This window comes from Pseudomonas sp. NFXW11 (assembly GCF_049887815.1).
GTDB lineage: Bacteria > Pseudomonadota > Gammaproteobacteria > Pseudomonadales > Pseudomonadaceae > Aquipseudomonas.
Map to the genome: position 1 here is coordinate 113,547 of NZ_JAGEKI010000004.1, position 112,496 is coordinate 226,042.

The following is a 112,496-nucleotide window of genomic DNA, read 5'->3' on the forward strand; positions in this document are numbered from 1 at the left end:
CTTACGCACCGACAGATCAGCCGTTGCTACTGGTGGTGCCCGACGGCACCTGGCGCAAGGCGCGCAAAATGCTGCACCTCAATCCACTGCTGGCGGCCTTGCCACGGGTGAGCCTGGCGGCTGCCACGCCCTCGCGCTACCGCCTGCGCAAGGCTCCGGGGCCTGGGGCCTTGTCGACGCTGGAAGCTATTGTCCAAGCCTTGCAGGTGCTGGAAGCACCGGCCTCGTTCGAGCCGCTGCTGCGGCCTTTCGACGCCCTGATCGAAGGGCAGATCGCAGCGATGGGCGAAGACACCTACCAACGCAATCACGGCACCGATCCTTCCCTGTAGGAGCGGGCTTGCCCGCGAAAACGCCTGCATGGCTTGCGCACTGCATCAGGCGATGCAGCGTCTCAGGGGCGCAGGGTTTTCTGCCGCAGGATATAGCAGGTCACCAGCACCGCGCTGGTCAGCATGAAACCACGGGCCCAGGGCAGGGGCACCAGGTAGCAGGAGAGGCTGATGCTCAGCCACATCAGGCCGATGGCGTAGACCTTGCCCTTGAGTGGAATGCCGTTGCCGTCCAGATAGTCGCGAATCCACGGGCCCAGGCGCGGGTGCTGCACCAGCCAGCGGTAGAAGCGCGGCGAACTGCGGGCAAAACAGGCGGCGGCCAGTAGCAGGAAAGGGGTGGTGGGCAATACCGGAAGGAAGATGCCGAATACCCCCAGCGCCACGCTCAGCCAGCCGATGGCCAGCAGAACGTAACGCAACAGCAGGGGGCGTTGGCCTATGGGCTTGGCCATAGGCCGCGACTCAGTGGTGACGAGGCTTGAGCAGCGCGGGTTTTTCGTCGGGTGCGTTGCACAGCAGGTACAGCGCGGTCAGGGCTTCGGGGATCTGTACGATCATGTCGTCCATCAGGTTGGCATCGCTGGCGATGTCGGAGAACTCCGGCTGTTCGTCGAACAGGCCGGAACCCACCATGATCGGCAGCAGCATCTCGCTGACTTCTTCTTCGGCGGTTTCGAACCAGGCTTCTTCGCGCAGGAACACGCCTTCCATAAAACCGATGCACCAGCCGCGCAGGTCGGAATCATCTGGCACTTCACCCAGGTCGAGGTCGCATGGCAGCTCGAACTCTTCATCGGAAGCCAGCTGGCGGGCGATGTGCGCCTTGAGGGCCAGCAGGGTCGATTCGATGGTCTCGCGCTCGGCTTCGTCGCGGTAGTGCGGCTCTTCGGCGAACAGCGCGTCGATCCATTCACGGTCCGGAACGCTCTCCGAGCAGATCGACAGTGCGGTCAGGTAGCCGTGAGCGGCCACGTAGTCCAGGGCCTCGTCGTGCAGATCATCTGCGTCGAGGAAGACTTGCAGGCGGGTTAGTTGCTCGGCGAAGGACATTGAAGGGCTACCTTGGGGAATAAACGATGCTGAATTCTAGGCTTTCTTGAGCGCCCAGGCCAGCCACGGCGCAGATTTGAGCGCTTCCAAAGGTTACCAGCGGTCCGTTGTCGGCCCCCTGTGCCGGGTAGGGCTCGGGTATACTCGCGCGTTTTGTGATGCCCTGCAGGCCCGGCAATGGCGGCGGACAAGTCCGCTAACGCAATACTCGGTGAAATACACCGCTGCTTGCGCCAGTCTGCGAACAGGGATTTCGGCGATTTTTGGAGTTCTTCATGCTCGAACAGGCTCAACGCGTCCTCAAGGACATCTTCGGCTACGACAGTTTCCGTGGTCGCCAAGGTGCGATCATTGAGCGCGTGGCCAGCGGTGGCGACGCCTTGGTGCTGATGCCCACCGGCGGCGGCAAGTCGCTGTGCTTCCAGGTGCCGGCGCTGCTGCGCCAGGGCCTGGCGGTGGTGGTGTCGCCGTTGATCGCGCTGATGGACGACCAGGTGGCCACCCTCGAGGAGCTCGGCGTAGCGGCGGCGGCCCTGAACTCGACCCTGAGCGCCGAGCAGCAACGCGACCTGGCGGCACGCATTCGCCGCGGCGAAGTGAAGATGCTCTACCTGGCCCCCGAACGCCTGGTACAGCCGCGCATGCTGGCCTTCCTGCAGAGCCTGGAGATCGCCCTGTTCGCCATCGACGAGGCCCACTGTGTGTCCCAGTGGGGCCACGATTTTCGTCCCGAGTACCTGCAACTGGGGCAGTTGGCGGAAATGTTCCCCCAGGTGCCGCGCATCGCCCTGACCGCCACCGCCGACAAGCGCACCCGCGAAGAGATAGTCAATCGCCTGCACTTGCAGGATGCCGAGCGTTTTCTTTCCAGCTTCGACCGGCCGAACATCTTCTACCGCATCGTGCCCAAGGAGCAGCCGCGCAAGCAGTTGCAGGCCTTCCTCAACGAGCGGCGCAGCGATGCCGGGATCGTCTACTGCCTGTCGCGCAAGAAGGTCGATGAAGTGGCTGCCTTTCTCTGCGAGCAGGGCTTTACCGCGCTGCCTTACCACGCCGGCCTGCCCAGCGAGACAAGGGCCCATAACCAGAAGCGCTTCCTCAACGAGGAAGGCCTGATCATGGTCGCCACCATCGCCTTCGGCATGGGCATCGACAAACCCAACGTGCGTTTCGTGGCCCACATGGATCTGCCCAAGTCGCTGGAAGCCTACTACCAGGAAACCGGGCGAGCCGGTCGCGATGGCCTGCCGGCCGATGCCTGGATGGCCTACGGCCTGCAGGACGTGCTGATGCTCAAGCAGATGCTGCAGAACTCCGAAGGCGACGAGCGCCACAAGCGCCTGGAGCAGCACAAGCTCGACGCCATGCTGGCGCTGTGCGAGGAAACCCGCTGCCGGCGCCAGACCTTGCTGGCCTATTTCGACGAAGACATGCCGCAGCCCTGCGGCCATTGCGACAACTGTGTCGATGGCGTGCAAACCTGGGACGCCACCGAACCGGCGCGCCAGGCCCTGTCGGCGATCTATCGCACCGGCCAGCGCTATGGCGTCGGGCATCTGGTGGATGTACTGCTGGGCAAGGATACGGAGAAGGTCCGCAGCTTCGGTCATCAGCACTTGTCGGTGTTTGGCGTTGGCAAGGCCCGCAGCGAAGGCGAGTGGCGTTCGTTGTTCCGTCAGTTGGTGGCTCGCGGTTTGGCTGATATCGACCTGGAAGGCTACGGCGGGCTGCGCCTGAGCGACAGTTGCCGGCCGCTGCTCAAGGGCGAAGTGAGCCTTGAACTGCGCCGCGACCTGAAACCGCAAAGCACACCCAAGGGCAGTACCAGCCAAGCCAGCCAACTGGTGCGTGGCGAGGAACGCGAGCAGTGGGAGGCATTGCGCGCGCTGCGTCGCAAGCTGGCAGAGGAGCATGGGGTGCCGCCCTATGTCATTTTCCCCGACTCGACCTTGCTCGAAATGCTCCGCAGCCAGCCCGGTTCGATGGCCGAAATGGCTCAGGTCAGCGGTGTCGGTGCGCGCAAGCTGGAGCGTTATGGCGCGGCCTTCCTCGAAGTGCTGGGCGGCGCTGCCGAAGCACCGAAGGTGGTCGCCGACCTTCGTCACGAGCTGATCACCCTGGCCCGCGCCGGGATGACCCCGATGCAGATCGCCGGCCAACTGCAGTGCACGGAAAAGAACGTCTATACCTTGCTCGCTGAAGCCATCGGCAAGCAGCAGCTATCCCTGGAGCAGGCGCTGGACCTGCCGGAGGACTTGCTAGGGGAAATCCAGGATGCCTTCCTCGATGGCGAGGGCGAGTTGCCGCCGGTCGCTGAAGTCAGCGAGGTGTTTGCCGGGAGGGTGCCAGAGGGCGTGCTTTATTGCGTACGCGCGGCGTTGCAGTCGGAGTTCGAAGTTTGAGCCCCTGCGACAATGTTGTAACGATTCAGTCCCTTGCGGGCCTTGCCTCCGGGCAAGGGTCATGCTTAGCTGACTAATAATTAGTTTTTCTTTATTTTCAGACTGATCATGAGTGCTTTATGCCGTTAACCGATGAACACCGTTTTGGTATGCAGCTGGCGCATATGTCCCGCGGCTGGCGTGCCGAACTGGACCGCCGCCTGGCCGGGCTCGGCCTGTCCCAGGCTCGCTGGCTGGTGCTGCTGCACCTGGCTCGTTTCGAAGAGGCGCCCACCCAGCGTGAGCTGGCGCAAAGCGTCGGTGTCGAAGGGCCGACCCTGGCCCGGTTGCTGGACAGCCTGGAAACCCAGGGCCTGGTTCAGCGCCAATCGGTAGTGGAAGACCGGCGGGCGAAGAAGATTGTGCTTTGCGCCTCCGCCCGGCCACTGATCGACCAGATCGAAACCATCGCCAACGCCTTGCGCCATGAGCTGTTCATTGGTGTCGACGAAGAAGACATGCGGGTCTGCATGCGTGTCCATGGGCGCATCCTGGCCAACCTGGAAAAGTCCTGAAGCCTTAAGCCGGGGTTGCCTGACCCCAGTTTGCCCCGTATTTCCGCCTCCCTGAAGCCCTGTCGATCACCTTGACCGGGGCTGCTTGCGCACGTCTGTCAGAAGCTCTGGCCCAGGTTCAGCGACAGGGCTTTCTGGTTGTCGTCATTGAAGCCGTAGCTGAAGTTCAGTGGCCCCAATGGGGTGTCGAAGCCGAGGAAGATACTCGCGGCATTGATATAGCCGCTGTCGAAGTCGTTGTCGTTGTTCCACACCCGCCCGCGTTCCAGCGAACCGCCCAGGTACAGCGGGAAATCCAGTGGCAGGTAGGAACGCGGCGTCAGCCGGCGGAAATACACGGCGCGGGCCAGGCTGAGGTTCTGCCCGGACAGCGCGTCCTGGCGGAACCCCGACAGCTGCTGCGAGCCACCCAGGAGGAAGCTGGACGTCACCACATCGGCACGTTCCAGGGTGCGGCCATAGCGACCGCCCAGGATAAAGGTGTTGGGCCCGCTACTCAGGGCCTTGTCCAGCTTGAACTCCCACTGTCGGTAACGATTGTCCGAACCCAGGCTGGGTTCGAACTGGCGCAAGGTCAGGCCGATGTCTTCGCCGGAATGGGGGTAGTACACGCTGTCCAGGGAGTCGAAGGAGTACTGCAGCTGGTAGTAGCCCTCGTTGAAGTGCTCGTTGGGCAGCCGACGATCGCCGATACGCACATCCGCCTTGCCCCAGGCTTCACCGACGCCGAAACGCACCTCGCCGCTGTTGCCGATCTGCCGCCCCAGGTTGAGGCCCAGGCCATAGCGCTCCAGGCGGTATTCGGCGATCGGGTCGTTGTCCAGCACTGCCTCGACATTCTGTGCCTCGACCGCCACAAACGGTGCGACGAAGTAGCGTGAGCCAGCGTCCAGCGGCTGGTAGAACTCGCTGTAGAGTTCCTGCTGGTCGCCGATCTGGGCCCGGGTCAGCCACTCCGCGCCCAGGCTGTTGATGCCATTCATGCGATAGCTGGCGCCGATATTGAAGGCGCTGCCGCCACGCATGTCATCGGACAGGTTCAGGCCCAGGCGTAAATAGTCGGTGCCGCTGCGCTTGCCCCGAGCGCTGATCACCAGGGTGTGCTCGGCACCCTTGTGACTCACCCGGTATTGCACCTGCTCGAAGAAATCCAGGCCGTACAGGGTGCCCATATCGGTTTCCAGGCGGCCCAGGCCCAGGGGCTCGCCGATACGCTGGCGGATGTAGTAGCGGATCACCTCGTCACTGACCTTGGAGTCGTTCTCCACCTTGATCGCATTGATGATTGGCGTGCGCTGGCTGGGCTGGCGCGCGGCGCGCAGCTCGGCGTCCAGGGGCCGGACGCAGGCGTGCCAGGCGCGCATCGAGGATGCGGGTGGCCCGGTAGCCGGCATCGATCATCTCCTGGGCGCGGCCGAAATCGGTGACGCCGAAGCTCGACAGCGCCGGTTGGATCAACACGTCGTCCTTGTGCAGCGTTGCCAGTTGCTGTTCGGAATTGCGCCGAGTCATCAAGGTGATGGACTGGGTGAGCACGTCCACCACGGTATTGAGTTGCTTGCGCGAGCGCAGCGGCGTGCCGATGTCCACCACGATGGCGATGTCCACCCCCATGTCCCGGGCCACATCGAGGGGAATGTTGTCGGTCATGCCGCCGTCCACCAGCAGCCGGCCATCGAGCTCCACTGGTGCGAACACCGCCGGAATCGACATGCTGGCGCGAATCACCTGGGGCAGGTGGCCCTTGCGGAACACCACCTTTTCGCCACTGGCGATATCGGTGGCCACGGCGCGAAAGGGAATCGGCAGCTTGTCGAAGTCCCGGGTGTCGCTGGCGTGGGCCAGTTTGCTTTCCAAGAGCAGTGCCAGGTTCTGCCCCTGGATCACCCCCAGGGGCAGGCCCAGGCTGCCATCGTCGCGGAAGCTGAGTTTCTGTTTCACCAGGAAATCACGGTCGTCCTGCTTGCGCCGGAAGGGCAGGTCTTCCCGGGGCGGGGCATCGGACAGGGCCTGTTTCCAGTCGATGCCCAGGGCCAGCTTTTCCAGCTCGTCGATCTGGTAGCCCGAGGCATAGAGCCCGCCGATCACCGCGCCCATGCTGGTGCCGGCGATGGCATCGATGCGAATGCCTTGCTCCTCCAGGGCCTTGAGCACGCCAATATGGGCCAGGCCACGGGCCGCACCGCCCGACAGCACCAGGCCGATCTTCGGTCGCGGGGCTTCGCTGGATTGCGCGATCAAGGGCAGCAGGCAAAGCAACAGGCAGGACAACAAGCGGCGCATCATGGCTCTCGGGACGGGCGACAAAGCCGGCTATTATAGCGACGCCTTTCAACTCACGAGCCGGCCCTTCATGACTGAACCCAAACCCGAAGTGATCATCACCTACTGCACCCAGTGCCAATGGCTGCTGCGGGCGGCCTGGCTGGCCCAGGAGCTGTTGAGCACCTTCAGCGACGACCTGGGCAAGGTCTCCCTGGAGCCTGCCAGCGGTGGCACCTTCCGCATCACCTGCAACGGCGTGCAGATCTGGGAGCGCAAGGCCGATGGGGGCTTCCCCGAGGCCAAGGTGCTCAAGCAGCGGCTGCGCGACCAGATCGACCCCGCGCGGGACCTGGGCCACAACGATCGCAGTCAGTGAGAGCCGGCCTGCACCTTGGCGGTCTTGCTGCCTGAGCTGGCCGCGGCGCGGCTCGACACCAGGATAGCGACGATGATCAAGGCCCCGCCCAGCAGCATGCGCAGGGTCGGGGTCTCGCCGAACAGCAGCCAGGCCACGCTAATCCCGTAGACCGGTTCCAGGGCGAACACCACCGCCGCAGTGCGCGCCTTGATCACCGCCAGGCTGGCGACGAACAGGCTATGGGCCAGGCCGGTGCAGAAGATCCCCAGCAGGCTGATCCACAGCCAGTCCATGGCGCGCACTTGACTCAGTTCAGGCGCGGCCACCGGCAACAGACACAGGGCCACCACCACGTTCTGGCAAAGCGCCGCCTGCACCGCGGGAATCCGCCCGGAGCTGGCGCGGTTGTTCAGCGATAGCAAGGCGAACAGCAGCCCCGAGGCCACCGCCCAGAGCAGGCCGCTGGTGGCTTGGCTGGCCAGGTCGAAATCCGGGGTGACCAGCACCAGCCCGACACTCACCAGGGCCACCAGGAGTATCTCGTTGGCGCGGATGCGCTCGCGGAAGACCAGCCCTTCAAGTATCACCGTGAAGGCCGGAAAGCTGGCGAAACCCAGGGTCGCGATGGCCACTCCGGCCACCTTCACCGCCACGAAGAAACTCACCCAGTGCCCGGCCAGCAGCAGGCCGCTGAGGAGCAGGCGGCGCCAGTCAACGGCGGCCAGTCGTTGCCAGGGGGTATTGCTCGCCAGGCGGGCGAAGCAGCCCAGGGCGAGCACGGCAAAGGCGGCGCGGCCGAACACGATCACGGCGGGCGAGGCGGCGGCCAGTTTACCGAACACGCCGGTCAGGCCGAACATCAGGGCGCCGATATGCAGGGCGCCCAGGGCAGTACGCGGAGTCATCTTTATCCTTAAGAACACAAGACAGGCCGACCTTGAATGGCAGCAGGCTCAGTCTACGAGTGGGGCTGGACGTGCGTCTGTCGCGATCCTAGGTTTTTTTGTCGAGAGATTAGCCTGCGCGCCCTGGCGCAACTGGCGCGGCGACTGGCCGAACTCCCTGAGAGCCGCCGCGGCGAAGGCGCTTTGCGAGCTGTAGCCAACGCGACTGGCGATCTCGCCCACCGCCAGCGTTGTTCCACGCAGCAGTTCCAGGGCCATGTGCAGGCGCCGGCGGCGTACATAGTCCATGGGGGTGGTGGCGCATTCGGCGATAAAGCGTGCATGCAGGTGCGCACTGGAAAGGCCGGCGATCCGCGCTAGGTCGGCCACTTGCAGCGGGTGCGCGGCATGCCGTTCGATATGCGCGTTCAGCGCGGCATAGGGCAGGCGTCGCTCTGCGAACGGTTCGCCGGCCTTGTGGTTGAGGCTGGCGAGCAGCAGCACCGCGCCTTGCTCGGCAATCAACGGGTCGTCCACCGGGCTGTTGGCGAGCCAGTCCACCAGGCGGCTCTGCTGGCTGCCAAGGGTCAGGCGCCCGGGTTGGTCGAGCAGGCGCCGGCTGGCTTCGGCGTGTTCTCCCAGGGACTCGCGGAGCCAGTGTTCCCCCGGCACATCCAGCACCAGGCAGCGACTGCCTTGCGGGCTGCCGCAGATATGCCGGGCGCCGGACGGCACCACCATCAGGCTTTGCTGTTGCACCTGGTCGCCGTGGCCCTCGACCTCGAAGTCCAGTCGGCCGGAAAGGCCGAACACCAGTTGCGGGTGTTCGTGGCTGTGGGCGATCTGATCGTGGCTGTAGTGGCGCAGGCTGAGGATGGATCCCATCGCGATCTCCTTGGCAGGTCGGCAGTCTACACCGGCGGTCGGGGCTTTGGCCTTGTCATCGCACTGCCGCATTTTTGTCATGGGTGATTAATCGCCGGGGCGCAAGCTCGCAAAAAATCCCGGAGAGCGTCCATGACCCATGTCGAACTCGCCAAGCCCAGCCGCAAGCAACGGGTACGCACCTTATGGATTTCTGATGTGCACCTGGGTACCCGGGATTGCCAGGCGGAGCACCTGGCACAGTTTCTCAAGCGTTACCACGCCGATCGCATCTACCTGGTGGGCGACATCATCGATGGCTGGAAGCTGCGCGGCGGCATGTACTGGCCCCAGGCCCATACCAATGTGATTCGCCGCTTGCTGACCATGAGCAAGCGCGGCACCGAAGTGATCTACGTCACCGGCAATCATGACGAGTTCCTCAGGCGTTACTCCAAGCTGATCCTGGGCAATATCCAGCTGGTGGACGAGGCAGTGCATGTCACCGCGGACGGCCGCCAGTTGCTGGTGATCCACGGCGACCAGTTCGACGTCATCACCCGCTATCACCGCTGGCTGGCGTTCCTCGGGGATTCGGCCTACGAATTCACCCTGACCCTCAATCGCTGGCTCAACCACTGGCGAGCGCGCTATGGCTACGGCTACTGGTCGCTGTCGGCCTATCTCAAGCACAAGGTCAAGAGCGCGGTGAGCTTTATCAGCGACTTCGAAGAGGCCATTGCCCATGAGTGCGTCAAGCGCGGGCTGCATGGGGTGGTCTGCGGGCATATTCACCATGCCGAGATCCGCAAGGTAGGCGAGGTGGACTACCTCAATTGCGGTGATTGGGTGGAGTCCTGCACGGCGCTGATCGAGCACTGGGACGGCAGCATCGAACTCTATCGCCTGGCCGAGGCCCAGGCTCGGGAAGCCCGGCTCAAGGCCGAGCGGCTGAAGGTCGCGGAACCGGCCTGAGCCCCGGTTTTCACGCCGGGCCGGCCTGGTCCATGGCCGCCTTGTACAGCGACTGCCTGGGTTGGGCGAACAGCCTCTGCAGCATTGGCTCGAAGAAACTCAGGGGCAGGCTTTGGTAGGCCGGGTCAAAGGCCGCCGCGTCGTACTTGGCGCAGAACTCGGCGGTGCGCTGGTACAGCGGGTGCTCGCGAAACTGCTCGCGCAGGTGGCGGTCCATGCCCAGGTGATGGAAGAAGTAGTAGCCCTGGAAGATTCCGTGCTTCTCCACCATCCACAGGTTCTCCGGGCTGACGAAGGGCTTGAGTATGGCGACGGCGATATCCGGGTGGTTGTAGGAGCCCAGGGTGTCGCCAATATCGTGGAGCAGGGCGCAGACCACGTACTCCTCATCACGGCCATCGTGCCAGGCGCGGCTGGCGGTCTGCAGCGAGTGGCTCAGGCGGTCCACCGGGAAGCCGCCGAAATCGCCGTCGAGCAATTGCAGGTGGGCCAGGATACGGGCCGGTAGCTGTCGGGCGTAGGCGCTGAAGTCGGCGGCGATGATCCTCCAGTCTTCCTGGGTGCCGTCCTGCATATGGGTGAAACGCGCATGAGCACTCATCGGCTAGTCTCTGGTGGTTATCGAGCGGCGACTTGGCGTTCTGGCGCCGGCCCGGGTCGGCCTGTGCCAGGTTGGCGCTAGAACGGCACCTTGCCGAGGATCATGTCGCGGTACATGACGAAGTCCCCCAGCAGGCTGTACAGCGGATGCTGGAAGGTCGCGGGGCGGTTTTTCTCGAAGAAGAAATGCCCGACCCAGGCAAAGCCGTAGCCGGCCAGCGGCAGCGCCAGGAGCAACAGCCAGGCCCCTTTGCCGATGGCGAGGGCGAGGAGGAAGATCACCAGGCTGGTGCCGATAAAGTGCAGGCGGCGGCAGGTGCTGTCGCTGTGTTCGCTCAAGTAGTAGGGGTAGAACTGGGCGAAGCTGTCGAACTGTCGGGTGTTTTCCATGGCCGCGGTCTCTGTGTTTGTTGTTGTGCGGGCGGATGTTCTGCGGGAGCTTATTTGAGTCTAGAGTCACAGGCGTTGCCGGCCAGTGACAATGGGCGCCACTTTAGTATCCTTGGGAAATTGGCCGTAGCATGCGGCTCATCATGTAAGACACCCTCATGAGCGAACGAACCACTTCCGCAAGCTGGACCATGGGAATCGTCAAGGCGCTGGAGCTGGACGGCCTGGACTGCCGGGCCCTGTTCAAGCAACTGGGGCTCGACTACGGCGCCCTGGACGATCCCGATGCGCGCTTCCCGCAAGACTCCATGACCCGGCTCTGGCAGCGCGCGGTGGAGTTGTCCGGCAACCCGGCGATCGGCCTGAACATGGGCAAGGTGGTACGTCCGGCCTCCTTTCATGTGGCCGGCTATGCGCTGATGTCGAGCCGCACCCTGGCCGAGGGCTTTCACCGCCTGGTGCGTTATCAGCGGATCATCGCCGAAAGCGCCGACCTGAGTTTCCGCCTGCTACCCGAAGGTTATGCGCTGATTCTGACGGTGCACGGCGATCATCTGCCGCCCACCCGGCAAAGCGCCGAAGCCTCGCTGGCCTGTGCCCTGGCCCTGTGCGGCTGGCTCACGGGGCGCGCCTTGCAGCCGCGCAAGGTGTTGCTGCAAGGGCCACAGCCCGAGGATGTGCAGCCCTACAAGGAGATGTTCCATGCGCCGTTGGTGTTCGCCGCGCCCTTCGATGCGCTGATCTTCGAACGGGCCGATATGGAGGCACCGCTGCCGACCGCCAACGAAGCCATGGCCTTGCTGCATGATCGCTTTGCCGGGGAGTACCTGGCGCGCTTTTCCGAGAGTCGGGTGACCCACAAGGCGCGGCAGGTGCTGTGCCGCCTGCTGCCCCAGGGCGAGCCCAAGCGTGAGGTGGTGGCGCAGACCCTGCACCTGTCGCAGCGCACCTTGCAGCGTCGCTTGCAGGAGGAGGGCACCAGTTTCCAGACCCTGCTCGACGACACCCGTCGCGAGCTGGCCGAGCAGTACCTGGCGCAGCCGCGCATGACTTTGCTGGAGATTGCCTACCTGCTGGGGTTCGCCGACCCGAGCAATTTCTTCCGCGCCTTCCGCCGCTGGTTCGATGTCACCCCCGGCGAGTACCGGGCGCGCTTGCTGGCGCTGCCAGGCTCGGTCAATGACGCCAGAATGCCGGAATACACAACACGAACACCGTGATGATCTCCAGTCGCCCCAGGAGCATGCCCAGGGACAGGATCCACTTGGCGGCGTCCGGCAAGCTGGAGAAGTTGCCGGCCGGGCCAATGGTCTCGCCCAGGCCCGGGCCGACCCCGGACACGGTACTGGCGGCGCCGGTCAGGGCGGTCATCCAGTCCAGGCCCAACAAGGACAGGGCCAGGGCGATCATGCAGATGGTGATGGCGAAGAAGAACGAGAAGGTCAGGATCGAGCGCACGATCTCTTCGTCCAGGCGATGGCCGTTGTACTTCTGCTTGATCACCGCCCTTGGGTGAATCAGCTGATTGAGGTTGGCCTTGAGCAGAATGTAGGCGACCTGGAAGCGGAAGATCTTGATCCCGCCCGCGGTGGAGCCGGAGCAGCCGCCGACGAAGCCCAGGTAGAAGAACAGCATCAGTGAGAAATTGCCCCACAGGCTGTAGTCGCCCAGGGCGAAGCCGGTGGTGGTGACCACCGAGGTCACGTTCAGCGCCACGTGGCGCAGGGCATCGAGCCAGTGCAGGTCGGTGGTCCACCAGTACCAGGTGCCGAGCACCAGCCAGGTCACCAGCAGCATGCCCAGCAAGCCCTGGACCTGCTGGTCCTTGATCAGCGCCTTGCGGTTGCCGCGCAAGGTGGCCACATACAGGGCGAAGGGCAGGCTGCCGAGAATCATCACCACCACCGCTACCCAGTGCACCGCCGGCTGTTTCCAGTGGGCCAGGGATTCGTCGGACGTGGAGAACCCGCCGGTGGAAATCGCCGACATGGCGTGGTTGATCGCGTCGAACACATTCATGCCGGCCCACCAGAACCCCAGGCTGCCGAGGATGGTGATGCCCACGTAAGTGGCGACGATCAGCCGCGCCACCATGTGCGAGCGCGGCATGACCTTTTCCGAGCGGTCCGAGGATTCGGTCTGGAACAGGCGCATGCCGCCGATGCGCAGCAGCGGCAGGATCGCCACCGCCATGCCGATAAAGCCGATGCCCCCGAGCCAGTGCAGCAGTGAGCGCCAGATCAGGATGCCCGGGGACATGTTGTCCAGGCCACTGAGCACCGTGGAGCCGGTGGCGGTGATGCCGGACATGCTTTCAAAGAACGAGTCGGTGTAGCTGATGTGCTGGGTCAAAAGGAACGGCAGGGCGGCGAAGATGCACACCACCACCCAGCTGGATACCGTCAGCAGGTACATGTCCCGGGGGCGCAGGTGAATATGCTCGGGGCGTCCGGGAATCACCAGGGCCAGCCCGGCGATAAAGGTGATCATGCTGGCCCAGAGGAAGGAGGGCAGGTCGCCGGTGCGTTCGAAGACCACCAGGGTCGCCATCGGCACCACCATGGCAATGGCCAGGGTAATGAGGAAGATGCCGATGATGAAACCAATGATCCTTAGGGTCGGCAACGCCATGTGTTCCGCTCGGGCTGTGTTGAGAAGGGCGCCCATTCTACCTGCGGGGCAGGGCATGTAAACCGGCACCCGGCCGGCAGATACCGCTAGAATGGCCGGACATTTTTTCAGGAGGTGGCCAATGCAGGCTCTCGACGCTTTGCTCAACCGTGTTTCCGTGCCGCGCCTGGTGGAGCCCGCGCCCACTGCCGCCCAGCGCGAGGTGCTGTTCAGCGCCGCGATGCGTGCGCCGGATCATGGTCAGTTGCGGCCGTGGCGGTTCCTCACCGTCGAAGGCGCGGCGCGCGAACAGTTGGGCGAATTGCTGGTGGAAGCGGTACAGCAGCAGGGCGGCGATATCACCCAGGCGGCGCTGGACAAGGCTCGTGCCATGCCGCTGCGGGCACCGCTGGTGGTCGTGGTGGTGGCGCGCCTGCAGGAGCACTTCAAGGTGCCCAAGTCCGAGCAGTTGCTGGCGGCGGGCTGCGCCGCCCACGGTATTCTGCTGGCGGCCTATGCCCAGGGCATCGGCGCGGTCTGGCGTACCGGCGAGCTGTCCTATTCGGCCCATGTGGCCAAGGGCCTGGGCCTGGAAGCCGACGAGGAAATCATTGCCTTCCTGTACCTGGGCACGCCATTGAACGAGCCGCGAGTGGCGGCGAAAGTCGACACCCGCGAGTTTGTCAGCGCCTGGAACGGCCTGGCCTGATCCGGCCTGCAGCACAACCTGGCAAGCCTTCCGCGGGCAAGTCCGCTGCCGGTCCATGAACCGGCAGCGACTTGCCCGCGCTGTTTTCAGGGTTGGGCCAGGGCGCCGGGCACCAGGGGCAGTTCCAGGCTGGCAATAAAACCGCCTTGCTCGTGGTTGGCCAGGGTCAGGCTGCCGCCGTGACGTTCCGCCGCCCGGCGCGCGATGGCCAGCCCCAGGCCATGGCCCGCAGCGCTTTGCCCGGGGGCGCGGAAAAACGGTTCGCCCAGCTGGCTCAGGTGCTCGGCGCTCACGCCGGGGCCGTGATCGCGCACGCTGATCAGGATTTTCTCACCCTGGCGCAGGGCCTGGACCTCGATCGGCTGTCCGCTGGGGTTGAAGCGCTGGGCATTGCGCAGCAGGTTGTCCACGGCGCGTTCGAGCATGGTCGGCCAGCCCCGCAGGCTCAGTTGCGGCTGGGCCTCGATGCGTACCTGCTGTTCCGGGCAGGCCAGGTGCGCGTCCTTCTGCAGGGCCAGGAGCAAGGCATTGAGGTCCACTTCTTCGGCGCTGGCGTTGTCCGCATCGACCCGGGCCAGCACCAGGATTTCGCTGATCAGCGCTTCCAGGCGATCGCATTCGCGGGTCAGCCGTGGCCAGAGTTTCTCGCGCTCCTCGGGTACGGCGCGTTCTGCCAACGCCAGGGCGATGCGCAGGCGCGCCAGGGGCGAGCGCAGTTCATGGGAAACATCCCGCAGCAGCTGGCGCTGGCTGCCGATCAGGCTTTGCAGGCGTGAGCCCATGCGGTTGAAGTCCCGGGCCAGCACGCCGAATTCATCGCGGCGGTTGGCCAGGCGCGCCAGGCTGTTCTGCTGGTAGGAGGCCTGGCCCAGGTCGTGCACCGCGCCGCGCAAGCGGCTCAGGGGACGGGTGATGGACAGGGTCACCAGCAGGCTGAACAGGGTCAGTACCACCAGGGCGATGGTCAGGGCGCTGAGGGGCCAGGTCAGGCTGTCGCGGTGCCAGGAATCGAGTTCCGGGTGGGGAATGCGGTAGATGAACAGGTAGGTGTCGCCGGTGGCCGGGCTGCTGTATTCCGCGGTCAGGCGACGCCAGGGCAGGTGCCGGTCGTCGTTGTTCTGCCGGGCCTCGAAGGCTGCGGCGCGCCGTGGAAAGGTGCCGCGCACCACCGGGTCGCCACTCTCGTTGAGTACCTGGACATCGATATGGTACTGGCGCTTGCGTTGCTGGAGGATGTCCTGGGCGGCGTCTTCGCCCTGGCTTTCGTAGGTTTGCGTCCACTCCTGGGCCAGGCTGTTGAGGCCCGGGTGGCGACTGAGAATCCAGGCATCCTGATTGAGCATGTGCCCGAGCAGGATCGACAGCCCTGCAACCAGGGCGATGGCCAGCCAGAAACTGGCCAGGACGCGCCAGAACAATGAACGCACGGAAATTCCTCGAACGCGAAAGCCCAGTGGGGGAGGCCACTGGGCTGTTGGGGGAAGGCTAACGCATTATTGCGCTTTTTGCGGTTGTTGCGCTTTCCAGGCCTTGAACTCGGCCCATTCGGCGCGCCGTTGTTCCTGTTTCTTGACGATGGCGTCGAACTCTTTCTGCTGTTCAGGCTTGAGCACGGCGCGGATATCGGCCTGGGTTTTCTGCTGTTTGGCGGCCAGTTCGTCCTTCATGGCTTTCTGCTCGGCCGGAGGCAGTTTTTCCAGGTATTTCTCCACCACCGCCTTGCGTTCGTGCATTTGCTCGCCCATCAGCTTGCCGATCTGCTGGCGTTGCTCGCGGCTCAAGTCGAGCTGGCTGAAAGGGCCTTTGCCGCGCATGTGCTCGCTGTGCCGAGGGCCGTCCATCGGCCCCATCGGGCCGTTGCCTTCGGGCATGGCCATGGCCAGGGTGGGCAGGGCGGCGGCGAACATCAGAGCGATCAGGGTCTTGCGCATGGTGTGTCTCCTTGTCTCATTCCCGGTCAGTTCCGGATGAGCTCAGGTTACCCAGGGCAAGGTCAGCGGCGGTCAGCGAAGGGTAAAGCTTGGGTAAAGACCCGGGACCAGCGCCCTGACAAAAGCTGCAGGGCGTGGTTACAGGCTGTAGTAGTAACCGCGGCTGCGCAGGGCGACGATGCGCGGGCGACCGTCAGGGTGAGGGCCGACCTTCTTGCGCAGGTTGCTCACGTGCATGTCCAGGCTGCGGTCGTACAGGGTCAGTTTGCGGCCCAGGGCGATCTGCGCCAGTTCCTGTTTGTCCAGGGGCTCGCCCGGCTGTTTGAGCAGGGCCTCCAGCAGGCGGCTTTCGGAAACCGTCAGGCTGATGTCCTGATCGTCGATGGTGACCACGCCACGCAGCGGGCTGAAGCACAGGTCGCCCAGTTCCATCTGGCTGGAGGCCGCCACCGGATGGCTGCGGCGCAATACGGCGCGCAGGCGGGCGGTGAGTTCGCGGGGGTCGCAAGGCTTGGCCAGGTAGTCGTCGGCGCCCAGTTCCAGGCCGAGGATGCGGTCCAGGGGTTCGCCGCGGGCCGAGAGCATCAGCACCGGCAGTTCCGGGTGATCGTTGCGCAGTTGCTTGAGCAGTTCCAGACCGCTGCCGTCGGGCAGCATCACATCCAGCACCACCGCGGCGGGGGGCGTATCGGCCAGGGCCCGGCGAGCGCTCAGGCCATCGTGGCAGGCGCGTACCTGAAAGCCTTCCTGGGCCAGCCAACTGCTCAGGAGCTCGCACAGCTCCTGGTCATCATCAATCAGTAACAGGTCGCTCATGAATCACTCAATTTAGCCATTGTCGACGCTTGCGGTGTCCGCCACTGGCAAAGATACCGCAGAGCAGGGCGATCAGGGCCACGCCGCCGCCGGTAATGAACCACTGTTGCTGCTCGGTGAGCAAACGCGGTGTCGAGCTGGCCTGGGTTTCCTTGAGCTGCTGCTTGAGACGCTGGTTCTCCTGGCGCACCCGCGCCAACTGCGGGCTTTCCCGCTCGGCATCGGCACTTTGCAGTTGCTTGCTCAGTTCTTCCCGCAGGCGTTCGCTTTCCTTCAAGCGTTGCTGCAATTCGGTGATCTGACTACCGGCGCTCAGGGACAGCGGTGTTTCCTCGGCGAGGGCCGGGGCCCCGATCGACAACATGACCAACAACAGGCACAGCGGACCTTGGCGCATCGAAACTCCTGATTCCAATCGAGTGTTGGGCAGGTTGTCGGCAGTCAAACGAGAATAATGAGCGATTGAGAACGCGATGAGCCTTGAAGGTTCACCGCGCCCGGGGGATTTACGGCATCGATTGCTTGAACGGCTTGACCACTACGTTGGCGTAGACGCCGGCGGTCACGAACGGGTCGGCGGCGGCCCAGGCCTGGGCTGCGCTCAGGGAGTCGAACTGGGCGACGATCAGGCTGCCGGTGAAGCCCGCAGCACCCGGGTCTTCGCTGTCCACCGCCGGGTGTGGGCCGGCCAGTACCACCCGCCCCTCGGCCTTGAGCTGTTGCAGCCGCTCAAGGTGCGCCGGGCGCATGGCCATGCGTTTTTCCAGGGAGTTGGCGGAGTCTGTGGCAATGATGGCGTAGAGCATGTCAGTCCTCGGTTTTCGGGGTAGTGGGATCGGCGTCATGCAGGTGGCGGGACAGGTACACACCCTGGCCCACCAGGAACAATACGGTCATGCCCAGGCTGCCGAAGACCTTGAAGTCGACCCAGATGCTCTGGAAGGTGAAGGCGACGAACAGGTTGGCGGCGCCGCAGAACAGGAAGAAGGCGATCCAGGCGATGTTCAGGCGAGTCCAGACCGGCTCCGGCAAGGTCAGGGCATGGCCCATGATGCGCTTGATCAGCAGGCGGTCACCAATGAAGTGGCTGCCGATAAAGACCAGGGCGAACAGCCAGTTGACCACCGGAGCTTTCCACTTGAGGAAGGTTTCACTGTGGAAGGCCAGGGTCAGGCTGCCGAATACCAGGCAGGCGATCAGGGTCAGCCATTGGCTCTTTTCCAGCTTGCGCTGGCTAATGAATAGCGCGCCATAGACCACCAGGGAACTGATGATCAGCACTGCTGTGGCGCTGAAGATACCGCCCAAGGTCACTTCGTGACCGGCCAGGTCGATAACGCGAGGATCGATTTTGTAGACGATGAAGAACAGAAACAGCGGGATGAAATCGATGAATTGTTTCACAGTGGCAGCCAGAATCAGGATGTCCCGGCATAATAACAAACATCCCTGATAGCGAAAGCGCCAGCTGACTCGAGGTTTTAACGTCCCGTGAATGTTGATTTGCACTGCCACAGTACGGCCTCCGACGGCGCCCTGGCGCCTGCGGTTCTGGTGGCGCGGGCGTTTGAAAGAGGCGTGCGAGTCCTGGCCCTGACCGATCACGACACCCTTGAAGGCCTGGCCGAGGCACGCCTGGCGGCCGAACAACTGGGCATGCAACTGGTCAATGGCGTGGAGCTGTCCTGTACCTGGGGCGGCGCCACCATCCATGTGCTGGGCTATGGCTTCGATACCCGGGCCCCGGCCCTGGTGGCGGCCATCGACAAACTGCATGAAGGGCGCTGGCTGCGGGCCGAGGAAATCAGTCGCAAGCTGGCCCTCAAGGGCATGCCGGGGGCGCTTGAAGGCGCGCGGGCCATCCAGCAGGAGCTGGGGGACAGCGGCAATGCCCCGGCGCGGCCGCATTTTGCCGATTACCTGGTGCGTGCCGGTTTCGTCAAGGATCGCGCCGATGCTTTCCGCAAGTGGCTGGGGGCCGGCAAGCTGGGGGACGTCAAGCAACACTGGCCGACCCTGGAGGAGACCGTCGGCACCCTGCGCGAGGCCGGCGCCTGGGTCAGCCTGGCTCATCCCTGGCACTACGATTTCACCCGCAGCAAGCGCCGCCGGCTGGTTGCCGACTATATTCAAGCCGGTGGCCATGCCATTGAAGTAGTCAATGGCCATCAACCTGCGGAGCAAGTGGGCAGTTTGGCTATCCTTGCCCGTGAATTCGGACTGCTGGTCAGCGCCGGCAGTGACTTCCATGGCCCAGGAGGCTGGTCCGAGATCGGTGAGTACCGCCCGGTTCCTGAGGATCTGCCACCTCTTTGGTGTCGGTTCAAACATGAGCCCATTATTGCCGCCTGAACAGGTAGAGACAGTGAGTCAATTTTTCCAGATCCATCCGGAAAACCCGCAGCCGCGCCTGATCAAGCAGGCGGTGGAGATCATTCGCGGCGGTGGCGTGGTGATTTACCCCACCGATTCGTCCTACGCCATTGCCTGTCAGATGGGTGACAAGGGGGCGATCGAGCGGGTGCGACGCTTGCGCCAACTGGACGACAAGCACAACTTCGCGCTGATCTGCAGCGACCTTTCGCAGTTGGGGCTGTTCGCCAAGATTGACACCGGCACTTTCCGCTTACTCAAGGCCTATATTCCAGGGCCTTACACCTTCATTCTCAACGCCACCCGGGAAGTACCGCGGCTGTTGCTGCACCCCAAGCGCCGCACCATCGGCCTGCGGGTGCCGAGCAACCCCATCGCCCTGGCGCTGCTGGCCGAACTGGGCGAGCCGCTGATGAGCGTCAGCCTGATCATGCCCGGCGACACCGAGGCCCTGAGTGATCCCTACGAGATGCGCCAGCTGCTGGAGCACCAGGTGGACCTGATCATCGACGGCGGCTTTGGCAGTACCGAATCCTCCACTGTGATCAACCTGGCCGATGGCGAGCCGGAAGTGATTCGCGTCGGCTGCGGCGACCCTGCGCCGTTCATGGCCGAGGCCTAGATGTCTGCAGTAGAAACCGTCGACGAACAGGCCGACGCCCAGCAGGAGCTGCCATTCGCCATGGTCTACGGCCAGGCGGTCACGCAGATGCCCCTGGACCTGTACATTCCCCCGGATGCCCTGGAAGTCTTCCTCGAAGCCTTCGAAGGGCCGCTGGACCTGCTGCTGTACCTGATCCGCAAGCAGAACATCAATATTCTCGATATCCCGGTGGCGGAGATCACCCGCCAGTACATGGGTTACGTGGAACTGATGCAGTCGGTGCGCCTGGAACTGGCCGCCGAGTACCTGGTGATGGCGGCGATGCTTGCCGAGATCAAGTCGCGGATGCTGTTGCCACGCTCCGCCGAGGTCGAGGAAGAAGAGGACGATCCTCGGGCCGAGCTGATCCGCCGCCTGCAGGAGTACGAACGCTTCAAGGCCGCTGCCGAAGGCATCGACGGCCTGAGCCGGGTTGGTCGCGACGTGATAGTTCCCAAGCTCGACGCTCCCGAAGCGCGGGCGCGCAAGCTGTTGCCGGATGTGGCCCTGGAAGAGGTGCTGATGTCCATGGCCGAAGTGCTGCGCCGTGGCGACATGTTCGAAAGCCATCAGGTCAGCCGTGAGGCGCTGTCCACCCGCGAGCGCATGAGTGATGTGCTGGAGCGGCTCAAGGGCGGCGGTTTCGTGCCCTTTGTCGAGCTGTTCACCGCCGAGGAAGGGCGCCTGGGGGTGGTGGTGACCTTTATGGCGGTCCTCGAGCTGGTCAAGGAATCCCTGGTCGAGCTGGTGCAGAATGAGCCCTTTGCGGCCATCCACGTACGGGCGCGAGCCGAATAACGAGCTTAAATCATGAACCTGAATGAACCCCGCGAGCTGGCCTCCCTGCTCGAAGCCTTTCTGTTGGCCTCGGGAAAACCCCAGTCCCTGGAGCGCCTGTTCGAGCTGTTCGAGGAGGCCGAGCGGCCGGAGCCGGCGGTCTTCAAGAAGGCCCTGGCGCTGCTGGGCAAATCCTGCGAGGGACGGGCCTTCGAGCTCAAGGAAGTGGCCTCCGGCTATCGCCTGCAGATTCGCGAGACCTACGCCCCCTGGGTCGGCCGCCTGTGGGAAGAGCGGCCGCAGCGCTACTCCCGGGCGCTGCTGGAAACCATGGCGCTGATTGCCTATCGCCAGCCCATCACCCGTGGTGAGATCGAGGACGTACGTGGCGTCGCGGTCAACAGCAATATCGTCAAGACCCTGCTGGAGCGCGAGTGGATTCGCGTGGTGGGCTATCGCGATGTGCCGGGCAAACCGGCGATGTTCGCCACCACCAAGGCCTTTCTCGACCACTTCAACCTGAAGAACCTCGACGACCTGCCGCCCCTGGCGGAACTGCGGGAAATCGAGGTCGAGCCGGTGCTGGAGTTCGACGAGGCCCCGGTGCCCGAGCATCTGCAACAATTGGCCGACGCCAGCGCCGAGCCGCAAGAGCCCAAGGACGAGACCAGCTTCCACACCTTGCTGCTGGAGTTGGACTCCATGGAGCAGGGGATCAAGACCGACTTCGACGATCTGCACCGTGATGGCGCGGTCGAGCCCGGGGATCAGGAACCGCTGTTCGATGAGCCTGAGGTGCAAGCCGAGCCGGGCATTGCTGCCGATGACCCGGATCAATTCCCGCTCGAGCCTGAAGACCCGGCACAGCCCGAAGCCGAGGAAGACCTGCTGGGGGTAGCCGAGGCCCGGGCCAAGTTGCTGGCGGCGGTGGCTGCGCTGGAACCTGCTACACCGGAACTGAGTGAAGAGGAGGCCGAAGCCCTGGCCCTGGCCGAGGCTATCGAGAACGAACGCCGCCTGCAGGACGACTGACCTTGGCGTACGCGCTGGCTTCAAGGTAGGTGTACGGCTGGCGGGCTTCTTCGCCGGCAAGCCGGCTCCTACGGGAGCGATCTCAGCCACCGGCGGGCGGAAAAAATCTCCACTGGTGACTGATCGACTAGTCTGTGATGCGCAACCGCCGCCATGAGCGTATGATTCGCGACCCTTTGGCGATCCCTTCGCCACAGAACCTGTTTTCCACGCTTCAGGCCGCTCAAGCCTGAAGTGCTACACCGGGAGGTGCCCAGATGAGCGACAAAGAACAACTCGACCAGGAAATCCGTCCAGCCGGCGAAAAGCTGCAGAAAGTGCTGGCGCGCATTGGCGTCGGCTCGCGCCGCGACGTTGAATCCTGGATCAGCCAGGGCCGGATCAAGGTCAATGGCGCCGAGGCCAGCCTTGGCCAGCGTGTCGACCTGCACGACGCCATTGCCATCGACGGCAAGCTGATCAAGCGCGAAGAGGCCGCCGAATCGGTGCGCCGGGTGATCATGTACAACAAGCCCGACGGCGAGATCTGCACCCGCGACGACCCGGAAGGCCGTCCTACCGTGTTCGACAAGCTGCCGCGCCCTCGTGAAGGCCGCTGGATCAATATCGGCCGCCTGGACATCAACACCACCGGCCTCTTGATGTTCACCACCGACGGTGAGCTGGCCAACCGCCTGATGCACCCTTCCTACGAGATGGACCGCGAGTACGCGGTGCGTGTGCGTGGCGAAGTCGACGACGAGATGATCGCGCGCCTCAAGGCCGGGGTGATGCTCGAAGACGGCCCGGCCAAGTTCACCGATATCCAGGAAGCGCCCGGTGGTGAAGGCTTCAACCACTGGTACCACTGTGTGGTGATGGAAGGCCGCAACCGTGAAGTGCGTCGTCTGTGGGAATCCCAGGGCCTGGTGGTCAGCCGCCTGAAGCGCGTGCGTTTCGGCCCGGTGTTCCTTAACTCCGACCTGCCCATGGGCCGCTGGCGCGAAATGAGCCAGTACGAGGTCGACGTACTGAGCGCCGAAGTCGGCCTGACCCCGGTGGCGATGCCGCAACTCAACGCCAAGTCCAAGGACAAGCTGGAGCGTCTGCAGCGCAAATCCTCGCGGCCGATGGGCAAGGGCGAGCGGGTGCGTACCCTGCGTCCTGCCAATGGCGCACCGTCCACTTCGCGCGCTCCCCGTGAGCCGCAGATCGAAGGCGAGCGTCCAGGGCGCAAGCCGGCGGCCCGTCAGGATGGCGAGCGCGCGCCACGGGCACCGCGTCCGGCAGCTGGGCGTGGCACGCCAGTGGCCGAGCGCCCGGCGGACACCAAGCGTCCGGCCAAGCCGGCGCCGAAGTCCAAGCGCCCAAGCCTGTCGCTGGACAAGGACGCGCCGTCCGGCAAGCGCCGTGGCGCTCCGGCCGGTAGCGGCCAGCGTCCTGGTTTTGGTCGTCGCAAGCCGGAATAAACCTCGGCCAGCAGACAAAAAACGCCATCCCTCGGGATGGCGTTTTTTTTCGCCCGCTGATCCGTAGGAGCCGGCTTGCCGGCGAAGGGGCTCCTGAGCCTTGTGTTGGCCTTGCGGGCGTCTAGAAGGCGAACTGGCCGTCGAACACCGGCTTGTTGTCCACCGCCAATACCCCTGAGCTGAAGATCAGGTCCAGGTGATGGCTGCCCTTGGCGCCGCCGCCCAGCCCCAGGTGCAGGCCGCAATGGCGTTCCTCGAAGCCCGAGTTGCGCCCGTACAGGCTCTTGATGCCCTCGTTGGTGCCTATGCCCAGTTCCTCGATGCGTCGGTTCGACGGGTTGGCATCCAGGTACTTGTTGAAGTCCTTGACCAGCCCAGGCACCTGGCTGGCCACCTGGCGAATGCTCGAATTCTCGATCCACAGCTCCAGCGGCTGCTGCAGCACACCGTATTTGCGGGCAAAGGGGATGGTGCTGAGGAAGGTGCCAAGAAACTTCACCTGGCCATTGATTGCATCGCTGTGGGTGGCGATCTCGCCCGGCGCCAGGTCGTAGTTGCCCACGCCGTTGATGTCGGTCCATTTCTTCACGCCGTCCAGGGGCGTTTCGAAGTACGAGCCCTGGGCATCGCGAAAGCTCAGGGTGCTGGCCTGGGACAGGCGACGGATCAGGCTGGCGTTGAGGTCAGCGATGCGCTGCGGCTCGACGCTGAAGGTGTCGTAGAAATACTGGCCGTAATCCTTGAACAGCAGGGATTTCTTCCAGTGCTCGGCCATCAGCCCATGCAGCGGGCGGAGGAACTCCGGGCCGTCGGGGCGTGGCTGGGGCAGGGTCGAGGAGTCGTAGAAGAAGATATACAGGTCGCAGTCGACGATGGCCCGGGCCAGGGTGTCGGCGGGTTCCAGGTCCAGGCGCAGGGCGTTGATCGTCAGCGCGCTGGCCAGCTGGGATTGCTCGATGATGGCGCTGACCATGGCCTGGTACTCGGCGGTATGGCCGATCACCAGTTGCGAAGGGCGCTGGGCGTTCAAGGCCGGATGCCGCTCGAGGTAATACAGGAAATGACCAATGGCGCGGGTGTTGTCCATAAAACCTCCCTGGAGGACAGAAGTGACCGGGGCAGGCACAGGGCCTGCTCCGGTCCGGGCGCCTTACATCGGCCACATGGCGGTGCCGAAAGGCACCACGGCGTCGGCCTGCATCATTTCCACGGCGGCGTCATGGGTGGCCGCTTCAAACCAGTCGTCCAGTTGCAGCTCGGTTTCCAGATCCTGTTCCAGTGTTTGCATGGTGACTCTCCTAGAAAATATTGCGCAAAGCAGTCCATTGGGTGGAGCGGCCCGACCGTCACCAACGGGACAGGTGCTGACGGTCGGGCCGCTCCACAGGGCTTGCCGACGGGTACCGCTGGCAAGTGGCTGGAAACCTAGTTCAGGGTTTTTTGGAGTGCAAAAAAATAATTAGATTATTTTCTGCTGAACTTTATTTTCTATTTTAAGGCCGAGTGATTTGTTCTCGAAAAACAGCAGGCTAAGGTTTTTCTCAGGGCCGGGCTGCGGCAGCGTCAATTTGCAGTCGGTGCTGTGCGGGATCTACCTTGGCAAGTTTTCGTTACGCTGCGTAAACAATGGCTGACGAAATACGCCCATATCCGACCTGGGTTGGCGAACTTTGCTTGGGTGTAAGGAAAAGCTTCCGAATTTTGCCCTGTGGTTGGGCTGCAGAGGCTCTGGCCCGCTTGTTCCAGGGCGACAAGGCGGGTCAGATACACGCCTGCCTGCGTACAGGTGCATAACAAGAAGGAGGCGCAATGAACGCCGTAACCGACTTTCCCTCATTCCCTTCGAAGGGCGATGACCTTCGCCCCTTCAGCGACGACCCCACTGGGTCGCTCCACTTTTTCGCCGCCGATGCCGGGCATCGAGCCGGCCCCACGTGATTGCGCTTGCCGGCACGCTGATACAGCGAGGTCTGGCAGGAGGGAGTCAGGGGTGTACAATGCGCGGCGTTTTAACTGTGACCCCATTGCGTACCCGCGCATTTGGCGCCTAGACCGCGCTTTTCAGCTCGCCCACAGGGCACTGGAGACACCGCTGCAGGGCCCATAAACTCAAGGTTATCCACCTTGTTCACTCCACTGCGTCACGAGCGTGGTGGGTTCGATTTCGTCACAGATAAAAACAAACAGGTGACGCATGACCGTTAGACAAACGCTGAACTTCTGGTGCCTGCGCTGGGGTTTGATCGGCGCCGCTTAAGCCTTTCCGGGCGGCAACGTCTTGCATTTATCATCAAACCTTGCGTGAGAACCTTTTCATGAGTGGACAAAACTCGCATTCGGGCGAGCTCAAGCGCGGCCTGAAAAATCGCCATATTCAACTGATCGCCCTGGGTGGCGCGATCGGTACCGGTTTGTTCCTGGGGTCGGCCGGGGTGCTCAAATCCGCTGGCCCGTCGATGATCCTCGGCTACGCCATCTGCGGCTTCATTGCCTTCATGATCATGCGCCAACTTGGGGAAATGATCGTCGAAGAGCCGGTGGCCGGCTCCTTCAGCCATTTCGCCCACAAGTACTGGGGTGGCTTCGCCGGTTTCCTCTCGGGCTGGAACTGCTGGATTCTCTACATCCTGGTGGGCATGTCGGAGCTGACTGCGGTCGGCAAGTACGTGCACTACTGGTGGCCGGAAGTGCCGACCTGGGCCTCGGCGGCGGTGTTCTTCGTGATGATCAATGCGATCAACCTGGCCAACGTCAAGGTCTTCGGCGAGGCTGAGTTCTGGTTCGCCATCATCAAGGTGGCGGCCATCGTCGGCATGATTGCCCTGGGCAGCTACCTGCTGGTCAGCGGCAGTGGCGGCCCACAGGCCTCGGTGAGCAACCTCTGGTCCCATGGCGGCTTCTTCCCCAACGGGGTCAACGGCTTGGTGATGGCAATGGCGATCATCATGTTCTCCTTCGGCGGCCTGGAAATGCTCGGTTTCACCGCGGCCGAGGCCGACAAGCCGAAAACCGTGATCCCCAAGGCAATCAATCAGGTGATCTACCGCATCCTGATTTTCTACATCGGTGCCCTGGTGGTACTGCTGTCGCTGACTCCCTGGGACTCCCTGCTGCAGACCCTGAACGCTTCCGGCGATGCCTACAGCGGCAGCCCGTTCGTCCAGGTGTTCTCGATGCTGGGCAGCAACACTGCGGCGCACATCCTCAACTTCGTGGTATTGACCGCGGCGTTGTCGGTGTACAACAGCGGCACCTACTGCAACAGCCGCATGCTGCTGGGCATGGCCGAACAGGGCGATGCGCCCAAGGCCCTGGCCAAGATCGACAAGCGCGGGGTGCCGGTGCTGTCGATCCTCGCCTCGGCGGTGGTGACCTTTGTCGCAGTGCTGCTCAACTACCTGATTCCGCAGCACGCCCTGGAGCTGCTGATGTCCCTAGTGGTGGCGACCCTGGTGATCAACTGGGCGATGATCAGCTACTCGCACTTCAAGTTCCGCCAGCACATGAACCGTACCGGCCAGACCTCGCTGTTCAAGGCCCTGTGGTACCCCTACGGCAACTACATCTGCCTGGCGTTCGTGGTGTTTATCCTCGGCATCATGCTGATGATTCCGGGCATCCAGGTTTCGGTGTACGCGATCCCGGTGTGGCTGGTGTTCATGTGGGTCTGCTACGTCATCAAGAACAAGCGCAGTGCCCAGCACTCGCTGCCGACGGCCAGCGCTGCGCTGAAGTAAGCGCTGCCCCGACCCTGAAAACCCGGCCTCGGCCGGGTTTTTCATTTATGGCGTATCCTGTGCGCCCTGAACCCGGATTCCCGTTCCATGCTGGTGATTTCCAACAACGTGCATCTGCCGGATGCCGAGATCGAGCTGACCGCCATACGCGCCCAGGGCGCTGGCGGGCAGAACGTCAACAAGGTGTCCAGCGCGGTGCACCTGCGTTTCGATATCCCGGCCTCGTCCTTGCCGCCCTTCTATAAGGAGCGTCTGCTGGCGCTGCGCGACAGCCGCATCACCAGTGACGGCGTGGTCATCATCAAGGCCCAGCAGTACCGCACCCAGGAGCAGAACCGTGCCGACGCCCTGGAGCGTTTGCTGGAGCTGATTCTCGCGGCCATCAAGGTGGAAAAGAAACGCCGCCCCACCAAGCCGACCCTGGGCTCGAAGAAACGCCGCCTGGAGACCAAGTCCAAGCGCGGCACCATCAAGGCCGGACGCGGCAAGGTGGACTACTAGCCGGCCGCGCGTTCCTCGCGCTGCCTGGGTGCCTGGCGATACAGGTACAGGCTCAGCAGCAGGCCCCCGCAGGCGGCGAGGGCGGCGAACAGAAAGATCGAGGCAAAGCCGAAGCCGGCGGCAATCGCCCCGGCTAGGGGGCCGGTGATGCCCAGCGACAGATCGATAAACAGCGAATAGGCCCCTACCGCCGCACCACGGCTGGAGGCCGGTACCAGGTTCACCGCTTCCACCCCCAGTGCCGGGAACACCAAGGAGAAGCCAAAGCCGCTCAGCGCCGCGCCGGCCAGGGCCCAGTTGGCGTCGCTGGCCAGCCACAGCAGCAACAGGCCGAGGGTTTCCACCGACAGGCAGGCAATCGCCACGCGAAAGCCGCCGAGGCGGTTGATCAGGTTGCCGAACAGCAGTCGCGCGCCGATAAAACTGGCGCCGAACAGGCTCAGGCACAGCACCGCGTTGGGCCATTGGTGGGTGGCGTAATACAGGGTGATAAAGGTGGCGATGGTGCCAAAGCCGATAGAGCCCAGGGCCAGGCCGCAACCATGGGGAAACACCTTGCCCAGCACATGGATAAACGGCAGGCGCTCACCGGCGACTATGGGCGCGGCGAGTTTCGGCCAGGCCAGCAGCAGGCCGAACACCGCCAGCAAGATGATGCTCGCGCCCATGCTCCACAGCCCCAGCTGGCTCACCAGCCACACCCCCAGGGGCGCGCCCACGGCCAGGGCGCCATAGCTGGCGATGCCGTTCCAGGAAATCACCTTGGCGGTGTTCGGCGCGCCAACCCGGCCAATGCCCCAGCCAATGGCCCCCGAGCCCACCAGGCTTTCCGCGCTGCCCAGCACCAGGCGGCCGATCAGCAGGCTGGTGAGACTCAGCAACGGCATGTGCTGCAGCCAGGCCGAGAGCAGCATGAACACCCCACTCAAGCCGCAGCCGGCCAGGCCGTACATCACCGCCCGCTTGCAGCCCAGGTTGTCGATGATGCGCCCGGCGTAGGGGCGGCTGAGCAAGGTGGCCAGGTACTGCACGCTGATCACCAGCCCGGCGATCACCGCGCCAAAGCCCAGGTCGCTGTGCACATAGCCCGGCAGCACCGCCAGGGGAATGCCGATATTCAGGTAGCCGATAAAGGTGAACAGGACGATGGAGACGACTTGCAGCGTGACCGCCGAGGGGCGCTGGGAATCTGGCATGGGGAGGGACCACTGCGACAGCTGAGATAGATAGGCTGCTTATGATACCGCTGTGATCGAGGAGGCCGCAGGATAAATCTGTGGGTTGTGCGGATCTTTACGAACCTGTGCAGGGGTTCAGCTGTGCTGCTCCCCCAGCAAGCGGGTGGTCACCAGGGCTGCCAGGGCATTTTCCTGGGTGCCGAAACGGGCCAGCAGGGCGGCCTGTTTTTCCGCGCTGAGGCGATTCCACACCTCGATCATCTGCTGTGCAGTGCCGATCAGGGCGTTGGCCTGGGTTTCGTCGAAGGTGTCGGTCATGGTGCGGTGGGGCTCTTGCAAGGTTTCAGGCGGTGTGGAAAGCGCTTGAGTAGCGCTTTCCACACGGTCTGGTTACAGCTCTCTCAGTCTTCGCTGTCGGCCTGGCGGCGGTCGGCGGCTTCTTGGGCTACAGGCTTGTCAGCACTGGCTTGTGGCGGGGTTGTCTGCTCAGTTTCGTGCAGGCTCGGGAAGGGGAGATTCGGGATCTCGTGCATATCGTTGCTCCTCGCAAAGTCTGTTTTTTAAATCGCTGGGTAGGTCCGCGCTTTTAAAAAGCCTGGGCAGGATACAGCACCACAAATGACAGAAAGATTTTTATTTCCCCCGAATCGACGCCCGGTGCAGCGAAATTTCCGCTGCATGGTGATTCCACCCACGCAGGCGCCGCAACGCCGGTGAGGGCGTTGCAGCATGCTCATGGCTAGGGCTCGGCGGGGCTGACGATGATCTTGCCAGTCATCTGCGGATGCAGGGCGCAGAAGTACTCGTAGGTGCCGGGCGACTCGAAGACATAGGAAAAACGCTCGTTGGTGTCCAGGGCCGCAGAGCGGAACAGCTTGTTGGTTTGCGCGACGGTGTGGGGGATCTGGTCGTCATTGACCCAGGTGACTCGAGTACCTGCGGTCACGTGCAGATCCCCGGGCTGGTACATGAATTCGCGGATATCGATCTGCACATCCTGGGCCCAGGCTGGTGTCGCCAGGCATCCCAGGAGCAGCAGAGGCAGGAGTGTCTTCATGGTGCGGGTACCTTCAGGCCAGGGTGGCGTCGAGCAGGGCCAGCGGATGCTCGCCCTGGGTGGCCAGGACATCGGTGATGCCCAGGTAGTTGCGCAACTGGTCGGCGGCCACCGTCATCGGCCCGGGGGTTGGCGCAGCACCGGGTGCCGGTTGCGGATACGCGGTACCGCGGGCGGTGTGGAAGGTGATGTTGCCCTCGATCTTCTGGATCACCTGGTGAATATGGCCATTGAGGATGGTCACCGAGCCGTAGTTGCGCAGCAGGGCGATGGCCTGGTCGCCGTCCTCGGTGCCCCAGCCCCATGGCTGGTAGATGGTCCACAGCGGAATATGGGTGAAGACCACGATCGGCGTACTGCTGCTCACCGCCCGCAGGTCATCCGCCAGCCAGGCCAGTTGCTCGGCGCCCAGGTTGGCTTCGCGCCCGGCCTGGAAGTTGAACACGTTGACCAGGGCGACGAAGTGCACGCCCTGCTGGTCGAAGCTGTACCAGCCATTGCCCTTGGTGCCCTTGCCGTAGCGCTGCAGGTACAGCTGGCCGGCGCCTTCGTCGAGGGTGTCGTGTTCGCCCGGTACGTAGTGCACGGGTGCCGGCAGGGCTTTGAGCAACTGTGCCGCAGTGTCGAACTCCTCGGGCCGCGAAAGGTGGGTGATATCGCCGGTGTGCAAGATCAGCCCGGGTGTCTTGGGCAGGGCAATGACTTTATCGATGGCTACCTGCAGGGTCTTGACCGGCTCGGGGTTGGCTTCCTTGTTGAAGCCGATGTGCGAGTCGCTGATCTGCACGAAGTGAAAGCTGCTGGCCAGGGCTGCGGGATTGCTTGTCTGGCCGTTCTGGTCCAGGGCGAAGGCCCGGGGAATGCCCCCGCAAAGGGCCCAGACCACCCCGGCGCCAGCCCAGGCCGAGCATTTGAGCAGGGTGCGTCGATCGGGGTTTTGCGGGCCATCGGTAAGCTGGGGTTGCGATCTGTCATGAGTGTCCATGGAGCTGCCCTCGTAGCGGTCTACAGTGATGGGTCTCACCTGTGTAAAACCGCGTGACCAGGGGCTTTATTCCGCAGCAGAGCCATTTTTTCTTTGCGGGAATAAAACCTGCGTTTTCATCGTTATCAGTGGGCAAGGGAATCGGAGCCAGCATGACGCGATTCGAGGAACTGTTCCTGCCGCACCTGAATGCGGCCTATAACCTCGCACGCTGGTTGACCGACAACGACAGCGCGGCCCAGGACGTGGTGCAGGAAAGCGCCTACCGGGCGGTGAAATTCCTTCACCGTTTCGATGGCGGCAACGCCAAGGCCTGGTTTCTCACCATAGTCCGCAATGAAAGCTACAACTGGCTCAAGCTTTCCGCCCGCCAGGGCGGCGTGGCCTTCGATGATGCCTGGGTGGAGGACGAGGCGCGGCAGCACGACGGCGATACGCCGGAGTGGCAATTGATCCGTGGGCAGGAGGCCGAACAGCTGCAGCAGGCGCTGCTGGCGCTGCCTCCGGCCTTTCGTGAAGTGATAGTGCTCAAGGAGCTGGAAGACATGGCCTACAAGGACATTGCGAAGATCGTCGACATTCCTCTGGGGACCGTCATGTCGCGCCTGGCCAGAGGCCGTTGCATGCTCCGGCAGCAGTTGCTGAAGTCGCGTCCATCATGAACGACCTCGACTGCAAGACCTGCCGCCAGTGGCTGCACGGCTACCTCGACAACGAGCTGGAGGTGAATGCGGCCGCCGAGGTGGCCGAGCACCTGCGCCATTGCCCCGGTTGCGCCGGGGAATACGCCGCGTTGCGCAGCCTGAAGGCCGAGGTCAGGGCGCATGCCCCCTATCATCGGGCGCCGGTGGCTCTTGGTCGGCTGCTGGCTGAGCGCGAGGAGGGGCTGCTGCATCGTTTTTCGTCATGGAGCGCCGGCCGCTGGCTGGCCCCGGTAGTGTCGATGCTGGCCCTGGCGCTGTCGTTGGGTTTCTATTTGGCCGTGCCGCCGGTCGAGCGGCCCTGGATGGACGAAGCGGTGTCCAGCCATGTGCGCTCGCTGATGGTCGATCACTTGAATGACGTGGCGTCTTCGGACCGGCATACGGTCAAGCCCTGGTTCACCGGCAAGCTGGATTTCGCGCCGCCGGTGTTCGATTTCAGCGCCCAGGGCTACCCGCTGCTGGGTGGGCGCCTGGACTACCTGCAGCAGGAGAACACCGCGGCCCTGACCTATGGCCATGGCCGGCACCTGATCAATCTGTTCGTCCAGCCCACGACGCAGGCCGACAGTGCGGCGCAGAGCCAGTCCTGGCGTGGCTACAACCTGGTGGCCTGGCGCCGCGATCACCTGCGCTTCATCTTGGTCTCGGACTTGGAACGGGGTGAGTTGCAGGCCTTGGGGCAACTGATTCAGCAGGGCTTGTGAATTGGAGCCGCGAGAGGGCGGCCTGCGCAGCGAGTGCGCAGGCCGGGGGTACAGCCAGGGGCAATCAGCCCTTGCAGACGGCGGCGATGGCGCTGGCCAGCAGGTCCAGGCGCGTGGCGTCGATACCGGCCACGTTAGCCCGGCCCGAACTGACCATGTACACGCTGTGCTGTTCACGCAACGCCTGCACCTGAGCCGGGCTCAGGCCGGTGTAGGAGAACATGCCGCGTTGCACACCGATATGGGCGAAACGCTCGGCCAGGCCGTGGGGTTGCAGGGCCTCCACTAGGCCGGCACGCAGTTGCGCGATGCGCAGGCGCATGGCTTCCACTTCATCGGCCCACAGGCGCTTGAGCTCGGCGTCGCCAAGGATGGTGGCAACCACCGCGGCGCCGTGATCCGGTGGCGTCGACCACAGGTTACGGGCGATATGGGCCAGCTGGCTGCGCACGTCCAGCAGCTTCTGTGCATCCTGGGCGCAGACGATCAGCGCCCCGGTCCGATCGCAGTACAGGCCGAAGTTCTTCGAGCAGGAGCTGGTGATCAGCACTTCCGGCAGCTCGCTGGCGAACAGCCGTACCGCCCAGGCGTCCTGCTCCAGGCCATCGCCAAAGCCCTGGTAGGCGAAGTCGATCAGCGGCAGCAGCTTGCGGCTGCGCACCACCTCCAGCACCCGCTGCCAGTCGGCATGGCTGAGGTCGAAGCCGGTGGGGTTGTGGCAGCAGGCGTGCAGCAGCACCACATCGCCCTCGGGTACCTGGTTCAGGCTCGCCAGCATGGCCTCGACGTCCAGGCGGTTGTCGCTGCCCACGTAGGGGTAGTGACTGGCCTTGACCCCGGCCGCGGCGAAGATGGTTTCGTGGATCGGCCAGGTCGGGTTGCTCAGCCATACACCACGGCCCGGCAGGCAGTGGGCGATGAAATCGGCCGCCAGGCGCAGGGCACCGGTGCCGCCCGGGGTCTGGGTGGCGCCGGCGCGTTGCTCGGCGATCAGCGGCGATTCGCTGCCCAGTACCAGTTGATTGATCAACTGGCCGAAGGCTGGGGAGCCGTGCCCACCGATGTAGGTCTTGGTGGCCTGGCGATCCACCAGGCGCTGCTCTGCCAGCTTGACTGACTGCAGGATCGGAGTCAGGCCCTGGGCGTCCTTGTAGACCCCCACGCCAAGGTCGAACTTGCGCGGGTTGGGGTCATTGGCATAGGCCTCCATCAGGCCGAGGATCGGGTCGCCGGGTACGCGGCCGATGGCATCGAAATGCATTACTTGCGTCCTTCTGCGGTCTTGGCCACTTCGTCGGTGCGGGCGGCCATGATGAAGTCGTTGCGGTGCAGGCCCTTGATCGAGTGGCTCCACCAGGTAACGGTAACCTTGCCCCATTCGGTGAGCAGGCCTGGGTGGTGGCCTTCGGCCTCGGAGATTTCGCCCATGGCGTTGGTGAAGGCCAGGGCAAACTTGAAGTTCTTGAACAGGAAGACTTTTTCCAGTTGCATCACGCCATCGCGAACTTCGATGTTCCAGTCGGGGATCTGCCGGATCAGTACCGGCAGTTCTTCGTCGCTGACTTGTGGGGCATCGGCACGGCAGGCTTCGCAATGGGCTTGGTTCAAGGCGGTCATGGTGGATTCCTGAATGTAATTCTTGTTGGACGTTACTATTTTTCGCAGCCGCCCGCGAGGGCGGCCTGCTCAGGCCGCCTTGGGTTTTGGCGGAAACTTGGGTGCGTGCAGGCCCAGCTGCATGCCCTGGTGCACCAGGGCCATGATGTCCTCATGGGCCAGGTCGAACAGGCGCTTGAGGTTGGGCAGCACGAAGTAGACAGGTTGCAGGATGTCGATGCGATAGGGCGTGCGCATGGCTTCCAGCGGGTCGAAGGTCTGGTGCTCGGGTTCGTCCGACAGGCTGTAGACGCTTTCCTTCGGCGAGGACAGGATGCCGCCACCGTAGATGCGCCGCCCGGCCGGGGTTTCCATCAGGCCGAATTCGATGGTCATCCAGTACAGGCGCGCCAGGTACACCCGCTCTTCCTTGGTGGCTTGCAGGCCGAGCTTGCCGTAGGTGTGGGTGAATTCGGCGAACCAGGGGTTGGTCAGCAGCGGGCAGTGGCCAAAGATCTCGTGGAAGATGTCCGGCTCTTGCAGGTAGTCCAGTTCTTCCCGGGTGCGGATAAAGGTGGCCACTGGAAACTGCTTGCTGGCCAGCAATTCGAAGAAGGTCTGGAAGGGAATCAGCGCCGGAACCCGGGCCACTTGCCAGCCGGTGGTTTCCCCGAGGGCCTGGTTGATTTCACCCAGTTGCGGGATGCGATCGTGGGGCAGGCCGAGTTTTTCGATGCCGTCCAGGTACTCCTGGCAGGCCCGGCCTTCAATGACTTTCATCTGGCGCGTGATCAGGGTGTTCCACACCGCGTGTTCTTCGGGGGTGTAGTGGATAAAACCTTGCGCGTCGGGCTCGCGGGCCACGTACTGCGTCTGCTTCATGCTGCTCTCCTGCCAGGGGATGCGTTCTTGTTATGAATGACCCCATTGATACCCCGGGGTGCGACGCTTTGCAGCAGTTGGCCCCGCCTGTAGCAGGGCCATTGGGCGCTTATTCGTAAACTAATCGTTACGTTTTCGCCGAAAGCGCCCGATTGTTGTGGTTCCAAGGTTTGAAAAAGCCATTTCCTGTCACATAATCTTGACGATTATCTGCGCCAGCCAGCAAAAAGTTGGCAAGCGCCCATGTCGAAAGCGTCGCCTGGCGGCGTTTATGCCCTCCATTTTCCGTACCGGGCCTTTCTTTATGCGTATCAAAGTCCACTGCCAGAACCGCATCGGCATCCTGCGCGACATTCTCAACCTGCTGGTGGAGTACGGCATCAACGTGGCCCGGGGCGAGGTGGGCGGCGAGCATGGCAACGCCATCTATCTGTTCTGTCCGAACCTGATCAACCTGCAGTTCCAGGCCCTGCGGCCGAAGTTTGAATCCATCGCCGGGGTGTTCGGGGTCAAGCGGGTCGGGCTGATGCCCAGCGAACGCCGGCACATGGAACTCAATGCCTTGCTCGGGGCCCTGGAATTCCCGGTGCTGTCGATTGACATGGGCGGTTCCATAGTCGCCGCCAACCGCGCTGCGGCGCAGTTGCTGGGGGTGCGGGTGGACGAAGTGCCGGGCATTCCGCTGTCGCGCTATGCCGAGGATTTCGACCTGCCGGAGCTGGTGCGGGCCAACCAGTCGCGGATCAACGGGCTGCGGGTCAAGGTCAAGGGCGACGTATTCCTGGCGGACATCGCGCCGCTGCAATCCGAGCACGATGACAGCGAGGCCATGGCCGGCGCGGTGCTGACCCTGCATCGTGCGGATCGGGTCGGGGAGCGTATCTACAATGTGCGCAAGCAAGAGCTGCGCGGTTTCGACAGCATTTTCCAGAGCTCCAGGGTGATGGCCGCGGTGGTGCGCGAGGCACGGCGCATGGCGCCTCTGGATGCACCGCTGCTGATCGAGGGCGAGACCGGCACCGGCAAGGAATTGCTGGCCCGCGCCTGCCACCTGGCCAGCCCCCGTGGACAGTCGCCGTTGATGGCCCTGAACTGTGCCGGGCTGCCGGAATCCATGGCCGAGACCGAGCTGTTCGGCTATGGCCCGGGAGCCTTCGAAGGGGCGCGGGCGGAAGGCAAGCTCGGGCTGCTGGAGCTGACCGCCGGCGGCACCCTGTTTCTCGATGGGGTAGGGGAGATGAGCCCGCGGCTGCAGGTCAAGCTGCTGCGCTTCTTGCAGGACGGCTGCTTCCGTCGGGTGGGTAGCGACGAGGAGGTGTACCTGGATGTGCGGGTGATCTGTGCCACCCAGGTGGACCTCTCGGAGCTCTGTGCCCGGGGCGAATTCCGCCAGGACCTGTATCACCGGCTCAATGTGCTGTCCCTGCATATTCCACCGCTGCGCGAATGCCTCGATGGCCTGACCCCGCTGGTGGAGCATTTCCTCGACCAGGCCAGCCGGCAAATCGGCTGCCCGTTGCCGCGCCTGGCGCCGGCGGCCATGGAGCGCCTCAGTCACTACCATTGGCCGGGCAATGTGCGGCAACTGGAGAACGTACTGTTCCAGGCGGTTTCGCTGTGCGATGGCGGCACGGTCAAGGCCGAGCATATTCGCCTGCCGGACTACGGCGCGCGCCAGCCCCTGGGCGAGTTCTCCCTGGATGGCAGCCTGGAGCAGATTGTCGGGCGCTTCGAGAAAGCGGTGCTGGAAAGCCTGTATGCCGAGCACCCCAGCAGCCGGCAGTTGGGCAAGCGCCTGGGGGTGTCCCACACCACCATCGCCAACAAGTTGCGCCAGTACGAGGTCGGCAAGGACGCCGCCGAATGAAAAAAAACCCGCGGTTCAGGCGGGGCTTTTTGTTTGGCGCTTTATGGCGTGGCTTCAGATATGGAAGTAGCCGACGCAGGAGTCAAAAGGCAGGCGCTTGAGTTCGATCTTGTTCATGTCGAACACCTCGCGCAGGGCCTTGGTTTCGCCCGGGAAGTTGCGGTAGGCGACTTCGTCCAGCACCACGATGGCGCCTTTTGGCATGTACGGCAGGAAGGTTTCCAGGGCCACCTTGGTCGGTTCGTACAGGTCGGTGTCGAGGATCAGCATGGCCACCACCAGGTCCGGGCGCGACTTGACGAACTCCGGCACGGTCTTGCAGATGTCGCCCTTGACCAGCTCGCAGCGCGGGATGCGATTGACCGGACGCAGCAGGTCGTTGGCATCGATCATGTCCTGGATCAGCGACTGGTCGGTGTCGGAGAACATGCTTTCGTTGATGTCGGCCGGGTCTTCGTCCTTGTTGATGCTGGTGAAGCCCTCGAAGGTGTCGAAGCCGACGATCGAACGGTTGATGGCATAGGGTTCGAGAATCATCGACAGGTGCATGTAGAGCATCAGCGAGTTGCCCTTGTACACGCCGCACTCGACGATCGCGCCCGGGATATCCATGACCTTCTTGAACAGCTCCATGCGCGACAGCGCGGCAGTGACGTTGATGCGGTTGGCGAACACGAACGGTGCGTCGGCCACGTACTCGGCATCGACTCGCTTGAGAACCCCGGCGCGGGTGGCGTTGTATTCGGCTTCAGCGGGGGTCAGGCGACGTTTGGTCATGGTTTGAATCCTTGGAAATTCGAGAAGTCGTGGGCGTGGAAATAGTCTTTGAAGCCGGCGCCGACGTCCGGGCAGGCGCTGTCGACGTTGGGGGCTCCACGGTGGTGCTGCAGGTCGTCAAGGTGCATCAGGCGGAAGTCCACGCTGAAGCGGGTGTGTTCGGTATGGTTGGCCACCGTGCCGTGCAGGTGCGAGCCGGAGAAGGTCAGCATCTCGCCGCTGTTGCCGGCGATGCGGATTTCCGCCGAGTCGTCGATCTCCCCCAAGGGCACCGGGTGCACTCGCACTTCTTCGGTCAGGTTGTCCTTGGCCTTGTGCCGCTGGTTGTTGATCCAGTCGTTCAGGCTCCATTCGCTGGAGGTGTTGGGCACGGGTTTTTCGAAGTAGCCGGGGTTGATCATCATGGTCTGGTCCGGGCTGATGGTGTAGACCGGCATCCAGGTGTTGATCTGGCAGTCGACGCTGCCGTACCAGCTGTCGCGATGAGGCTTGTAGGCGTAGCTGACGCCAGCGTGCAGGTAGTCGTAGTTGGGCACCACCCGCAGGCGCGGCACGTCGAAAATGTATTCCCGGGGGTCGAGGTTGATCTCGTGAATAAAACCCAGGATCAGGTCCTTGACCCGCTGGCTGTTGGTGAACTGGCCCTTGAGCCGAGTGACCCTCGCAACGAACTCCTCGACCGGCATCATGCGGTGCAGTGCCTGGTGGTTGGTTTCGCCATCGAAGGCCGCGGTGATGCTTTCCTTGGCGAAGCCGCAGAGTTCCTTGGCGGTGTTCAACTGGGTGTCGAGAAAGACCGATCCGCGATAGATGGCTTCCTTGAAATCAGCGGTCTTGGCCAACTGATTGAGGTACAGGTTCACAGGGGCTCTCCTAGGCAATCACTGGCTTAAGTGTCGGCCAGTGTGAAGCAAACTGAAGTCACGCTGTTCTGGCGCATCTGCGAGTCCTAGCAAGATCCGTTCACAGTTCGCGGATTTCCGACCGGCACTTTTGCAGGCCGCGACCGAGACTTGCCGTTTGCGGCATAAGTCCGCCGTTTTTTCGTCTCTTTGGCCGCCGCAAAAAGTGTCTGGATGGCGCCAGAGTCCCGGCCGGCATGGCGCGCATTGCCGGCGGTTAAAGTTGGTGCAGAAATTGCTTAGGCCTTGCCCACTACCGCGTGGGGCGGCAAACGCCCGGCAGATGAGGAACGATTGTGGACAAGTACCTATATGTGGCGATGACCGGTGCCAGCCAGAACGCTCTGGCGCAAAAGGCCCATGCCAACAATCTGGCGAACATCTCCACCAACGGTTTCCAGCGGGACCTGGAGCAGGCTCGGGCGATGCCGGTGTTCGGTGACAGTTTTCCGGCGCGGGCCTTTGCCATGAGCGAGCGTCCGGCGACGGATTTCACTCCGGGCTCGCTGGTGCAAACCGGTCGTGAGCTGGATGTGGCTGTCAGTGGCAAGGGCTGGATCGCCGTGCAGAGTCCTGATGGCAGCGAAAGCTATGTGCGCACCGGCAGCCTGAATGTCGATGCCCTGGGCGTATTGCGTGCCGGCAACGGCATGCCGGTGATGGGCAATGGCGGGCCGATCGCCGTGCCGCCGGAGCAGCAGATCGAAGTCGGCCAGGACGGCACCATCAGCATCCGCGCCATGGGCGAGGGGCCGCGGGTGATGGCCGAGGTCGATCGCATCAAGCTGGTCAATCCGGACATCAAGAACCTGAGCAAGGGGCTCGACGGTTCGATCAAAACCAAGGACGGCCAGCCGGCCCCGGCCGACGCCAATGTGCAACTGGTCTCCGGCTTCCTCGAGTCGAGCAACGTCAATGCCGTGGATGAGATGACCGCGGTGCTGGCCTTGTCCCGGCAGTTCGAGCTGCACGTGAAAATGATGAACAGCGCCAAAGAAGACGACCAGGCCATGGCTCGGGTCTTGCAGATCAGCTAATTACCAGTACCTGGCGCCGTAAAACAGGCGCAAGAGGAGAATCGAATGCTTCCGGCTCTATGGGTTGCCAAAACCGGTCTGTCCGCCCAGGACACCAACCTGAGTGTGATTTCCAACAACCTGGCGAACGTCTCGACCACAGGCTTCAAGCGTGATCGTGCCGAGTTCCAGGACCTGCTGTACCAGATCAAGCGCCAGCCCGGTGCCCAGTCGACCCAGGACAGCGAACTGCCGTCCGGCTTGCAGGTCGGTACCGGTGTGCGCATCGTCGGCACCCAGAAAAATTTTTCCGCCGGCAGCCTGCAGACCACCCAGCAGCCGCTGGACCTGGCCGTCAATGGCCGTGGTTTCTTCCAGATCCTGCAGCCCGATGGCACCACGTCCTACACCCGTGACGGTACCTTTCACCTGAACTCCAACGGCCAGATCGTCACCGCCAATGGTTTCGCCCTGGAGCCGGCCATTGTCGTCCCCGACAATGCGCAGACCTTCACCGTGGGCCAGGACGGCACCGTGTCCATCACCGTTGCCGGCAACCCGGCTTCCCAGGTGATCGGCAACCTGCAGACCGCTGACTTCATCAACCCGGCCGGCCTGCAGGCCCTGGGCAACAACCTGTTCCTGGAAACCGCCGCCAGCGGCGCGCCGCAGATCGGTACTCCAGGTCTCAACGGTTTCGGCACCACGCTGCAGAACACCCTGGAAGCCTCCAACGTCAGCACCGTTGAAGAGATGGTCAACATGATCACCACTCAGCGCGCCTACGAGATGAACTCCAAGGTGATTTCCACCGCTGACCAGATGCTCTCGTTCGTAACGCAGAAGCTGTAATCAAGTCTTGAGGGCGCCACGGGTAGCAAGTGGCGCACCGGCAACATCGTGAGGAAGGGTCATGAATCGGTTTATGTGTGTTCTAGCGCTGGGTGGGAGTGTCGTGCTCGCGGGCTGTGTCGCCCCGCCACCCAAGCCCAATGACCCTTATTACGCCCCGGTGCTGCCGCGCACGCCGCTGCCTTCAGCGGCCAACAACGGTTCGATCTACCAGGCCGGTTTCGAGCAGAACCTGTACGGTGACCGCAAGGCGTTCCGGGTCGGTGACATTATCACCATCACCCTGAACGAGCGTACGGCGGCCAGCAAGGGCGCCAACTCGGCCCTGACCAAGACCAGTACCAACAGCGTCGGCCTGACTTCGCTGTTTGGTGCCGTGCCCAATACCAACAACCCGTTGGGCAGCGGCGACCTGAGCCTGAATGCCGGCTACAGCGGCAACCGCGCCACCAAGGGCGACAGCAAGGCGGCTCAAAGCAACAGCCTGACTGGCTCGATCACCGTGACCGTGGCCGACGTGCTGCCCAACGGCATTATTGCTGTGCGCGGCGAGAAGTGGATGACCCTCAATACCGGCGATGAGCTGGTACGTATTGCCGGCCTGGTACGGGCCGATGACATCGCCACGGACAACACCGTGTCCTCGACCCGGGTGGCGGATGCGCGCATCACCTATTCGGGCACCGGCTCGTTCGCCGATGCCAACCAGCCTGGCTGGTTCGACCGTTTCTTCCTCAGCCCGCTGTTCCCTTTCTAGGTGATGAGAAGCCTCATGTTTAACTTCAAGCACCTGATGGCGGCTGCCTTGTTGCTGTCCACTTCCCTTGGCGTCCAGGCCGAGCGGTTGAAGGACATCGCCAGCATTTCCGGCGTGCGTTCCAACCAGTTGATCGGCTACGGCCTGGTGGTCGGGCTCAATGGCACCGGCGACCAGACCACCCAGACCCCGTTCACCCTGCAGACCTTCAACAACATGCTGTCGCAGTTCGGCATCAAGGTGCCGCCGGGATCGGGCAACGTGCAGCTGAAGAACGTCGCCGCGGTTTCGGTGAGTGCCGACCTGCCGGCCTTCGCCAAGCCGGGGCAGCAGGTGGATATCACTGTGTCGTCCATCGGTAACTCCAAGAGCCTGCGCGGCGGCACCCTGTTGCTGACGCCGCTCAAGGGTATCGATGGCAACGTCTACGCCATCGCCCAGGGCAACCTGGTGGTGGGCGGTTTCGATGCCGAGGGGCGCGACGGTTCGAAGATCACCGTCAACGTGCCGTCGGCTGGACGGATTCCCGGTGGCGCCTCGGTGGAGCGTGCCGTGCCCAGCGGTTTCAACCAGGGCAACAGCCTGACCCTGAACCTCAACCGTTCCGACTTCACCACCGCCAAGCGCATCGTCGACAAGATCAACGACATGCTCGGCCCGGGCGTGGCCCAGGCCATCGACGGCGGTTCGATTCGGGTCACCGCGCCGCTGGACCCAAGCCAGCGGGTGGACTACCTGTCGATCCTGGAGAACCTGGAAATCGATCCGGGACAGGCGGTGGCCAAGGTCATCATCAACTCCCGTACCGGCACCATAGTGATTGGCCAGAACGTCAAGGTGTCGCCGGCAGCGGTGACCCACGGCAGCCTGACCGTAACCATCACCGAAGACCCGATCGTCAGCCAGCCCGGCCCGCTGTCCAACGGCCAGACTGCCGTGGTACCGCGCTCACGGGTCAATGCCCAGCAGGAAGCCAAGCCGATGTTCAAGTTCGGCCCGGGCACCACGCTGGATGAAATCGTCCGTGCGGTGAACCAGGTGGGCGCTGCTCCCGGCGACCTGATGGCGATCCTCGAAGCCTTGAAACAGGCCGGCGCCTTGCAGGCCGACCTGATAGTGATCTGAGGGCCCTGACCGTGACCATGGATATACGTAAGAGCGGCCTGACCGCCAGCGGCGACTCCGGATCCTACGCCGACCTCAATCGCCTGCAGCAACTCAAGGTGGGTGACAAGAACGGCGAAGCCAACGTGCGCAAAGTGGCGCAGGAATTCGAGTCGCTGTTTATCAACGAGATGCTCAAGTCCATGCGCAAGGCCACCGATGTGCTGGCCCAGGACAATCCGCTGAACACCCCGGCGGCCAAGCAGTACCAGGATATGTACGACCAGCAGTTGGCGGTCTCGCTGTCCCGCGAGGGCGGCGGTATCGGCCTGGCCAATGTGCTGGTGCGGCAGATGATGAAGAATCAGCCGAGCCGTCCGGCGGATGGCTCGACGCCTGCTGCGGCGACGGTCGCCACGCCGACCCCGATTGCCGCCGGTACCACCGCCCAGGATGGCCCGTTGAGTCGGGTCAATGGCCAGCGGCCGATGTGGGCGTCAAGGGCTCAGGACCCAGTGCGTACCACTGTGGCGCACAACGATATGGTGCTGCTCAATCAGCGTCGCCTGTCGCTGCCCAGCAAGCTCACCGATCGCCTGTTGACCGGCATCGTGCCGTCGGCCGGCGGCGCCCTGGAGGGCGCTGCGCAGAACGCCGCGCCAACGCGCAACACGGCGGCTGCTGATGCGGTGCTGCGGGGTGAATGGCGGGTCAGTCAAGGTTACGCGGCGGCCCAGGGCAAGATGCGCATTCACGGCCGTGCCGTGGCCCAGCCGCCGCTGGCGCCGGCCAAGCGCGCCTTCGGTTCCTCCGACGAATTCGTCGCCACCATGCTGCCGATGGCGCAGCAGGCGGCCAAGCGCATTGGCGTCGACCCACGCTACCTGGTGGCCCAGGCCGCGCTGGAAACCGGTTGGGGCAAGTCGGTGATGCGTCAGCAGGATGGCAGCAGCAGCCATAACCTGTTCGGCATCAAGGCCGGCCGCAGTTGGCAGGGCGGCCAGGCGCGAGCCATCACCAGTGAGTTCCGCAATGGGCAGATGGTCAAGGAGACGGCAGCGTTCCGTTCCTACGATTCCTACCAGGACAGCTTCCACGATCTGGTCACCCTGTTGCAGAGCAACAATCGCTATCAAGAAGTGCTGAAAGCGGCCGATAGACCAGAACAGTTTGTTCGCGAGTTGCAAAAAGCCGGGTATGCAACGGACCCGGATTACGCAAGCAAGATTTCGCAGATAGCCAAGCAGATGAAGAGCTACGAGAACTACGCTGCGGCGGGCGTTTCCACGAATTTATAAGGTCTGAATCATGAGTTTGCTCAATATCGGGATGTCGGGGCTGGCTGCCAGCCAATCGTCGCTGGTGACCACCGGTAACAACATTGCCAACGCCGACACTGCCGGTTACTCGCGCCAGCAGACCGTGCAGGGCACCAAGGCTTCCGGCCAGTTCGGCAATGTCTTCATCGGCACCGGTACCACCCTGGCGGACGTGCGCCGGGTGTACAACAGCTTCCTTGATTCGCAGCTGCGCACCGCCACCTCGCTGAACAGTGACGTGGCGGCCTACCAGGGGCAGATCACCCCGGTGGACAAGCTGCTGTCCGATAGCGGCACCGGCATGACCGGCGCCCTGACCAAATTCTTCGCCTCGCTGCAGAACCTCAATGCCAAGCCCACCGACGAGGCTTCCCGGCAGTTGCTGCTCAGCGATACCCAGGCGCTGAGCAACCGTTTCAACTCGGTATCCACCCAGCTCAACCAGCAGAACACCGATATCAACGGCAGCTTGTCGAGCATGGCCGATCAGGTCAACAAGCTGGCTGGCACCGTGGCTCAGCTCAACCAGAAGATTTCCGAGCTGTCGACCAACGGCGGCGGCATGCCCAATGACCTGCTCGACTCGCGTAACGAGACCATACGCCAGCTGTCGACCTTTATCGGCGTGCAGGTTTCCGAGCGTGGCTCCAGCCTCGACCTCTACCTGGGTAGCGGCCAGCCGCTGGTGATGGGCAATACCAGCAATTCCCTGGAAGTGGTGGCGGGCAAGGACGATCCGACCCGTTCCGTGCTGCAGATCAACCGCGGCAACACCTCGGTCGATATCACCAACGTCACCACCGGTGGCGAGATTGGCGGCCTGCTGCGCTATCGCAGCGAAGTGCTGGACCCGGCCATGAACGAACTGGGGCGCGTGGCCCTGGTGGTCGCCGACCAGATGAACAGCCAGATGGCGCAAGGCATCGACAAGAACGGCAATTTCGGCGGCAACCTGTTCAACGACATCAACAGCGCGCGGATGATCAGCCAGCGCAGTATCGCCAGCACCGGCAACAACGGCGCTTCTGGCAACTTCGATGTCACCATCAAGGACAGTGGCAAGCTCACCGCCAGCGACTACACGGTGACCTTCAGCAGCGCGACCGACTACAGCGTCAAGCGCTCCGACGGCACCGACCTGGGCAGTTTCAGCACCACCACCAGCCCGGCGCCGGTGATCGATGGTTTTGCCCTGAACCTCAATGGCGCGGCCGCTGCCGGTGACAGCTTCAAGATCACCCCGACGCGCAACGCTGCGACCACCATCCAGACCGAAATGACCGACGCCAAGCGCATCGCCCTGGCCGCGCCGTTGAAGGCCGAGATCGGTTCCGGGGTCAAGAGCTCGCTGAGCATTAGCTCGCAGCCGTCCCTGGTGGTGCCGATCGACAACTACAATGCTGCGGCCAAGCTCGAAATGCAGACCGCGCTGAAGAATTCCGGGCCGGTCAAGGTGGTGTTCAACGCGCCGGCCGGTGGCAGCCAGACCTACGACTACTTTGACGCCAAGGGCAACAAGATGGGTAGCGGCTCCATCGTGCCGGGTCAGAGCAACACCCTGAACCTGGACATCAAGATGGTCGATGCCACCGGCGCGCCGATTCTCGATGGCGGCGGCGTGCAGAAAACCTTTGCGGTGAAGATGGACGTGGCCGGTGCGCCGAACAGCGGCGACAGCATGAGCCTCTCGGTCAACGGTGCCGGTTCTTCCGACAACCGCAACGGCCTTACCCTTTCAGCCCTGCAAAGCAAGCAGACCGTCGACACCGGCTCGGCCAGCAAGGGCATCACCCTGGTCGACGCCTACGGCAAGCTGATCGAAAACGTCGGCGCCAAGGCCAGCCAGGCCAAGCTCGACAGCGCCGCCAACGGCGCCATCCTGAGCAACGCCAAGGGGGCTCGGGACTCGCTGTCCGGGGTGGTCCTGGATGAAGAGACCGGCAACCTGGTCAAGTATCAGCAGTACTACACAGCGTCCTCGCAGATCATCAAGGCTGCGCAGGAAACCTTCAGCACGCTGATCAACAGCCTTTAAGGAGCCGTAGCCCATGCGTATTTCCACCTCCCAGTATTACGAGACTACGGCTGCCAGCTACCAGAAGAACTTCTCCAATGCGGTTGCCAGCAGCGAAGAGGCCAGCAGTCTGGTGCGGGTCAAGACCGCGGCCGACGATCCGGTAGGCGCCGCGCGCCTGCTGCAACTGGGCCAGCAGGCTTCGCTGCTGGATCAGTACAAGGCCAACAGCAACTCGATCAAGGCCTCTCTGGGTCAGACCGAATCGGTGATGACCAGCATCAACAGTGTCCTGGCCCGGGCCAAGGAACTGGCTACTGCGTCCGCCAACGCCGGTTACACCGACAAGGACCGCCAGGCCAGCGCTTCCGAGCTGGGCCAGATCGAAGAGCAACTGCTGAGCCTGATGAACACCCAGGACGAGAACGGCAAGTACATCTTCGGCGGTTCCAAGGACAGCGTTGCGCCTTTCAGCCGCAACTCCGATGGCACCTACAGCTACAACGGCGACCAGAGCAGCCTGATGCTGCCCGTGGGCGACACCATGCAGATGGCCGCCAACAGCACTGGCTGGGACGTGTTCCAGCAGGCCCTGAACACCAGCCGCAGCCAGGTGACCCAGACCGCGCCGTTGCCGGATGACGGGCGGATTTCCCTGTCCAATGGGCAGATGTCCAACAGCGGTGCGTACAACAGCCAGTTCCGCAGCGGTGAGCCTTACACCGTGTCGTTCGTCACGGGCACCCAGTTGAAGATCACCGACAGCACCGGCACCGACGTGACATCCGAGCTCAGCCAGGGTGGCGTGTATAGCAACTCGCCGAACCAGACCCTGAGCTTCCGCGGCGTCGACCTGACCCTGAACGTCAACCTGGCGGCAGGCGAAAACGCTAACACCGTGTTGCCCGGGCACACCTTCAACCTGGCCTCCAAGCCGGACTCCTTCAACGTGGCGCGCAGCCCGGGCAACCCCAGCATGACTCAGGTCAGCGGCGCCAGCGTGACCAATCAGGCGGCTTACAACTCCACCTTCCCCAGCGGCTCGGCGATCCTCAAGTTCACCAGCGCGACCAATTTCGATCTGTATGCCGCGCCCTTGACTGCCGACAGCAAGCCGGTGTCTTCGGGCGTGGTGGCGGCGGGCGTGGCCACCGCGGCAGGGGTGAGTTTCACCCTGGCAGGCACCCCGGCGGCCAACGATCAGTTCAGCGTGGCGGTCAACAACCACGAGAACCAGAACATCCTGGATACCGTGAGCCAGTTGCGCACGGCCCTGAACACGCCGACTGCTGGCAATACCCTGGCTACCCAGAAGCAAGTGGCCGATGTGACTTCGGGGATCGCCAACCTGGCCAGCGGTATCGATCAGGTATCGATCGGTCTCAGTTCGGTCGGTGGACGGGGTTCGGCCCTGAGCACCCAGAACGAGATCAACGAGAGCCTGGCGGCCGCCAACGTCACCACCCGCTCGGCCATCAGTGACTCCGATCCTGCCGAAGTCATGACCCGCCTGACCCTGCAGCAGACCATGCTCCAGGCTTCGCAACTGGCGTTCAGCAAAATCTCCCAGCTGGGTCTGTTCAACAAGATCTGAGTAGTCGGCGTTCGAGCTCTGGCTCGAGCGCCGCGACCGTCGAGCCATCAGCCGTCTTTTTAAGCGGTCCTGCAGTCCTGGCCTCCCTGGCCGGGGCTCGCCGCTCGAGAGTTTCCCGTCGTGAACCAAGCCCCTCTAGTCAGCATCGTCATCCCTGCCTTCAACTCGCGCTTCTTCGATCAAGCCCTGGAAAGTGCCCTGGCCCAGACCTATCAGCCCCTGGAAATCGTCGTTTGCGACGACAGCGGCGACGCTGAGATCCAGCGCATGGTCGAGGCCGTGGTCGAGCCCGCGCACCCCGTGCGCTACCTGCGCAATCCGCAACGCCTGGGGCTGCAGAAGAACATTCTGCGCTGCGTCGAGGAGGCGCGGGGCGAACTGATCAAGATTCTCTGCGACGACGACCGGTTGTTCGCGCCGAGCATCGCCCTGCAGGCGCCGGTGCTGATCGAAAACCCGGAAGTCAATCTGGTGTGCGCGCTGCGGATATTGGGTGACGCCGGTAATTTCATCCTGCCGCCCAGAATCGAAAACTGCCGCTTCACCCAGAACGATGCGGTTCTCAAAGGGGAGGACATGCTGGCGATTATCGAGAGTACGCCGCGTAACTTCCTGGGTAACTTCAGCTCGACCCTGATGCGCCGCGCCGATGTACTGGAGCTGTTGCCGGCATTGATCCAGGAGGGGGGCGGGTTCGTCGCTTTGCTGGATTTCGCCCTGTTCATCTGCCTGATGCGTCGCGGCAATCTGGCCGCGCAGGTCACGGTATTGAGTTGCGAGCGCTTGTACGCCGGTCGCCTCAGCAGTACGCCGGAGATGCTCAAGAGCGCCAAGCAGGAATGGCAATGGCTGGCGCAGATGCTGGCCGCGCGCAGCGGCGAGTCTGCACCGGCGGCGGGTTGGGTGCGTTATGTCGACCTGGCCCAGGCTGCGGAGCAACCGCGCAACTGGCAGGAACTGTGCGTGACCCGGATATTGAGCAACCGCAGTACGGTGGTCGATGGGCGTGTCGGTGGCGAAAGCATCAGTTACAACGATTTCTATCGGGAATGGTTGTCGGTGCGCAAGTTCTCGGAGGTGGAGCAGCGCCTGTTGCCACAGCGTATCGACAGCTGGCCTCGGCGGGTGCAGCTGGTGCCGGTGGTCATCGACTTCGAGGGTGATGGCGAGGCACTTGCGCGGACTCTGGACAGCCTTGTGGCGCAGCTGTTTGCGCCCACCGCGGTGTTGGTGCTGTCTGCTGTCGAGCTCGAGGAGCGGGCCGGGGTGCTGCAGCAACCACTGCGCAGCGATTGGCTGCAGCAGCTCAACGAGCTGGTGCCGCAGTTGGAAGGCTGCGACTGGTTCTACCTGCTGCAGGCTGGCGACCGGTTGCAGGAGTCGGCGCTAGTGGTGCTGGCGGAGCGGATCGCCAATACCCCGGCCATGCTCTGCGCTTACAGCGATGAAGGGGCGCTGCTGGAAGGCGAATCGGCGGAGCCGGTGTTCAAGCCCGATTTCAACCTTGACCTGATGCGTTCCTATCCTTATGTCGGTCGCGCCCTGGCGTTTTCCCGTGAGCGCTTCATGGCCGAAGGCGGGTTCGACGCGAGTCATGGCGAGCTGGCCCCGCACGATCTGTTGTGGCGCCTGGTGGAGTCGGCGGGGCCGCGGGCCATCGAGCATATTGCCGATATCCAGCTGGAGTCCGAGTGCAGCTTCGCAACCTGGTTGTCGCGGCCGCAGGTGATCGAGGCCAGTGAGGGTCTGGTGGCCGCGCATCTGCAGCGCATTGGCGTGGAATACCAAATCAGCCACGACGACCTGCCGTTGCTCAATCGCATTCAGTACCAGCATCCGGCCCGGCCATTGGTATCGATCGTGCTGCCGTGCGGCGATTCGCTGGCCGCCTTGCAGCGCTGTGTCGAAAGCCTGATCGAACACACCCTCTATAACCACTACGAGATCCTCCTGGTGGATGGCGGCAGTCGTGATCCGGCGATGGCCGAGTGGCTGGCCGCCATGGCCCAGCTCGGTGGCGGGATGTTGCGGGTACTGCCCTTTGCCGGTTGCTCCAGTCATGCAGCGCTGGTCAACCAGGCGGCGCGCCAGGCGCGGGGCGACTACCTGTTGCTGCTCAATCCGGGCGCGTTGATCTGCAACGGTGACTGGCTGGACGAGTTGCTCAACCAGGCCCAGCGCCCTGAGGTGGGGGTAGTCGGGGCGCGGATTCTGGCCACCGATGGTTCCATTCTGCATGCCGGCCAGGTGCTGGGCATGGCGGGTCCTGCCACTTCACCCTTTATCGGTGAAGCCATTGGGGGCCGGGGTTACATGCAGCGCCTGCAGGTGGTGCAGAACTGGAGTGCGGTCAGCGGCGATTGCCTGATGGTGCGCAGGGAAGTCTTCGAGGACCTGGGTGGCCTGGACGAACTGGCGTTCGCCGATCAACTGGGCGAGACCGACTTGTGCCTGCGGATGGATCGCCAGGGTTACCTGGTGGTCTGGACACCGCACGCAACTCTGATGCTGCAGTCGGTGGCCTCTGGCGCTGACGAGCATGACCAGCAGCAGGATCGCGAAGCCGAGCAGGAGCGCTTCTATCGTCAATGGATTGCCAAGGTCGCTCGTGATCCGGCCTATAATCCGGCCTTGAGCCTGGGCTATTCCAGCTTCAGCCTGGAGCCTTCCCTGCGCAACAACTGGAACCCGTTCTGCAGCCGGGCCCTGCCACTGATTCTCGGGCTTCCAGTCAACAGTACCGCGGTCGGTCATTACCGCGTGACAGGTCCCTTGAGCGCGCTGGAGGCGGCGGGGCGAGTCATTGCCCGGGTGGCCTACGAGTCGCCGGCGACGGCGGAGATCGAGCGTCTGTCGCCCGATAGCATCATCCTCCAGTGCCGCTACAGCGAAGGCGCCGCCGGCGACATCCTGCGCATGAAGAAGTACTCCAGTGCGCTGCGGATCTTCGAGTTGGACGACTACGTTGTCAGTGCGCCGAAGAAGAATACCCACGCTCGCAACAAACCGTTGAATACCGAGCAGATGCTGCGCGAGGGCATCGGCCTCTGCGATCGGTTGGTGGTGACCACCCAGCCACTGGCGGATGCGCTGTCGAGCATGCACAGCGATATTCGCGTGGTGCCCAATATGCTGCCCATGGAGCCTTGGGCAAGCCTGACCAGCCGCCGTGGCACCTCGCGCAAGCCGCGGGTGGGTTGGGGCGGTGGTACCAGTCACACTGGCGACTTGGAAATCATTGCCGAGGTGGTGCGCGAGCTGGCCAATGAGGTGGACTGGGTGTTCTTCGGCATGTGCCCCGATGCCCTGCGGCCCTATGTGCATGAGTTCCATTCGGCGACCAGCCTGCAGAGCTATCCGTTCAAGCTGGCCAGCCTGAATCTGGACCTGGCCCTGGCGCCCCTGGAATTCCATATCTTCAACGACTGCAAGAGCAACCTGCGCTTGCTGGAGTACGGTGCCTGCGGTTATCCGGTGATCTGCACCGATACCGAGGCTTATCGTGGCTTCCTGCCTTGCACCAAGGTTCGCAGCAACAGCACCGAGGAATGGTTGCAGGCGATCCGCATGCATCTGTCCGACCCGGCCGCCAGCTATCGCATGGGTGATGAACTGCGCGAAGCGGTGCTGCGTGACTTCATGCTGCGCGACGACAACCTGCGGCACTGGCTCTGGGGCTGGTTGCCGGATTGATCCCACTCCGGCTCGCGACTTTCAGTGTCGCGAGTCGCTCGGGCGCGCAAGCCTCTATTCGGGGCTTGCGCCGCCGTCTTCCGGCCGGTTCCGGGCGCTGCGCACGCAATTGGCGCACTTCCTGCAAGTCCTCCGTAAATCGCCATAAAACCTGCACTGCGGCGCAGTGCGCGGCGATGAATGATCTGCATCTGGCGCTCCGTCGGCCCCCAAGGGGCTGGCCCGGCCCGCGAAGAGCAAGAGGACAGTGATGAAGGCAGTAATTCTGGCAGGTGGACTGGGTACGCGGATCAGCGAGGAGTCCCACCTCAAGCCCAAGCCGATGATCGAGATCGGCGGCAAGCCAATTCTTTGGCACATCATGAAGCAGTATTCCGCCCACGGGATCCACGACTTCGTGATTTGCCTGGGCTACAAGGGCTACGCGATCAAGGACTTCTTCGCCAACTACTTCCTGCACACCTCGGACGTGACCTTCGACATGCGCAACAACCGCATGGACGTGCACCAGAACTACAGCGAGCCGTGGAGCGTGACGCTGATCGACACCGGCGAGGAAACCATGACCGGCGGGCGCCTGGCCCGAGCCGGGCGCTACCTGCAGGATGAAGAAGCCTTCTGCTTCACCTATGGCGACGGTGTCTCGGACCTGAACATCGGTGCCCTGGTGGATTTCCACAAGGCCCACGGCAGGCTCGCCACCGTGACCGCAGTGCAGCCTCCAGGCCGCTACGGCGCCCTGGATCGCCACGGCGACCAGGTACTGGGCTTCACCGAGAAGCCCCGGGGCGATGGTGGCTGGATCAATGGCGGTTTCTTCGTGCTCTCGCCCAAGGTGCTGTCCTATATCGACGGCGACAGCACCACCTGGGAGGCCGAGCCGCTGATCCAGCTGGCGCAGGATGAGCAACTGCGGGCCTACGAGCACTCGGGGTTCTGGCAGTCCATGGACACCCTGCGCGACAAGAATCACCTGGAGCAACTCTGGCAAAGCGGGGAGGCCCCATGGAAGCAATGGGACTGAGCCCGGAGTTCTGGCGCGGCAAGCGGGTCCTGCTGACCGGCCATACCGGTTTCAAGGGCAGCTGGTTGAGCCTCTGGTTGCAGAGCCTGGGCGCCCAGGTCAGCGGTTTCGCCCTGGACCCGGGCACTGAACCGAGCCTGTTCGAACTGGCTCGGGTGGGGGAGGGCATCGCCGATCACCGTGGCGATCTGCGCGACCTCGGCAGCCTGCTGGAGCTGATGGCCGAGGTGCAGCCGGAGATCGTCCTGCACCTGGCGGCCCAGCCGCTGGTGCGTGAAGCCTATCGCGACCCCTTGGGCACCTATTCGAGCAATGTCATGGGCACCCTCAACCTGCTGGAGGCGATTCGCCAGGTGGGCGGGGTGCGCGCCTGCGTGCTGGTGACCACCGACAAGGTCTACGCCAACCAGGAGTGGCTGTGGCCCTATCGCGAGAACGAGGCCCTGGGCGGCCATGATCCCTACAGCAGCAGCAAGGCCTGCTGCGAGCTGCTGGCGCAGTCCTATGCCTCGTCGTTCTTTGCCGCCGAGCGCTATGCCGAGCACGGCCTGGCCCTGGCCACGGCGCGGGCCGGCAATGTGCTGGGCGGTGGTGATTTCGCCCCGGAACGGCTGATTCCCGATGTGCTTCGGGCCTGGTCCGCCGATGAACCTGTGACCCTGCGCTACCCTCAGGCCGTGCGCCCCTGGCAGCACGCCCTGGAGCCCCTGGCCGGCTACCTGCAGCTGGCCGCCGGCCTGTACGAGCAAGGCCCGGAGTACGCCGGTGCCTGGAACTTCGGGCCGGGTGAGCAGGACATGTGCAGCGTCGGCGAGGTGGTGGAACTGCTGGCTCGGCATTGGCCCGCGGCCCCGGGGCTGCGGATCGAGCCCAGCGAGTTGCACGAGGCTGGCCTGTTGCGCCTGGACAGCAGCCGCGCGCGCCAGTTGCTTGGCTGGAAACCGCGCTGGACCCTGCAGCAATGCCTGGCGCAGACCCTGGACTGGCACCTGGCCTGGACCAGCGGCGCCGACATGCGTGCCGTGACCTTGGGGCAACTGAACCTGTACCGGGGGGCGCTGTGAGCGAATTCCAGGTCGTGGCCCTGCCCTTGGGGCTGTCCGAGGTGCGCCACAAGCGCTTCGCCGATCAGCGCGGGCATTTCTCCCGGCTGTTCTGCGAAGGCAGCCTGAGCGCGTTCGGCCAGCCGTTTCACATTCGCCAGATCAACCATTCCTGCACCCGCGAGCGCGGTAGCGTGCGCGGCCTGCATTACCAGACCGCGGCCCGGCCCGAGGCCAAGCTGATCAGTTGCCTGCGGGGTGAAGTCTGGGATGTGGCAGTGGACCTGCGCGCCGATTCGCCGACCTTCCTGCACTGGCATGCCGAGCACCTGCGGGCCGGCGACGGGCGCAGCCTGTTGCTGCCGGCCGGTTTCGCCCATGGCTTCCAGGCCCTGAGCGAGGACGCCGAACTGCTCTACCTGCACAGCGCCGACTACGCCCCGGAACACGAGGCCGGGCTGTCGGTGCTAGACCCGCGACTGGCGATCCACTGGCCGTTGCCTGTCAATAATCTGTCGAGCCGCGATGCCAGCCATCCCTTGCTCGACGGCGCTTTCGCTGGAGTGAAACTATGAATTGCCGCGGTTGTGGCGCTTGCCTGAGCCTGCCCCTGATCGACCTGGGCACCTCGCCGCCCTCCAACGCCTACCTGCGGGCCGAGCAGCTGGACCAGGCCGAATCCTGGGTGCCGCTCAAGGTCCAGGTGTGCCAGCAGTGCTGGCTGGTGCAAACCGAGGATTACACCCGCGCCGATCATCTGTTCGACGCCGACTACGCCTATTTCAGCTCTTTCTCCAGCACCTGGCTCAAGCATGCCCAGGGCTATGTGGCGCAGATGGTCGAGCGTTTCGACCTCGGTGCTCAGAGCCAGGTGGTGGAAGTGGCAGCCAATGATGGCTACCTGTTGCAGTACGTGGCCGGGCGGGGCATTCCCTGCCTGGGGGTCGAGCCGACCCGCAGTACCGCACAGGCGGCTCGGGACAAGGGCTTGAACATTCGCGAGCTGTTCTTCGGCCGTGATACGGCCGCGCAGTTGCTGGAGGAGGGCTGGGCCGCCGACCTGATGGCGGCCAACAATGTGCTGGCCCATGTGCCGGACATCAACGACTTCCTCTGTGGTTTTGCCACCCTGCTCAAACCGACAGGTGTGGCGACCTTCGAGTTTCCGCAATTGCTGACCCTGATGGCCGGGCAGCAGTTCGACACCCTGTATCACGAACACTATTCCTACTTGTCGCTGACCGCGGTGCTGGGCCTGTGCCAACGCAATGGCCTGGAAGTCTTCGATGTCGAGAACCTGCCGACCCACGGTGGCTCGCTGCGGGTCTTCGTGCAGCGCAGCGATGGCCCGCGTCGGCCGCAGCAGGACAGCGTGGCGCAACAGCTGCAGTTGGAGCGCCAGGCGGGTGTCAGCACTCCGGAGTACTACCGGACCCTGGCCCCGGCCGCCGAGCGAATCAAGCATGAGCTGTTGCGCTTCCTGCTCCAGGCCAAGGCCGAGGGCAAGCGCGTGGTGGGCTATGGCGCGGCCGCCAAGGGCAATACCCTGCTCAACTATGCCGGGATCAAGGCCGACTTGCTGGCCTGGGTCGCCGATGCCAGCCCGCACAAGCAGGGCAAGTTCCTCCCTGGCAGCCGGATTCCGGTGGTGGCGCCCGAGCGTATCGACCAGGAGCGCCCGGACTATGTGCTGGTGCTGCCCTGGAACCTGCTGCACGAAGTCAGCACCCAGTTGGCCCAGGTGCGCCAGTGGGGCGGGCGTTTCGTGATCGCCGTGCCCGAGTTGCAACTGCTGTGAACGGCATGCGCGTGCTGGTCACCGGCGCCACCGGCTTTGTCGGCCGGCATCTGGTTGCGGCGCTGCTGGCCCGGGGTTGCCAGGTGCGCGCCGTGGCTCGCGATGTGGCCAAGGCGCGGCAGATGCCCTGGTTCGAGGCCGTGGAGTTCCAGGCCCTGGACCTGCACGCCGATGACCTGGATATCGCTGCGCTGGTGAAAGATGTCGACGCCCTGGCCCATCTGGCCTGGCCCGGCCTGCCCAACTATCAGGGGCTGTTTCACCTGGAGCACAACCTGATGGCCGACTATCGCTTGATCAAGCGTGTGGTCGAGGCGGGGGTGAGCCAGGTGCTGGTCACCGGCACCTGTTTCGAATACGGCATGCAGAGCGGGCCCCTGAGTGAGCAGTGCGAGGCGCGCCCGAGCAATCCCTATGGCTTGGCCAAGCACAGCCTGCAGTTGTTCCTGACGGCCTTGCAGCAGCAACTGCCTTTCAACCTGCAGTGGGCCCGGTTGTTCTACCTGCATGGCCCGGGGCAGAACCCGAAGAGCCTGCTGGCGGCACTGGACCGGGCCATCGATGCCGGTGATGGGGTGTTCGACATGTCCGGCGGCGAGCAGCTACGTGACTACCTGGCCATCGAGCAAGCGGCCGGCTACCTCGCCGCGCTGTTGCAGCAGCGGCAGTTTTCCGGGGTGGTCAACTGCTGCAGTGGCCGACCGATCGCCGTGCGCAGCCTGGTGGAGCAGCGGATTGCCCAGCGTCAGTCGTCGATCCGCCTGAATCTCGGACACTACCCCTATGCGGACTACGAACCCATGGCGTTCTGGGGTGACAACCAGCGCCTGCAACAGATAACAGGAGCTGCACATGGTGCATGAGTTGTATCGGGTCGCCGACCTGCCGGTGCTGCAGAACCGCACCTTCGCCGATGCCGGCAGTGCCCGGGCCTCGGCGGCCGCGGACATGGTGCTGGTGCAGGATCTGCAAAGCGGGCTGATCTTCAACCAGGCCTTCGATGCCGATCGGCTCAGCTACGACGCCGACTATCAGAACGAGCAGGCCCATTCGACCCAGTTCCAGCAGCACCTGCAGGACGTCGAGGGCATCATCGCCCGGCACTTCAAGGGCCGGGAACTGATCGAGGTGGGTTGCGGCAAGGGTTATTTCCTCGAGCTGCTGCGCGGGCAGGGCTATGCCATCACCGGCATCGATCCGGCCTACGAGGGCGCCAACCCGGAAGTGATCAAGGCCCCCTTCACCCGTGGCCTGGGGCTGGCGGCCGAGGCCATAGTGCTGCGCCATGTGCTGGAGCACATCGCCGATCCGCTGGATTTCCTGGCGCAGATCGCCGATGCCAACCAGGGCGGGCAGATCTATATCGAGGTGCCGTGTTTCGACTGGATCCTCGAACATCGCGCCTGGTTCGACGTGTTCTATGAGCACGTCAATTATTTCCGCCTGGAGGACCTGCGGCGGATGTTCGGCGCCGTGCATGAGGCCGGGCATCTATTCGGCGGCCAGTACCTGTATGTGGTGGCGGACCTGGGCAGCCTGAAAGCGACCCTCGAGGCGCCGGCCGAACCGCTGCGCATGCCAGCGGATTTCACCGCCAGCATCGAGCGCGCCAAGGGCATTATCCAGGCCGCAGGGCAGGCCGGCGCCGGGATCTGGGGCGCGTCCTCCAAGGGCGTGATCTATTCGCTGTTCCTGCAACGCGCCGGAGTGGTGGTGGATCAGGTGGTGGATATCAACCCGGCCAAGCAGGGCCGCTACCTGCCGCTCAGCGGCCTGCGCGTGGCATCGCCGCAGGAGGCCATGGAGGCCCTGCCGGCAGGCGCCAACCTGTTTGTGATGAACTCCAACTACCTCGAAGAAATCAAGCGCATGACTGATGGCCGTTATGTCTATCACGCCGTCGACAGCGCATCGTTCAGCTAATTTGTCATTGAGAACCGAACATGACCGAGAACAACGTCATTCACGCTTTTGAACAAGAGTGCCAGGCACAGATCGCGGCCCAAGGCCAGGATGAGAAGCTCAAGGGCCTGGCCCGCGACTTTTTCAACGAGTCCGCCAGCCACAAGTACAGCTATCACTTCTCCTGGATGGGCCGGCCGATCATCCAGCTGCCCCAGGACATGATGGCGATGCAGGAGATCATCTGGCAGGTCAAGCCGGACCTGGTGATCGAGTGCGGCATCGCCCACGGCGGTTCGATCATCTACTACGCCTCGCTGCTGGAATTGCAGGGCCATGGTGAAGTGCTGGGCATCGACCTGGATATCCGTCCGCACAACCGCGAGGCCGTCGAGCAGCATCCGATGAGCAAGCGCATCCGCATGATCGAAGGTTCGAGCATCGACCCGGCGATCGCCGAGCAGGTGCGCGCGGCCGCCGCGGGCAAGAAGGTGATCCTGGTGCTGGATTCCAACCACACCCACGAACACGTGCTCGAAGAGCTGCGCCTGTACGCACCGCTGGTGTCGGTGGGCAGCTACTGCGTGGTGATGGACACCGTGGTCGAGGACATGCCGCCGGAGTTCTTCCCGGATCGTCCATGGGGCCCGGGTGACAACCCGAAAACCGCGGTCTGGGCCTACCTGGAGGAGAACCGCGATTTCCAGATCGACCAGCAGATGCAGAACAAGCTGCTGATCACCGTGGCACCGGACGGTTACCTGCGTCGGGTTCGCTGATTATCAATGGTTGCAGGATTCGGGCAGTTGGCCGGTTGTGGGGATGTACCTATGTGGGTTGAAGACAAAGCAATGAATGACGCAGTGCCGCTCGATAAACGTTTCACCCTGGTGTTGTTGTCTCACAACCGTAAGGCGTTCATGCAGCGTACGCTGGAGCATTACAGCAGCTACCCCTGTTCGATCCTGGTGCTGGATTCGTCGTCCGAGGCGGACGAGTCGGTGGCGCTGCGCTATCCACGGGTCGACTACCGCCACTTGCCGCAGTACTCCTACATGGGGCTGCAGGACAAGCTGACCTATGGCGTGGGCCAGGTGACCACTCCCTACATGGCCTTCGCGGCGGATGATGACTTCCTGATCCATGACGCGCTGACGGCTTCTCTGGAGTTTCTCGAAGCCCACCCCGACTACGGCCTTTGCCATGGCTACGGGATGATGTACATGGCCCGGGCGACGGAAACCAACTACTACCGCCGCGATCGCAAGGGCATGGAGGATTACGCCTCCGAAGACCCGCAGGATCGGCTGATGAGTTTCATGGGGCACTTCCTGCCGCCGTTCTATGCGGTGACCCGTACCGACCTGCTGCGCCAGTGGTTCAGCCTGATGCCTGCCGGGACGCGTTTCGAGTGGCAGGAGATCGGCCACAGTTTCTTCCTGCTGGCCTGTGCCAAGGCGCGGATCCTGCCCATCCCCTTTGCTGTGCGCGAAGCCAATTACCTGGCGTCCGATCACAATACCAATGTGCTCACGGTGCTGACCTACCAGGATGCCCAGTCGGTGATCGACCGCGAGAACTTTGCCGAATTTCTAGCCTCGCTGCCCACCGGGTTCAGCGGCCGGGACCCCGCGCAGGTGAAGCAGATCGCCCTGGACAGCTTCGCCACCATGGCCGAGTGCCTGCTCAGCAACCGATCCCTCAAGGGCACGGCGATTTTCCGTTCCGCCTGGGTCGCGGTGGATGCCGAGCCCGTGCGCCTGTTCGGTCCAGAACAGTTTGTCGAGATGCCTTTCTACAACCAGACGATGTTCGATCTGCTGACCGGTTTCGAATTCCTTCTGCACGCCATGCCGGCCGGACGCCTGCAGCTTAAAGAGCTGGAGGGTGTGTGGCTGCGCCAGGCAGAGTTGATGAAGGTGCAGCCCAACGATACGCCGCAGTCTTTGCGCAGCCGTTTGTGGGAGGCGCTGTCGTTGAGCCTGTTCAATCGCGAAGTGGTCAAGCGCCTGGCCGAGTCGATGCAAGACAGCGACGAGCCCGAGCAGGCGCGCAAGCTGCAGGCCTGGGGCGAGCGCCTGGCCTCGGTGCCGGGGGCGGACAGCAGCACGCTGTTCGCTGCCACCGAGTCGGGACGCCTGCTCAGCTGGCTGCAAGCTCGTTCGCCAGAACCTGCGCAGTTGCAGGCCATAGCCGAGCATCTGCGGCGTCATGCTGGCGGCCCGCAGGTGCAGATTCTGTTGCTTGACCTCGATGCCGACATGGTCAAGCTGCAAGCTACCCTCGACAGCCTGGTGGCCGGACATTACAAGGGCTTCAAGCTGGTGGTGTTCACCACTGGCGAGCTGCCGGCTACCACTAGCGCCCAGGACACCCTGCATTTCGTCAAGGTCACCGAGCACAACTACGTCGAGCGGATCAACCAGGCCATGGCCCAGTCCCGTGCCGAGTGGGTGCTGCTGGCCGAGGCCGGCGATCAGTTCACCACCAGCGGCCTGTTGCGGGCGAGCCTGGAGTTGCAGGGCGTTGAAGGCATTCGCGCGGTGGCCATGGATGAAGTCCAGCGTCGCGCCGATGCTACCTTGAGCCCGGTATTCCGCCCCGGGGTCAACCTCGACCAGTTGCAAAGCACCCCGGGGTTGATGGCCCGGCATTGGCTGCTGCAGCGTGAGACGGTGGTGCAGGCCGGCGGTTTCTCCCGCGAACTGAAACAGGCCCTGGAGCTGGACCTGCTGCTGCGCCTGATCCAGGACGGTGGCCTGGGTGGCCTGGCGCATCTGGCCGAGCCCCTGTTGATTTGCCAGGCCGCGGGCGATGAAGCCCATGCCGAAGAGCGTCAAGTGTTGAGCCGACACCTGGCGGCGCGAGGCTACCGAGCCCAGATCAGCTCGGCGCAGCCGGGCACCTATCAGATCGACTATCAGCATGCCGAGCGACCGCTGGTGTCGATCATCCTGCCCAGCCAGGACAATTTTGCCGAGCTGCAACGCTGCCTGGTCAGCGTGCTGCAACGCACCCGCTACCAGCGTTACGAAGTGCTGATTGCCGAGAACCACAGCCAGGATGCCGAGCTCGACAACTGGCTGGCCAGCCTGGAAGGCCGTGGCGAGCGCATCCGCGTGCTGCGCAGCGGCCAGCGCCTGAGCACTTCGGCCCTGCACAACCTGGCCTGCCAGGAAGCTCGGGGCGAGTACCTGGTGCTGCTCTCTGCCGATGCCGAAGTGGTCAATGCCAACTGGCTCGAAAGCCTGCTCAATCAGGCCCAGCGTCCGGAGGTGGGCATTGTCGGCGCCAAGCTGGTGAATGCCAGGGGAGCGACGACCCAGGCCGGCTTGATCCTCGGCCTCAATGGCCACCTGGGCGCAGCTTTTGCCGGCGAGGCCAAGGACGCGGCGGGCTACATGAACAGCCTGTGGGTGGAGAAGAACTACTCTGCGGTATCCGGCGTTTGCCTGATGATCGCCAAGGCGCTGTTCGAGGCGCTGGGCGGTTTGGACGAGGAACATTTCGACCAGGCTTTCGCCGATGTCGATCTGTGCCTGAAGGTCGCCGATGCCGGCTACCTCACGGTGTTGACGCCCCAGGCCCAGGTGCTGCATCCGGGGACTTTGGCCGAACAGCCGCAGGCCGCCGCGGCACTGCGGGACAAGTGGTCGGCGCGTTTTGCCCAGGATGTTGCCTATAACCAGAACCTGGCGTTGACCGGCACGGGCTTTACCCTAAGTGCGGCCCACACTGTGGACTGGTTGCAGATGCTCTCCAATTGATTGCTGCCTCAAGGGACTCAATTATGTTCAGCCGCCAGTTGATTGACCGCTTTGCGTATCAACGCTTGAGTGCGCTTGCTGGCGCGAGGGAGGGGGTATGACTCCTTACCGGATTCCCTACGGGTGTCAGAGTATCGACCAGGCTGACATCGATGCCGTGGTGCAGGTGCTCAAGTCTCCCTGGTTGACCCAGGGGCCCACCATCGAGCGTTTTGAGCAGGCCTTGGCCGAGTACTGCCAGGCGGCTCATGCAATCGCCGTGTGCAATGCGACGGCGGCGTTGCATATTGCCTGTGTGGCTGCTGGGCTGGGGTCTGGGGACATTCTGTGGACCAGCCCCAATACCTTCGTTGCTTCGGCGAACTGTGCACGCTATTGCGGGGCAGAGGTAGATTTCGTCGATATCGATCCACATACCTGGAATATGGATGTGAATCTGCTGGCGCTAAAGCTTGAGGCGGCGGAACTGGCGGGCAAGTTGCCGAAGGTGCTGGTGGCCGTGGCGTTCGCCGGGCAGAGTGCCGATCTGCAAGCCATCGCCGGGCTTGCCGAGCGTTATGGCTTTGTCTTGATCGAAGACGCTGCGCATGCGGTGGGAGCCTCCTACAAAGGGCGTCCGGTGGGCTGTGGAGCCTATGCGTCGATGACCATCTTCAGTTTCCATCCGGTGAAGATCATCACCAGTGCTGAAGGTGGCATGGTGCTTACCAACAGTCCTGAACTTGCCGGGCGTTTGCGGCGCCTGCGCAGTCATGGCATTACCAGTGACCCTGCGTTGATGCAGGTGCCGGACAAAGGCCTGTGGTACTACCAGCAACTTGAACTGGGCTTCAATTACCGGATGACCGACCTGCATGCCGCGCTCGGCCTATCGCAGATGACTCGACTGGATCAGTTCGTGGCGCGGCGTCGAGCGCTGGCGGCTCGTTACCAGGAGTTGCTGGCGGGGCTGCCTCTGACCTTGCCCGTTGCACAGAGTGGCGCCGACTCGGCTTGGCATCTGTATGTGGTGCGCCTTGATCTGACACGTATCAGGTCGACTCAGGCGCAGGTCTTCGATGCGTTGCGTGCTGCGGGGCTAGGGGTGAACCTGCACTACATTCCCGTGCATCTGCAGCCGTATTACCAGGAGCAGGGTTTTGCCGAGGGGGATTTCCCTGAGGCTGAGCGCTATTTTCTCGAGGCTATCAGCCTGCCGCTGTATCCGGAGCTGACCGACGAGCTGCAAGATGAAGTGGTAGCGCACTTGCGACGAGTTCTGGACTGAGAGGTGAGCATGAGGGTTTCTGTACGATTCACGGTGCGCTGCGCCAAGATGCTTGCGCTGCACCTGAACAGCCCGATCGAGGTTGAGCGCTGCAACTGGGAGTCAGGAGTGTGAGCTGTGTGGCGCTGATTCCCGCCCGCGGTGGCAGTAAGCGCATTGCGGGCAAGAACATCAAGGCCTTCGCTGGCGTGCCGATGCTGGCCCGTTCCATCGACAAGGCCCTGAGTTCGGGCCTGTTCCAGCAGGTGGTGGTCAGCACCGACGATCCACAGATTGCCAAGCTGGCCTTGGCCTGTGGCGCCGAGGTGCCCTTTGTTCGCCCGGCGGAATTGGCGGATGACTTCGCCGGCACTGCCGCAGTAGTGGCTCATGCTCTGCAGGTTCTGCGTGAGCAGGGGCGCGAGTTCGAGTACGCCTGTTGCATCTACGCCACGGCGCCGTTGTTGCAGGTGCGTTTTCTGCGCCAGGGGCTGGAGGCGTTGATGGGGCATCCGCACCAGTCATTCGCTTTTTCGGTGTGCGGTTTCGGCTTTCCCGTACAACGGGCCCTGACTTTGAATGAAGAGGGCGCCCTGGAAGCGCTGTACCCCGAATACCGCAACAGCCGCTCCCAGGACCTGCCCGTGGCCTATCAGGATGCGGCGCAGTTCTATTGGGGGCGGAGCCAGGCCTGGCTGGACGGTGAGGCGCTGTTCTCGCCACGCAGCTTGCCGGTAATCCTGCCGCGACACCTGGTGCAGGACATCGATACCGAGGAGGACTGGCAGCGCGCCGAGTACCTGTATGCGGCGCTCAAGGCCGGAGGAGAGCTGGAGTGAGGGTGCTGATTCGCGCCGATGCTTCGCCGGCCATCGGCAGCGGCCATATAGCCCGTTGCCTGACCCTGGCCCAGGTACTGCGCCAGCAGGGCGCCGAGGTGGCATTCGCCTGTCGTCGGTTGCCTGGAAATCGCCTTGAGGCCTTGCGGGCCGAGGGTTATCAGACCTTCGAGTTGCCTGAGGACTACCCGGGCGAGCAGGCGCACCTGGGCATCGAGGCGCTCTTGCCCTGGCAGGCGGACATTACGGCCTTGCAGGAAGTGCTGGCGCAGCAGCCGGCATTCGACTGGGTGCTGGTGGATCACTATGGGCTCGATCATCAGTGGCAGGCGGCGGCCCGGCAGTGGGCGCCGAGGATTGCCGCGATCGACGATCTGGCCAATCGTCGGCATGCGGTCGAACTGTTGCTGGACCAGAATTTCAGTGGCACCGCCCAGGCGTATGCCGGGCTGTATGACGAACCTTGCCGCACGTTGTTTGGGCCGCATTTTGCCTTGCTGCGCGAGGAGTTCCGTCGTCCACCGATAGAGATCAAGGCGCAGGCGCGGCGACTGCTGGTGAATTTTGGCGGTTTCGATGCGGCCGGGCAGACTTATCGGGCCATGCTGGCACTGGTGCCTATGACCGAGCTGCAGGTGGACTTTGTCGCTGGCAGCGGCAACCCGGACTGGCAGGCCATGCAGGCATTGGCCGCGGATCGGCCGCACTGGCGGCTGCACAGCTATGTGAAGGATTTTGCTGGGTTGCTGGCGCAGGCCGACCTGTGCCTGGGAGCGGGCGGCGGAACCAGCTGGGAGCGGGCGGTGCTGGGCGTGCCGACCTTGTGCATCACCGTGGCGTACAATCAGCAGGCCAATGCCCGGCTTCTGGCCGAAGCCGGGGCCCATCTGTATCTGGGGCCTTGTGAACAGGTCGGCGTCGAGGAGATACGTCAGGCGCTGGTACTGTTATTGAGCAATCATGGCCTGCGCCATAGCCTGGCGGCGCGGGCGCGTGAGCTGGTGGACGGGCAGGGCGCACAGCGGGTAGCCGCGGCCCTGTTCACCGCCGCGCTGAGGTTGCGCCCGGCCTGTGCGGATGACGCCCGGCTGCTGTTCGAGGGGCGCAATGCCGAAAAGGTCAGGTGCTGGTCGCAGCAGTCGCAGCCCTTGGGCTGGACCGAGCACCTGAGCTGGCTCAAGCATTGCCTGGCGAACCCTGAGCGCTTGTTGCTGATCGCCGAGTTGCCCGATGGGCCGCTCGGCGTACTGCGTTATGACCGTGACGGCATTCGGGCCGAAGTCTCGCTTTATCTGTTCGCCGGTCGCTTTGGATTGGGTTGGGGTACGGCCTTGCTGGAGCAGGGCGAATCCTGGTTACAGCGCCATTGGCCCGAGGTGCAGTGTTTGCGGGCCCGGGTGCTGGCGGAAAATCAGGCCTCGTTGACCTTGTTTCGCCGGGCCGGCTATCAACAACAGGCCTGTGAATTTACCCGTGTGTTGAAGGAACACCTGCATGACTAGTTTCAAGATCGGCTCGCGTGCCGTGGGCGCCGACGCTGCGCCCTTGATCATCGCCGAGATGAGCGGCAACCATAATCAGTCGCTGGACCTGGCCTTGCAGATCGTTGAGGCGGCGGCCAGGGCCGGTGCCCATGCCCTGAAGCTGCAGACCTACACCGCCGATACCATGACCCTGGACCTGGATGAGGGCGAGTTCTTCATCCAGGACCCGGGTAGCCTCTGGGCCGGTTCCTCCTTGTACCAGCTGTATCAGAAGGCCCATACGCCCTGGGAATGGCACGCGCCGATCTTCGCTCGGGCTCGGGAGCTGGGCATGCTGGCGTTTTCCACGCCCTTCGATGAGAGCGCGGTGGATTTTCTCGAAAGCCTGGAGGTTCCGGCCTACAAGATCGCCAGTTTCGAGAACACCGACCTGCCGCTGATCCGCCGGGTGGCGGCCACTGGCAAGCCGTTGATCATTTCCACCGGCATGGCCAGCATCGCCGAGCTGGACGAGACGGTGCGGGCGGCGCGGGACGCCGGTTGCCGCGACTTGGTGCTGCTCAAGTGCACCAGCACCTACCCGGCCTCGCCGGCCAACAGCAACCTGCTGACCATTCCCCATCTGCGGCAATTGTTCGGCTGCGAGGTGGGGCTGTCCGATCACAGCATGGGCGTGGGGGTTTCGGTGGCGGCGGTGGCCCTGGGCGCCACGGTGATCGAAAAGCATTTCACCCTGGACCGGGCGGCGGGCGGCGTCGATGCCAGCTTTTCCCTGGAACCCGCCGAGCTTTCCAGCCTGGTGCTGGAGACCGAGCGGGCCTGGCAGGCCATGGGGCAGGTGCGCTATGGCGCCACCCAGGCCGAGAGCAAGTCGCTGGTGTACCGTCGGTCGCTGTATGTCACCCGTGACATGCAGGCCGGGGAGCTGTTCAGCGCCGACAATGTGCGGGCCATCCGCCCCGGCCTGGGGTTGGCGCCCAAGCACTACGACGGGCTCCTTGGGCGTCGCGCGCGCCAGGCGATCAAGCGCGGCACCGCATTGCAGTGGGCGCTGATCGAGTAAGCCTTTAATGGCGGATTCGGCAAAAAAGCGTGACCTGTGAGTCATAACGCGCATCTCCACTGTATTGTATCGCCCGGGAAGATGGCGCCAGCCCTGCGTGACAGGTCCAGTGATAGCCCTCGGTTCTTCCCGATGCCGCCGTATTCGGCGGCCATATCCGTGTTTTTTCGGCAGCCCCTGCTCAGTGATCGAGCGGGGGTATTGAGCTGTTTATTATTGGGAAGCCGTAATGATTGGCATAAAAAGCATTGCGAGCTACGTGCCTGTAGCCGGCGTGGACAATTACGCACAAGGTGCAAAATTCGCCAAGGATGAAGACTTCATCCTGGGCAAGATCGGTTCCGCCTTCCTGCCGCGCAAAGATGCCGGGCAAGAGACTTCCGATCTGTGTGTCGAAGCCGTCAATGCCTTGTTCGCCGGCAATCCTCAACTCAAGCGCGAAGCCATCGACGTTTTGATCGTGGTGACCCAGAACGGTGACGAGGAAGGGCTGCCGCACACTGCGGCGATTGTCCAGGACAAGCTGGGCCTGCCGACCACCGTTGCCGCCTTCGATATTTCCCTGGGCTGCTCCGGTTATGTGTACGGCATCTATGCGATCAAGGGTTTTATGGAAGCGGCGGGCCTGAAGAATGGCTTGCTGGTGACTGCCGACCCTTATTCGAAGATCGTCGACCCGGAAGATCGCAACACCACCATGTTGTTCGGTGACGCGGCGACCGCCACCTGGCTGGGAGAGGATGCGACCTGGCAACTGGGCAAGGCCAAGTTCGGCACCGACGGTTCCGGTGCGCCGCACTTGAAGGTCAGCGATGGGGTGTTCTTCATGAATGGCCGTCAAGTGTTCAACTTCGCTCTGCTCAAGGTGCCGGCCCATCTGCACGAGCTGCTGGGTGAGTCGGGCCTGCAACCGGACGATATCGATGCCTTCTGCATCCACCAGGGCAGTGCGGCGATCGTCGATGCCGTGGCTCGGCGCTTCGAAGGTGATCCGGACAAGTTCATCAAGGACATGGTGGAAACCGGTAATACCGTGTCGTCGAGCATTCCGCTGCTGTTGGAAAAGCACATGTTCGATTCCAGCTGGAAGCGCGTGGCCATCAGCGGCTTCGGCGTGGGCCTGTCGTGGGGCTCGGCAATCATCTATCGCGCCTGACCCCAGAGTCTTGGCGATACAAATAGCGCTCAAGGTGTAATCTTGAGCGCTATTTTTTTGCATCCGTGAAAAGTGAGGCAGCATGAGCGACAGCTTTGAACACAACGCCAGGCTGATTGGCGAACGCTGGCCGGCCATGCTGCCGCGATTGCTGGCGGAAGACAGTGACGCGCTGCAGGCGGATCTGGTGGAGGGCTTGGGTTCGACCCTGAGCGTCGGTGGCATACAGTTGACCAGCCGCCACGACCGCACTCGCGAAGCCGAGTTGCAGGCCGCGAGCCTGCCTGAGGTGCCGGTTGTGCATGTGTACGGTTGCGGCCTGGGAGATCTGCAGCAGGTGCTGCTGGCGCGTCCGGGGTTGCAGCGCTTGCACGTGCATATCCTCAATGGCGCGCTGTTCAAGTTGGTATTGCAACTGCTTGAGCAGCCGTGGCTGGCTGACCCCCGGGTCGAGTTGCTGTACGCCGGCGACCTGCAGGAAATCCAGCTGCCGTTTTTTGCCCTGCCGGCCGAGCTGGTGCTGGCCGATGAGCACAATGCGAAGATCCGTGACCGCTTGATCAGCGAAACCCATCTGACCTTCAACAATCGACTGTTCGCCGGGGATACGGCGCAACTCGCCGAGCGCTTGGCCGCCGTCGAGCCTTGGGTGCTGGTGGATACCGATGTGGCGCAACTCTTCGCAAGCCAGCCCGGGCGCGAGACCTTGGTCATAGCCACTGGGCCGAGTCTGGAACAGCACTACAGTGCTCTGCGTTCCCTGGCCGAGGGGGCCGAACGGCCGCTGCTGATCTGTGTCGACACGGCTTATTTGCCATTGCAGAGGCAGGGCATCCAGGTGGATCTGGTGGTGAGCATCGATCAGCGCATTTCCACCCGGCATTTGCCGGCTGCGGGCAGTGCTGGTACGGCACTGGTCTACTTGCCATTGGCCGACCCGCAGGTGCTCGAGGGCTGGCAGGGGCCGCGATATGTCGGCTATTCCGCCAGCCCGGTGTTTGCCCAGATGAGGCAACGCATTGCTCGGTCGCAGTTGCATGGTGGTGGCAGTGTGATTCATCCGGCTGTGGATCTGGCGGTAAAGATGGGCGCGCGGCGCATCACGCTGTTCGGCGCCGACTTCGCGTTTCCGCTGGATCGCACCCATGCCGGCTGGCAGGACGGTGACCTGGGGCCGCAACTGCAGTTGGCCCGGCACTGGGTACTGGATGGCAATGGGCAGCGGGTCAAGACTCAGCTTAATTTCCGCAGCTACCTGTGTGAGCTGGAGCGCTATATTGCGAACCATCCTGAAGTGGCTTTTTTCAACACCAGCCGCAGCGGCGCGATGATCAGCGGCACCGCCTGGCATAAGGACTTTGTGCAATGAATTCACTTGAGCCGGTGTTCGTGCAGGCCCGGGAAACGGCCGGTTTGTTTCGTCTGGGGCGAGATGTAGAGGCCGCGCTGGCCATGATCGAACTGTTCGACCCAGTGCAATCGCGGGTTGATGGTGCAGGCGCTGCAATTCAGCAGCAATGGGCCGACTTGCTAGGGGCGATGCTCGGTTGCCAGGAGGCACAGGACTGGCTGGGTCTGGCCGATTATCTGGAATACGAACTGCTGGAGTGGCTGCAGGCGATATTCGCCGGCTGAGGCAGGCGTGAGCCCTTAGTTAGAGCGGTTTGGGTTTTGGGGTTTTCTGGCGCCATTTTTTTGTATGGTGGCAGGCTTAAGCCCTTGTTTTCCAAGGGGTGGCAGGTTGATGGCAAATATTTTTGAAAAAGCCCTAAAGCAACCTGCATCGCCGACGATAACTATTACGAAGGTTCTCTAGGCCATTACCCGGCGGTTGCCAGGGCCGGAAGCCGCAGTACCCAACCAACGAGGAATTCGTCATGGCTTTAACAGTAAACACTAACGTTGCATCGTTGAACGTTCAGAAAAACCTGAACCGTGCTTCCGACGCTCTGCAGACTTCGATGACTCGCCTGTCTTCCGGCCTGAAAATCAACAGCGCAAAAGACGACGCCGCCGGCCTGCAAATCGCTACCCGTATGACCTCGCAGATCCGCGGTCAGACCATGGCGATCAAAAACGCCAACGACGGTATCTCCATCGCCCAGACCGCTGAAGGCGCGATGCAAGAGTCCACCAACATTCTGCAGCGTATGCGCGAACTGGCCATCCAGTCGCGAAACGACTCCAACGGCACTGCTGACCGTACCGCTCTGGACAAAGAATTCTCTCAGATGTCCGCTGAGCTGACTCGTATCGCCAAGTCGACCAACCTGAACGGCAAGAACCTGATCGACGGTACCGCTGGCACCATGACCTTCCAGGTCGGTTCCAACACTGGTGCTACCAACCAGATCACCATCACCCTGGCCAGCGGCTTCGACGCTGTGACCCTGAGCGTTGACTCGGGCGCCATCAGCATCAGCGCCACCACCAGCGCCATGGCTGAAACCAACACCAGCGCCGCGATCAACGCGATCGAAAAAGCGCTGCAGACCATCAACTCCAGCCGTGCCGACCTCGGTGCTGCGCAAAACCGTCTGAGCAGCACCATCTCCAACCTGCAGAACATCAACGAAAACGCCAGTGCTGCACTGGGTCGCGTACAAGATACCGACTTCGCTGCTGAAACTGCCCAGCTGACCAAGCAGCAGACTCTGCAACAAGCTTCGACCGCAGTTCTGGCCCAGGCCAACCAACTGCCATCCTCTGTACTGAAGCTGCTTCAGTAATAGCTGGCTAAGCTTTGGCGGGGGAGTGCGCTTGTCGTGCTCTCTCGCCTTTTTACATTAAGAGGTGATGGACATGGATATGAGCGTGAAGCTGAACTTGTCTTATCCTCCGGCCAGGCCGGCAACGCCAGTTGCTGACAAGCCGGTGGAGAAGCCTCGAGAGGAAGTTCCTGCGGTATCGGCTGTCAGCAAGCAGGAAAGCAGGAAAGAGGCTCAGGCAGAGCAGGAAAAGGTCAAGATGGCCGTTCAGGAAATCGAGAAATTCGTCCAGTCGGTCAAGCGCAATCTGGAGTTCTCGATCGACGAGCCTTCCGGTCAGGTGGTGGTCAAGGTGATTGCCAGCGATTCCGGCGAGGTGGTTCGGCAGATCCCCAACGAAGAAGTGCTGAGATTGGCCAATAGCTTGAATGACGCCAGCAGTTTGCTATTCAGCGCGAAAGTCTGATAGTTGGCATGAAATTTGTTGCTGGGTTCTTTTGGACGCTGTAGTGGTCAAAAGGCCGGCGGCACACTGAAGGGAGAGACACATGGCAAGTCCAATTCTACCGGGTACCGGTCTGGGTTCCGGCCTCGACACCGGCGCTATCGTCAAAGCTTTGGTGGCGGCTGACAAGTCTGCCAAGCAAGGTCAGATCGACCGTGCAAACGCCAACAATAGCGCGAGTATTTCCGGTATCGGGACCTTGCAGTCGTTGTTGTCGACCTTTCAGACCACTCTGGGGGTTGCTGGGCTCGGTGGCTCGGTCAATCCTTCCTTTACCGGCTTTGCTGCAACCTCCAGCGACAGCAAGTTCGTGGATGTCACCACAACCAACGATGCGGTTGCCGGCAAGTACAAGATTGAAGTGACAAACCTTGCGACCTCGTCGAAAGTGGCCAGCCAGGCTTTTGCCGGGGGCACTTCCAGTGCCATTCCGAGTGGTACGCTGACCATCACTCAAAATGGCATTAACTATCCGTTGACCATCGGCGCGAATGCGACCTTGCAGTCGGTGCGTGATGCGATCAACTCCGACTCGAAGATGTCGACATCCGGCCTGAGCGCCAACATCGTGACCGACTCGTTTGGTTCGCGATTGGTGGTGGGCTCCAGTAAGTCGGGTGCGGGTTCTGATATTTCCGTCAGTGGTATTGCTGGTCTGGAAATCGATGGCAGTCAGGTGATGCCTAATGGTTCTCCCGGCGCGCCTGTCAGTGCTACCTCTTCCGGGTCCATTGGCGACCTGGCCAAGGATGCTTCGTTCAGCGTCGATGGCATGCCGCTGACCAGCAAGACCAATATGGTTACTCAGGCCGTTTCCGGTCTGAAGATCAATCTGGTGGCCCCGACCAACGTGGCGAACGGTGGGCCGATTACCGTGACCGTTGCCACCAACACCGAAGGTCTCAAGACTTCCATTCAGAAGTTTGTCGATGCCTACAACGCTGTGGCCAATGGTATTACTACCCTGACCAAGCCATCCCTGGATGACTATGGCAAGCTTACGGTCCCCGCCCAGTTGACCGGTGACCCGTTGCCACGTTCAATTCTGGCGGCTATTCGTGAGCCGTTGTCGCAGGTGGGGGCGGGCGACAAGCTCACCGTTCTGGCGCAATTGGGCATCACCACCAATCAGAAGACCGGTGCGCTGGATTTCGATGACAAGAAATTTACCGTTGCCATGAACGATAAGAAGCTGAGTGGCGAGGTGCAGACGCTGTTCAGCGGTGATGGCACCAAGCTGGGGCTATTGGATCGTATGAACGAAGCCATCAAGCCTTTTACTCAGGGTGTGGGTACTACCGAGGGGATTCTCACCACTCGGACCAAGAATCTCGATATCACCAAGAAAAAGCTCAGCGACCAGCAGGACGCTCTCGACCGTCGAGTCGCGACGCTGACCGCGGTATTGACCAAGAAGTACAACGATATGGACACTCTGGTGGGCAAGCTGAAGGCTACCGCCAGCAACATTACATCGATGTTCGATGCCTTGAACGCACAGAAAAAAGGCTAATATCCAGCCTGCGCCAAAAGCCCGGCAGCGTTTTGCAACGCTCCGGGCTTTTGCATTTGACCTAAAGTTTTTTGACGTTGCGTCGATACACTGCTTATACGAACCTTCGAGTTTTGAAGAGGTATTACATGAATCCGAAGTTAGCTCTTCGACAGTACCAAAAGGTCGGGGGCCAGGCGCAGACCTCCGAAGCCAGTCCTCATCGTTTGGTGCAGATGCTGATGGAAGGCGGTCTGGATCGTATCGCTCAGGCCAAGGGTGCGATAGAGCGCAAGGACATCGCCAACAAGGGCGTGTTCATCAGCAAGGCCATCGGTATCATTGGCGGTTTGCGGGAAGGTCTGGACCTGGATAACTCCATGGATACCCTGGGGGATCTGGACAGTCTTTACACCTACATGATGACCCGCCTGACCGAAGCCAATATCAAGACTGATCCGAAGATTCTCGACGAGGTCGCCGGTCTGCTGCGTACGGTCAAGGAAGGCTGGGACGCCATTGCCGCGCCGGGTCCGCAGTTTTAAGGAGGAACACCATGAGTGCTGTCCTGCAACGCATCGAAGAAACCCGCGAGGCATTGGTCGACGCCTTGGCCGAGCGCAATTGGCAAGCCATTGGTGAACTGGACCTGGCTTGCCGTTCGTGCATGGAGGACGTGCTCAGCGAGGCGCAAGTCGACGAGGTCGCCCTGCGTGACAATCTGGAGGAGTTGTTGGGGGTTTATCGACAGCTGCTGGAGGTTGCAACGGGGGAGCGTCAGGCAATAGTCGACGAGATGTCGCAGATCACTCAAGCACAGAACGCGGCAAAGGTTTACCATTTGTTCGGTTAATACTGAGTTAATCCGAACGTTGCGCGCCATAAATTTGACTGTGCACGCATTTTTGACTTAACTAGTGGCTGTTTTCAGATTTCAGGCGTCTACAAGGGCAGAAAATGCCTATCAAGCGCGTCTAGCTTGCCCCTTATTTGGGCATTGAGTTGACTAGGGAAGTTGCTATTGCATGTGGCGTGAAACCAAAATTCTGCTGATCGATGACGATAGCGTCCGCCGCCGCGACCTGGCGGTGATTTTAAATTTTCTCGGTGAAGAAAATTTACCCTGCGGTAGCCATGACTGGCAGCAGGCTGTCGGCTCTTTGTCGTCAAGTCGTGAAGTGATTTGCGTCCTCATCGGGACTGTCAGCGCTCCTGGTGCACTTCTGGGCCTGTTAAAGACACTCTCATCCTGGGATGAGTTCCTTCCGGTTTTGCTAATGGGCGAAAATTCTTCCATTGAGCTGCCGGAAGACCAGCGTCGGCGAGTGCTTTCCAATCTGGAAATGCCCCCCAGTTACAGCAAGCTGCTTGATTCCCTGCACCGGGCCCAGGTCTATCGTGAAATGTACGATCAGGCCCGTGAGCGCGGTCGTCACCGCGAGCCCAACCTGTTCCGCAGCCTGGTCGGCACCAGTCGCGCGATCCAGCATGTGCGGCAGATGATGCAGCAGGTAGCGGATACCGACGCCAGTGTGTTGATCCTGGGTGAGTCGGGCACCGGCAAGGAAGTGGTTGCGCGCAATCTGCACTATCACTCCAAGCGCCGTGATGCGCCTTTCGTTCCGGTCAATTGCGGGGCCATTCCTGCGGAGTTGCTGGAAAGCGAACTGTTCGGCCATGAGAAGGGCGCCTTCACTGGCGCCATTACCAGCCGTGCAGGGCGTTTCGAGCTGGCCAATGGCGGCACGCTGTTTCTCGACGAGATCGGCGACATGCCGTTGCCCATGCAGGTCAAGCTGCTGCGCGTGCTGCAGGAGCGTACCTTCGAGCGTGTGGGCAGCAACAAGACCCAGGGCGTGGATGTGCGAATCATCGCCGCGACCCACAAGAACCTGGAAAGCATGATCGAGGTGGGCAGCTTCCGTGAGGACCTGTACTACCGCCTCAACGTATTCCCCATCGAGATGGCGCCGCTGCGTGAGCGGGTGGAAGACATTCCGCTGCTGATGAACGAGCTTATCTCGCGCATGGAGCATGAAAAACGCGGTTCGATCCGCTTCAACTCCGCCGCCATCATGTCCCTGTGCCGGCATGGCTGGCCGGGCAACGTCCGCGAGCTGGCCAACCTGGTGGAGCGCATGGCGATCATGCATCCCTACGGGGTGATTGGTGTGGTCGAGCTGCCGAAGAAGTTCCGCTATGTCGATGATGAAGACGAGCAGTTGGTGGACAGCCTGCGCAGTGATCTCGAGGAGCGGGTGGCGATCAATGGTCATGTCCCGGATTTCAGCGCCACCGCCATGTTGCCGCCGGAAGGCCTGGACCTTAAGGACTACCTCGGCAGCCTGGAACAAGGCCTGATCCAGCAGGCGCTGGATGACGCCAATGGCATCGTGGCCCGTGCCGCAGAGCGTTTGCGCATCCGTCGCACCACGCTGGTGGAGAAGATGCGCAAGTACGGCATGAGCCGGCGTGAGGGTGATGAACAGGCGGAGGATTGACGCCTGTTTTTCAAGTCGTTGAAAACTGGGTGGTTTTTTTCCGGCACGGGTATTGCTAAGTCTCTTGCAACCTTCCGTTTAACTGACGGTCAGCCACGCGAGAGAGCACGATGCCCCAAGCCGCCCAGATGTCTCCTGTCCCTGATGCCCAGGGGCAATCGCCGTCCGTAGAGCAGGCAAGCCGGCAGGGTCTTGAGCAGGCCTTTGCCCTGTTCAATCAGATGTCGAGCCAACTTACTGACTCCTACAGCATGCTCGAGGCCCGGGTCACCGAACTCAAGGGCGAGTTGGCGGTGGTCAGTGCTCAGCGCATGCAGGAGCTGGCGGAAAAGGAGCGGCTGGCCAATCGTCTGCAGAATCTGCTCGACCTGCTGCCTGGCGGAGTCATCGTCATCGACGCTCACGGCATCGTCAGCGAGGCTAATCCGGCGGCCTGCGAGCTGCTCGGCCTGCCGCTGGAAGGGCAGTTGTGGCGCAACATCATCGCTCGCAGCTTTGCGCCCCGCGAAGACGATGGTCACGAAATCTCCCTGCGTGACGGTCGACGCCTGTCGATCTCCACTCGTTCACTGGATGCCGAGCCCGGGCAACTGGTGCTGCTCAATGACCTGACTGAAACCCGTCATCTGCAGGATCAGTTGGCCCGCCATGAGCGCCTGTCCTCCCTGGGCAAGATGGTGGCTTCCCTGGCGCACCAGATCCGTACCCCGCTGTCCGCCGCGCTGCTCTATGCCAGTCATCTGACCGAGCAGGAGCTGCCATTAGCCACTCACCAGCGTTTCGCCGGACGGCTCAAGGAGCGCTTGCACGAGCTGGAGCATCAGGTGCGCGACATGCTGGTGTTCGCCCGTGGCGAACTGCCCCTGACTGACCGCCTGACGCCGAAGTCCCTGCTGCAATCCTTGCAGGCTGCCGCGATGACCCATGTCCAGGACGTGGCCGTGCGCTGGCAGTGCGACAGTCATGAAGGCGAGGTGCTGTGCAATCGCGACACCCTGGTGGGGGCTCTGCTCAACCTGATCGAGAACGCCATCCAGGCCAGTGCCGGTGCGGCACGCCTGAAGGTGCACCTGTACCGTCGCGGCGACACCTTGCGCCTGTGCGTCAGCGACAGTGGCAGCGGTATCGATACCGCGGTGCTGGAGCGCCTGGGCGAGCCGTTCTTCACCACCAAGGCCAATGGAACCGGGCTCGGTCTGACGGTGGTCAAGGCGGTGGCCCGTGCTCATCAAGGAGAATTGTCGCTGCGCTCGCGTCCTGGGCGCGGTACTTGTGCGCTGGTGACGTTGCCTCTGTTCTCCAGCGCCCATGGAGTGGAGTGAAGGGAATGGCAATCAAGGTTCTACTGGTTGAAGACGACCGCGCGCTGCGCGAAGCCCTGGCAGATACCCTGCTGCTGGCCGGTCATGACTACAAGGCGGTGGGCAGTGCGGAAGACGCCCTGCAAGCGGTGGCTGCCGAGTCCTTCAGCCTGGTGGTCAGTGATGTGAACATGCCGGGCATGGACGGTCATCAGTTGCTGGCCTTGTTGCGGGCCCGCCAGCCGCAATTGCCAGTGCTGCTGATGACCGCCCACGGCGCCGTAGAGCGTGCCGTGGACGCCATGCGTCAAGGTGCCGCCGACTACCTGGTCAAGCCCTTCGAGCCCCGGGCGCTGCTGGATCTGGTGGCGCGGCACGCCCTGGGTTGCCTGGGGGCTGCTGAAGATGAAGGCCCGGTGGCCTTCGAGCCGGCCAGTGCGCAGTTGCTGGAGCTGGCCGCGCGAGTGGCCCGCAGTGATTCCACAGTGCTGATTTCCGGTGAGTCGGGCACCGGCAAGGAAGTGCTGGCGCGATATATTCACCAGTATTCCCACAGGGCTAGCCAGCCGTTCATTGCGATCAACTGCGCGGCAATTCCCGACAACATGCTCGAAGCCACCCTGTTCGGGCACGAAAAGGGCTCCTTCACTGGCGCCATTGCCGCCCAGCCCGGCAAATTCGAGCAGGCCGATGGCGGCACCATTCTGCTGGACGAGATTTCCGAAATGCCCCTGGGCCTGCAGGCCAAGCTGCTGCGCGTGTTGCAGGAGCGTGAGGTGGAGCGGGTGGGTGCGCGCCGGCCGATCAGCCTGGATATCCGGGTGGTGGCCACCACCAACCGCGATCTGGCGGGGGAGGTGGCTGCGGGGCGTTTCCGTGAGGACCTGTACTACCGTCTTTCGGTATTTCCGCTGGCCTGGCGGCCGCTGCGTGAGCGCACCGCCGATATCCTGCCGCTGGCCGAGCGCTTGCTGGCCAGGCACGTCAATAAAATGAAGCATGCCGCTGCCAGGCTCTCCGCCGAGGCCCAGGCTTGTCTGTTGGCCTATCCCTGGCCGGGCAATGTGCGTGAGTTGGACAACGCACTGCAACGCGCACTGATTCTGCAGCAGGGCGGCCTGATCCAGCCGGAGGACTTCTGCCTGGCCGGGCCAGTTGCTTGTGCGCCGTTGCCGGCATTGATGCCTGTGGCGCAGCCGATGACGCGCGCTGTGCCAAATGACAGCGAAAGCTTCGCCCAGGAATCCGGGGCCCTCGGGGACGATCTGCGGCGTCGGGAATTCCAGATGATCATCGATACCCTGCGTTCCGAACGTGGTCGGCGCAAGGAAGCGGCGGAGCGCCTGGGCATCAGTCCGCGCACCCTGCGTTACAAATTGGCGCAGATGCGTGACGCCGGAATGGATGTCGAGGCTTATCTGTTCGCTACCTGATCAGTGGTCGGCAAAGCCCAGGACGGGCTTTTATCGAGATGGGCCATGGAGCTGGCACCCTTGTTGCTAACACCTCACTAACCGCTGAGTGAGTGTCAAAAAATTGCGGGTCGTCAGAGAGAGTAGACCATGAGCCAAGGTGTTGAATTTAATCGGTTGATGCTGGATATGCGGGCCATGCAAATGGACGCAATGTCGCAGCCTAAATCCGCCGCAGTAGCAGAAGTCAGTGGCAGCAGCTTCGCTGACATGCTTGGCCAGGCCGTGAACAAGGTCAATGACACTCAGCAGGCATCCAACCAGCTGTCCAGCGCTTTTGAGATTGGCAAAAGCGGTGTCGACCTGACGGATGTGATGATTTCCTCGCAAAAGGCCAGCGTGTCTTTTCAAGCCTTGACCCAGGTGCGCAACAAGCTGGTTCAAGCGTATCAAGACATCATGCAGATGCCGGTTTAAGGACGAGATTGAGTCATGGCAGAAGCAGTCGCCGATAACGTACCGGCCAAGGCCACGCCGGTAGAGGGCAAACCGCCGCTGTTCGGTTTGTCCTTCCTGGAAAACCTGTCCCAGATGACCGTGCTGCGTCAGGTCGGCCTGTTGGTGGGCCTGGCCGCCAGTGTGGCGATCGGCTTTGCCGTGGTGCTGTGGTCGCAGCAGCCCGATTACCGGCCGCTGTACGGCAGCCTGGCGGGAATGGACGCCAAGCAGGTCATGGATACCCTGGCCTCTGCCGACATCCCCTACACCGTCGAGCCCAACTCCGGTGCCTTGCTGGTCAAGGCCGATGACCTGCCCCGTGCCCGCCTGAAACTGGCGGCTGCTGGCGTAGCGCCGGGCGATGGCAATGTCGGTTTCGAGATCCTCGATAAAGAGCAGGGCCTGGGCACCAGCCAGTTCATGGAAGCGACCCGTTACCGTCGCGGCCTGGAAGGCGAGTTGGCGCGCACCATCTCCAGTCTGAACAACGTCAAGGGTGCGCGAGTGCACTTGGCGATTCCGAAAAGCTCGGTGTTCGTCCGTGACGAGCGCAAGCCCAGCGCCTCGGTACTGGTGGAACTCTACTCCGGCCGCTCCCTGGAGCCGGGCCAAGTCATGGCTATCGTCAACCTGGTGGCCACCAGCGTTCCCGAGCTCAACAAGTCCCAGGTCACAGTGGTCGACCAGAAGGGCAACCTGCTCTCCGACCAGGCGGAAAACTCCGCGCTGACCATGGCTGGCAAGCAATTCGAATACAGCCGTCGCCTGGAAGGCATGCTTACCCAGCGGGTGCACAACATCCTGCAGCCGGTGCTGGGCAACGATCGCTACAAGGCTGAAGTCTCGGCGGATGTCGACTTCAGCGCGGTGGAATCCACTTCCGAGCAGTTCAACCCCGACCAGCCGGCCCTGCGCAGCGAGCAGTCGGTCAACGAACAACGCTCCAGCAGCAATGGCCCGCAAGGCGTGCCTGGCGCGCTGAGCAACCAGCCGCCATCGCCAGCTTCGGCACCTCAGACCACTGGCGGCGCCACGGCTTCCGCGGCGGCCGTGCAGCCTGGGCAACCGCTGCTGGACGCCAACGGCCAGCAAATCATGGACCCGGCCACCGGCCAGCCGATGCTCGCGCCGTACCCGGCGGACAAGCGTCAACAATCCACCAAGAACTTCGAGCTCGACCGTTCCATCAGCCACACCAAGCAGCAGCAGGGCCGAGTCAATCGCCTGTCGGTGGCGGTGGTGGTGGACGATCAGGTCAAGGTCAACGCGGCCAATGGCGAAACCACTCGCGCACCCTGGAGCGCCGACGAATTGGCGCGCTTCACTCGCCTGGTGCAGGACGCCGTGGGCTTCGATGCCAGTCGCGGTGACAGTGTCAGCGTGATCAACGTGCCGTTCTCCGCCGATCGTGGCGAAGTGGTCGCGGATATTCCGTTCTACTCGCAACCCTGGTTCTGGGACATCGTCAAGCAAGTGCTGGGCGTGCTGTTCATCCTGGTGCTGGTGTTCGGTGTGCTGCGTCCGGTGCTCAACAACATCACCGGTGGCGGCAAGGACAAGCAGCTGGGTCTTGGCAGCGACATGGAGCTGGGTGGCATGGTGGGCCTGGATGGCGAACTGGCCAATGACCGCGTCAGCCTGGGCGGTCCGCAGAGCATCCTGTTGCCGAGCCCGAGCGAGGGTTATGACGCTCAGTTGAATGCAATCAAGAGCCTGGTGGCAGAAGACCCGGGTCGTGTGGCCCAGGTCGTGAAAGAGTGGATTAACGCAGATGAGTGATAACCGAGCCGCTACCGCCAAACTGACCCGGGTCGACAAGGCCGCGATCCTGCTGCTGTCCCTGGGTTCTACCGATGCCGCGCAAGTGCTGCGCCACATGGGCCCTAAAGAGGTCCAGCGAGTGGGTGTGGCCATGGCCCAGATGGGCAATGTGCACCGCGAGCAGGTCGAGCAGGTGATGAGCGAGTTCGTCGACATCGTCGGCGACCAGACCAGCCTCGGCGTCGGCTCCGACGACTATGTGCGCAAGATGCTCACCCAGGCCCTGGGCGAGGACAAGGCCAACGGCCTGATCGACCGCATCCTGCTGGGTGGCAACACCAGCGGCCTGGACAGCCTGAAGTGGATGGAGCCGCGGGCCGTGGCCGACGTGATCCGCTACGAGCACCCGCAGATCCAGGCCATCGTGGTGGCCTACCTGGACCCGGACCAGGCCGGCGAAGTGCTGGGCAATTTCGACCACAAGGCGCGCCTCGACATCATCCTCCGGGTGTCCTCGCTGAATACCGTACAGCCGGCGGCGCTCAAGGAACTCAACCAGATCCTCGAGAAGCAGTTCTCTGGCAACTCCAACGCTTCGCGTACCACCTTGGGCGGTATCAAGCGTGCGGCGGACATCATGAACTTCCTCGACAGCTCGATCGAAGGCCAGCTCATGGATTCGATCCGCGAAGTGGACGAAGACCTGTCCGGTCAGATCGAAGACTTGATGTTCGTGTTCAACAACCTGGCCGATGTCGACGACCGCGGTATCCAGGCGCTGTTGCGCGAAGTCTCCTCCGACGTGCTGGTGCTGGCCCTCAAGGGTTCGGACGAAGGGGTCAAGGAAAAGATCTTCAAGAACATGTCCAAGCGTGCGGCGGAACTGCTGCGCGACGACCTGGAAGCCAAGGGCCCGGTTCGCGTCAGCGACGTGGAGACCGCGCAGAAGGAAATCCTCACCATTGCCCGCCGTATGGCCGAAGCCGGAGAAATCGTTCTCGGCGGGAAGGGCGGCGAAGAAATGATCTAAGGTCGCCCTATGTCGTCCAGCATTGATGAGTCCCAGAGCGAACTGATTCGCGCCCGGGACGTCGAGGGTTTCGATGTCTGGGCGCTGCCTAGCTTCGACCCGGAACCCGAGCCCGAGCCGGAGCCGGAACCCGAAGAGGTGGTCGAGGAAATCGAGGAAGTGCCGCTGGATGAGGTCCAGCCACTGACCCTCGAAGAACTCGAGAGCATTCGCCAGGAAGCCTATAACGAAGGTTTCGCCACAGGTGAGAAGGAAGGTTTCCACAGCACCAGCCTCAAGGTCCGCCAGGAAGCTGAAGTGGCCTTGAGTGCCAAGCTGCAGACGCTCGAGCAGTTGATGGTCAATCTGTTCGAGCCGATCGCCGAGCAGGACACCCAGATCGAGAAAACCCTGGTGGAACTGGTCAGGCACATCGCTCGCCAGGTGATCCAGCGCGAACTGGCGATGGATTCCTCGCAAATCGAACATGTGATGCGTGAAGCGCTCAAGCTGCTGCCCCTGGGCGTCGGTAATGTGCGCCTGTATGTCAATCCGCAGGACTTCGAGCAGGTCAAGAGCCTGCGCGAGCGGCATGAGGAAAGCTGGCGCATCGTCGAGGACGAGGCGCTGCTGCCCGGTGGCTGCCGAGTCGAGACCGAACACAGCCGCATCGACGCCAGTGTCGAAACCCGCATTGCCCAGGCCATGGATCAACTCGCCGACCAGTCGCACGAGCAATCGCTGCATCCGGCCGCTGCCGACCTGAGCCTGGAGCTGGGCCCTCTGACACCGGTTGCGCCGAGCGCGGAGCCTGCCGACCCCGCTGTCGATCCCTTGGCGGAACAGCCCGATGCGCCTTGAACGCACCAGCTTCGGCAAGCGCCTAGGCGGCTATGCCCAGGCCATCGACTTGCCGGGCCAGCCGATTCTTGAAGGGCGCCTGTTGCGCATGGTCGGCCTGACCCTCGAAGCCGAGGGCTTGCGCGCCGCCATGGGCACCCGCTGCCTGGTGATCAATGACGACAGCCATCACCCGGTCAAGGTCGAGGCCGAGGTCATGGGCTTTTCCGGGAGCAAGGTGTTCCTGATGCCGGTGGGCAGCGTGGCCGGGATCGCCCCGGGTGCCCGTGTGGTGCCCCTGGCCGACACCGGGCGCTTGCCCATGGGCATGAGCATGCTCGGTCGAGTGCTGGACGGTGCCGGCCGTGCCCTGGATGGCAAGGGCGGCATGCGCGCCGAGGATTGGGTGCCGATGGACGGCCCCACCATCAACCCGCTCAAGCGTGACCCCATCAGCCAGCCGCTGGACGTGGGCATTCGCAGTATCAACGGATTATTGACGGTGGGTCGCGGCCAACGCCTGGGCCTGTTCGCTGGTACCGGCGTGGGCAAGAGTGTGCTGCTGGGCATGATGACCCGCTTTACCGAAGCCGACATCATCGTGGTCGGGCTGATCGGCGAGCGGGGTCGCGAGGTCAAGGAGTTCATCGAGCATATCCTCGGTGAAGAAGGCCTCAAGCGTTCGGTGGTGGTGGCATCGCCGGCGGACGATGCGCCGTTGATGCGGCTGCGGGCGGCGATGTACTGCACGCGGATTGCCGAGTATTTCCGTGACAAGGGCAAGAATGTCCTGTTGCTGATGGATTCCCTGACTCGTTTCGCCCAGGCCCAGCGGGAAATCGCCCTGGCCATTGGCGAGCCGCCAGCCACCAAGGGCTACCCGCCTTCGGTGTTCGCCAAGCTGCCCAAGCTGGTGGAGCGCGCCGGCAACGCCGAGGCCGGCGGTGGCTCGATCACTGCTTTCTACACCGTGCTGTCTGAAGGCGACGACCAGCAGGACCCGATCGCCGACTCGGCCCGTGGCGTGCTCGATGGCCACATCGTGCTGTCCCGGCGCCTGGCGGAGGAGGGGCACTACCCGGCCATCGACATCGAGGCGTCCATCAGCCGGGTGATGCCGGCGGTGATCAGCCCCGACAATATGGCCCGGGCGCAGTACTTCAAGCAGCTGTGGTCGCGCTATCAGCAGGCTCGCGACCTGATCAGCGTCGGTGCCTATGTGCCGGGTGGCGATCGCGATACCGATACGGCCATTTCCCTGCAGCCGGCGATGGTGGCCTACCTGCGCCAGGGGCTGAACGACAATGTCAGCCTGGGCCACAGCCAGACCCACCTGGAGATGATGTTCGCTCCGGCGACGGGCGGCTAACCGATCATGGCCGACAGCCGCGCTGCACGCCTGGCGCCCGTGGTGGACATGGCGGAAAACGCCGAGCGCACCGCCGCCCAGCGCCTGGAGTACTTCCATGGCCAGGTGCGGGTGGCCGAAAGCAAGCTGGGGGACCTGGAGCGTTTTCGCGGCGACTACCAGGAACAGTGGGTCGAGCGCGGCAAGCTCGGCGTCAGCGGCCACTGGCTGATGAACTACCAGTACTTTCTCAGCCAGCTGGACACCGCCGTGGCCCAGCAACGGCAAAGCCTGGCCTGGCACCAGAACAACCTCGATCGCGCCCGCGAGGCCTGGCAGCAGGCCTTTGCCCGGGTGGAAGGGTTGCGCAAGCTGGTGCAGCGCTATATCGACGAGGCCCGGGCGCTGGAAGACAAGCGCGAGCAGAAGCTGCTGGACGAGCTGTCACAGCGTTTGCCACGGCAAAGCCCGTACTGATCGGGTTTTTTGGGCGGCAGGTTGTCCGGCTGGCGACTGGGTGCTACACCTTTTAGACGTCGTCAATGACAAGGAAGCAGTCTCATGTCGGTCGTTACAGAAATATCCCCGGACGGGCAGAAGCTCACGATCTCCATCAGGGGGCGCTTCGATTTCGGGCGCCACCAGGAATTTCGCGAATCCTACGAGCGGCTCAACCGGACGCCGGAGTCCATAGTGGTGGATCTCAAGGAAGCCACTTACCTCGACAGTTCCGCCCTGGGCATGCTGCTGCTGTTGCGTGACCATGCCGGCGGCGACAATGCCGACGTGCGGGTGATCAACAGCAACTCGGATGTGCGCAAGATTCTCGCCATCTCCAACTTCGACAAACTCTTCGATATCAGCTGAATGGCATGGGCTCCATGGTCGAACCCCTGTGTGTGCTGATCGCCGAGGATGGCGCGGCGGACCGCTTGCTGCTGTCCGGTATTGTCCGGCGCCAGGGGCATCAGGTGCTGGCGGCGAGCAATGGCGCCGAGGCCCTGGAGCTGTTTGAGCGCGAGCGTCCGCACATAGTGCTGATGGACGCGATGATGCCGGTGATGGATGGCTTCGAGGCGGCGCGGCGGATCAAGGCCCTGGCGGGTGAGACTCTGGTGCCGATCATCTTCCTCACCTCCCTGAGCGGGGGCGAGGCGCTGGCCCATTGCCTGGAGGCGGGCGGCGACGATTTCCTGGCCAAGCCCTACAACCCGGTGGTGCTGGGCGCCAAGATCAACGCCATGGACCGCCTGCGGCGCCTGCAGGAAACCGTCTTGCAGCAGCGCGACCAGATCACCCGGCACCATGACTACCTGCTCAACGAGCAGCGGGTGGCCAAGGCGGTGTTCGACAAGGTGGCCCATTCCGGCTGCCTGGATGCGGCCAATATCCGCTACCTGCAATCGCCCTATGCGCTGTTCAACGGTGACCTGCTGCTGGCGGCCTACACCCCGGCGGGGGATATGCACGTGCTGCTGGGGGATTTCACCGGCCACGGCCTGCCGGCGGCGGTGGGGGCCATGCCCCTGGCCGAGGTGTTCTACGGCATGACCGCCAAGGGCTACGGGCTGCCGGAAACCCTGCGCGAGATGAATGCCAAGCTCAAGCGCATCCTGCCGGTGGACATGTTCTGCTGCGCCACCCTGCTGTGCCTGAGTTCCCAGCGGCGCGCGGTGGAGGTGTGGAATGGCGGCATGCCCGAAGGCTATCTGTATCAGCACGCCAGTGGCGTGCGAACGCCCCTGGTGGCGCGCCACCTGCCCCTGGGGGTGCTCAGTGCCGAGGCGTTCGAATATCGCACCGAAGTCTTTCCCATGGCGCCCGGAGATCGGGTGTTCCTGCTGTCCGACGGGGTGATCGACACCTGCAACGCCGAGGACGAGCTGTTTGGCGTGGAGCGCCTGCAGCAGGTGTTCGCGGCCAATCGTGAGGCCGATTGTCTGTTCGAGGAAATCCAGCAAGCGCTGGAGAGGTTTGGCGGCAGTGCCCGGGACGATGTCAGCATGGTGGAGGTCAGCCTGCCGGAGTTCCCCCGGCTGGCACCGCCGGCCCTGGTGTATTCCGACAGTGGTCAGTCCTGCCCCCTGGACTGGTCGGTGAGCTTCGAGTTTCGCGCGGCCACCCTCAAGCGCTTCAATCCCTTGCCCTATCTGTTGCAACTGCTGCTGGAGGTGCATGGCCTGCGCTCCCAGAGCGGCACCCTGTACAGCGTGCTCGCCGAGCTGTATTCCAATGCCCTGGAGCATGGCGTGCTCAAGCTCGATTCGCGGCTCAAGCGCGATGCCGAGGGCTTCACCCGCTATTATCGCGAGCGTGCCGCACGGCTCGAGGAGCTGCAGGAAGGCTATGTCCGCGTGCACCTGCAGGTGCAGCCCCTGGAGCAGGGTGGGCGCCTGGTGGTGCGGGTCGAGGACAGCGGCGATGGCTTTGATGTGGCCACGGTGCTGGCCCGCCCCAACGATAGCGGGCGGCTGTCGGGGCGTGGGGTCAGCCTGATCCGCCAGATGAGCCGGCAGGCGGTGTGGGCCGACGATGGGCGCAGTGTCTGCGTGGAGTTTTCCTGGGAGGCTCTGGCATAATTCCCGGGTTCTTGATCAAGGAGTGAACAAGTGGCTGAGATACATCTGGACCACGAGGTGCTCAACGCTCTGCAGGAAGTCATGGAGGATGAATATCCGGTCCTGCTGGACACTTTTGTCTGCGACTCCGAAGAGCGGGTACGCCTGCTGCACAAGTCCGAGGACGCCATTGCCCTGGAAGCAACTGCCCATAGCCTCAAGGGCAGCAGCAGCAACATGGGCGCCACTCGCCTTGCCGAACTCTGTCATCAGCTGGAGCTGCGCGCGCGGCAGCCGGCGGCGGAAGGCATTCGCCAATTGGTGGGCGAGATCGACGGCGAGTTCGCCATTGTCCGGCGCCTCTGCGAGCAGGAATTGCAGCGCTTCCACTGCTGAGTTCTTGCCTTTTATCGGTCGGCCGACAAAGCTGGCCCGACCTTTGCAGCCAAGTCTTGCAACTGTACCTATGATCCCCGTGCAGCGGAGACTGTCCCATGGCTGTTACCCCTAACTCGCTTCTTCAGGCCACTGCCCAGGCCAGCGCTAAGTCCAAGACTCAAGCGGCCCCTGCCAGCCCCCTGGCAAGCGTTGCCGAGCCTGGGGACAAGGCTTCCAGCTTCGCCCAGCTGTATGCCAAGGAGGCCCAGGGCAAGCCCCAGAGCAAGGTCCCGTCCTTCGCCGATAATTCGCCCAAGCCGACCCGTGACAACAGCGTCGACAACAGTCCGAAGAAAGACCTCGGCAGCGATTCCTCTGCCGCGTCGCAACCAGCGGTTGCCGATAGCGGCAAATCCTTGCCTGCCGACAAGCCGGCCAGCAATGACAGTCAGGCCAGCAAGGATGGCAAGGACAGCGCCAGCACTGACAACAAGCCTGCCGACGCGGCCTCGGCCGATACCGCGCAGGCCGACACTGCAGTCACTCCCGCACCTGTGGACCCGAGCCTGTTGCCAACGCCTGCGGTGCAGCCGGCAGTGGTCGAGGCACCACCGGTAGTGCCGCAACCTGTGGTCGAGGCGCCCGTCGTGCCGCAACCGGTGGTGGCCGCCGCCGCCGCGGCCGTGGTCGCTCCGGTGTCGGAGCCGGCCAAGGCGCCGTTCGATCCCGAGGCCGATCCACTGGATGCCATGCCGGCCGTGCGCCTGGCCATGGAGCAGAGTGGCCATGTGTCAGCTTCCAGTCAGGCGCAGCCCAAGGCCGCACCTGCCGATACCCATGCCGACGGTCAGTTGACGTCGGCACAGAACTTCGCCAATGGCATGGCCAGCATGCTCGAGCAGCAGGCCGGCAAGGCCAGCACCGAGCAGGGCGGCGAAAAAGCCTTCAGTGGCTTGATCAGTGAAGGGCTGAAAGACCTCAAGGGCGCCTCCAGCGATACCCGGGTGGATGATTTCGCCAATCGCCTGGCGGCCCTGACCCAGGCGGCGACCCCCAAGACCGCCAACGCGGTGCCGGTCAACCAGCCGCTGGCCATGCATCAGAGCGGCTGGACCGATGAAGTGGTCAACCGGGTGATGTACCTGTCCAGTGCCAACCTGAAATCCGCGGATATCCAATTGCAACCCGCCGAACTCGGGCGCCTGGATATTCGCGTGCACATGATCCCGGACCAGCAGACCCAGGTGACCTTCATGAGTGCCCACGCCGGTGTGCGTGAAGCCCTGGAAGGGCAGGTGCATCGCATGCGCGACATGTTCAACCAGCAGGGCCTGGGCCAGGTGGATGTTAACGTTTCCGACCAGTCCCGTGGCTGGCAGGGCCAGGAGCAGGCGCAGCAGGAGCAGAATCGCCGCGCCGGTTCCAGCACCGGCGGCACACGCCTGGATGGCAGTGATGAAGAGTTGCCACACGGCGTGGCCGAAGTGGCCGCTCCGGTGCAGACCGTGATCGGCACCAGCTCAGTGGACTACTACGCCTGAGTGCTGGGCAGGTCTCACGACCAGTCGTGAGGCCTGCCTGCCCAGAGTCTCTGCGGTGAGGGCCCTGGATGCCGTTCAAGGGTCTGGCCTTCACTCTGTTGTCGTCTCGCGCAGCGCAGATCCAGCCTGTGCAGCCCCGTCGGCAACCCTGATGTGTCCCTCGCCGGCCTCATCTCCTTTCTCCGTCCCTGCAATTCAGACAAATCTGGCATAACACTTGCTCTTGCCTAGCCGTGCGACTGTGAACCCCCGAATAGTGACGGATTATTGGCATGGCGAAGAGCGAAGCTGCAGAAAAACCCACCGCAGGGAAAAGCAAGATCAAGCTTATCCTCTTGATTGTCCTGGCGTTGTTGCTGGCCATCGGCTCGTCGGTGGGGGCCACCTGGTACTTCATGCACAGTGCCCAGAGCAAGCCCGCCGCGGCCGCGGAAACCGCGACCAACATCAAGGCAGCGGCCATCTACGAGCCCATGGCCCCGGCCTTCGTCGCCAACTACACGCAGAATGGCCGGCAGCGCTACATGCAGGTGAGCATTACCCTGCTGGCCCGCAACCAGGCTGACCTGGATGCACTGAAAGTGCATATGCCGGTGATCCGCAACAACCTGGTGATGCTCTTCTCCGGGCAGAATTTCGACACCCTGGCGACTCCGGTCGGCCAGGAGATGCTGCGTCAGAAGGCCACCGCCAGTGTCCAGGAAGTGGCGCAGAAAGAGGTGGGCAAAGTGGTGGTCGAACAGTTGCTCTTTACTAATTTCGTACTGCAGTAGGAACACGACATGGCCGTGCAGGACCTGCTGTCCCAGGATGAGATCGATGCGCTGTTGCATGGCGTCGACGACGGTCTGGTACAGACCGAACACTCTGCCGAACCCGGCAGTGTCAAAAGCTACGACCTGACCAGCCAGGATCGCATCGTCCGCGGACGCATGCCGACCCTGGAGATGATCAACGAGCGTTTCGCCCGCTATACCCGGATCAGCATGTTCAACATGCTGCGCCGTTCCGCCGATGTGGCGGTGGGTGGCGTGCAGGTCATGAAGTTCGGTGAGTACGTGCACTCGCTGTACGTGCCCACCAGCCTCAACCTGGTGAAGATCAAGCCGCTGCGCGGTACGGCGCTGTTCATCCTCGACGCCAAGCTGGTGTTCAAGCTGGTGGACAACTTCTTCGGCGGCGACGGCCGTCACGCGAAGATCGAGGGGCGGGAATTCACCCCCACCGAACTGCGTGTGGTGCGCATGGTGCTGGAGCAGGCGTTCATCGACCTGAAGGAAGCCTGGCAGGCGATCATGCCGGTCAACTTCGAGTACATAAACTCGGAAGTGAACCCGGCCATGGCCAACATCGTAGGCCCCAGCGAGGCGGTGGTGGTCTCCACCTTCCATATCGAACTCGATGGCGGTGGCGGCGACCTGCACGTGACCATGCCGTATTCGATGATCGAACCGATCCGCGAAATGCTCGATGCCGGCTTCCAGTCCGACCTGGACGACCAGGACGAACGCTGGAGCAAGGCCCTGCGCGAGGACGTGCTGGATGTGGCGGTGCCGCTGAGCGCCACCGTGGCCCGACGCCAACTGCGCCTGCGCGACATCCTGCACATGCAGCCCGGCGACGTGATCCCGGTGGAACTGCCCGAAGACATGATCATGCGGGCCAACGGCGTACCGTCGTTCAAGGTCAAGCTCGGTTCCCACAAGGGCAACCTGGCGCTGCAAGTGATCGAGTCGATCGAGCGCCGATAAGCGGCGCTTCAACCTGTTTGCTGTTCAATGAATTTTTGCCCGTCGAGGACCCAAGATGGCTGACGAAATCAACTCCCAGGACGACCAGGCGCTGGCCGACGAATGGGCTGCTGCACTGGAAGAGACCGGTGAAGGCAGTCAAGACGATATCGATGCCCTGCTGGCGGCCGACGCCGGTACCGCAAGCTCCTCCGGGCGCTTGCAGATGGAAGAGTTCGGCAGCGTGCCGAAGAGCCACGAGCCGGTCACCCTGGACGGCCCTAACCTGGACGTGATCCTCGATATCCCGGTGTCGATCTCCATGGAAGTGGGCAGCACCGACATCAACATCCGCAACCTGCTGCAGCTCAACCAGGGTTCGGTGATCGAGCTCGACCGCCTGGCCGGCGAGCCGCTGGACGTGCTGGTCAACGGCACCCTGATCGCCCATGGCGAGGTGGTGGTGGTCAACGAGAAGTTCGGTATTCGCCTGACTGACGTGATCAGCCCCAGCGAACGCATCAAGAAGCTGCGCTAAGTGAACAAGCTGCTTGGCGTCTTGCTCGGCTTGCCCCTGAGTGCCCTGGCGGCGGAGCCGGTGGCCAGTGCCGCAACGGCTGCCGTGCCGGCGGTGGGCAGTGTCGGTGGCCAACTGACCCAGCTGGTGCTGGGTCTGTTGCTGGTGATAGGCCTGATCTTTTTCCTCGCCTGGCTGGTGCGCCGGGTGCAGCAGGCCGGCCCCAGCGGCAAGGGCCAGGTGATCGAGCTGATCGGTTCCCGGGCCTTGGGCCCGCGGGATCGCCTGGTGTTGGTGCAGGTGGGCAACGAGCAGATCCTGCTGGGCCTGACGCCGGGCACCATCACCCCCTTGCATGTGCTCAAAGAGCCGGTGCCGGTGCCCAGCACCGAGCAGGCGACGCCCGAGTTTGCCCAGCGCCTGATGGAGCTGTTGGGCAAGGATCAGAAGGATAAGAAGTAATGCCGTTGCGCATCATCTTGACGTTGGCCCTGATGCTGGCGGCGCCGCTGGCGCTGGCGGCCGACCCGTTGTCGATCCCGGCGATCACCCTTGGCACCAACGCCAGTGGCCAGCAGGAGTACTCGGTCAGCCTGCAGATCCTGCTGATCATGACGGCGCTGAGCTTCATTCCGGCGTTCGTCATGCTGATGACCAGCTTCACCCGGATCATCATCGTCTTCTCGATCCTGCGTCAGGCCCTGGGCCTGCAGCAGACGCCATCGAACCAGATCCTCACCGGCATGGCGCTGTTTCTCACCATGTTCATCATGGCCCCGGTGTTCGATCGGGTGAACCAGGATGCGCTGCAACCCTACCTGGCGGAAAAACTCACTGCCCAGGATGCGGTGGCCAAGGCCCAGGTGCCGATCAAGGACTTCATGCTGGCCCAGACCCGCAGCAGCGACCTGGAACTGTTTGTGCGGCTGTCTAAGCGCACCGATATCGCCAGCCCTGATCAGGCGCCGCTGACCATCCTGGTTCCGGCCTTTGTCACCTCGGAGCTGAAGACCGCGTTCCAGATCGGTTTCATGATCTTCATCCCGTTCCTGATCATCGACCTGGTGGTGGCCAGTGTGCTGATGGCCATGGGTATGATGATGCTCTCGCCGCTGATCATTTCCTTGCCGTTCAAGATCATGCTGTTCGTGCTGGTGGATGGCTGGGCGCTGATCATCGGCACCTTGGCGGGCAGTTTCGGCGGTGTCTAAAACCTTGTTTGCGGGTGCTCGACAATGACTCCTGAAGTCGCGGTAGACTTGTTTCGCGAAGCCCTGTGGCTGACCACCATGATGGTCGCGGTGCTGGTGGTGCCCAGCCTGCTGGTGGGTTTGCTGGTGGCCATGTTCCAGGCGGCCACGCAGATCAACGAACAGACCCTGAGCTTCCTGCCGCGCCTGCTGGTGATGCTGGTGACCTTGATCGTCGCCGGCCCCTGGCTGGTGCAAACCTTTATGGAATACATCCGTCAGTTGTACGGCAGTATTCCGCAACTGATCGGCTGACCCCATGTCCTTGCTGGCGCTGACCGACACGCAGATCAGTACCTGGGTGGCGAGCTTCATGCTGCCGCTGTTCCGGGTCACCGGGGTGCTGATGGTGATGCCGATCTTCGGTACCACCCTGGTGCCGCGCCGGGTGCGTCTGTACTTCGCGGTGGCGATCACCGTGGTCATAGCGCCGGGCCTGCCGCCCATGCCAGAAGTGCACGCCCTGGATCTCAGCGGCCTGTTGCTGGTGGCCGAGCAGATCATCATTGGCGCGGTGCTGGGCTTTTCCCTGCAACTGTTCTTCCAGGCGTTCGTGATTGCCGGGCAGATCGTGGCGATCCAGATGGGCATGGGCTTCGCCTCCATGGTCGACCCCACCAACGGTGTATCGGTGGCGGTGATCGGGCAGTTCTTCACCATGCTGGTGAGCCTGCTGTTCCTGGCCATGAACGGCCATCTGGTGGTGTTCGAAGTGCTCACCGAAAGCTTCACCACCTTGCCGGTGGGCGGTGGCCTGCTGGTCAATCATTTCTGGGAGCTGGCGGGCAAGCTCGGCTGGGTTCTCGGTGCGGCGCTGCTTCTGGTGCTGCCGGCGATCACCGCCTTGCTGGTGGTCAACATCGCCTTCGGCGTCATGACTCGGGCGGCGCCGCAATTGAACATCTTCTCCATTGGCTTCCCCCTGACCCTGGTGCTGGGCATGGGCATCGTCTGGATCAGCCTGGCGGACATTCTCAACCAGTATCAACCGCTGGCCTCTGAGGCCCTGCAGTTCTTACGCGAACTGGCAAGGGCGCGCTAAGCCATGGCAGAGAGCGAGAGCGGTCAGGACAAGACAGAAGACCCCACGGAGAAACGCAAGAAGGACTCCCGGGAAAAGGGTGAGATCGCCCGTTCCAAAGAGCTCAATACCCTGGCGATCATGCTGGCGGGGGCGGGTGGTCTGCTGATCTATGGCGGTGGCCTGGCGCTGGATCTGCTGGAAATAATGCGCCTGAATTTCTCCCTGCCGCGTGAGGTGCTGCTCAGTCCCGGGTCCATGGGCCTGTACCTGCTGCACTCGGGCAAGATCGCCATCCTGGCGGTGCAGCCGGTACTCCTGACCTTGTTACTGGCGGCGATCATCGGGCCGATTTCCCTCGGCGGCTGGCTGTTCGCCGGCAAGAGCCTGGCGCCCAAGTTCAGCCGGATGAACCCGGCCAACGGCCTCAAGCGCATGTTTTCCTCCACGGCGCTGATCGAGCTGCTCAAGGCCCTGGCCAAGTTCGGCCTGGTGCTGTTCGTGGCGCTGTCGGTGCTCTCGGCGGATATCGACGACTTGTTGCGGATCGCCCACGAGCCTCTTGAGCTGGCGATTATCCACAGTGTCCAGGTGGTGGGCTGGAGCACCTTGTGGATGGCTTGCGGGCTGATCCTGATCGCGGCGGTGGATGTGCCGGTGCAGCTGTACCAGGCGCACAAGAAGCTGTTGATGACCAAGCAGGAAGTGCGTGACGAGCACAAGGACCAGGAGGGCCGCCCGGAGGTCAAGCAGCGGATTCGCCAGACCCAGCGCGAGATGTCCCAGCGGCGGATGATGGCGGCGATCCCCGACGCCGACGTGGTCATTACCAACCCGACCCACTACGCGGTGGCCCTCAAGTACGACGCCGAGAAGGGCGGGGCGCCGATGTTGCTGGCCAAGGGCAGCGATTTCCTGGCGCTGAAGATCCGCGAGATCGCCGTGGCTCACAATGTGATGCTGCTGGAGTCGCCGGCGCTGGCGCGTTCGATCTATTACTCCACCGAGCTTGAGGAAGAGATTCCGGCGGGCCTGTATCTGGCGGTGGCCCAGGTGCTGGCCTACGTCTATCAGATCCGCCAGTACCGCGCGGGCAAGGGCAAGCGTCCGGATGCGCTCAAGGACCTGCCGATTCCTGCAGACCTGCAGCGCGATACCTCCGGCAAGCAGTCCTCCACTGGGCCGATCAACCCGCTCTAGAGCGTGGGCTGGCCTGTCAGTCAAAAAAATGGCTAATGGCCATTACCGCGTTTCCCTAAGTGCATGCAGGCCGATGCACGCTGTTTGCGTCGACCGGACAAAGTTGGAAGGCTTCTTGCAATAGCCGCCCTGTGCCGCTTCAGGCGTCAAAAGTTTGCTTTACGGAACGGGGTAAATAGGTGGATCGCTCTCAGTTAATCAGCACAGCTCGCAGCAACCTGGCTGACCTCGGTCGAGGCAACCTGGGGGTGCCGGTGCTGTTGTTGGTCATGCTGGCCATGATGATGCTGCCGGTGCCGGCGTTCCTCCTCGATGTGTTCTTCACCTTCAACATCGCCCTGTCGATCGTGGTCCTGCTGGTCTGCGTCTACGCCCTGCGGCCCCTGGATTTCGCGGTATTCCCCACCATTCTGCTGGTGGCCACCCTGTTGCGCCTGGCGCTCAACGTGGCCTCGACCCGGGTGGTGATGCTCCACGGCCAGGAGGGTCACGCCGCAGCCGGCAAGGTGATCCAGGCCTTCGGCGAGGTGGTGATCGGCGGCAACTACGTGGTGGGTATCGTGGTGTTCGCGATCCTCATGATCATCAACTTCGTGGTGGTGACCAAGGGTGCCGGGCGGATCTCCGAGGTCAGCGCGCGCTTCACCCTGGACGCCATGCCTGGCAAGCAGATGGCCATTGACGCCGACCTCAACGCCGGCCTGATCGACCAGAACCAGGCCAAGTCCCGGCGTGCCGAAGTGGCCCAGGAAGCCGAGTTCTACGGTTCCATGGACGGTGCCAGCAAGTTCGTTCGCGGTGACGCCATCGCCGGCCTGCTGATTCTGTTCATCAACCTGATCGGCGGCATGGCGGTCGGTATCTTCCAGCACAACATGAGCTTTGCTGACGCCGGCAAGGTCTACGCCCTGCTGACCATCGGTGACGGTTTGGTGGCGCAGCTGCCATCGCTGCTGCTGTCCACCGCGGCGGCCATTATGGTCACTCGGGCCTCGGGCTCGGAGGAGATGGGCAAGCAGATCAACCGGCAGATGTTCGCGTCCCCCAAGGCACTGGCCGTGGCGGCGGGCCTGATGGCGGTGATGGGGCTGGTGCCGGGCATGCCGCACTTCTCCTTCCTCAGCCTGGCGGCCGTGGCGGGTGGGGCGGCGTACCTGCTGTGGCGCAAGCAGAGCCAGGCCAAGGTCCAGGCCCAGGAAGAAATCCAGCGCCAGCAGGACCTGTTGCCATCGCCGGCGCGGGCCATGGAAACCAAGGAACTGGGCTGGGATGACGTGACCCCGATCGACATGATCGGCCTGGAAGTCGGCTACCGGTTGATTCCCCTGGTGGATCGCAACCAGGGTGGGCAGTTGCTGGCGCGGATCAAGGGGGTGCGCAAGAAGCTCTCCCAGGATCTGGGCTTCCTGATGCCCACGGTGCATATTCGCGACAACCTGGACCTGGCCCCCAGTGCCTATCGCCTGACCTTGATGGGGGTGATCCTGGCCGAGGCCGAGATCTACCCGGATCGCGAACTGGCGATCAACCCGGGGCAGGTCTACGGCACCCTCAACGGCATTGTCGCCCGCGACCCGGCCTTTGGCCTGGAAGCGGTGTGGATCGAGATCAGCCAGCGGCCCCAGGCGCAGTCCCTGGGCTACACCGTGGTGGACGCCAGTACCGTGGTCGCCACCCACTTGAACCAGATTCTGTACAAGCACTCCAGCGAGCTGATCGGCCACGAAGAAGTGCAGCAACTGATGCAGTTGCTGGCCAAGAGTTCGCCAAAGCTGGCCGAAGAGCTGGTGCCAGGCGTATTGTCGCTGTCGCAGTTGCTCAAGGTGTTGCAGGCGCTGCTGGCCGAACAGGTGCCGGTGCGCGACATTCGCAGCATTGCCGAGGCTATCGCCAACAATGCCGCCAAGAGTCAAGATACTGCCGCTTTGGTTGCCGCGGTGCGCGTCGGATTGTCGCGCGCCATCGTCCAAAGCATTGTAGGCACTGAGTCTGAGCTGCCTGTGATCACCTTGGAACCAAGGTTGGAACAAATTTTGCTCAGCAGTCTGCAAAAGGCCGGACAAGGGCAGGAAGAAGGCGTTCTGCTCGAGCCAAGCATGGCCGAGAAACTGCAGCGTTCGCTGATCGAAGCGGCGCAGCGTCAAGAGATGCAAGGTCAACCAGTGATCCTGTTGGTGGCGGGGCCGGTCCGCGCCATGCTTTCGCGGTTCGGGCGTCTCGCCGTTCCGGGTTTGCATGTGCTGGCGTACCAGGAAATTCCTGACAACAAGCAAGTGACCATCGTTGCGACAGTAGGGCCCAACGGCTGAGGTAGTGGGTTATGCAAGTTAAGCGTTTTTTCGCCGCCGATATGCGTCAGGCCATGAAACTGGTTCGTGATGAGTTGGGCGCTGAAGCTGCCATCATCGGCAACCGGCGGATTGCCGGGGGTGTCGAGCTGACGGCTGCGCTGGATTACAAATTGTCGGCGCTGTCGCCGCGGGTGCCGAACATGGAACTCGAGGACGAGCTGCGCAAGACCCAGTCGCGCATCGTCACCGCCCAGGCCGAGCTGAGCCTGCGGGGCGAGGGCGACAGCACGGCAATCGGCAATCGCCAGCTGTTCGCCGGCCTGCCGCTGACCGCCGCCGAGCCGCTGATCGAGCCGACCCTGACCGAGCGTCCGCGCCCGGCCCCGGCACCTGCCGCGCCGGCACCCGACAACCGTGCTCTGGACTCGATGCGTTTCGAGCTCAACGGCCTGCGCGAGCTGCTGGAAGTGCAGCTCGGCTCCCTGGCCTGGAGCCAGTTGCAGGGCAGTCGCCCGGAGCAGGCCAACCTCTGGCGGCGCTTGCAGCGTATCGGCCTGTCCGGGCCGCTGGCCCGTGATTTGCTGGCGCTGATCACCGACATCGACGAGCCGCGTCAAGCCTGGCGCATGCTGCTCGCGCACCTGGCGCGGATGATCCAGACACCGGAAATCGAGCCGCTGGAAGAGGGTGGGGTGATTGCCATGGTCGGCCCGGCCGGCATGGGCAAGACCACCACCCTGGCCAAGCTGGCGGCGCGCTACGTGCTCAAGTACGGCGCGCAGAACATCGCCCTGGTGAGCATGGACAGCTACCGTATCGGCGCCCAGGAGCAACTCAAGACCCTGGGGCGCATCCTCAATGTCTCGGTGACCCACGTCGATCCCGGGCAGTCCCTGGCCCAGGCCCTGGACCCGCTGCTGCGCAAGCGCGTGGTGCTGATCGATACCGCCGGCCTGCAAGCCAGTGATCCGGCATTGCGCATGCAACTGGAAAGCCTGGCCGGTCGTGGTATCCGCGCGAAGAATTACCTGGTACTGGCCACCACCAGCCAGAAACAGGTGCTGACCGCCGCCTACCACAGCTACAAGCGCTGCGGCCTGGCCGGTTGCATCCTGACTAAACTTGATGAAACAGCCAGCCTTGGCGAGGTGCTGAGCCTGGCCATCAGTCATGAATTGCCGGTTGCCTATCTGACCGATGGCCCGCGGATTCCTGACGATTTGCACCTGCCTCGCCGGCATCAGCTGGTGAGTCGCGCAGTCAGCGTGCAGATGCAGGAAGAACCCAGCGAAGAAGCCATGGCCGACATGTTCGCTGATCTCTACCACAGCCCCAGCAAACGGGTTGGCTGAGGTAGTCATGAATAGATTGCAGTGTATCTACATCGGTGGTCTGCCACGCATTGTTCCAATGGTGAACGCGCAGCCAGTTATGTGGCCCCGTCTAAGTAAGACAAGGTAAAGAAAGAACATGGGCAGCATGCATCCCGTACAGGTGATTGCGGTGACCGGCGGCAAAGGTGGCGTCGGCAAGACTAACGTGTCAGTGAACTTGTCCCTGGCTCTGGCTGAGCTGGGTCGGCGAGTCCTGCTGCTGGACGCCGATCTGGGTCTGGCCAACGTCGATGTCCTGCTAGGCCTGACCCCCAAACGCACCCTGGCCGATGTCATCGAAGGTCGCTGCGAGCTGCGCGATGTGCTGCTCCAGGGGCCTGGCGGCATCCGCATCGTACCGGCCGCTTCCGGCACCCAGAGCATGGTGCACCTGAGTCCTGCCCAGCATGCCGGCCTGATCCAGGCCTTCAGCGATATCGGCGACAATCTCGATGTGCTGGTGATCGACACCGCTGCGGGTATTGGTGACTCGGTAGTCAGTTTCGTCCGCGCGGCCCAGGAAGTGCTGCTGGTGGTGTGCGACGAGCCGACCTCGATCACCGATGCCTACGCCCTGATCAAGCTGCTCAACCGCGACTACGGCATGAACCGTTTCCGGGTCCTGGCCAACATGGCCCAGAGCCCCCAGGAAGGGCGCAACCTGTTTGCAAAATTGACCAAGGTCACTGATCGCTTCCTGGACGTGGCCTTACAATACGTCGGCGCAGTTCCCTACGATGAAAGCGTGCGCAAGGCCGTGCAAAAGCAGCGTGCGGTCTATGAAGCCTTTCCTCGTTCGAAGTGTGCATTGGCGTTCAAGGCCATCGCGCAGAAAGTCGATACCTGGCCATTGCCGGCGAACCCTCGCGGGCATCTGGAATTCTTTGTCGAGCGGCTAGTGCATCAAACAGCGGGACCGGTGCTATGACTGCCAGTGGCTACAACCTCTACAAGAAGTCCGCACGTGACAGCCAGTACGAACTGATCGAGCGCTACGCGCCACTGGTCAAGCGTATTGCCTATCACCTGCTGGCGCGGTTGCCGGCCAGCGTCCAGGTGGAAGACCTGATTCAGGCCGGGATGATCGGTTTGCTCGAAGTGTCGACCAAGTACGACGCGAGCAAGGGGGCGAGCTTCGAGACTTACGCGGGTATCCGTATCCGCGGGGCGATGCTCGACGAGGTTCGCAAAGGCGACTGGGCACCCCGTTCGGTACACCGAAATACCCGCATGGTCAGTGATGCCATCCGCACAATTGAAGCTAAAACCGGTCGTGACGCTAAAGATCACGAGGTTGCGGCCGAACTTCAATTGAGTCTCGACGATTATTACGGGATTCTGAACGACACCCTGGGCAGCCGCCTGTTCAGTTTCGACGACCTGTTGCAGGACGGCGAACACGAAGGGCTGCACGAGGATGGCGCCAGTGCTCATCTCGAACCGTCACGGGACCTGGAAGACGAACGTTTCCAGGCGGCCCTGGCGGATGCGATTGCCAATTTGCCGGAGCGCGAGCGACTGGTGTTGGCGCTGTACTACGACGAAGAGCTGAACCTCAAGGAAATCGGTGAGGTCCTGGGGGTCAGCGAATCGCGGGTCAGCCAGTTACACAGCCAGTGCGCAGCCCGCTTGCGGGGGCGTTTGGGGGAGTGGCGAGCGCGCTGACAGGCAGTGTGGGGACACTGCGAACAGGGCTGGTGCGGCAAGCTGCGCCGGTCTTGCGGTATGTGCTCCATGCAGTCGTTGCGTGTTATGCCGGATTGATTGAATGGCGTGTTCAGGTACTGAATGCGTTTAAGACTGCTTGGAGGTCGAATTGGACAAGAACATGAAAATCCTCATCGTTGATGACTTCTCAACGATGCGGCGGATCATAAAAAACCTGTTGCGTGATCTGGGTTTCACCAACACGGTCGAGGCCGACGATGGCACTACCGCCATTCCGGTACTCAACAGCGGAAGCATCGACTTTCTGGTAACGGACTGGAACATGCCGGGTATGACCGGTATCGACCTGCTGCGCCACGTGCGCGCCGATGAAAAGCTCAAGCACCTGCCGGTGCTGATGGTGACCGCGGAAGCCAAGCGCGAGCAGATCATCGAAGCTGCCCAGGCCGGGGTTAACGGCTATGTGGTCAAACCATTCACGGCCCAGGCGTTGAAAGAGAAGATCGAGAAAATCTTCGAACGCATCGGTTGAGGTGCGTAGCCATTCCGCCACGGGGGAGCTATGGAGCATAAAGAATCTTCACTGGACGACTTTGAGTCGACCCTGAAAAAACATGCACTGGAGCTGGTCGAGAGCCTGGAAAAGGGCCAATTCGGCGAAGCTGTGCAACTGATCCATGAACTCAATCAGACCCGTGACCGCGGCCTGTATCAGGAAGTGGGCAAGCTTACCCGCGAGCTGCATAGCGCGATCGTCAATTTCCAGATTGACCCGCACATGCCGCAAGCCGAGGAAGTCTCACAGATCACGGATGCCACCGAGCGCCTGTCCTATGTGGTCCGGCTTACGGACGCGGCTGCCAATCGCACCATGGATCTGGTGGAAAGCAGCACGCCGCTGGTCAACGGCCTGAGCACCGAAGCCCAGGCCTTGAGCGCGGACTGGGGGCGTTTCATGCGGCGCGAGGTCGGAGCCGAAGAGTTTCGCGAACTGGCACGTCGGGTCGACAGCTTCCTGACGCGCAGCGAGCAGGAAACCCGCACCGTCTCGGGCCATCTCAACGACATTCTGCTGGCGCAGGATTACCAGGACCTGACCGGCCAGGTGATCAAGCGTGTGACCCAATTGGTCACGGAAGTCGAAAGCAATCTGCTCAAACTCGTCTTGATGGCCAGCCAGGTCGATCGCTTCGCCGGTATCGAACATGACCGTGAATCGATCCTCGCTGAAAAAGATCCGCAAAAACACCTCGCCAAGGGTGAAGGTCCGCAGATTCATGCCGATAAACGTGAAGACGTCGTGTCCGGTCAGGACGATGTAGACGATTTGCTTTCCAGCCTTGGATTCTAGGAGCACCCATTAATGAGCTTCGGCGCCGATGAAGAGATCCTTCAGGATTTCCTGGTTGAGGCCGGCGAGATTCTAGAGCAACTGTCCGAACAACTGGTCGAGCTGGAAAGCCGGCCAGATGACGCGGACCTGCTCAATGCAATTTTTCGCGGTTTTCACACTGTTAAAGGGGGCGCCGGCTTCCTCCAGCTCAACGAGCTGGTGGAGTGCTGCCACATCGCCGAGAACGTGTTCGACATCCTGCGCAAGGGTGAACGGCGGGTTGACTCGGAACTGATGGACGTAGTGCTTGAGGCGCTGGACACGGTGAACAGTATGTTCGGCCAGGTCCGTGAGCGCACCGAGATCACTGCCGCTACACCTGAATTGCTGGCCGCCCTGGCGCGCCTGGCCGAGCCTGCCGGTGCAGAACCTGTGGTCGAAGCCGTGGCCGAGGAGGTGGTTGAGCCGGTGGTCGAGCCCGAGGCGCCAAGTGCGTCCGGCGATATCACCGACAACGAATTCGAAATGCTCCTCGATTCGCTGCATGCGGTCCAGGCCGAAGCCGAGAGCGCCGCTGCGCCAGTGGCCGAGGGCGCGCCGGGCAGCGATGAAATCACCGATGCCGAGTTCGAGTCCCTGCTGGACCAGCTGCACGGTAAGGGCCAGTTCGCCGCGGATGCGGTCGTTCCTGCAGCAGCCAAGGCCGCTGCTGGCACCACCGGTGGTGACGAAATCACCGACGACGAATTCGAGGATTTGCTCGACCAGTTGCATGGCAAGGGCAACTTTGCCGTGGACGCGCTGGAGTCGGCGGTGGCCGCCGTGCCTGCAGCTGCCGCACCGGCTGCGGCAGCCGCTGGCAGCGACCTGATCAGCGATCACGAATTCGAATCCCTGCTGGACGAGTTGCACGGCAAGGGCAAGTTCTCCGAAGCCTCGGGCGCGGCCAAGCCTGCGGCCGCGACTGCAGCTGTTGCACCTGCGGCCGCAGCTCCTGCTGCAGCCAGTGCTGCGGTGGCCAAGCCGGTGGCGAAGAAGCCCGAGGCCAAGGCCGAGGTGCCGAAACCTGCTGCTGCTCCGGCACCGGCAGGCGCGCGTACCGCCGCTGCGCCACCGCCGGAAAAGCCTGCCAGCGAAGCCGAGACCACGGTGCGGGTGGATACCGCGCGCCTGGACGAAATCATGAACATGGTGGGCGAGCTGGTGCTGGTGCGTAACCGCCTGGTGCGCCTGGGCCTGAACAGCGGCGACGAAGCCATGTCCAAGGCGGTGTCGAACCTCGACGTGGTGACTGCCGACCTGCAGACCGCGGTGATGAAGACCCGCATGCAGCCGATCAAGAAGGTCTTCGGGCGTTTCCCGCGCCTGGTTCGCGACCTGGCTCGCCAGCTCAAGAAAGAGATCAACCTGGAACTGGTGGGGGAAGAAACCGACCTCGACAAGAACCTGGTAGAGGCCCTGGCCGACCCGCTGGTGCACTTGGTGCGCAACGCGGTGGACCACGGCATCGAATCGCCGGAAGAGCGCGAGGAATCGGGCAAGTCCCGTCAAGGCAAGGTGGTGCTGGCGGCGGAACAGGAGGGTGACCACATCCTGCTGTCGATCTCCGACGACGGCAAGGGCATGGACCCCAACGTGCTGCGGGCGATTGCCGTCAAGCGCGGCGTGATGGACAAGGACGCCGCCGACCGCCTGAGCGATACCGAGTGCTACAACCTGATCTTCGCCCCGGGCTTCTCCACCAAGACCGAAATCTCCGACGTTTCCGGTCGTGGCGTGGGCATGGACGTGGTCAAGACCAAGATTTCCCAGCTCAACGGTTCGATCAATATCTACTCGACCAAGGGCCTGGGTTCGAAGATCGTCATCAAGGTGCCGTTGACCCTGGCGATCATGCCGACCCTGATGGTGATGCTGGGCAACCAGGCATTCGCCTTCCCGCTGGTCAACGTCAACGAGATCTTCCACCTCGACCTGTCGCGCACCAACGTGGTGGACGGCCAGGAAGTGGTGATCGTGCGCGACAAGGCGTTGCCGCTGTTCTACCTCAAGCGCTGGCTGGTGAGTTCCGCCGCTCATGAAGAGCAGCATGAAGGTCATGTAGTGATTCTTTCGGTGGGCACGCAGCGGATCGGCTTTGTCGTCGATCAGCTTGTAGGTCAGGAAGAAGTGGTCATCAAGCCCTTGGGCAAGATGCTCCAGGGAACCCCGGGCATGTCCGGCGCCACCATCACCGGTGACGGCCGCATCGCGCTGATTCTCGATGTTCCGAGCATGCTCAAGCGTTACGCCGCACGGCGTATTTGATTCGGTGGGGGAGGGGCGAATGGCCTCGCCCCGCCTAACGGAGTGTTTATGGCAGTCAAAGTCCTGGTGGTGGACGATTCGGGGTTCTTCCGCCGCCGCGTCTCGGAAATTCTTTCAGCGGATTCGACCATCCAGGTCGTCGGTACGGCGACCAACGGTAAAGAGGCGATCGATCAGGCCCTGGCGCTCAAGCCGGATGTGATCACCATGGACTACGAGATGCCGATGATGGATGGCATCACCGCAGTGCGGCACATCATGCAGCGCTGCCCGACGCCGGTGCTGATGTTCTCGTCCCTGACCCATGAAGGCGCCCGAGTGACCCTCGACGCGCTGGATGCCGGGGCCGTGGATTTCTTGCCGAAGAATTTCGAAGACATCTCGCGCAATCCCGAGAAGGTCAAGCAGATGCTGTGCGAGAAGGTTCACAGCATCTCGCGCAGTAATCGCCGTTTCAGCAGCTACAGTGCGCCACAGCCAGCGGCGGCCCCGGCGCCGGCTCCGGCTGCCTCGAGTTTTGCCGCCAGCCGTCCGGCCGTGGCACCCGCTCCGGCCCGTGCTGCGGCAGCGGCCCCCAGTTCGAACTCGCCAGCGCCCAAGCGCAAGGCCTACAAGCTGGTGGCTATCGGTACCTCCACCGGTGGCCCGGTAGCCCTGCAGCGGGTACTGACCCAGCTGCCGGCCAACTTCCCGGCGCCCATCGTGCTGATCCAGCATATGCCGGCGGCCTTCACCAAGGCCTTTGCCGAGCGTCTGGACAAGCTCTGCCGCATAAGTGTCAAGGAGGCCGAGGATGGCGACATCCTGCGTCCGGGCCTGGCGCTGCTGGCCCCTGGCGGCAAGCAGATGATGATCGACGGTCGTGGCGCGGTGAAGATCCTGCCAGGCGATGAGCGTCTGAACTACAAGCCGTGCGTGGACATCACCTTTGGTTCCGCGGCCAAGTCCTACAGCGACAAAGTCCTGGCAGTGGTGCTCACCGGCATGGGCGCCGACGGCCGCGAAGGCGCGCGTCTGCTCAAGCAGGGCGGCAGCGCGGTGTGGGCCCAGGATGAGGCCAGCTGCGTGATCTATGGCATGCCCATGGCCATCGTCAAGGCCAACCTGGCGGATGCGGTGTACAGCCTGGACGACATTGGCCGGCATCTGGTCGAGGCCTGTCTCTGATGGATGTACTGAGCCTTATCGGCATCATCATGGCGTTTGTCGCCATCATCGGCGGCAACTTCCTTGAAGGCGGGCACCTGTCGGCCCTGGCCAACGGCCCGGCGGCGCTGATCGTGCTCGGTGGCACCATTGGCGCGGCCTTGCTGCAGTCGCCGCTGAGTGCCTTCAAGCGCGCCATGCAGATTCTCGGCTGGATCCTGTTTCCGCCGCGGGTCGACCTGGCCGGCGGTGTCGATCGGGTGGTCAACTGGAGCCTGACCGCGCGCAAGGAAGGCCTGCTGGGCCTGGAAGGCGTGGCCGATGCCGAGCCGGACAGCTATTCGCGCAAGGGCCTGCAACTGCTGGTGGACGGCGCCGAGCCGGAAGCCATCCGCAGCATCCTCGAAGTGGATTTCTACACCCAGGAAAGCCGTGATATCGAGGCCGCCAAGGTGTTCGAAAGCATGGGCGGCTATGCGCCGACCATCGGCATCATCGGTGCGGTCATGGGCCTGATCCACGTCATGGGCAACCTGGCCGATCCCTCGCAACTGGGTAGCGGTATCGCCGTGGCCTTCGTCGCCACCATCTACGGGGTGGCCAGTGCCAACCTGGTGCTGCTGCCGATCGCCGCCAAGCTCAAATCCATCGCTCTGCGCCAGTCGCGCTATCGGGAGATGTTGCTCGAAGGCATCCTGTCGATTGCCGAAGGCGAGAACCCCCGCTCCATCGAGTTGAAGCTGCAAGGCTTCATGGACTGACTTATGGCCCGTCGTCGCCAACCTGAAGAACACGTCAACCACGAACGCTGGTTGGTTTCCTACGCCGACTTCATCACCCTGCTGTTTGCGTTTTTTGTGGTCATGTACTCGATTTCCTCGATCAACGAGGGCAAGTACAAGGTCATCTCCGAAGCCTTGATCGGGGTCTTCACCGACTCCGATCGTAGCCTCAAGCCCATCCCCATCGGTGATGAGCGGCCCAAGACCGTGACCCCGGCCAAGCCGCTGGTCAAGGACAGTGAGCAGACCGACGCCGGCATCTCCGGTGGCAGCGACCCGCTGAAAAGCATCGCCGACGATATCAGCGCGGCCTTTGGCGACCTGATCAGCTCCAACCAGATGACCGTGCGCGGCAATGAGCTGTGGGTGGAGATCGAACTCAACTCCAGCCTGTTGTTCGGCAGTGGCGATGCCATGCCCAGCGACCAGGCGTTCACCATCATCGACAAGGTGGCGAAGATCCTCAGGCCGTTCGACAACCCGATCCATGTCGAGGGTTTCACCGACAACCAGCCGATCCAGACTGCGCAGTACCCGACCAACTGGGAGCTGTCCTCGGCCCGCTCGGCGAGTATCGTGCGCATGCTGGCGATGCAGGGGGTGAATCCGGCACGCATGGCCTCGGTGGGTTATGGCGAGTTCCAGCCGGTGGCCAACAACGCCACCGCCGAAGGCCGGGCACGCAATCGCCGGGTGGTGCTGGTGGTGTCGCGCAACCTGGATGTGCGCCGCAGCCTGACCGGCACCGGCACCGCCAATGCGACACCGGATGCGGCACTCAAGCGGGCTGGCACACAAACTGCACCAACCCCGGTGAAAACGCCGGTACAGGGAAGCGCCGTCAATTCTCCGTCACCTGTTTTATAACTTAGCGCTATGTCTCGCCCTGCTGTGGCCGGGCGGGAGGAACCAACCGAATGAGAGTCTGGGCTGTTGCCAATCAAAAGGGTGGTGTCGGTAAAACCACCAGTTCCATCGCTTTAGCCGGCTTGCTGGCCGAGGCGGGCAAGCGCGTGGTCGTGGTCGACCTCGACCCCCACGGCTCCATGACCAGCTATTTCGGCTATGACCCGGACAGCCTGGAACACAGCAGCTACGACCTGTTCCTGCACAAGGGCAGCGTGCCCGAGGACTTGCCGGGCCAGTTGCTGCTGGGCACCAGCCATGAACGTATTTCCCTGCTGCCGTCGAGTACCGCCCTGGCCACCCTCGAGCGCCAGTCGCCGGGTCAGAGCGGCCTGGGCCTGGTGATCGCCAAGAGCCTGGCGCAGCTGTGGCAGGATTTCGACTACGCGGTGATCGACAGCCCACCCTTGCTTGGGGTGCTGATGGTCAATGCCCTGGCGGCCAGCCAGCAGTTGGTGATCCCGGTGCAGACCGAACACCTGGCGGTCAAGGGCCTGGAGCGCATGGTCAACACCCTGGCCATGGTCAACCGCTCGCGCAAGCAGCCGCTGCCGTTCACCATTGTTCCAACCCTGTTCGATCGCCGTACCCAGGCCTCCCTGGGCACCCTGCGGATTCTGCGGGACAAGTTCCCCGAAGAGATCTGGCAGGGCTATATCCCGGTGGATACCCGCCTGCGCGATGCCAGTCGCGCCGGGGTCACGCCTTCCCAGTTCGACGGCAAGAGCCGTGGCGTACTGGCCTACAAGGCCCTGCTCAAGCACCTGCTGGCTCAGCAGCTCGTGGCGCAGGTGGCCTGACGTGAAGCGCTATTCAAGTCGCCCTGCGGCCCGGCCGATAACCCCTACAGGTCACTGTGTCGGGGTTTTTGCGTGGGCATCCTCATGAACCGTCCTCTGGATATAAAGACTCGGCCGCAACTGGCGTTGCAGTCGTACCTGGACGCTTTGTTGCAGGACGCCACCGAAGACGAGCTGCAGCCGGAGCCCGTCCCGGTCGTCGCGCCAGCGGAGCCGGTGATCGCCCAGGCTTCCAGCGAGGTGCTGGACGAATTCCAGGCCGCCGTGCTCGAAGAGCAGGCGCGAGACGCACAATCGCAGCAGGCGCCAGCCGCCCGGGTTGCCGCGCCGGCGCCCCAGGCACCGCGGCCAGCACCGGTGCTGGAAGTGGCGGAACCGCTGCCCAGTACCCTCTCGCCGGTGGTGCCGATGCTCCAGGCGCTGGTGCCGCCCCTGGTGGAAGTGCACCTGCCGCCCAGCAACACTCCCCCTCCGGCTGCCGGCAGCGACCGCCCCAGCTGGGCGGCCGAGCCCTTCGAATGCCTGTTGTTCGATGTGGCCGGCCTGACCCTGGCGGTGCCGCTGGTGTGCCTGGGTTCGATCTATCCTCTGGCGGGGCATGAGCTGACGCCATTGTTCGGGCAGCCGGAATGGTTCCTCGGCATCCTGCCGAGCCAGGCCGGCAACCTGAAGGTGCTGGACACCGCCCGCTGGGTGATGCCGGACCGCTATCGGGACGATTTCCGCCAGGGACTGCAATACGTGATTTCGGTCCAGGGTTACGAGTGGGGGCTGGCGGTGCACCAGGTCAGCCGTTCGCTGCGCCTGGACCCCAATGAAATCAAATGGCGCAGCCATCGCGGCCAACGCCCGTGGCTGGCCGGCACGGTAATAGAACACATGTGCGCCTTGCTCGATGTTGCCGAACTGGCCGAGTTGATCGCCACCGGCGGCGCCAAGCAGCTGGCCATCAGTCAAGCGGCCCACAAGCCGAAGTAAACCAACAACAGGTCGTGCCCCGTGGGTGCGGCCACACAGAACACACGCCGTTTTCAACGGTTTTTTGAGGGGTCAGGGTATGAATAAGTCGTCGTCTGCACAGGGTTCCGAGGATCCGATCCTGCAATGGGTCACCTTCAAGCTGGATAACGAGTCCTATGGCATCAACGTGATGCGCGTCCAGGAAGTCCTGCGCTACACCGAGATCGCCCCGGTTCCGGGTGCTCCAAGCTACGTGCTGGGCATCATCAACCTGCGCGGCAACGTGGTCACGGTGATCGACACCCGCCAGCGTTTCGGCCTGGTGCCCACCGAAGTCAACGACAACACCCGCATCGTCATCATCGAAGCCGACAAGCAAGTGGTCGGGATCATGGTCGATAGCGTGGCCGAAGTGGTTTACCTGCGTCAGTCGGAAGTCGAGACCGCGCCGAACGTCGGCAACGAAGAGTCGGCCAAGTTCATCCAGGGCGTCTGCAACAAGAACGGCGAACTGCTGATTCTGGTGGAGCTGGACAAGATGATGAGCGAAGAGGAATGGTCGGAACTGGAGAGTATCTGATTGATCCTCGAGGTAGCGGTGATTGTCCTGGCGATCCTCTGGGTCGCCACTTTGGCGCTGTTCCTGTCCTTTGCCCGCAACCAGCGCCAGATCGCTGCGCAGCAGGCGGAGGGTGATGCCGTGCGCGACCAGCGGATCAAGGAACTGGCCAAGCGCGTCGACCATTACCAGAACGGTACGGTGCGCATGGGCGAGGACCTGCACGAGCTGCGCTCGGTGGTGGGGCCCTTGCCGGACAAGTTGGCACAACTGGAACAGCGTGACCCCTCGACCCTGTCCTTCGCCCAGGCCGCGCGCCTGGTGGGCATGGGCGCCAGCATCGACGAACTGACTCAGTCCTGCGGCCTGACCCAGGCCGAGGCCGAGCTCGTCAGCAAGCTCCACAGAAGCTGAACCCCAGCGGCAAGCGACAAGTTGCAAGCTCCAAGTTTCCCGCTTGCAGCTTGCGGCTTAAAGCTTGTAGCTGCTCCCCGTGATGTCCTTCTCTATTTCCAACTGCTGCGGTTCGTGCCCGGCCGGGAACTTGCCCTTGAGGTTCCAGGCAAAGGCGATGATCTCGGCGATGGTCAGGTACAGCTCCGGTGGAATGCTTTCGCCCAGTTCCAGGCGCGCCAGCAGCTTCACCAACTCGGCATTTTCATAGATCGGCACTTCATGCTCGCGGGCAATCTCGAGAATGGCTTGTGCCAGCTCGTCGTCGCCCTTGGCGGTGAGGGTCGGGGCTTGCTGGCCGTCGTACTTAAGGGCGATGGCCTGGCGGGGAGGGGCTGTGTGCTTCATGCGGTTTCGTCGACCCAGCGTTGTTCCAATCGGGTTTGCGGGCCCCGCGGCGGGGTGCCCTGGTGGCAGTCCAGGTCGCCGACGTCCAGGCCGGCGGCCAGCAGGCGTTCCCGCAGCTGGCCCAGCTGGCTTTCAATCAGGCTCGCGGTATAGGGACGCTCGGCCCAGAGCTGGCTCGACAGCCGACCCTGGGTCAACTGCGCCTGAACCTGCAAGGGCCCCAGGGGCTCGAGGTCGAAGGCCAGGTCGAGGCGCCACAATGGTTGCTTGGCCTCGCGTTCCTCGCGTTTTTGCTGCGGTTCCGGTTCCGCTGGCTCTTCCCGTTGCAGCTTGACCTGCAAGGGCACTATGTCCTGCAGGTTGCGCATGGGGATTTCCAGTTGCCAGGTGGTCAGTTGCCGGCCGTCATCGGTCTCGCCGCTTTGCTCCAGGCTTGCCAGCTGATGGCTCTGCAAGCGTGACACCGCGGCGGCGGCCAGGCGCAGCAGCAGTTGCAGGTCGCCTTCACCTTCCAGGCTTTGCAGCAAGCGCTCAGGCAGCGGGAAGCCGCCGGGCGGGGTCTTGCTGCTGACCTGGCCCAGGGTGCCCAGGGCGCTGCGCACGAAGCTGGGCAGCGACTGCGCCAGGGTATTGGCGGCGATGATCGCGTTGAAGCTGCTGGAGGCGGGCAGGGCAGGGGTCAGCTGGGCGATCAGGCGCAGCAGGTCGCCCTTCAGGTCCGGTGCCTGCCCCGGGTTGGCTCCGGCCAGCAGCTTGGCCTCGAGGAACACACCGCTGCCCAGCAGGGCCTGGGCCACGCCCCGTGGGCTGCTCAGTTGCTGCGAGTCGGGCAGGCCAGCCAGCAGGCGCTCGACCGCCGCGCGCAGGTCGGCGGAGACGCTTGGCGATGACGAGCTGTCGGTGGGCAGGTTCTGCAGCAGGTTGATCAGCCCGCTCAGCGAGCCCTGGCGGCTTTGCTGGCTGAGCAACTGGGCGGCAACGGCCAATTGATCCTGACGGTTGCTCAGGGGGACGAAATTCAGGGTCTGGGCGTCCGTGACCTGGGCGCTGAGCAGGCTGCCAATGCGCAAGGGTTGGGGGCTGTCGATGCTCAGGGTGGCGCCGGCCTGGGCGGTGTTGAGCAGGCTCACCAGGGAGCGGTAGAGGGGTGGCTGGTTGCTGCCCTGGGGCAGGGCCTGAGTGGTCAGGACCTTGCCCTGGAGCAGGGTGCCGGCCGGCATTTGCTGGGTATCGAGGCGGGTCAGGGTAGCGACGCTGGCGGCAATGGCCTGCTGCACGGTGATCGCCAGGTTGCCCGGAGAAGGCTGGGTAACCGTCAGGCTGGTGCCCTGGGGCAGGGGTAGATTGCTGTTGGCCTGCAAGGTGGTTTGCCGGCCGTTGTCCAGGGTCAGCTTGAGCAGCAGCTGGAAGCTCTGGTCGGTCTGCTTCAATGACAGCACCTGGGCTTCGGCGCTCTGGCCCGGGGCGATCAGGCCTTCCAGGGGCTGTATCAGCTTGAGCAGCTCACCGCTGATCACCTGCGGGCGCGGCATGCCGGGGGCGGGCACCTGGGGCAGCGGGAGGATGTTCATTTCGCCTGTCATTCGGAAACAACCTGTGGAAATTAGCCCTAATCGGAGTAGGGCTTCGCATGTATAATGCCGCCCGTCTTTGGGGGAGTGGTGAAAACATTGCAAATGTTTGACGCAGCTCTCTAGAACAGGCCGCCAATGCATTTATCCTGCATCTCTTTAACGGCCGCAGCATTGCCGACTTGAACCCGTAAAGGCCCGCTATCCCTTGACCAGCCCCCTTCTCGAAGCCGTTGCACTCGCCTGTGAGCGTGACTGGCGAATGCTCTTTGAACACCTCGAGTTGCGTCTGGCAGGTGGAGAAATGTTGCAGATCAGCGGCCCCAACGGCAGCGGCAAGACCAGCCTGCTGCGTTTGCTCGCCGGCCTGATGCAACCCACCAGCGGCCAGGTGCTGCTCAATGGCCAGCCCTTGAACGCCCAGCGCGTCGAGCTGGCCCGCAATCTGTTGTGGGTCGGCCACGCCGCCGGGATCAAGGATGTGCTGACTCCCGAGGAAAACCTCAGCTGGCTCTGCGCCCTGCATCAGCCGGCCAGCCGCGAAGCGATCTGGCAGGCCCTGGCCGCCGTCGGCCTGCGCGGTTTCGAAGACGTGGCCTGCCATACCCTGTCCGCCGGCCAGCAGCGTCGCGTGGCCCTGGCCCGGCTGTATCTGGACGGCCCGCCACTGTGGATCCTCGATGAACCCTTCACTGCCCTCGACAAGCAGGGCGTGGCCCAGCTCGAAGAACACCTGGCCAATCACTGCGAGAACGGCGGCATGGTGGTGTTGACCACGCACCACAGCCTGAGCCGCATGCCCGGGGGGTACCGCGATCTGGACCTGGGACGGTGGGCCGCATGAGTGTCTTTGCCCAGTTGCTGGCCCGCGAAGCTCGCCTACTGTTCCGCCGCCCGGCGGAACTGGCCAACCCTTTGGTGTTTTTCGCCATAGTGGTTGCACTGTTCCCGTTGGCAGTGGGACCTGAGACAAATCTGTTGCAAACCTTGTCTCCGGGGTTGGTCTGGGTCGCGGCGCTATTGTCCGTCCTGCTCTCGCTGGACGGGCTTTTTCGCAGTGATTTCGAGGACGGATCCCTTGAACAGTGGGTCCTTTCGTCGCACCCCCTGCCTCTTCTGGTTTTGGCCAAGGTACTGGCACACTGGGCCTTTTCCGGCCTGGCACTGGTATTGCTTGCCCCCTTGCTGGCCATGATGCTCGGCTTGCCTTCGGCCTGCCTGCCGGTGCTGCTGCTGTCGTTACTGCTGGGCACCCCGGTGCTGAGCCTGTTGGGCGCGGTCGGCGCGGCATTGACTGTGGGTTTGAAGCGCGGCGGCTTGCTGCTGGCGTTGTTGATCCTGCCTTTGTATATCCCGGTACTGATCCTCGGCAGTGGCGCCTTGCAGGCAGCATTGCAGGGCATGCCGGCGACGGGTTACCTGCTGTGGCTTGGGAGCCTGACCGCCCTGGCAGTGACTTTGACACCCTTTGCAATAGCCGCTGGCCTGAAGATCAGCGTCGGCGAATAATGAGGTCTGGTTGTTTTTCAACCAGTAAAGACCCTGGCTGTTCGTGAAAGCGAAGAGCAACCGTGATGGAAACAACGAATGAACTGGACCTGGTTTCATAAGCTCGGCTCGCCTAAATGGTTTTACGGCATCAGCGGCAAGATGTTGCCCTGGCTGAGCGTCGCCGCCGTGTTGCTGATCGGTATCGGCGTGGTCTGGGGCCTGGCCTTCGCGCCACCGGATTACCAGCAAGGCAACAGCTTTCGCATCATCTATATCCATGTGCCGATGGCGATGCTGGCCCAGTCCTGCTACGTGATGCTGGCGGTGTGCGGTGTGGTCGGGCTGGTGTGGAAAATGAAACTGGCCGATGTCGCCCTGCAATGCGCAGCGCCCATCGGGCATTCGATCACCTTCCTGGCCCTGGTCACCGGGGCCATCTGGGGCAAGCCGACCTGGGGTTCCTGGTGGGTCTGGGATGCCCGACTGACGTCGATGCTGATCCTGCTGTTCCTGTACGCAGGTCTTATTGCGCTGAATGCCGCCATCAGCAATCGTGACAGCGCCGCCAAGGCCTGCGCGGTGCTGGCGATTGTCGGCGTGGTGAATATTCCGATCATCAAGTACTCGGTGGAGTGGTGGAATACCCTGCACCAGGGCGCGACCTTCACCCTGACCGAAAAACCCGCCATGCCGGTGGAAATGTGGTTGCCGTTGTTGCTCACGGCGGCAGGTTTCTATTGTTTCTTCGGCGTGCTGCTGTTGCTGCGCATGCGCCTTGAGGTGCTCAAGCGCGAAGCCCGCACCAGCTGGGTCAAGGCCGAAGTCCAACGCAGCCTGGAGGCCGCCCGATGAGCTTTGCATCCTTCAGCGATTTTCTCGCCATGGGCCATCACGGCCTCTACGTCTGGTCGGCCTATGGCATTTGCCTGGTGGTCCTGGCCCGTGAGCTGGTGGCGCCGATCCTGGCCCGCAAGCGTTATCTGCAACAGGAGGCGCGTCGTCTGCGCCGGGAGAACGGTAAGTGAATCCGCTGCGTAAAAAGCGTCTTTTGATCATCCTGGCGATCCTCGTCGGCGTCGGTATCGCCGTCGGCCTGGCCCTCAGCGCGCTCAAGGAAAACATCAACCTGTTCTACACCCCGACCCAGATCGCCAATGGCGAGGCGCCGCTGGATACGCGGATCCGCGCCGGCGGCATGGTGCAGGCCGGTTCCCTGCAGCGTTCCGCCGATTCCCTGGATGTGAAGTTCGTGGTCACCGACTTCAACAAGTCGGTAACCATCACCTACCGCGGCATCCTCCCGGATCTGTTCCGTGAAGGGCAGGGCATCGTCGCCCTGGGCAAGATCAACGCCGATGGTGTGGTGGTGGCCGATGAAGTGCTGGCCAAGCACGACGAGAAATACATGCCGCCGGAAGTCACCAAGGCCCTCAAAGACAGCGGCCAGATGGCGCCAACCCCGGCCAAGGAGGGCTAAGCCATGAATGCCGCACTCTTCGTTCCCGAACTCGGCCACTTGGCGATGATCATTGCCCTGTGTTTTTCCCTGGTCCAGGCGGTGGTACCGCTGCTCGGTGCCTGGCGTGGCGACCGGCTGTGGATGAGCCTGGCGCAGCCGGCGGCCTGGGGCCAGTTCGCCTTTATGGCGTTCGCCTTCGGTTGCCTGACCTACGCCTTCATGACCGATGATTTCTCGGTGGCCTACGTGGCCCACAACTCCAACAGCGCCTTGCCCTGGTACTACAAGTTCAGTGCGGTGTGGGGTGCCCACGAAGGCTCGTTGCTGCTCTGGGCGCTGATCCTCGGCGGCTGGACCTTCGCCGTGTCGGTGTTCTCGCGTCAGCTGCCGCAAGTGATGCTGGCCCGAGTGCTGGCGGTGATGGGCATGATCAGCACCGGCTTCCTGCTGTTCCTGATCGTCACCTCCAACCCCTTCGCGCGCATCCTGCCGCAGATGCCGACCGACGGCCGTGACCTCAACCCACTGCTGCAGGACATCGGCCTGATCGTCCACCCGCCGATGCTCTACATGGGCTACGTGGGCTTCTCGGTGGCCTTCGCCTTCGCCATCGCCGCGTTGCTGGGCGGTCGCCTGGACGCCGCCTGGGCCCGCTGGTCGCGGCCCTGGACCATAGTCGCCTGGGCTTTCCTGGGCATCGGCATCACCCTGGGCTCCTGGTGGGCCTACTACGAACTGGGCTGGGGCGGCTGGTGGTTCTGGGACCCGGTGGAAAACGCCTCCTTCATGCCCTGGTTGGTGGGCACGGCGCTGATCCACTCCCTGGCAGTCACGGAAAAGCGCGGCGTGTTCAAGAGCTGGACCGTGCTGCTGGCCATCGCCGCGTTCTCCCTGAGCCTGCTGGGTACCTTCCTGGTGCGCTCCGGGGTGCTGACCTCGGTGCACGCCTTTGCCGCCGACCCCGAGCGCGGGGTGTTCATCCTGATCTTCCTGCTGTTCGTGGTGGGGGGCTCGCTGACCCTGTTCGCCCTGCGCGCGCCGGTGGTCAAGAGCCAGGTTGGCTTCAGCCTGTGGTCACGGGAAACCCTGCTGCTGGCCAACAACCTGGTGCTGGTGGTGGCGGCGTCGATGATTCTCCTAGGCACCCTCTATCCGCTGGTGCTCGATGCCCTGTCCGGGGCCAAGCTGTCGGTGGGCCCGCCGTACTTCAACGCCCTGTTCATTCCGCTGATGGCGCTGCTGATGGTGGTGCTGGCGGTGGGGGTGCTGGTGCGCTGGAAAGACACCCCGGTGAAATGGCTGCTGGGCATGCTGGCGCCAGTGCTGCTGGGCAGCGTGGCCCTGGCGGTGGTAGCCGGGATTGCCTATGGCGACTTCAACTGGGCGGTGCTGGCGACCTTCCTGCTTTCGGCCTGGGTGCTGCTGGCCGGGGTTCGCGACATTTTCGACAAGACTCGCCACAAAGGCCTGCTCAAGGGCCTGCCGAGCCTGACCCGCAGCTACTGGGGCATGCACCTGGCGCACCTGGGCATCGCGGTCTGCGCCCTGGGCGTGGTGCTGTCGAGCCAGAACAGCGCCGAGCGCGACCTGCGCCTGGAACCGGGCGAGTCCATGGAGCTGGCCGGCTATCACTTCATCTTTGAAGGCGCCAAGCATTTCGAGGGGCCGAACTTCACCTCCGACAAAGGCACCGTGCGCGTTGTGCGCAATGGCAAGGAAGTGGCCGTGCTGCACCCGGAAAAACGCCTGTACACGGTGCAGAGCTCGATGATGACCGAAGCCGGGATCGACGCCGGTTTCACCCGTGACCTCTATGTCGCCCTTGGCGAACCCCTGGGTGATGGCGCCTGGGCGGTACGGGTACACGTCAAGCCGTTCGTGCGCTGGATCTGGTTCGGCGGC

The 112,496-nt window shown here is 63.0% G+C and carries 113 protein-coding genes and 1 pseudogene (2 of these 114 cut by a window edge); 86 read left to right on the forward strand and 28 right to left on the reverse strand.

What is annotated here, in order from left to right; genetic code table 11:
- On the forward strand, nt 1-332 hold the 3' portion of the coding sequence (locus J4P02_RS08365; RefSeq protein WP_426189109.1) for a tRNA-uridine aminocarboxypropyltransferase. 274 nt of this gene lie to the left of the window's left edge; 332 of the gene's 606 nt are visible here — the last part of the coding sequence; its start codon lies beyond the left edge, outside the window; the stop codon is at nt 330-332.
- A 62-nt stretch (nt 333-394) separates the two neighbouring features.
- On the opposite strand, the gene J4P02_RS08370 is transcribed toward J4P02_RS08365, so the two are convergent.
- Both J4P02_RS08370 and J4P02_RS08375 read right to left on the reverse strand, forming a co-directional pair.
- A complete protein-coding gene (locus tag J4P02_RS08370; protein WP_426189110.1) occupies nt 395-787 on the reverse strand; it encodes a YbaN family protein in 393 nt (130 codons plus the stop codon).
- 10 nt (nt 788-797) lie between these two features.
- Nucleotides 798-1,385: a UPF0149 family protein gene (locus J4P02_RS08375; RefSeq protein WP_426189111.1), complete on the reverse strand. Its 588-nt coding sequence runs from the start codon at nt 1,383-1,385 to the stop codon at nt 798-800.
- A gap of 275 nt (nt 1,386-1,660) precedes the next feature.
- On the opposite strand from J4P02_RS08375, the gene recQ reads away from it, so the two are divergent.
- Nucleotides 1,661-3,787, forward strand: coding sequence for a DNA helicase RecQ (gene recQ / locus J4P02_RS08380; RefSeq protein WP_426189112.1), 2,127 nt, complete (start codon nt 1,661-1,663; stop codon nt 3,785-3,787).
- Nucleotides 3,788-3,906: 119 nt separating this feature from the next.
- Nucleotides 3,907-4,341 carry a MarR family transcriptional regulator gene (locus J4P02_RS08385; protein WP_426189113.1) on the forward strand — a complete coding sequence of 145 codons (435 nt, stop codon included), beginning with the start codon at nt 3,907-3,909 and terminating at the stop codon, nt 4,339-4,341.
- 98 nt (nt 4,342-4,439) lie between these two features.
- Here J4P02_RS08385 and J4P02_RS08390 read toward each other — a convergent pair.
- Nucleotides 4,440-6,624 (reverse strand): annotated as a pseudogene (locus tag J4P02_RS08390) (patatin-like phospholipase family protein).
- A 70-nt stretch (nt 6,625-6,694) separates the two neighbouring features.
- On the opposite strand from J4P02_RS08390, the gene J4P02_RS08395 reads away from it, so the two are divergent.
- Nucleotides 6,695-6,982 carry a SelT/SelW/SelH family protein gene (locus tag J4P02_RS08395; protein WP_426189114.1) on the forward strand — a complete coding sequence of 96 codons (288 nt, stop codon included), beginning with the start codon at nt 6,695-6,697 and terminating at the stop codon, nt 6,980-6,982.
- On the opposite strand, the gene J4P02_RS08400 is transcribed toward J4P02_RS08395, so the two are convergent.
- Both J4P02_RS08400 and J4P02_RS08405 read right to left on the reverse strand, forming a co-directional pair.
- Nucleotides 6,976-7,869 carry a DMT family transporter gene (locus J4P02_RS08400; protein ID WP_426189115.1) on the reverse strand — a complete coding sequence of 298 codons (894 nt, stop codon included), beginning with the start codon at nt 7,867-7,869 and terminating at the stop codon, nt 6,976-6,978. The genes J4P02_RS08395 and J4P02_RS08400 overlap by 7 nt on opposite strands.
- A 48-nt stretch (nt 7,870-7,917) precedes the next feature.
- Nucleotides 7,918-8,733: a helix-turn-helix domain-containing protein gene (locus J4P02_RS08405; protein WP_426189116.1), complete on the reverse strand. Its 816-nt coding sequence runs from the start codon at nt 8,731-8,733 to the stop codon at nt 7,918-7,920.
- 132 nt (nt 8,734-8,865) lie between these two features.
- Here J4P02_RS08405 and J4P02_RS08410 point away from each other — a divergent pair, with 132 nt between their 5' ends.
- Nucleotides 8,866-9,687, forward strand: coding sequence for a UDP-2,3-diacylglucosamine diphosphatase (locus J4P02_RS08410; protein WP_426189117.1), 822 nt, complete (start codon nt 8,866-8,868; stop codon nt 9,685-9,687).
- Nucleotides 9,688-9,697: 10 nt separating this feature from the next.
- On the opposite strand, the gene J4P02_RS08415 is transcribed toward J4P02_RS08410, so the two are convergent.
- Together J4P02_RS08415 and J4P02_RS08420 are read right to left on the reverse strand one after the other, a co-directional pair.
- Nucleotides 9,698-10,288, reverse strand: a complete 591-nt coding sequence (locus J4P02_RS08415) for an HD domain-containing protein (protein WP_426189118.1) — start codon at nt 10,286-10,288, stop codon at nt 9,698-9,700.
- A gap of 77 nt (nt 10,289-10,365) precedes the next feature.
- Nucleotides 10,366-10,677, reverse strand: coding sequence for an Mpo1-like protein (locus J4P02_RS08420; protein WP_426189119.1), 312 nt, complete (start codon nt 10,675-10,677; stop codon nt 10,366-10,368).
- A 158-nt stretch (nt 10,678-10,835) separates the two neighbouring features.
- Between J4P02_RS08420 and J4P02_RS08425 the strand changes: the two genes are divergently transcribed.
- Nucleotides 10,836-11,897, forward strand: a complete 1,062-nt coding sequence (locus J4P02_RS08425; protein ID WP_426189120.1) for an AraC family transcriptional regulator — start codon at nt 10,836-10,838, stop codon at nt 11,895-11,897.
- On the opposite strand, the gene J4P02_RS08430 is transcribed toward J4P02_RS08425, so the two are convergent.
- On the reverse strand, nt 11,854-13,308 hold the full coding sequence (locus tag J4P02_RS08430) for a TrkH family potassium uptake protein (RefSeq protein WP_426189121.1): 1,455 nt from the start codon (nt 13,306-13,308) through the stop codon (nt 11,854-11,856). The genes J4P02_RS08425 and J4P02_RS08430 overlap by 44 nt on opposite strands.
- A 121-nt stretch (nt 13,309-13,429) precedes the next feature.
- On the opposite strand from J4P02_RS08430, the gene J4P02_RS08435 reads away from it, so the two are divergent.
- Nucleotides 13,430-13,996: an NAD(P)H nitroreductase gene (locus tag J4P02_RS08435; protein ID WP_426189122.1), complete on the forward strand. Its 567-nt coding sequence runs from the start codon at nt 13,430-13,432 to the stop codon at nt 13,994-13,996.
- 86 nt (nt 13,997-14,082) lie between these two features.
- Here J4P02_RS08435 and J4P02_RS08440 read toward each other — a convergent pair whose 3' ends face one another.
- The 6 genes from J4P02_RS08440 to J4P02_RS08465 all read right to left on the reverse strand — a co-directional run bounded on the left by J4P02_RS08440 (nt 14,083) and on the right by J4P02_RS08465 (nt 18,147).
- A complete protein-coding gene (locus tag J4P02_RS08440; RefSeq protein WP_426189123.1) occupies nt 14,083-15,423 on the reverse strand; it encodes a sensor histidine kinase in 1,341 nt (446 codons plus the stop codon).
- 66 nt (nt 15,424-15,489) lie between these two features.
- On the reverse strand, nt 15,490-15,927 hold the full coding sequence (locus tag J4P02_RS08445; protein ID WP_426189124.1) for a Spy/CpxP family protein refolding chaperone: 438 nt from the start codon (nt 15,925-15,927) through the stop codon (nt 15,490-15,492).
- A 138-nt stretch (nt 15,928-16,065) separates the two neighbouring features.
- Nucleotides 16,066-16,743 carry a response regulator transcription factor gene (locus tag J4P02_RS08450; protein ID WP_426189125.1) on the reverse strand — a complete coding sequence of 226 codons (678 nt, stop codon included), beginning with the start codon at nt 16,741-16,743 and terminating at the stop codon, nt 16,066-16,068.
- A gap of 7 nt (nt 16,744-16,750) precedes the next feature.
- On the reverse strand, nt 16,751-17,140 hold the full coding sequence (locus J4P02_RS08455; RefSeq protein WP_426189126.1) for a translation initiation factor 2: 390 nt from the start codon (nt 17,138-17,140) through the stop codon (nt 16,751-16,753).
- A 109-nt stretch (nt 17,141-17,249) separates the two neighbouring features.
- On the reverse strand, nt 17,250-17,549 hold the full coding sequence (locus tag J4P02_RS08460; protein ID WP_426189127.1) for a YciI family protein: 300 nt from the start codon (nt 17,547-17,549) through the stop codon (nt 17,250-17,252).
- Between the two features lies 1 nt (nt 17,550).
- Nucleotides 17,551-18,147 (reverse strand): septation protein A, encoded by a 597-nt coding sequence (locus J4P02_RS08465; RefSeq protein ID WP_426189128.1) that lies wholly within the window; start codon nt 18,145-18,147, stop codon nt 17,551-17,553.
- A gap of 87 nt (nt 18,148-18,234) precedes the next feature.
- Between J4P02_RS08465 and J4P02_RS08470 the strand changes: the two genes are divergently transcribed.
- From J4P02_RS08470 to rluB, 5 genes are all read left to right on the forward strand, one after another.
- Nucleotides 18,235-19,095 carry a PHP domain-containing protein gene (locus J4P02_RS08470; RefSeq protein ID WP_426189129.1) on the forward strand — a complete coding sequence of 287 codons (861 nt, stop codon included), beginning with the start codon at nt 18,235-18,237 and terminating at the stop codon, nt 19,093-19,095.
- 13 nt (nt 19,096-19,108) lie between these two features.
- On the forward strand, nt 19,109-19,738 hold the full coding sequence (locus J4P02_RS08475) for an L-threonylcarbamoyladenylate synthase (protein ID WP_426189130.1): 630 nt from the start codon (nt 19,109-19,111) through the stop codon (nt 19,736-19,738).
- A 120-nt stretch (nt 19,739-19,858) separates the two neighbouring features.
- Nucleotides 19,859-20,557: a segregation and condensation protein A gene (locus J4P02_RS08480; protein WP_426189478.1), complete on the forward strand. Its 699-nt coding sequence runs from the start codon at nt 19,859-19,861 to the stop codon at nt 20,555-20,557.
- A 12-nt stretch (nt 20,558-20,569) separates the two neighbouring features.
- The gene (gene scpB, locus J4P02_RS08485; protein ID WP_426189131.1) at nt 20,570-21,568 is read left to right on the forward strand and encodes an SMC-Scp complex subunit ScpB; all 999 of its coding nucleotides are present in this window, start codon (nt 20,570-20,572) and stop codon (nt 21,566-21,568) included.
- A gap of 257 nt (nt 21,569-21,825) precedes the next feature.
- Nucleotides 21,826-23,016, forward strand: a complete 1,191-nt coding sequence (rluB, locus tag J4P02_RS08490; RefSeq protein ID WP_426189132.1) for a 23S rRNA pseudouridine(2605) synthase RluB — start codon at nt 21,826-21,828, stop codon at nt 23,014-23,016.
- A 121-nt stretch (nt 23,017-23,137) separates the two neighbouring features.
- On the opposite strand, the gene J4P02_RS08495 is transcribed toward rluB, so the two are convergent.
- Both J4P02_RS08495 and J4P02_RS08500 read right to left on the reverse strand, forming a co-directional pair.
- A complete protein-coding gene (locus tag J4P02_RS08495; protein WP_426189133.1) occupies nt 23,138-24,103 on the reverse strand; it encodes a leucyl aminopeptidase in 966 nt (321 codons plus the stop codon).
- Nucleotides 24,104-24,166: 63 nt separating this feature from the next.
- On the reverse strand, nt 24,167-24,304 hold the full coding sequence (locus J4P02_RS08500) for a hypothetical protein (RefSeq protein WP_178116200.1): 138 nt from the start codon (nt 24,302-24,304) through the stop codon (nt 24,167-24,169).
- A gap of 1,027 nt (nt 24,305-25,331) precedes the next feature.
- Here J4P02_RS08500 and J4P02_RS08505 point away from each other — a divergent pair.
- Both J4P02_RS08505 and arfB read left to right on the forward strand, forming a co-directional pair.
- Nucleotides 25,332-26,753 carry an amino acid permease gene (locus J4P02_RS08505; protein WP_426189134.1) on the forward strand — a complete coding sequence of 474 codons (1,422 nt, stop codon included), beginning with the start codon at nt 25,332-25,334 and terminating at the stop codon, nt 26,751-26,753.
- An 87-nt stretch (nt 26,754-26,840) separates the two neighbouring features.
- Complete coding sequence (gene arfB, locus J4P02_RS08510) at nt 26,841-27,254, forward strand: alternative ribosome rescue aminoacyl-tRNA hydrolase ArfB (RefSeq protein WP_426189135.1); 414 nt, start codon at nt 26,841-26,843, stop codon at nt 27,252-27,254.
- Here arfB and J4P02_RS08515 read toward each other — a convergent pair.
- The 5 genes from J4P02_RS08515 to J4P02_RS08535 form a co-directional block, all read right to left on the reverse strand.
- Entirely contained in the window at nt 27,251-28,450 is a 1,200-nt protein-coding gene (locus J4P02_RS08515) for an MFS transporter (protein ID WP_426189136.1), read from the reverse strand. The two genes, arfB and J4P02_RS08515, sit on opposite strands and share 4 nt — an antisense overlap.
- 117 nt (nt 28,451-28,567) lie before the next feature.
- The gene (locus J4P02_RS08520; RefSeq protein WP_426189137.1) at nt 28,568-28,750 is read right to left on the reverse strand and encodes a hypothetical protein; all 183 of its coding nucleotides are present in this window, start codon (nt 28,748-28,750) and stop codon (nt 28,568-28,570) included.
- Between the two features lie 83 nt (nt 28,751-28,833).
- On the reverse strand, nt 28,834-28,965 hold the full coding sequence (locus J4P02_RS08525; RefSeq protein WP_426189138.1) for a hypothetical protein: 132 nt from the start codon (nt 28,963-28,965) through the stop codon (nt 28,834-28,836).
- Between the two features lie 206 nt (nt 28,966-29,171).
- Nucleotides 29,172-29,489 carry a cupredoxin domain-containing protein gene (locus tag J4P02_RS08530; protein WP_426189139.1) on the reverse strand — a complete coding sequence of 106 codons (318 nt, stop codon included), beginning with the start codon at nt 29,487-29,489 and terminating at the stop codon, nt 29,172-29,174.
- 13 nt (nt 29,490-29,502) lie between these two features.
- On the reverse strand, nt 29,503-30,474 hold the full coding sequence (locus tag J4P02_RS08535) for a metallophosphoesterase family protein (RefSeq protein WP_426189140.1): 972 nt from the start codon (nt 30,472-30,474) through the stop codon (nt 29,503-29,505).
- A 152-nt stretch (nt 30,475-30,626) separates the two neighbouring features.
- Here J4P02_RS08535 and J4P02_RS08540 point away from each other — a divergent pair, with 152 nt between their 5' ends.
- On the forward strand, nt 30,627-31,136 hold the full coding sequence (locus J4P02_RS08540; protein WP_426189141.1) for a sigma-70 family RNA polymerase sigma factor: 510 nt from the start codon (nt 30,627-30,629) through the stop codon (nt 31,134-31,136).
- On the forward strand, nt 31,133-31,882 hold the full coding sequence (locus J4P02_RS08545) for an anti-sigma factor family protein (RefSeq protein ID WP_426189142.1): 750 nt from the start codon (nt 31,133-31,135) through the stop codon (nt 31,880-31,882). Before J4P02_RS08540 ends, J4P02_RS08545 begins: the two co-directional genes overlap by 4 nt.
- A gap of 64 nt (nt 31,883-31,946) precedes the next feature.
- Here the strand turns inward: J4P02_RS08545 and J4P02_RS08550 are convergent, their stop codons facing one another.
- From J4P02_RS08550 to phhA, 3 genes are all read right to left on the reverse strand, one after another.
- Nucleotides 31,947-33,143: an amino acid aminotransferase gene (locus tag J4P02_RS08550; protein WP_426189143.1), complete on the reverse strand. Its 1,197-nt coding sequence runs from the start codon at nt 33,141-33,143 to the stop codon at nt 31,947-31,949.
- The gene (locus J4P02_RS08555; protein ID WP_426189144.1) at nt 33,143-33,499 is read right to left on the reverse strand and encodes a 4a-hydroxytetrahydrobiopterin dehydratase; all 357 of its coding nucleotides are present in this window, start codon (nt 33,497-33,499) and stop codon (nt 33,143-33,145) included. The genes J4P02_RS08550 and J4P02_RS08555 overlap by 1 nt, the downstream gene beginning before the upstream one ends.
- 69 nt (nt 33,500-33,568) lie before the next feature.
- Complete coding sequence (gene phhA, locus J4P02_RS08560) at nt 33,569-34,360, reverse strand: phenylalanine 4-monooxygenase (RefSeq protein ID WP_426189145.1); 792 nt, start codon at nt 34,358-34,360, stop codon at nt 33,569-33,571.
- 304 nt (nt 34,361-34,664) lie between these two features.
- Here phhA and J4P02_RS08565 point away from each other — a divergent pair, with 304 nt between their 5' ends.
- Nucleotides 34,665-36,227 carry a sigma-54-dependent transcriptional regulator gene (locus J4P02_RS08565; RefSeq protein WP_426189146.1) on the forward strand — a complete coding sequence of 521 codons (1,563 nt, stop codon included), beginning with the start codon at nt 34,665-34,667 and terminating at the stop codon, nt 36,225-36,227.
- 54 nt (nt 36,228-36,281) lie between these two features.
- Here J4P02_RS08565 and J4P02_RS08570 read toward each other — a convergent pair whose 3' ends face one another.
- A complete protein-coding gene (locus J4P02_RS08570) occupies nt 36,282-37,004 on the reverse strand; it encodes a class I SAM-dependent methyltransferase (protein WP_426189147.1) in 723 nt (240 codons plus the stop codon).
- On the reverse strand, nt 37,001-37,867 hold the full coding sequence (locus J4P02_RS08575; RefSeq protein WP_426189148.1) for a hypothetical protein: 867 nt from the start codon (nt 37,865-37,867) through the stop codon (nt 37,001-37,003). Before J4P02_RS08575 ends, J4P02_RS08570 begins: the two co-directional genes overlap by 4 nt.
- Nucleotides 37,868-38,202: 335 nt before the next feature.
- On the opposite strand from J4P02_RS08575, the gene J4P02_RS08580 reads away from it, so the two are divergent.
- The 63 genes from J4P02_RS08580 to J4P02_RS08890 all read left to right on the forward strand — a co-directional run bounded on the left by J4P02_RS08580 (nt 38,203) and on the right by J4P02_RS08890 (nt 105,686).
- On the forward strand, nt 38,203-38,943 hold the full coding sequence (locus J4P02_RS08580; protein WP_426189149.1) for a flagellar basal body rod protein FlgF: 741 nt from the start codon (nt 38,203-38,205) through the stop codon (nt 38,941-38,943).
- Between the two features lie 45 nt (nt 38,944-38,988).
- Entirely contained in the window at nt 38,989-39,774 is a 786-nt protein-coding gene (flgG, locus tag J4P02_RS08585; protein ID WP_426189150.1) for a flagellar basal-body rod protein FlgG, read from the forward strand.
- Between the two features lie 61 nt (nt 39,775-39,835).
- Nucleotides 39,836-40,531: a flagellar basal body L-ring protein FlgH gene (gene flgH / locus J4P02_RS08590; RefSeq protein WP_426189151.1), complete on the forward strand. Its 696-nt coding sequence runs from the start codon at nt 39,836-39,838 to the stop codon at nt 40,529-40,531.
- A gap of 15 nt (nt 40,532-40,546) precedes the next feature.
- Entirely contained in the window at nt 40,547-41,656 is a 1,110-nt protein-coding gene (locus J4P02_RS08595) for a flagellar basal body P-ring protein FlgI (RefSeq protein ID WP_426189152.1), read from the forward strand.
- A 17-nt stretch (nt 41,657-41,673) separates the two neighbouring features.
- The gene (gene flgJ, locus J4P02_RS08600; protein WP_426189153.1) at nt 41,674-42,933 is read left to right on the forward strand and encodes a flagellar assembly peptidoglycan hydrolase FlgJ; all 1,260 of its coding nucleotides are present in this window, start codon (nt 41,674-41,676) and stop codon (nt 42,931-42,933) included.
- A 10-nt stretch (nt 42,934-42,943) separates the two neighbouring features.
- Nucleotides 42,944-44,989, forward strand: coding sequence for a flagellar hook-associated protein FlgK (flgK, locus tag J4P02_RS08605; protein ID WP_426189154.1), 2,046 nt, complete (start codon nt 42,944-42,946; stop codon nt 44,987-44,989).
- A gap of 13 nt (nt 44,990-45,002) precedes the next feature.
- On the forward strand, nt 45,003-46,562 hold the full coding sequence (locus J4P02_RS08610; RefSeq protein ID WP_426189155.1) for a flagellar hook-associated protein 3: 1,560 nt from the start codon (nt 45,003-45,005) through the stop codon (nt 46,560-46,562).
- Nucleotides 46,563-46,682: 120 nt separating this feature from the next.
- Nucleotides 46,683-50,255 (forward strand): glycosyltransferase, encoded by a 3,573-nt coding sequence (locus tag J4P02_RS08615; RefSeq protein WP_426189156.1) that lies wholly within the window; start codon nt 46,683-46,685, stop codon nt 50,253-50,255.
- 250 nt (nt 50,256-50,505) lie between these two features.
- Nucleotides 50,506-51,279 (forward strand): glucose-1-phosphate cytidylyltransferase, encoded by a 774-nt coding sequence (gene rfbF / locus J4P02_RS08620; RefSeq protein WP_426189157.1) that lies wholly within the window; start codon nt 50,506-50,508, stop codon nt 51,277-51,279.
- Nucleotides 51,261-52,343 carry a CDP-glucose 4,6-dehydratase gene (gene rfbG, locus J4P02_RS08625; protein WP_426189158.1) on the forward strand — a complete coding sequence of 361 codons (1,083 nt, stop codon included), beginning with the start codon at nt 51,261-51,263 and terminating at the stop codon, nt 52,341-52,343. Before rfbF ends, rfbG begins: the two co-directional genes overlap by 19 nt.
- Nucleotides 52,340-52,897 (forward strand): dTDP-4-dehydrorhamnose 3,5-epimerase family protein, encoded by a 558-nt coding sequence (locus J4P02_RS08630; protein WP_426189159.1) that lies wholly within the window; start codon nt 52,340-52,342, stop codon nt 52,895-52,897. Before rfbG ends, J4P02_RS08630 begins: the two co-directional genes overlap by 4 nt.
- The gene (locus J4P02_RS08635; RefSeq protein ID WP_426189160.1) at nt 52,894-54,120 is read left to right on the forward strand and encodes a methyltransferase domain-containing protein; all 1,227 of its coding nucleotides are present in this window, start codon (nt 52,894-52,896) and stop codon (nt 54,118-54,120) included. The genes J4P02_RS08630 and J4P02_RS08635 overlap by 4 nt, the downstream gene beginning before the upstream one ends.
- Before the next feature lie 5 nt (nt 54,121-54,125).
- A complete protein-coding gene (locus tag J4P02_RS08640) occupies nt 54,126-54,983 on the forward strand; it encodes an NAD-dependent epimerase/dehydratase family protein (RefSeq protein WP_426189161.1) in 858 nt (285 codons plus the stop codon).
- Nucleotides 54,973-56,043 carry a class I SAM-dependent methyltransferase gene (locus tag J4P02_RS08645; RefSeq protein WP_426189162.1) on the forward strand — a complete coding sequence of 357 codons (1,071 nt, stop codon included), beginning with the start codon at nt 54,973-54,975 and terminating at the stop codon, nt 56,041-56,043. The genes J4P02_RS08640 and J4P02_RS08645 overlap by 11 nt, the downstream gene beginning before the upstream one ends.
- 20 nt (nt 56,044-56,063) lie before the next feature.
- Nucleotides 56,064-56,801 (forward strand): cephalosporin hydroxylase family protein, encoded by a 738-nt coding sequence (locus tag J4P02_RS08650; RefSeq protein ID WP_426189163.1) that lies wholly within the window; start codon nt 56,064-56,066, stop codon nt 56,799-56,801.
- A 51-nt stretch (nt 56,802-56,852) separates the two neighbouring features.
- Nucleotides 56,853-59,789, forward strand: coding sequence for a TIGR00180 family glycosyltransferase (locus J4P02_RS08655; RefSeq protein WP_426189164.1), 2,937 nt, complete (start codon nt 56,853-56,855; stop codon nt 59,787-59,789).
- Between the two features lie 97 nt (nt 59,790-59,886).
- The gene (gene pseC, locus J4P02_RS08660) at nt 59,887-61,056 is read left to right on the forward strand and encodes a UDP-4-amino-4,6-dideoxy-N-acetyl-beta-L-altrosamine transaminase (RefSeq protein WP_426189165.1); all 1,170 of its coding nucleotides are present in this window, start codon (nt 59,887-59,889) and stop codon (nt 61,054-61,056) included.
- Between the two features lie 110 nt (nt 61,057-61,166).
- Entirely contained in the window at nt 61,167-61,874 is a 708-nt protein-coding gene (gene pseF, locus J4P02_RS08665) for a pseudaminic acid cytidylyltransferase (protein WP_426189166.1), read from the forward strand.
- Nucleotides 61,871-63,376 (forward strand): UDP-2,4-diacetamido-2,4,6-trideoxy-beta-L-altropyranose hydrolase, encoded by a 1,506-nt coding sequence (gene pseG, locus J4P02_RS08670; protein ID WP_426189167.1) that lies wholly within the window; start codon nt 61,871-61,873, stop codon nt 63,374-63,376. The genes pseF and pseG overlap by 4 nt, the downstream gene beginning before the upstream one ends.
- A complete protein-coding gene (gene pseI, locus J4P02_RS08675; RefSeq protein WP_426189168.1) occupies nt 63,369-64,421 on the forward strand; it encodes a pseudaminic acid synthase in 1,053 nt (350 codons plus the stop codon). Before pseG ends, pseI begins: the two co-directional genes overlap by 8 nt.
- Before the next feature lie 229 nt (nt 64,422-64,650).
- The gene (locus J4P02_RS08680) at nt 64,651-65,577 is read left to right on the forward strand and encodes a ketoacyl-ACP synthase III (RefSeq protein WP_426189169.1); all 927 of its coding nucleotides are present in this window, start codon (nt 64,651-64,653) and stop codon (nt 65,575-65,577) included.
- Between the two features lie 82 nt (nt 65,578-65,659).
- Nucleotides 65,660-66,946 carry a motility associated factor glycosyltransferase family protein gene (locus J4P02_RS08685; protein ID WP_426189170.1) on the forward strand — a complete coding sequence of 429 codons (1,287 nt, stop codon included), beginning with the start codon at nt 65,660-65,662 and terminating at the stop codon, nt 66,944-66,946.
- Nucleotides 66,943-67,212 carry a hypothetical protein gene (locus J4P02_RS08690; RefSeq protein WP_426189171.1) on the forward strand — a complete coding sequence of 90 codons (270 nt, stop codon included), beginning with the start codon at nt 66,943-66,945 and terminating at the stop codon, nt 67,210-67,212. The genes J4P02_RS08685 and J4P02_RS08690 overlap by 4 nt, the downstream gene beginning before the upstream one ends.
- A 242-nt stretch (nt 67,213-67,454) precedes the next feature.
- Entirely contained in the window at nt 67,455-68,306 is an 852-nt protein-coding gene (locus J4P02_RS08695) for a flagellin domain-containing protein (protein ID WP_426189172.1), read from the forward strand.
- 73 nt (nt 68,307-68,379) lie between these two features.
- Nucleotides 68,380-68,751 (forward strand): flagellar protein FlaG, encoded by a 372-nt coding sequence (locus J4P02_RS08700; protein ID WP_426189173.1) that lies wholly within the window; start codon nt 68,380-68,382, stop codon nt 68,749-68,751.
- A gap of 82 nt (nt 68,752-68,833) precedes the next feature.
- Complete coding sequence (gene fliD, locus J4P02_RS08705) at nt 68,834-70,303, forward strand: flagellar filament capping protein FliD (RefSeq protein WP_426189175.1); 1,470 nt, start codon at nt 68,834-68,836, stop codon at nt 70,301-70,303.
- 128 nt (nt 70,304-70,431) lie between these two features.
- On the forward strand, nt 70,432-70,827 hold the full coding sequence (gene fliS, locus J4P02_RS08710) for a flagellar export chaperone FliS (RefSeq protein WP_426189177.1): 396 nt from the start codon (nt 70,432-70,434) through the stop codon (nt 70,825-70,827).
- Between the two features lie 11 nt (nt 70,828-70,838).
- On the forward strand, nt 70,839-71,135 hold the full coding sequence (locus tag J4P02_RS08715) for a hypothetical protein (protein ID WP_016963150.1): 297 nt from the start codon (nt 70,839-70,841) through the stop codon (nt 71,133-71,135).
- Nucleotides 71,136-71,307: 172 nt separating this feature from the next.
- On the forward strand, nt 71,308-72,783 hold the full coding sequence (locus tag J4P02_RS08720) for a sigma-54 dependent transcriptional regulator (protein ID WP_426189180.1): 1,476 nt from the start codon (nt 71,308-71,310) through the stop codon (nt 72,781-72,783).
- Between the two features lie 128 nt (nt 72,784-72,911).
- Nucleotides 72,912-74,105 carry a sensor histidine kinase gene (locus tag J4P02_RS08725; RefSeq protein ID WP_426189182.1) on the forward strand — a complete coding sequence of 398 codons (1,194 nt, stop codon included), beginning with the start codon at nt 72,912-72,914 and terminating at the stop codon, nt 74,103-74,105.
- Nucleotides 74,106-74,110: 5 nt separating this feature from the next.
- Nucleotides 74,111-75,517 (forward strand): sigma-54-dependent response regulator transcription factor FleR, encoded by a 1,407-nt coding sequence (fleR, locus tag J4P02_RS08730; protein ID WP_426189184.1) that lies wholly within the window; start codon nt 74,111-74,113, stop codon nt 75,515-75,517.
- A 129-nt stretch (nt 75,518-75,646) separates the two neighbouring features.
- Nucleotides 75,647-75,973 (forward strand): flagellar hook-basal body complex protein FliE, encoded by a 327-nt coding sequence (gene fliE / locus J4P02_RS08735; RefSeq protein ID WP_011059973.1) that lies wholly within the window; start codon nt 75,647-75,649, stop codon nt 75,971-75,973.
- 15 nt (nt 75,974-75,988) lie between these two features.
- A complete protein-coding gene (gene fliF, locus J4P02_RS08740) occupies nt 75,989-77,773 on the forward strand; it encodes a flagellar basal-body MS-ring/collar protein FliF (RefSeq protein ID WP_426189187.1) in 1,785 nt (594 codons plus the stop codon).
- On the forward strand, nt 77,766-78,785 hold the full coding sequence (fliG, locus tag J4P02_RS08745; RefSeq protein ID WP_011059975.1) for a flagellar motor switch protein FliG: 1,020 nt from the start codon (nt 77,766-77,768) through the stop codon (nt 78,783-78,785). The genes fliF and fliG overlap by 8 nt, the downstream gene beginning before the upstream one ends.
- 9 nt (nt 78,786-78,794) lie before the next feature.
- On the forward strand, nt 78,795-79,625 hold the full coding sequence (gene fliH / locus J4P02_RS08750) for a flagellar assembly protein FliH (RefSeq protein ID WP_426189189.1): 831 nt from the start codon (nt 78,795-78,797) through the stop codon (nt 79,623-79,625).
- Entirely contained in the window at nt 79,615-80,973 is a 1,359-nt protein-coding gene (gene fliI / locus J4P02_RS08755) for a flagellar protein export ATPase FliI (protein ID WP_426189191.1), read from the forward strand. Before fliH ends, fliI begins: the two co-directional genes overlap by 11 nt.
- Nucleotides 80,974-80,979: 6 nt before the next feature.
- Nucleotides 80,980-81,429, forward strand: coding sequence for a flagellar export protein FliJ (gene fliJ / locus J4P02_RS08760; protein WP_426189193.1), 450 nt, complete (start codon nt 80,980-80,982; stop codon nt 81,427-81,429).
- A gap of 84 nt (nt 81,430-81,513) precedes the next feature.
- Nucleotides 81,514-81,819 carry an STAS domain-containing protein gene (locus J4P02_RS08765; protein ID WP_011059979.1) on the forward strand — a complete coding sequence of 102 codons (306 nt, stop codon included), beginning with the start codon at nt 81,514-81,516 and terminating at the stop codon, nt 81,817-81,819.
- Between the two features lie 5 nt (nt 81,820-81,824).
- On the forward strand, nt 81,825-83,531 hold the full coding sequence (locus J4P02_RS08770) for a SpoIIE family protein phosphatase (RefSeq protein ID WP_426189196.1): 1,707 nt from the start codon (nt 81,825-81,827) through the stop codon (nt 83,529-83,531).
- A 30-nt stretch (nt 83,532-83,561) separates the two neighbouring features.
- Complete coding sequence (locus J4P02_RS08775; RefSeq protein WP_426189198.1) at nt 83,562-83,906, forward strand: Hpt domain-containing protein; 345 nt, start codon at nt 83,562-83,564, stop codon at nt 83,904-83,906.
- A 98-nt stretch (nt 83,907-84,004) separates the two neighbouring features.
- Nucleotides 84,005-85,429, forward strand: a complete 1,425-nt coding sequence (locus J4P02_RS08780) for a flagellar hook-length control protein FliK (RefSeq protein ID WP_426189200.1) — start codon at nt 84,005-84,007, stop codon at nt 85,427-85,429.
- Between the two features lie 272 nt (nt 85,430-85,701).
- The gene (gene fliL / locus J4P02_RS08785) at nt 85,702-86,202 is read left to right on the forward strand and encodes a flagellar basal body-associated protein FliL (protein ID WP_426189202.1); all 501 of its coding nucleotides are present in this window, start codon (nt 85,702-85,704) and stop codon (nt 86,200-86,202) included.
- 9 nt (nt 86,203-86,211) lie between these two features.
- Nucleotides 86,212-87,180: a flagellar motor switch protein FliM gene (gene fliM, locus J4P02_RS08790; protein ID WP_426189204.1), complete on the forward strand. Its 969-nt coding sequence runs from the start codon at nt 86,212-86,214 to the stop codon at nt 87,178-87,180.
- A 55-nt stretch (nt 87,181-87,235) separates the two neighbouring features.
- The gene (gene fliN / locus J4P02_RS08795) at nt 87,236-87,697 is read left to right on the forward strand and encodes a flagellar motor switch protein FliN (RefSeq protein WP_426189206.1); all 462 of its coding nucleotides are present in this window, start codon (nt 87,236-87,238) and stop codon (nt 87,695-87,697) included.
- Complete coding sequence (gene fliO / locus J4P02_RS08800) at nt 87,698-88,138, forward strand: flagellar biosynthetic protein FliO (RefSeq protein ID WP_426189208.1); 441 nt, start codon at nt 87,698-87,700, stop codon at nt 88,136-88,138. It abuts the gene before it with no gap.
- Entirely contained in the window at nt 88,138-88,887 is a 750-nt protein-coding gene (fliP, locus tag J4P02_RS08805) for a flagellar type III secretion system pore protein FliP (RefSeq protein WP_123723966.1), read from the forward strand. The genes fliO and fliP overlap by 1 nt, the downstream gene beginning before the upstream one ends.
- Nucleotides 88,888-88,911: 24 nt before the next feature.
- Nucleotides 88,912-89,181, forward strand: a complete 270-nt coding sequence (fliQ, locus tag J4P02_RS08810) for a flagellar biosynthesis protein FliQ (protein ID WP_426189210.1) — start codon at nt 88,912-88,914, stop codon at nt 89,179-89,181.
- Nucleotides 89,182-89,185: 4 nt separating this feature from the next.
- Nucleotides 89,186-89,968 carry a flagellar biosynthetic protein FliR gene (gene fliR, locus J4P02_RS08815; protein ID WP_426189212.1) on the forward strand — a complete coding sequence of 261 codons (783 nt, stop codon included), beginning with the start codon at nt 89,186-89,188 and terminating at the stop codon, nt 89,966-89,968.
- Nucleotides 89,969-89,971: 3 nt separating this feature from the next.
- On the forward strand, nt 89,972-91,147 hold the full coding sequence (gene flhB / locus J4P02_RS08820) for a flagellar biosynthesis protein FlhB (RefSeq protein ID WP_426189214.1): 1,176 nt from the start codon (nt 89,972-89,974) through the stop codon (nt 91,145-91,147).
- 179 nt (nt 91,148-91,326) lie between these two features.
- Complete coding sequence (flhA, locus tag J4P02_RS08825; RefSeq protein ID WP_426189216.1) at nt 91,327-93,456, forward strand: flagellar biosynthesis protein FlhA; 2,130 nt, start codon at nt 91,327-91,329, stop codon at nt 93,454-93,456.
- A gap of 11 nt (nt 93,457-93,467) precedes the next feature.
- Nucleotides 93,468-94,790, forward strand: coding sequence for a flagellar biosynthesis protein FlhF (gene flhF / locus J4P02_RS08830; RefSeq protein ID WP_426189218.1), 1,323 nt, complete (start codon nt 93,468-93,470; stop codon nt 94,788-94,790).
- Between the two features lie 118 nt (nt 94,791-94,908).
- On the forward strand, nt 94,909-95,739 hold the full coding sequence (gene fleN, locus J4P02_RS08835; RefSeq protein ID WP_016963180.1) for a flagellar synthesis regulator FleN: 831 nt from the start codon (nt 94,909-94,911) through the stop codon (nt 95,737-95,739).
- Complete coding sequence (fliA, locus tag J4P02_RS08840) at nt 95,736-96,476, forward strand: RNA polymerase sigma factor FliA (protein ID WP_426189221.1); 741 nt, start codon at nt 95,736-95,738, stop codon at nt 96,474-96,476. Before fleN ends, fliA begins: the two co-directional genes overlap by 4 nt.
- 163 nt (nt 96,477-96,639) lie before the next feature.
- On the forward strand, nt 96,640-97,011 hold the full coding sequence (locus J4P02_RS08845) for a chemotaxis response regulator CheY (RefSeq protein WP_003183998.1): 372 nt from the start codon (nt 96,640-96,642) through the stop codon (nt 97,009-97,011).
- Nucleotides 97,012-97,041: 30 nt separating this feature from the next.
- The gene (locus J4P02_RS08850; protein ID WP_426189224.1) at nt 97,042-97,830 is read left to right on the forward strand and encodes a protein phosphatase CheZ; all 789 of its coding nucleotides are present in this window, start codon (nt 97,042-97,044) and stop codon (nt 97,828-97,830) included.
- 12 nt (nt 97,831-97,842) lie between these two features.
- Nucleotides 97,843-100,119 carry a chemotaxis protein CheA gene (locus tag J4P02_RS08855; protein ID WP_426189226.1) on the forward strand — a complete coding sequence of 759 codons (2,277 nt, stop codon included), beginning with the start codon at nt 97,843-97,845 and terminating at the stop codon, nt 100,117-100,119.
- A 48-nt stretch (nt 100,120-100,167) separates the two neighbouring features.
- On the forward strand, nt 100,168-101,286 hold the full coding sequence (locus tag J4P02_RS08860; RefSeq protein ID WP_426189228.1) for a protein-glutamate methylesterase/protein-glutamine glutaminase: 1,119 nt from the start codon (nt 100,168-100,170) through the stop codon (nt 101,284-101,286).
- Nucleotides 101,286-102,026: a flagellar motor protein gene (locus tag J4P02_RS08865; RefSeq protein ID WP_426189230.1), complete on the forward strand. Its 741-nt coding sequence runs from the start codon at nt 101,286-101,288 to the stop codon at nt 102,024-102,026. Before J4P02_RS08860 ends, J4P02_RS08865 begins: the two co-directional genes overlap by 1 nt.
- 3 nt (nt 102,027-102,029) lie before the next feature.
- A complete protein-coding gene (gene motD, locus J4P02_RS08870) occupies nt 102,030-102,914 on the forward strand; it encodes a flagellar motor protein MotD (protein ID WP_426189232.1) in 885 nt (294 codons plus the stop codon).
- Nucleotides 102,915-102,964: 50 nt separating this feature from the next.
- On the forward strand, nt 102,965-103,753 hold the full coding sequence (locus tag J4P02_RS08875; RefSeq protein WP_426189234.1) for a ParA family protein: 789 nt from the start codon (nt 102,965-102,967) through the stop codon (nt 103,751-103,753).
- An 84-nt stretch (nt 103,754-103,837) separates the two neighbouring features.
- Nucleotides 103,838-104,731: a CheW domain-containing protein gene (locus J4P02_RS08880; RefSeq protein WP_426189236.1), complete on the forward strand. Its 894-nt coding sequence runs from the start codon at nt 103,838-103,840 to the stop codon at nt 104,729-104,731.
- Between the two features lie 79 nt (nt 104,732-104,810).
- Nucleotides 104,811-105,293 (forward strand): chemotaxis protein CheW, encoded by a 483-nt coding sequence (locus tag J4P02_RS08885; protein WP_011060011.1) that lies wholly within the window; start codon nt 104,811-104,813, stop codon nt 105,291-105,293.
- On the forward strand, nt 105,294-105,686 hold the full coding sequence (locus J4P02_RS08890) for a DUF2802 domain-containing protein (protein ID WP_426189239.1): 393 nt from the start codon (nt 105,294-105,296) through the stop codon (nt 105,684-105,686).
- A gap of 57 nt (nt 105,687-105,743) precedes the next feature.
- Here J4P02_RS08890 and J4P02_RS08895 read toward each other — a convergent pair whose 3' ends face one another.
- The gene (locus tag J4P02_RS08895; RefSeq protein ID WP_426189241.1) at nt 105,744-106,073 is read right to left on the reverse strand and encodes an EscU/YscU/HrcU family type III secretion system export apparatus switch protein; all 330 of its coding nucleotides are present in this window, start codon (nt 106,071-106,073) and stop codon (nt 105,744-105,746) included.
- A complete protein-coding gene (locus tag J4P02_RS08900) occupies nt 106,070-107,656 on the reverse strand; it encodes a flagellar hook-length control protein FliK (protein WP_426189243.1) in 1,587 nt (528 codons plus the stop codon). The genes J4P02_RS08895 and J4P02_RS08900 overlap by 4 nt, the downstream gene beginning before the upstream one ends.
- A gap of 196 nt (nt 107,657-107,852) precedes the next feature.
- On the opposite strand from J4P02_RS08900, the gene ccmA reads away from it, so the two are divergent.
- The 6 genes from ccmA to J4P02_RS08930 all read left to right on the forward strand — a co-directional run.
- Nucleotides 107,853-108,488: a cytochrome c biogenesis heme-transporting ATPase CcmA gene (gene ccmA, locus J4P02_RS08905; RefSeq protein WP_426189245.1), complete on the forward strand. Its 636-nt coding sequence runs from the start codon at nt 107,853-107,855 to the stop codon at nt 108,486-108,488.
- Nucleotides 108,485-109,153 (forward strand): heme exporter protein CcmB, encoded by a 669-nt coding sequence (gene ccmB, locus J4P02_RS08910; protein WP_426189247.1) that lies wholly within the window; start codon nt 108,485-108,487, stop codon nt 109,151-109,153. The genes ccmA and ccmB overlap by 4 nt, the downstream gene beginning before the upstream one ends.
- Before the next feature lie 78 nt (nt 109,154-109,231).
- On the forward strand, nt 109,232-109,987 hold the full coding sequence (locus J4P02_RS08915; RefSeq protein WP_426189249.1) for a heme ABC transporter permease: 756 nt from the start codon (nt 109,232-109,234) through the stop codon (nt 109,985-109,987).
- Nucleotides 109,984-110,160, forward strand: coding sequence for a heme exporter protein CcmD (gene ccmD, locus J4P02_RS08920; RefSeq protein ID WP_011060018.1), 177 nt, complete (start codon nt 109,984-109,986; stop codon nt 110,158-110,160). Before J4P02_RS08915 ends, ccmD begins: the two co-directional genes overlap by 4 nt.
- Nucleotides 110,157-110,612, forward strand: coding sequence for a cytochrome c maturation protein CcmE (ccmE, locus tag J4P02_RS08925; protein WP_426189251.1), 456 nt, complete (start codon nt 110,157-110,159; stop codon nt 110,610-110,612). Before ccmD ends, ccmE begins: the two co-directional genes overlap by 4 nt.
- Before the next feature lie 3 nt (nt 110,613-110,615).
- On the forward strand, nt 110,616-112,496 hold the 5' portion of the coding sequence (locus J4P02_RS08930) for a heme lyase CcmF/NrfE family subunit (protein WP_426189253.1). It continues 108 nt past the right edge of the window; 1,881 of the gene's 1,989 nt are visible here — the first part of the coding sequence; the start codon lies at nt 110,616-110,618; its stop codon lies beyond the right edge, outside the window.

Bases quoted from the DNA above. Each gene is read 5' to 3' on its own strand.
- J4P02_RS08370 (WP_426189110.1), bottom strand. From the start codon at position 787: ATGGCCAAGCCCATAGGCCAACGCCCCCTGCTGTTGCGTTACGTTCTG.
- J4P02_RS08375 (WP_426189111.1), bottom strand. From the start codon at position 1,385: ATGTCCTTCGCCGAGCAACTAACCCGCCTGCAAGTCTTCCTCGACGCA.
- recQ (WP_426189112.1), top strand. From the start codon at position 1,661: ATGCTCGAACAGGCTCAACGCGTCCTCAAGGACATCTTCGGCTACGAC.
- J4P02_RS08385 (WP_426189113.1), top strand. From the start codon at position 3,907: ATGCCGTTAACCGATGAACACCGTTTTGGTATGCAGCTGGCGCATATG.
- J4P02_RS08395 (WP_426189114.1), top strand. From the start codon at position 6,695: ATGACTGAACCCAAACCCGAAGTGATCATCACCTACTGCACCCAGTGC.
- J4P02_RS08400 (WP_426189115.1), bottom strand. From the start codon at position 7,869: ATGACTCCGCGTACTGCCCTGGGCGCCCTGCATATCGGCGCCCTGATG.
- J4P02_RS08405 (WP_426189116.1), bottom strand. From the start codon at position 8,733: ATGGGATCCATCCTCAGCCTGCGCCACTACAGCCACGATCAGATCGCC.
- J4P02_RS08410 (WP_426189117.1), top strand. From the start codon at position 8,866: ATGACCCATGTCGAACTCGCCAAGCCCAGCCGCAAGCAACGGGTACGC.
- J4P02_RS08415 (WP_426189118.1), bottom strand. From the start codon at position 10,288: ATGAGTGCTCATGCGCGTTTCACCCATATGCAGGACGGCACCCAGGAA.
- J4P02_RS08420 (WP_426189119.1), bottom strand. From the start codon at position 10,677: ATGGAAAACACCCGACAGTTCGACAGCTTCGCCCAGTTCTACCCCTAC.
- J4P02_RS08425 (WP_426189120.1), top strand. From the start codon at position 10,836: ATGAGCGAACGAACCACTTCCGCAAGCTGGACCATGGGAATCGTCAAG.
- J4P02_RS08430 (WP_426189121.1), bottom strand. From the start codon at position 13,308: ATGGCGTTGCCGACCCTAAGGATCATTGGTTTCATCATCGGCATCTTC.
- J4P02_RS08435 (WP_426189122.1), top strand. From the start codon at position 13,430: ATGCAGGCTCTCGACGCTTTGCTCAACCGTGTTTCCGTGCCGCGCCTG.
- J4P02_RS08445 (WP_426189124.1), bottom strand. From the start codon at position 15,927: ATGCGCAAGACCCTGATCGCTCTGATGTTCGCCGCCGCCCTGCCCACC.
- J4P02_RS08450 (WP_426189125.1), bottom strand. From the start codon at position 16,743: ATGAGCGACCTGTTACTGATTGATGATGACCAGGAGCTGTGCGAGCTC.
- J4P02_RS08455 (WP_426189126.1), bottom strand. From the start codon at position 17,140: ATGCGCCAAGGTCCGCTGTGCCTGTTGTTGGTCATGTTGTCGATCGGG.
- J4P02_RS08460 (WP_426189127.1), bottom strand. From the start codon at position 17,549: ATGCTCTACGCCATCATTGCCACAGACTCCGCCAACTCCCTGGAAAAA.
- scpB (WP_426189131.1), top strand. From the start codon at position 20,570: ATGAACCTGAATGAACCCCGCGAGCTGGCCTCCCTGCTCGAAGCCTTT.
- rluB (WP_426189132.1), top strand. From the start codon at position 21,826: ATGAGCGACAAAGAACAACTCGACCAGGAAATCCGTCCAGCCGGCGAA.
- J4P02_RS08495 (WP_426189133.1), bottom strand. From the start codon at position 24,103: ATGGACAACACCCGCGCCATTGGTCATTTCCTGTATTACCTCGAGCGG.
- J4P02_RS08500 (WP_178116200.1), bottom strand. From the start codon at position 24,304: ATGCAAACACTGGAACAGGATCTGGAAACCGAGCTGCAACTGGACGAC.
- J4P02_RS08505 (WP_426189134.1), top strand. From the start codon at position 25,332: ATGAGTGGACAAAACTCGCATTCGGGCGAGCTCAAGCGCGGCCTGAAA.
- arfB (WP_426189135.1), top strand. From the start codon at position 26,841: ATGCTGGTGATTTCCAACAACGTGCATCTGCCGGATGCCGAGATCGAG.
- J4P02_RS08515 (WP_426189136.1), bottom strand. From the start codon at position 28,450: ATGCCAGATTCCCAGCGCCCCTCGGCGGTCACGCTGCAAGTCGTCTCC.
- J4P02_RS08520 (WP_426189137.1), bottom strand. From the start codon at position 28,750: ATGACCGACACCTTCGACGAAACCCAGGCCAACGCCCTGATCGGCACT.
- J4P02_RS08525 (WP_426189138.1), bottom strand. From the start codon at position 28,965: ATGCACGAGATCCCGAATCTCCCCTTCCCGAGCCTGCACGAAACTGAG.
- J4P02_RS08530 (WP_426189139.1), bottom strand. From the start codon at position 29,489: ATGAAGACACTCCTGCCTCTGCTGCTCCTGGGATGCCTGGCGACACCA.
- J4P02_RS08535 (WP_426189140.1), bottom strand. From the start codon at position 30,474: ATGGACACTCATGACAGATCGCAACCCCAGCTTACCGATGGCCCGCAA.
- J4P02_RS08540 (WP_426189141.1), top strand. From the start codon at position 30,627: ATGACGCGATTCGAGGAACTGTTCCTGCCGCACCTGAATGCGGCCTAT.
- J4P02_RS08545 (WP_426189142.1), top strand. From the start codon at position 31,133: ATGAACGACCTCGACTGCAAGACCTGCCGCCAGTGGCTGCACGGCTAC.
- J4P02_RS08550 (WP_426189143.1), bottom strand. From the start codon at position 33,143: ATGCATTTCGATGCCATCGGCCGCGTACCCGGCGACCCGATCCTCGGC.
- J4P02_RS08555 (WP_426189144.1), bottom strand. From the start codon at position 33,499: ATGACCGCCTTGAACCAAGCCCATTGCGAAGCCTGCCGTGCCGATGCC.
- phhA (WP_426189145.1), bottom strand. From the start codon at position 34,360: ATGAAGCAGACGCAGTACGTGGCCCGCGAGCCCGACGCGCAAGGTTTT.
- J4P02_RS08565 (WP_426189146.1), top strand. From the start codon at position 34,665: ATGCGTATCAAAGTCCACTGCCAGAACCGCATCGGCATCCTGCGCGAC.
- J4P02_RS08570 (WP_426189147.1), bottom strand. From the start codon at position 37,004: ATGACCAAACGTCGCCTGACCCCCGCTGAAGCCGAATACAACGCCACC.
- flgG (WP_426189150.1), top strand. From the start codon at position 38,989: ATGCTTCCGGCTCTATGGGTTGCCAAAACCGGTCTGTCCGCCCAGGAC.
- flgH (WP_426189151.1), top strand. From the start codon at position 39,836: ATGAATCGGTTTATGTGTGTTCTAGCGCTGGGTGGGAGTGTCGTGCTC.
- J4P02_RS08595 (WP_426189152.1), top strand. From the start codon at position 40,547: ATGTTTAACTTCAAGCACCTGATGGCGGCTGCCTTGTTGCTGTCCACT.
- flgJ (WP_426189153.1), top strand. From the start codon at position 41,674: ATGGATATACGTAAGAGCGGCCTGACCGCCAGCGGCGACTCCGGATCC.
- flgK (WP_426189154.1), top strand. From the start codon at position 42,944: ATGAGTTTGCTCAATATCGGGATGTCGGGGCTGGCTGCCAGCCAATCG.
- J4P02_RS08610 (WP_426189155.1), top strand. From the start codon at position 45,003: ATGCGTATTTCCACCTCCCAGTATTACGAGACTACGGCTGCCAGCTAC.
- rfbF (WP_426189157.1), top strand. From the start codon at position 50,506: ATGAAGGCAGTAATTCTGGCAGGTGGACTGGGTACGCGGATCAGCGAG.
- rfbG (WP_426189158.1), top strand. From the start codon at position 51,261: ATGGAAGCAATGGGACTGAGCCCGGAGTTCTGGCGCGGCAAGCGGGTC.
- J4P02_RS08635 (WP_426189160.1), top strand. From the start codon at position 52,894: ATGAATTGCCGCGGTTGTGGCGCTTGCCTGAGCCTGCCCCTGATCGAC.
- J4P02_RS08640 (WP_426189161.1), top strand. From the start codon at position 54,126: ATGCGCGTGCTGGTCACCGGCGCCACCGGCTTTGTCGGCCGGCATCTG.
- J4P02_RS08645 (WP_426189162.1), top strand. From the start codon at position 54,973: ATGGTGCATGAGTTGTATCGGGTCGCCGACCTGCCGGTGCTGCAGAAC.
- J4P02_RS08650 (WP_426189163.1), top strand. From the start codon at position 56,064: ATGACCGAGAACAACGTCATTCACGCTTTTGAACAAGAGTGCCAGGCA.
- J4P02_RS08655 (WP_426189164.1), top strand. From the start codon at position 56,853: ATGTGGGTTGAAGACAAAGCAATGAATGACGCAGTGCCGCTCGATAAA.
- pseC (WP_426189165.1), top strand. From the start codon at position 59,887: ATGACTCCTTACCGGATTCCCTACGGGTGTCAGAGTATCGACCAGGCT.
- pseI (WP_426189168.1), top strand. From the start codon at position 63,369: ATGACTAGTTTCAAGATCGGCTCGCGTGCCGTGGGCGCCGACGCTGCG.
- J4P02_RS08680 (WP_426189169.1), top strand. From the start codon at position 64,651: ATGATTGGCATAAAAAGCATTGCGAGCTACGTGCCTGTAGCCGGCGTG.
- J4P02_RS08685 (WP_426189170.1), top strand. From the start codon at position 65,660: ATGAGCGACAGCTTTGAACACAACGCCAGGCTGATTGGCGAACGCTGG.
- J4P02_RS08690 (WP_426189171.1), top strand. From the start codon at position 66,943: ATGAATTCACTTGAGCCGGTGTTCGTGCAGGCCCGGGAAACGGCCGGT.
- J4P02_RS08695 (WP_426189172.1), top strand. From the start codon at position 67,455: ATGGCTTTAACAGTAAACACTAACGTTGCATCGTTGAACGTTCAGAAA.
- J4P02_RS08700 (WP_426189173.1), top strand. From the start codon at position 68,380: ATGGATATGAGCGTGAAGCTGAACTTGTCTTATCCTCCGGCCAGGCCG.
- fliD (WP_426189175.1), top strand. From the start codon at position 68,834: ATGGCAAGTCCAATTCTACCGGGTACCGGTCTGGGTTCCGGCCTCGAC.
- fliS (WP_426189177.1), top strand. From the start codon at position 70,432: ATGAATCCGAAGTTAGCTCTTCGACAGTACCAAAAGGTCGGGGGCCAG.
- J4P02_RS08715 (WP_016963150.1), top strand. From the start codon at position 70,839: ATGAGTGCTGTCCTGCAACGCATCGAAGAAACCCGCGAGGCATTGGTC.
- J4P02_RS08720 (WP_426189180.1), top strand. From the start codon at position 71,308: ATGTGGCGTGAAACCAAAATTCTGCTGATCGATGACGATAGCGTCCGC.
- J4P02_RS08725 (WP_426189182.1), top strand. From the start codon at position 72,912: ATGTCTCCTGTCCCTGATGCCCAGGGGCAATCGCCGTCCGTAGAGCAG.
- fleR (WP_426189184.1), top strand. From the start codon at position 74,111: ATGGCAATCAAGGTTCTACTGGTTGAAGACGACCGCGCGCTGCGCGAA.
- fliE (WP_011059973.1), top strand. From the start codon at position 75,647: ATGAGCCAAGGTGTTGAATTTAATCGGTTGATGCTGGATATGCGGGCC.
- fliF (WP_426189187.1), top strand. From the start codon at position 75,989: ATGGCAGAAGCAGTCGCCGATAACGTACCGGCCAAGGCCACGCCGGTA.
- fliG (WP_011059975.1), top strand. From the start codon at position 77,766: ATGAGTGATAACCGAGCCGCTACCGCCAAACTGACCCGGGTCGACAAG.
- fliH (WP_426189189.1), top strand. From the start codon at position 78,795: ATGTCGTCCAGCATTGATGAGTCCCAGAGCGAACTGATTCGCGCCCGG.
- fliI (WP_426189191.1), top strand. From the start codon at position 79,615: ATGCGCCTTGAACGCACCAGCTTCGGCAAGCGCCTAGGCGGCTATGCC.
- fliJ (WP_426189193.1), top strand. From the start codon at position 80,980: ATGGCCGACAGCCGCGCTGCACGCCTGGCGCCCGTGGTGGACATGGCG.
- J4P02_RS08765 (WP_011059979.1), top strand. From the start codon at position 81,514: ATGTCGGTCGTTACAGAAATATCCCCGGACGGGCAGAAGCTCACGATC.
- J4P02_RS08770 (WP_426189196.1), top strand. From the start codon at position 81,825: ATGGGCTCCATGGTCGAACCCCTGTGTGTGCTGATCGCCGAGGATGGC.
- J4P02_RS08780 (WP_426189200.1), top strand. From the start codon at position 84,005: ATGGCTGTTACCCCTAACTCGCTTCTTCAGGCCACTGCCCAGGCCAGC.
- fliL (WP_426189202.1), top strand. From the start codon at position 85,702: ATGGCGAAGAGCGAAGCTGCAGAAAAACCCACCGCAGGGAAAAGCAAG.
- fliM (WP_426189204.1), top strand. From the start codon at position 86,212: ATGGCCGTGCAGGACCTGCTGTCCCAGGATGAGATCGATGCGCTGTTG.
- fliN (WP_426189206.1), top strand. From the start codon at position 87,236: ATGGCTGACGAAATCAACTCCCAGGACGACCAGGCGCTGGCCGACGAA.
- fliP (WP_123723966.1), top strand. From the start codon at position 88,138: ATGCCGTTGCGCATCATCTTGACGTTGGCCCTGATGCTGGCGGCGCCG.
- fliQ (WP_426189210.1), top strand. From the start codon at position 88,912: ATGACTCCTGAAGTCGCGGTAGACTTGTTTCGCGAAGCCCTGTGGCTG.
- fliR (WP_426189212.1), top strand. From the start codon at position 89,186: ATGTCCTTGCTGGCGCTGACCGACACGCAGATCAGTACCTGGGTGGCG.
- flhB (WP_426189214.1), top strand. From the start codon at position 89,972: ATGGCAGAGAGCGAGAGCGGTCAGGACAAGACAGAAGACCCCACGGAG.
- flhF (WP_426189218.1), top strand. From the start codon at position 93,468: ATGCAAGTTAAGCGTTTTTTCGCCGCCGATATGCGTCAGGCCATGAAA.
- fleN (WP_016963180.1), top strand. From the start codon at position 94,909: ATGGGCAGCATGCATCCCGTACAGGTGATTGCGGTGACCGGCGGCAAA.
- fliA (WP_426189221.1), top strand. From the start codon at position 95,736: ATGACTGCCAGTGGCTACAACCTCTACAAGAAGTCCGCACGTGACAGC.
- J4P02_RS08845 (WP_003183998.1), top strand. From the start codon at position 96,640: ATGAAAATCCTCATCGTTGATGACTTCTCAACGATGCGGCGGATCATA.
- J4P02_RS08850 (WP_426189224.1), top strand. From the start codon at position 97,042: ATGGAGCATAAAGAATCTTCACTGGACGACTTTGAGTCGACCCTGAAA.
- J4P02_RS08855 (WP_426189226.1), top strand. From the start codon at position 97,843: ATGAGCTTCGGCGCCGATGAAGAGATCCTTCAGGATTTCCTGGTTGAG.
- J4P02_RS08860 (WP_426189228.1), top strand. From the start codon at position 100,168: ATGGCAGTCAAAGTCCTGGTGGTGGACGATTCGGGGTTCTTCCGCCGC.
- J4P02_RS08865 (WP_426189230.1), top strand. From the start codon at position 101,286: ATGGATGTACTGAGCCTTATCGGCATCATCATGGCGTTTGTCGCCATC.
- motD (WP_426189232.1), top strand. From the start codon at position 102,030: ATGGCCCGTCGTCGCCAACCTGAAGAACACGTCAACCACGAACGCTGG.
- J4P02_RS08875 (WP_426189234.1), top strand. From the start codon at position 102,965: ATGAGAGTCTGGGCTGTTGCCAATCAAAAGGGTGGTGTCGGTAAAACC.
- J4P02_RS08880 (WP_426189236.1), top strand. From the start codon at position 103,838: ATGAACCGTCCTCTGGATATAAAGACTCGGCCGCAACTGGCGTTGCAG.
- J4P02_RS08885 (WP_011060011.1), top strand. From the start codon at position 104,811: ATGAATAAGTCGTCGTCTGCACAGGGTTCCGAGGATCCGATCCTGCAA.
- J4P02_RS08895 (WP_426189241.1), bottom strand. From the start codon at position 106,073: ATGAAGCACACAGCCCCTCCCCGCCAGGCCATCGCCCTTAAGTACGAC.
- J4P02_RS08900 (WP_426189243.1), bottom strand. From the start codon at position 107,656: ATGACAGGCGAAATGAACATCCTCCCGCTGCCCCAGGTGCCCGCCCCC.
- ccmB (WP_426189247.1), top strand. From the start codon at position 108,485: ATGAGTGTCTTTGCCCAGTTGCTGGCCCGCGAAGCTCGCCTACTGTTC.
- J4P02_RS08915 (WP_426189249.1), top strand. From the start codon at position 109,232: ATGAACTGGACCTGGTTTCATAAGCTCGGCTCGCCTAAATGGTTTTAC.
- ccmD (WP_011060018.1), top strand. From the start codon at position 109,984: ATGAGCTTTGCATCCTTCAGCGATTTTCTCGCCATGGGCCATCACGGC.